Genomic DNA, 115,343 nt, shown 5'->3' with positions numbered 1-115,343 from the left:
GATCACCCGCTTGGGTCGTAGTGCTAGAGGCGAACAATTCCTCAGCGGCAACTGGCGATCGCGCACTGAAGTTTGGCGACAAGATCAGCCGTTATGGATTGATCCGCAATGGATTCCCGGTAGTTCAGTGGTTGTTAACAGTCCTCATGGCTTAGCAGGACATCCGGTGATTGCCAGTTTTGCTTTGGTAGGAAAAGCGGCAGAACTAGAGCTAATCACCCAAGCGCGATCGCTATGGCAAGCAGGAATGTATCCAGGCGAAGCAGGAGTCACACGTCTCACAGAAGGATTACTCTGTCGCTATCGTGGGCCTTCTACCCAAGCTGCTCGTAGCTGGTTTATGCAAGTGTGGCAACTTTTACGCCAGCTCTATCTGGGTCGTGCTGCTTGTCCACCTAGAGTTTGGCAAATCTGAGCAGGAGATCGCATGCAACTATCACCCCAAGAAAAAGATAAATTACTGATTTTTACCGCTGCATTGCTGGCAGAACGCCGCAAGGCCAGAGGCTTAAAGCTGAACCATCCGGAAGCAGTCGCTTACCTCTCAGCCGCCATCCTAGAAGGAGCCCGCGACGGTCGTAGTGTGGCTGATCTAATGAGCTACGGTGCCACCCTCTTGACTATAGAAGATGTCATGGAAGGCGTACCTGAAATGATTCCAGAAGTGCAAGTAGAAGCCACCTTTCCCGACGGCACCAAACTCGTCACCGTCCACAATCCCATTCGATAAATCGGGTTCGCTGAGACAAAAGGAGATCAAGATGATTCCAGGAGAACTGTTCGTAGAAGACGGAGACATAGAGCTAAACGCAGGTCGCCCCACAATTAAGCTCACAGTCGCCAACACAGGCGATCGCCCCATCCAGGTAGGGTCTCACTTCCATTTTTATGAAGTCAACGCTGCCCTGAGCTGCGATCGCGAACAAGCCAGAGGGATGCGCCTGAATATTCCCGCCGGAACCGCCGTCCGCTTCGAACCTGGAGATGAGCGAGAAGTAGAACTCGTCCCCTTTGTGGGTAGTCGCCAAGTCTACGGCTTTAATGCCAAAATCAACGGCCAGCTAGATAGAACCTAACCCCCAGCCCTTTTCTTCCAGGGAAGGGAGAGATATAGACAAAAGCTTAACCCTTCTCTCCTTAGACGAGGGAGTATATCAACCCAGCAACGATTTCCCTGCTTAATCGTCACAATGTAAGAGCATCCCTATGAAGTGGCCAGATAATTCGCTTGTAATTTATTCCAACTTGCCAATTCGTATGGAGAGTTGGGCTCCTCCCTCTGTGAAGACAGGGGTTGGCGGTAGTGAGGAGGCAGTTATCTACTTAGGACAGGAACTTGCGAAACTAGGATATCAAGTAACTGTTTTCAACTCATGCGGTGATATGGAAGGAGAGCATAATGGTGTGCTCTATCAAGCGGTTGAAAAATTTAATCCTCATGATCATTTTAATGTCCTGATTTTCCACCGCAGTTGGCTGCAACCCATGACGATGAAGGTTAAGGCAAACAAAACTGCTATCTGGCTGCATGATAATCCTCAAATTCTGACTCAAGTAGGCGAACAAGAGCGCAGTAAGTTTTTAGCAAGCTTTGACAAATTGTTGGTGTTATCTCGCTTTCATAAATCTCTTCTACCAGATTGGATTCCTGAAGATAAAGTTCTTATAACTAGGAATGGCATTAATCTTTCTGATTTTAATGTCAGTGGAATTGCCAGAAATCCTAAGCGGTTGATCTATATCAGTGATTATTTGCGTGGAATCGAGCATCTTTTAGCTCGGTGGTCAGATGTTTTGAAAGAAGTTCCTGATGCAGAATTACATCTTTTTTATGGTTGGGAAACCTATGATGCGATCGCCCAATCACCATTGATTGAGAGATTTCCACAATTAAAAGGAAGGAAGGAACAGATATTAATCTTGTTGCAACAGAAAAATGTATATGAACATGGAAGGATAGGGCATATACAATTAATCAAAGAGCTTTGTAAATCAGGAATTTATGTTTATCCCTGTCATTTTCCTGAAGTTTTCTGTATTGCAGGTCTAAAGGCACAGGCTTGTGGTTGTATTCCTGTAGTAACCAATTATGCAGCCCTTGCTGAAACAATTCAGACTGGAATTAAAATTGATGGCTGTGCTGGAACATCAGTCGTTGATAAAGCTTTTGTAGAAGCGGTGATTGATTTACTTAAAAATCCTGAAAAGCAAGAATTAATGCGCGAAAAAGTTAAGGCAATGAAGACATCATGGGGTTGGAATAAAGTTGCTCAACAGTGGCATGATGAGCTTTTGTGATAGGTAGTAGTCAAAGAATCTATTGCCCTTTAAGTCTATGAAGTACAGGCCAAATAATTAACAGCTAAAACATCACGATTACTTTAGAGGATTAGAATTATGAGCTATCGCATGGATCGCCGGGCTTATGCCGAAACCTATGGACCTACAGTAGGCGATCGCGTGCGACTGGCGGATACAGAGCTGATCATTGAAGTGGAGCGAGACTTCACCACCTACGGAGATGAGGTGAAGTTTGGGGGCGGTAAAGTGATTCGGGATGGTATGGGGCAATCTCCGATCACCAATGCCGATGGTGCTGTGGATCTAGTGATTACCAACGCGCTAATTCTGGACTGGTGGGGCATTGTCAAAGCCGATGTGGGGATTAAAGACGGTCGCATCGCCAAAATTGGGAAAGCGGGCAACCCTTACATTCAAGACCATGTAGACATCATTATTGGCCCTGGAACTGAAGTGCTGGCGGGAGAAGGCATGATCCTCACCGCAGGCGGCATCGATAGCCACATTCACTTCATTTGCCCTCAACAAATCGAAACTGCGATCGCCTCTGGCATTACGACCATGATTGGCGGCGGCACTGGCCCTGCGACAGGCACCAACGCCACCACTTGCACTCCTGGCCCCTGGAACATCTACCGGATGTTGCAAGCTGCGGATGCTTTCCCGATGAACTTAGGGTTTCTGGGCAAAGGCAACAGCAGCAAACCGGAAGCCTTGCGGGAACAAGTGGAAGCAGGGACAATGGGTCTAAAGCTGCATGAGGACTGGGGGACAACTCCTGCCACAATCGATACTTGCCTCAGCGTGGCGGATGACTATGATGTTCAAGTCGCCATCCACACCGATACGCTGAACGAAGCGGGCTTTGTAGAAGATACGATCGCCGCTTTCAAAAATCGAGTGATTCACACCTATCACACCGAAGGCGCAGGGGGTGGGCACGCCCCGGACATCATTAAGGTGTGTGGCGAAGCGAATGTGCTGCCCTCCTCCACCAATCCCACTCGTCCCTACACCCTCAATACCTTAGACGAACATTTGGATATGTTGATGGTCTGTCATCACCTCGACCCCAGCATCCCAGAAGATGTCGCCTTTGCCGAATCTCGCATCCGCCGGGAAACGATCGCCGCTGAGGATATCCTGCATGATTTAGGAGCCTTCAGTATGATTGCCTCCGACTCTCAAGCAATGGGGCGAGTGGGGGAAGTAATCATCCGAACTTGGCAGACAGCCCACAAGATGAAAGTGCAACGAGGGCCGCTGGCAGAAGACTCTGAGCGCAATGACAACCTACGAGCGAAGCGCTACATTGCCAAGTACACGATCAACCCTGCCATCACTCATGGCATCGCCGCTCATGTCGGGTCCATTGAGGAAGGCAAACTAGCCGATCTCTGTCTCTGGCGTCCCGCTTTCTTTGGGGTGAAACCAGAAGTGGTGGTGAAAGGTGGCATGATTGCCTGGGCACAGATGGGCGATGCCAATGCCAGTATTCCGACTCCACAGCCTGTCCACATGCGTCCGATGTTTGGCAGCTTTGGTGGAGCGATCGCGGCCACTTCCCTCACCTTTATTTCTCAAGCTGCTCTGAGCCAAGGAGTCCCCACCCAACTCAAACTGCAAAAACCTGCGATCGCAGTTTCCGGTACCCGCCAACTCAGCAAGCGCGACCTCAAACTCAACGACCTCCTGCCCCACATTGAAGTTGATCCAGAAACCTATGAAGTTCGGGCTGATGGCGAGTTATTAACCTGCGAACCTGCCACCGTTCTACCAATGGCTCAGCGTTACTTCTTGTTCTAAGGCTATAGAGCATTGGTTTTGGTTTAAAGCAGAAGTACGATCGCTAAACAGCACCTAATTGCCGTAGGATAGCAGCAAGGAAAAGGGTGCTAGCTCGGTCATATGATTCGCTGGTAGCGATTGTCGCTATGGGCAAAACTTGCTTGGAGTCAGGGATAGGGGATCTGTCTAAAGTTAGAGATCACTATTTTTTTCCTGATGCCGTAGCTTGCTGATGGAATCAAATTGATTCGGGTGCTAGAGCCGATTTATCCACTCCGATAGACGTAATTCTCTTGAGTTTGTGGCTAAATAAAGTAGAATCCTCCTCTCGAAAGAGGTGTTTTTCTAGCCAGATGAGAGAATTTAACTAATTTTTAATAACTCTCCTTATTTGCACTTCTAATTCATGAAAAACTCTCCTTTTGCCCAGTCTACTAAAATTGATCGTATTCTCGTTGTTGATGATTCTGCTGACAATTCATTTCTAATTCAGGCAATTCTAGAAGAGGAAGATTACAAGGTTGATATTGCCGATAGTGGCATGGCAGCTTTAGCCAAGATTGATGAATTTCCGCCAGATTTAATTCTGCTGGACGTGATGATGCCGGGAATGGACGGCTACGAAGTCACGCGGCGGATTCGGGGCACTGAGAAGCTACCCTTCATTCCCATCTTGTTAATTACTGCCTACGACCAACCCAGCGTTGCCAAAGGTTTGGACACAGGTGCAGACGATTTTATTCGCAAACCTGTTGAGTTTGATGAGTTGCTGGCACGAGTGCGATCGCTGCTTCGCCTCAAGCACAGCGTAGACGAACGTGACCACATTGCTCGCCAACGCGAAGACTTTGTCTCCCGCCTCGCCCACGATCTCCGTACTCCCCTAGTGGCTGCCGATCGCATGATGGGTTTGTTTCGCCAAGGTGCCTTGGGGGAGCTTTCTCCAGACATGAATGATGCGCTCATCACGATGGCCCGCAGCAATCAGAACTTGCTGCAAATGGTGAACACGCTCCTAGAAGTGTATCGCCTAGAAGCAGGCCGAAAAAGCTTTTCGTTTGCGCCTGTCAATCTCCGTGAACTTGTGACAGAGGTAACTCAGGAACTCGCCCCTCTAGCCGCAGACAAAAACCTAGCTCTGAAATTAGATTTAGAGGAACAACCTGCTGATCCTGCTGCTAGCTATGTCTTGGGCGATCGCTTGGAGTTGCATCGTGTCCTGACCAACTTAGTCGGCAATGCCCTTAAGTTTACAGACAGTGGGTATATCTCTGTTGGCTTGACTTCGACTCCTGCTGCTTCGGCCAGTACGCCAGCTTGGGTCGTTATTACGGTTAGAGATACGGGAACTGGGATCTCCGCCGAGGATCAGGCTATGTTATTTGAGCGCTTTCGCCAAGGGCATCATCGTCGCTCTGGTAGTGGTTTGGGTTTATACCTGTCTCGTCGCATTATTGAAACTCATCAAGGCACGGTTGATTTAGAATCGGAGTTAGGCAAAGGTAGTACATTCATCGTTCGTCTTCCCGCTAAGCAACCCTAAATCGTGCCATGCTTGCAATTTCTGACGTCGTAGAAAAGCAGCGAACTTTTTTTAACTCTGGCAAAACTAAGCCGATTGATTTTCGCTTAGAACAACTCAAGATTCTGAAGCAAGCCATTCTGGAGGCACAGAGCAGCATTGTCGAGGCGGTGCAGGCAGACTTGGGTAAACCAACTTTTGAAGCGTATCTGATTGAAGTTGGCGTGCTGGATGAAGTTAAATATGCCATCAAACATTTGCGGGCTTGGGCCAAACCTCGCAAGGTGGCAACTCCTGTCGTTTTTATGCCTGCTAGCGCTCAAATTTGCCCGCAGCCATTAGGCGTTGTCCTGATTATTGCCCCTTGGAACTACCCGTTTCAGTTGTCAATTTCTCCCTTGGTGGGAGCGATCGCAGCGGGAAATTGCGCCGTCCTCAAGCCTTCTGAGTTGGCACCTCATACGTCTCAAGTCATTGCCAACCTGATTCGCCAGCACTTTGATCCAGCCTTCATTACTGCGATCGAAGGTGGAGCGGAGACTAGCCAGCAGTTGTTAGCCGAAAGATTCGACCATATCTTTTTTACAGGTGGCACCGCGATCGGCAAAAAGGTGATGGCGGCTGCGGCTGAGAATCTGACCCCCGTCACCTTAGAGCTAGGTGGCAAAAGCCCTTGCATTGTCGATGCTGAGGTGCCCATTGAGTTGGCGGCTCGCCGCATTGCTTGGGGCAAGTTTACCAACGCAGGACAAACTTGTATCGCCCCCGACTACTTATTAGTGCATCGATCGATTAAGCCTCAACTGTTAAGCGCTATTCAACAAAGCATTGCCACTTTTTATGGCGACAACCCCGCTGCCAGCCCCGACTTTGGCAGAATCATTAACCAGAGACATTTTGAACGTCTAGCGCCACTCGTGCAGTCGGGCAAGATTGTGGTTGGTGGTGATACCAACCCCGCAGAACGCTACATTGCCCCCACCGTACTGGATGGTGTGAGTTGGTCAGACCCAGTCATGCAGGAGGAAATCTTTGGTCCTATTCTGCCTGTGCTGGAATACGAAGACTTAAATGAGGCGATCGCCCAAATCAACCAGCGTCCCAAACCTTTAGCCCTGTACCTTTTCTCGCAAAACCAGCAGCGTCAAACGCAAGTGTTGCAAGAAACCAGCTCTGGTGGGGTTTGCATCAACGACACGATCTTGCAGGTGGGTGTCCCAAGCTTACCCTTTGGGGGAGTTGGCCCTAGCGGTATGGGTCGTTACCACGGTAAGGCTAGCTTCGATACCTTCTCCCACGAGCGCAGCATTCTCAAGAAGCCTTTTTTCCTAGACTTCAAGCTCCGCTACGCCCCCTACAGCGACAAGCTAAAGTGGCTCAAGCAGATTCTGCGCTGATCCTTCACCTAGTTAAGGCTACTGGTCAAGAGCACTATCGTCGATAGAAAAAATGTCATGGTGTTCCTTAAACGTTCTCTCGGTGAGTGCTAAGTCTAGATCAGCAGCTAGAAGATCGACACCATCTATAATCTTTGGAATTTGAGAGCCATCAATCTGTAGACCTGAAAACCATCGCTCTCTGTAGTTTGGCCTTGCTTGAAAACGCTGAATTGCGGCTTTCAGAGGTCGCATGACTTCATATGCTTTCTCTGCTTTTTCAATGGCTATCGCAGGAATGGGTGATTGTAGCCTGAGCACAGCTAAATCGATAAGATCTCTCGCTTCAACGCTGTCATCCAGGTAGCGATCGGAATTTGCTAGTAGCTTAGCGGTGAAACAATCATTCAAGCTTAAGCAAGCCACAGGCGACCACGCTGGATATCTCGGTGCATCTAATTCAAAACGAGCTTCAGCAATGATCTCGGTTTTAATCGGTACGCCCTCTACATCAACTACCATCCGGATACCATACTGATCCGTTGTGCCTCGGCCCACTTGTACTTGGCTCAAGTCACTAAACAATGCTTCGTAACCGTCCTCAAAGATGGCAGAACGCAAATATCTATAACCCGACGCAGAAACTGGACAGATGAAATCTACATCTTTACTCCACCGATATTCCCCATAATCAAGAGCAAGAAGGGTTCCGCCACCAAAGTAAGCAGAACCCTCTCTAAATAAATCAGCATTCAAGCTTTGAAGGATTATGAGGATCTTGTTGTGGTAATCAAACTGAAATGTCATACCTCCACTTGCAGCCAAGAGTGATAGTGCTTGGCAAGTTCCCTCAGGAATTCTAGCTCTTCATCCTCAAGATTATTAAAGAGCGTACGGTATTTCCAACCTCGCTCATAACGGCTTAGCATTTGCTCTAGGGTCAACCGATAAACATCTTCGGTCTGCCAGCAAATTGCTTCTAAGAACGGTAGCTTTGGGGGTAAAAAGATCTTGGTTGCTGTAGCGATCGCCATAGCTGCCAATCAGTGATGCTATTTTCACTTTTAGGCTAGCCTACTCAGGTGAAATATACCAGCACTCGCCCTTCTCAGTAGCTAACTACTAGCGATCGCTGTAACGCTCTACAGCCCAAGGTTCACCGCGTCGGTGGTAGCCGTTGCGCTCCCAAAAGCCTAACTCCTCTTTGTCTAAGAACTCTAGACCATTAATCCATTTAGCACTCTTCCAGGCATAGAGGTGAGGCACAACCAAGCGTAAAGGCCCTCCATGATCAGCAGGAAGCGGTTCACCAAATAAGGTGTGAGCAAAGAAGTTTTCTTCTCTTAAAAAGTCTTCTATGGCAATATTCGTCGTGTAGCTGCCATAGCAGTGCTCCATGATGTGAGCGGCTTTGGGGTCTACTTCTACCTGTTTCATGAAGTCCAACACCTTCACCCCAGTCCACTGCACATCCAGTTTTGACCAAGTGGTGACACAGTGGAAATCAGCTGTGAAGTCACTTTGCGGCATCGCCATGAAGTCTTCCCACGTGAAGGTCACCTCTTTGGCGCAGCCCCACACCCGAAACTGCCAGGTTGCTCGATCTACGCTCGGCGTTTGGCCGTAGGTTAATACTGGGAAGCCGTTGGTCAAGTGTTGACCGGGAGGAACGCGATCGCTATACTCTGAGCCTGGTTTTTGAAAAAATTTTCCTAACATAAGGCGAAATCCTCAAGAACAGCATCAGAGGAGTTGGGTTGCTATTCCCTACCTCTTTATTACGGTGTAACAGATTTCTGAGGATCGCCCCAGTTAGGAGCAATAAAATCTGGCGCAATAAAAAAGGGGCAACCGCTTGCCCCCATCATGAATCTGTCTGCAATCAAGTCGCAGCTTAAGACTCTTCATCTTCCCCTTCTTCGTCATTGGGATAGACAAAGCCCTTAGAACGTCCGGTCAAAATAGATTTGCCAAGAGAGAGAGCTTTTTGCGCCTGCAACGCCGCTTTGCGCTTCCAGGTCGCCTTCCGCATATCTCGCTTAGACTTGGATGTTTTCTTCTTAGGAACAGCCATGCTCGTCCGTGCGGCGATCGCAATTTTTAGACAACCCTCCTATTCTAGGGCATGATGCCTCCATTTAAACCAAGGTTCTTGCGGCTTGCCAGTAATTTCGATTTGCGAGATAGCTGAGAAGTGAAGTACCCGACGCTGATTGCAAGCAATACAGCACGGGCTTCCTGTTTCAACAGCCACTGCCTCCACCTTGCAAGCAAAGTATTGGTCTGACACAGCTTCTGGAGGTTTTGGTCATGTCTGCATTCGCAGCACATCCCACTGACTCCCGTGATAGTTGCCTACCACCCAGGCAGCAACCCGCCTTCCGCAGGTTGATAACTTTTGCTTTTGCTTCTCTTGGATTTACGCCATGGCGACCAGTTGGAGAAAACAGCTTCCCTGAACTACCGATCTGCCTGCGGCAAGAGTCGAACCTCTACTTTGAAGTTTGCCTGTCTGTTCGATGCGGTCAGGTGGGTTGTTAAACCATCTAAATTATACCTTGAAACCCTTGCCATGAATAGACTTCAAGCCTTTTATTTGCTCGATAGGTTGGCGATTCGTCGCTCACCTACTCCACTCGCCTGTGGCATCGTTCGGGGTGAGACTCCTCACCGCCGGACTCCCTATCCCGACGCTGACTTTTCAAGTACAGCGCCGGGCTTCCGTCGCTAGCTAACGATTTACCTCATTAGTTGATTGATTTGGAGCTGTTGTCCCATTAGGCTGTGCAGTGGGTGTAATGACTTGCCCGCTAGGAGTTGTAATAGTAAAAGAACCGTTGTTGGGCGTTGTGATTGTACCAGTACCTGGTGCGGTCGTTCTGTTTATTCCTGGTGTTACCGTCCCAGTCGGTTGAGCTCCGGGGGCAACAGTTTGACCGTTCGGAGTCGTAATGACTGGCCCTTGATTTCCAGGCGTTGTGGTTACTCCAGGTGCAAGAGTACCAGATCCATTCGGAGTTATTTGAGTGCCGCTACCTGTTCCCGTTCCTGTACCGGTAGTGCCACCCTGTCCTGCTCCGGTTCCAACGCCTGTACCCGTACCCGTGACCCCACCTGGAACAGTAGTGCTAGGCCCGGTTCTATTGCCAGTACCCGTTCCTGTACCCGTACCAGGAACTGTCCCCGGAACTGTTGTGTCGGTTCCAGTCCCTGCTCCGGTTCCAACGCCTGTACCCGTACCCGTGACCCCACCTGGAACAGTAGTGCTAGGCCCGGTTCTATTGCCAGTACCCGTTCCTGTACCCGTACCAGGAACTGTCCCCGGAACTGTTGTGTCGGTTCCAGTCCCCGCTCCGGTTCCAACGCCTGTACCCGTACCCGTGACCCCACCTGGAACAGTAGTGCTAGGCCCGGTTGTATTGCCAGTACCGGTTCCGGTACCAGTACCAGGAGCTGTCCCCGGAACTGTTGTGTCGGTTCCAGTCCCTGCTCCCGTTCCAACGCCTGTACCCGTACCCGTGACGCCACCTGGAACAGTAGTGCTAGGCCCGGTTCTATTGCCAGTACCCGCTCCAGTACCAGTACCAGGAACTGTCCCCGGAACTGTTGTATCGGTTCCAGTCCCTGCTCCCGTTCCAACGCCTGTACCCGTACCCGTGACGCCACCTGGAACAGTAGTGCTAGGCCCGGTTGTATTGCCAGTACCTGCTCCAGTACCAGTACCAGGAACTGTCCCCGGAACTGTTGTGTCGGTCCCAGTCCCTGCTCCGGTTCCAACGCCAGTACCAGTACCAGGAACTGTCCCCGGAACTGTTGTATCGGTTCCAGTCCCCGCTCCCGTTCCAACGCCTGTACCAGTAGTTGGTGTAGTAGTTCCGGTTCCTGGGGTACCACCAGCAGGCGCAGTAGTTCCACCTGGAGCAGTTCCACCCGGAGCAGCAGTTCCGGTTCCACCTGGAGCAGTTCCACCTGGAGCAGCAGTCCCAGTGCCAGTTCCAGTTCCACCTGTAGTACCAGGCGCAGCAGTTCCACCCGGAGCAGCAGTTCCGGTTCCACCTGTAGTACCTGTACCTGTAGCGCCTGGAGCAGCAGTTCCGGTTCCAGCACCTGCTCCGATTCCACCTGCGGGTGCAGCTTGTGTACCAGGGGCACCACTACCTGCGGGAACTCTGGTTCCTGGGATAGTTCCTGGTGTGGGTGCTACTGGTACTGTAGTGGGTTGAGAAGGGGCAGCAGGAGCTGGTGGAGCTGCTTGAGGGGGCGCTGTCTCTTCCGCCACACCTTGATTTAGCCGTAACAAAGCTTGAGAAGTCCGAAAGTAGGTTGCCCATCGCTGCGGATCGGGGCGGCTGCGCCATTGAGTACGGCTGACATCTAAATTCAGCACGGGCACTATCGAACCTGCACTTTCAGCAGAGACAATGATAGACACTTGACTGGTTAAAATGTCGCGATCGAAGCTTCGCTGAGCAGCAGCCCTAGCCGCAATTTCAGCTCGGCGCATGAGCGTCTCATAGCTCTCACCTGTTCGTCGGTCTAGGGCCACATCTACTCTGGCGGTATAAGCTTGAGCCGCCTGAGGAGCGATCGCAGCTTGGGTGAACCAAACACTACCCGCTAATCCCAAGCAGGTCGCCAAGCTCAGAAGTTGCGGGAGTGGAGAAGAATGCATTGGGGAAGGGTGAAACTCTCGCATGTTTGCTGCTAGCTCCTTACGCGATCACTCAGCAAGACTACTCAATATATTTAAAGATTGGAACTGGGTCAAACAGGACACCCATCAGGCAGGACTATGTTTAAGCAGTTCATATGAGTTAGCTATTAGAAATTTAATTCATAATGACGCAGAATTAACCTAGACTATAGACGGAATTTGGAAGTTACGTTTTTATTTTTAGATGTGCAATTGTTGTCTGAGTTCGATGCCTAATAAGGCAGCCAGATAGTGCTGTTGCTCGTCTCTACAGGGTTGTGATCTGTGACGGCTGAACCAACTTGTAAGGTGCTTGATTTTTAAGAAAACGTTATCTTATTTCTCACTTTTCAACCCACAGCATGCCGCTTGAGCTGAGCTAAAACAGAGGGTAGGGTTCATATTTATTTAGGCGACCTTCTGGGCACACTATCTAGTAAGAATCTAGGGCATTCAGCATGGTGAATCACTGGGCGATCGCAATTGGTATCAATCAATATCAGTTCTTGCAGCCTTTAAGGTATGCCCAGCAGGATGCTCAAGCCCTGCGTGATTTCTTGGTGGAGGAGGCGGGATTCCCGGCTGAGCAATGCTTACTGTTCACGGACACTTCTTCAACCAGAAGGGAGCGGGCTACCTATCCTACGCAAGGAACGCTGCAAGCTTGGATTGATGACCTGTGTCAGCAGTTTGTGCAGCCTGGAGATTTAGTTTGGTGTTTCTTCAGCGGTTATGGAGCTTGCTATCAGGGCCAAGACTATCTAATGCCTATTGATGGTGATCCGAGCGATATTTCTGGCACTGGCATTTCTGTGCGATCGCTATTGCAGCAATTTGAAGCGACTGCTGCCGAAATCGCCTTGGTGATCTTGGATATGAATCGGACTCAAGGGATTCAAGTCGATGAACCGTTAAGTACCCAGACTTTAGAACTAGCCCGTCGCCTCAAGATCGCCACAATTCTTTCCTGTGAGCCAGGTGAGTTTTCCCACGAAGCTGCGAATCTGCATCATGGGTGTTTTACTGCTGCCTTGTTAGAGGGATTGCGGTTGGGTCAGTGCAATACTCTAGCCGATTTAGATGCCTTTTTGCGCGATCGCCTACCAGAGCTAACAGAGCATCATTGGCAACCTGCTCAACATCCTGTGGTGGTAGTAAATCCGCCGGAAAAAAGGCAGCAGGGCATTCTACCCCGCATCATGGTGACTTCTGCCTGGGATGACTTTAGTTATCCTGCTGGGACAGACACAATGGCTGCTTTGGACTCAGATGCCTCTCGCTCCAGCTACTTATCCCCTGACGAGCGATCGTCCGCAGGAGTTGGCCTCTCTACTCTGCCTGTGAATCCGGGGCATAGTAATCCGGGTAATACCAGTAATACCAGCTACACCTCTAACTCTTCACCTTACAAAATCCTAAGCAAATTGACTAACAAGCCATCTGCCTCTTCGGGAGAACCTAGTAAGTCCAACGCTCAAAATCCTTTGGGCGATCCAGCAGCAGCAGAAATTTCAGATAGCGTATTTTGGCGGCGGTTTTTGGTTTGGGGAGGACTGATTGCGGTTTTCCTGTTTAGCGGTGTGATTATTCGCAACTTGTCGGCTTTCACAGGTCGGGACACTTCTATTCCTGTCGTTTCTACCCCTACTCAGCCAACGGGTTCTAATCAGTCAACTAACGCCACGTCTACGGTTGTTTCTCCGGCTGCCTCTTCTGCACCTGTCCTGACGGCAACTCCATCCTCATCGCCCAATTCAGCGCCAAGCCCAGCACCAAGCTCAGCCCCTAGCCCAGACGATTCTGCTGCTAGCCCTCCAGTCCCGGTTGCGGCCTCCAATGTACCGCTTGACCAATTGCTCCCTGCGGCCCAAGCGGCTCTGCAACAGCAGAAATCTCAAGAAGCCTTGCGCTTGTTGAACCAAGTACCCGCCAATCAGCAAAATGCTAAATACCGTAATCTTAGAACTCAAGCAGAGCAGCGGGCCAATCAGGAGTTACTAGAAGCAGCCAGAGTTACAATCAGGCCGAACCAAGCATCGCGGTTTAATCAAGCGATCGCCCAAGCTAGCAAAATCAAGCCAGGTCAGCCGCTTTACGACCAAGCCCAACAAGATATCCAACGCTGGAGTCAAGTGATTTTGGACTTGGCAGAGGGGCGGGCGAAGCAGGGTCAGTTTGGCGAAGCAATTCAGACAGCCCGTTTGGTTCCCAAAAATAACGCTGCTGTGTATGGTCAAGCGCAGCAAGAGATCGCCCAATGGCAACAAAAATCTCAGCAGCAAAAGGCAAATCAAGCCATTATTGCTCAGGCTCAAGGTTTGCTACGGCGCGGTGAAGCGTCTTCCTACAGTCGAGCGATCGCCTCTGTACGCCGAATCCCATCGGGACAACCAGGCTATTTAGAAGCGCAACGGCTGACGGGAGAATGGAGCAATATCATCTTGGGAATGGCAGAACTACGAGCCTCGCGCGGACGGATTCAGGCAGCCTTGCAAACTGCTGCCCTCGTCCCAGCAGGAACACCTGCCTATGCCCAAGCTCAAAAAGCGATCGCTGAGTGGAAACGCTAATTTAGCTCCCCTTCCCACCCCTGCGGGGAAACAAGCTAAGCAGGGAAGGGGCTGGGGTTAGGTAGTTGAACTAGCGATCGCGACTGGAGCGACCGAGCTTTGGCACAGCGGAATCTCAATCAAGAACTGGGTTCCCTGGTCAAGTTGCGATTCGCATTTGAGTATGCCGCCATGTTTCTCTACCACAATTTGATAGCTGATAGACAGACCTAGCCCTGTGCCTTGGCCCACAGGCTTAGTGGTGAAGAAGGGGTCAAAAATTCGCGATCGCACCGTTTCTGGCATACCAGGGCCATTGTCACTGATGCGAATTAGCATGTGAGAACCCGCACTATTTTCTAGGTGCATCAGTTCTGTCTCAATTTCAATCACCCCTGGGTTGAGTGGAACCCCTTGCTCAAGGCCCTGTTGGTTGGCATTGACGATCGCATCAATGGCATTACTAATAATATTCATAAAGACTTGGTTAAGCTGACCTGCATAGCACTCCACCAAGGGCAGCAGGCCGTACTGCTTCACCACTTTGATCGCCAGTGGATCATTGGCTAAGCCGAGGCGATGTTGCAAAATCATCAAAGTACTATCAATGCCTTCATGAATATCTACGGGTTTTTTCTCGGCTTGGTCTAACCGCGAGAAATTCCGCAGCGACAGCACAATCTGCCGAATGCGATCGGCTCCAACCTTCATAGAAGCCAACATTTTGGGCAAGTCTGCCGCCAAAAAGTCAAGATCGATCGCCGCAGCATAATCTTGAATCGGACGTTCAGGCTGGGGGTAGTGTTGTTGATAAAGCTGGAGAAGCGTGAGTAACTCCTTGGTGTATTCGCTGGCGTAGCTCACATTGCCATAAATGAAATTGACGGGATTGTTGATTTCGTGGGCCACTCCAGCCACTAACTGCCCCAGACTCGACATTTTTTCCGTCTGGATCAGTTGGGTTTGGGTTTGTTGCAATTCGTTCAGGGTTTGGGCGAGTTGCACCGTCTGATGCTGCGTTTGGGTGAGCAGTTCTGCTTGTTGAATCGCGACTCCCAACTGAGCCGCAATTTGGGTGACAAACTCAATCTCAGCCGTTGTCCACTCATGAGGCTGAGAGCATTGATGTACACACAACAAGCCCCAGAGTTCGTCACTTTGAATCAGCGGCACTACCAAATTGGCTCTGACTTGAAACCGCTCCAAAATCTTCAGGTGGCAATCACTCAAGTTCGTAGCATACAGATCAGACACCGCTTGAATGCGACCTTGTTGATAAAACGGGGCATACTGTTCGCCAAAGCAGTGGTCATGAACTCTGAGGTCTAGCACCGAGGTAAAACCAGGCAGCAGACTTTCGGAGACAAAGATACCATCTTGGTAACTAGACTCTGGCTCAAATCGAAACATCCCGACGCGATCGACGTTGAGCAGTTGGCGCACTTCTCTCGCCGTTGCCTGAAAAATTGTTTGTAGATCTAGCGATTCCCGAATTTTGGTAATGACCTCAAACAGAGCTTGCTGTTGCTCAGCAGTTTGCTCAATCTGTCTAGCTTGTGCTGTTGCCATTGCTGCCGTTGCACAGCTTTGCTCGTATAACTCGGCCTGTTGAATTGCGATCGCCGCCTGGTCAGCCAATTGCTCTAGCAACTCGATTTCAAAGGATTGCCAGCGACGAGGCCCTCGACACTCGTGAGCAATCAACAAGCCCCACAATTGCTCCCCCATCCGAATCGGCACGACCAAGTTAGCCTGCACTTGCAGATTGCTTAAAAACTCGATATGGCAAGGATGCAGGTCAGATTGCTTCACATGATCAACCGCCCGAATTCGACCGTGCTGGTATAAGCTGGCGTGTTCAGCCGGGAAGCATTCATCGGCATATTTTTCATGCAGAATCGATGCCCACTCTCCTGCCACTTCCTCAACGACAATTTCCCCTTGCCAACCTCGGACAAATTGATAAATCACCACGCGATCGGTATCGAGCAACCCCCGTACTTCTCGCACAATGGTTTGCAAAATCGTCGGCAGGTTGAGGGTGCTGCGAATTTGGTCACTGACTTGTCTGAGCAAACGAGCAGACTCTAAGGCTTGCTCCAATTCAGTGGTGCGTTTCTGAACTTGCAACTCTAAACTGACATTCAACCCTTGTATTTGTTGGTAGAGTTGCTGCTGCTGAATTGCCATAGAGAAGTGGTCGCCTAATGCGATCGCCAGTTCTCCATCTTCTGGAGTCCACGTCAAAGCTTGACCTTGCTTGAGTTCTCGCCAAACCTCAAAGGAGTTGCGGGGCTGGAGTTGTCGCTGGTCGGGGTCAAACCGTCCTGCCCACATGGTTTCAGTATCGATCGCATCTCGAAAAACACTCAGGTAGCCCAGGAATTGCTGGCGATACTGGAGCGGCACGACCAAAATGCCACGAATCCGAGTTGCTTGAAAAGCAGGAGCTAAGACTCGCAGTTGTGGCTCTCTATAGAGGTCGGTGACACAGATGAGCTTGTGAGACTCACTCTGTAATCCAGGTTGGAAATACCGCTGCCACATTGGGCTTTGCTCGATCACCCAAGGCTCGGTTTGTCCTGGCATCTGCGGTTGGGAGCCACAGATCGCCAAGGTGAAGGAGGAAGGGGCATGAGGTTCAAAAGCATAGAGCCTACCTCCCGACCCTTGCATTAACGTGACTGCCCGCTCTAAAGCTGCTTGGAGTTGCAGCGTGGGGAGGGTATGCAGCAGGCCTGCAATTTGATTGATGCTGGCTTCTTTCTCAGCTTGGGATCTGGCTTGCCGTAACAATTCTGATTGAGCGATCGCAATGGAAACTTGGTCTGCGACTTGCTGCACCACCTGTAACTCTGACTCAGTAACCGCGCGAGGTTCAGCATGGTGAGACACGAGCAGCCCCCACAGAATCGGTTCTTCTGCTTGGGTCCGCATATCTTGGTGCAAAATTGGCACCACTAAGGAAGACTTCACCCCCATTGCCGTTAAGTACGCGACATGGCAAGGGTCTACAGGGCGATAGCGGATATCTTCTCCTGTCAGAGGCATCCCAGTGTCTGGGTTGTCTAGAGGGCTTAACCCAATTTGCTCGGAGGCGAGGTCTACAATGGAGCGTTGCCGAGCTTTTAGAAACAGTGCCCGCGCATGTGGCGGAATATCATCGGCGGGAAAACTGAGGCCCGATAAGGAAGGGAGGCGATCGCGCTCAATGGACTCCGCAATCACTTCGCCACTTTCATCTGCACGAAAGCGATAAATCATGACGCGATCGCTTCTCAGGAATGACCGCATTTCTCGGACAGTCGCGATCAAGATTTCCTGTAGCTCTAGAGATTGCCGAATGCAGGTGGTGATTTTGTGAAGTAAAACCTCATGATCTTGATGATCAATACTGAGCTGTAAATCCTGCATTTCTGGCATTTCTCTATTCAATGACTTAATAGCGGATTAGATCTAAAAGAACCCAAAAGGTCTAGATGTATTTTGCCGTTTTTGAGCACAGCCGACATCGGTAAAAGCATCTAAAAATTTCTCAAAATTACTTAAGAAAAATCAATAACATTTTCACGATATTTCTTGTCTTACTAAGTTGCGAAACCCACGCCCAAAATTCAGCTTTTGTCATGCCGCTTTCGAGCTATTTCCGAGCTAGTTGCAGTTGAATGGCTTGACGAACTTGCATTAAAATCTTACCTAGTTGGTTTTGCCCAGTCCTCTGAGAGCCACAGCCCCAGTAGTAATCGGTAGGGGAGTCTTCCACAATTAATGCGTCTTGAGTAGAGAGCAAAATGGCTTGAATCTCTGAATGAGTCAAAAACTTGGTCAAAACCGCTTGATACATAATTTCTGTCTTGACTTGTTCCCAATCTTCTCGTAGTACTCGACAGCGATCGCGCCCCAAAGCTGCCGCTTCTTCAGGAGTATTTACCGCTCGAATTGTGGTGATTAGAGACTCATGTTCGGTGCCAATAAACTTTTGTGACTGGTAATAATGCTCAACCGTGGCCCAGGTGTGATCTGCAATATCGATTGGGTGGGGAGAAAAGTTGGAAAAACAGCCGTAGGGATCGCTAATTTTGTAGAAATAAATGGTCATCTTACACTTGCAGAGCTATTTAAACAGAATCCGGTTCATTGCAAGAATTTGTATCAATTACCAGCACCACTGAGCGATCGCGAGTGAAGGTTCTATCGCCCATAGGCCAAAGCTCAGGAATCGTTGATAATAGGGCAAAACCGTATCCTTCCTTTCCAGATGGTATGCATTCATGCCAACAGGTTCCTTTGAGAAGACTAACATTAGCTGGCAGACCCAGCAGTTGTTGCGGCAAGCGGGAGAGTGGATTGAGTTACAACTGAGCAAACTCTCGGTCAACCCCGATCGCCAAGATCCACAGCCTTTACCCAGTTGGTTAACGGATGTGATCGAATCCTTTTTACGGGTCGCTTTTTGGTTACTCGCGGGATTTTGTTTGCTTTGGATCGTTTGGCAGTTGTTACAAACCTTTTGGCCCTCTTTGCGTACTCTAAAGTTCCCTGCTTGGTTGCGGCGATCTAGAGTCCGCCCTGCTACGAACGCTCAAGTCAGCCAACTTGATGCTGCTGGATGGTTTCAGCGATCGCAAGACTACCAACGCCAAGGCAATTACCCAGAAGCCTTTCAAGCTCTGTATTTTGCACTGCTGCAATATTTAAGCGAAACCAATTTAGTGCCTTTGGAAGCCAGCCGCACTAATGGCGAATATTGGCAGCTAGTGCAACATTTTCCCCAAGCTTCGCTCTACCAGCTATTAATTACGACGCACGAGCAATTGCGGTTTAACAATATGGCGATCTCGCTAGAAACGTTGAATCGGTGTCAGAAAGCCTATCAAGAAATTGAGAGCCGTGTTCCTGCTGGGAGCCATCCTTCATGAATCCTGCTCAAAATCTTTCTCGGCGGCAAATGTGGTTTGGGCTTTTGATCGTGGGAGCGATCGCTTTACTTACATTGCTGACCGCTCCGACCCAGAATGCCTCCCGCAGTGGTTCCACTTATAGTCGTGGTCCCGACGGATACGGCGCTTGGTATAGCTTTATGAGCGAGCGAGGCACTCCCATCCAACGGTGGCAACAGCCGTTTGAACAACTGGCGCAAAATCCATTTAGTCCAGGAAAAACCACCTTATTACAAATCAACAGCGGGCTGAAGGAACCAGTCTTAGCGGATCGCCAGAAAACCTGGGTGGAGACAGGCAATACGCTGGTAATTTTAGGCGCACGAACCCCTGTCACCGATGCAACTTTCCGCACGTTGCAAACCAGCCCCGCTGGGGATGTACAGGTAGACACGCGAAGACGACACTACTTGACCAAGCAGGAAACAACCAGCTTGAAGCTAGGCGATCGCTTTGGCGCGGTGGTTTGGCAGCAATCTCTGGGGCAAGGCCAGGTGATTTGGGCGACTACCCCTTATCTTGCGGCCAATGCCTATCAAGACCATCGCGTTAATTATGAGTTTTTAGCCCGATTGGTAACTGAGTCTAAGCAGCCAATTTGGGTAGACGAATATCTGCATGGCTACCGCAATCCCAGCAACGCTACCGCTACAACTCCAGAAAAGCGATCGCGCAGCTTGCTAGCTTATTTAGTCAACACTGCTCTGCTGCCTGGATTCATTCAAGTTGCAGTATTACTGCTCTTAGGCATTTGGGCGCACAACCGTCGTTTTGGTCAGCCGATTTCAGTCACCGCTCCCGCTGTGGATAACAGTAAGGCTTACATTGAAGCTCTAGCAGGAGTTTTGCACAAAGCGGAATCTAGCGAATTTGTGATTGACACGATTCGCAAAGAAGAACAATTACAAGTGCAACGGGCTTTAGGGTTGGGCAATCAATTATTAGACTCTGAAACTTTGCTGATTGCTTGGACTCAACAAACCGGACGACCTGCCGCAGAATTAGCAGACATGCTACAACTGCGATCGCGCGGTCAAAAGGTCAGCGATCGTGACTTGCTAATTTGGCTAGAAAAAATCCAGACCGTTCGCCACCATCTACCTCGCTATTAAAGAACCTATGACCGAAACGCATGCGGTAATCACGCGCCTGGGCCAGGCTCTCAGCCAAGTTATTGTGGGTCAGCCTGCCCTAGTGCGGCAACTGCTGATCGCTTTACTCGCTAACGGCCATGTGATCCTAGAAGGCGTACCCGGTACAGGCAAAACGCTCCTAGTCAAAGTATTGGCCCAACTGGTACAAGCTGATTTTCGCCGCATTCAGCTCACCCCCGACATTTTGCCGTCTGACATTTTGGGCACGAATATTTTTGACCTGAACACACGCAGCTTCATCTTAAAAAAAGGCCCGGTTTTCACCGAAATCTTGTTGGCAGATGAAATCAACCGCACGCCACCCAAAACCCAAGCCGCTCTGCTGGAAGCGATGGAAGAACAGCAGGTGACGCTGGATGGCGAAAGCATGCCGCTACCGCCGTTGTTCTGGGTGATTGCTACCCAAAACTCTCTGGAATTTGAAGGCACCTATCCCCTCCCCGAAGCGCAACTAGACCGCTTTTTATTCAAGCTTTTGGTTGACTACCCCGACGCTAAAGCGGAAAAGCAAATGCTGCTGAATAGCCAAGCAGGGTTCCAATCGCGTCGTCTGGATCTAGCTCGGCTCAAAGCGATCGCGACGGTGGAGCAAATTTTGCAAGCTCGCCAAGCTGCTAAAGCGGTCAAAGTCGAGGAGCCTGTATTGGATTACTTGCTAGCTGTGGTACAACGCACCCGACAACATCCAGATTTAGCTTTAGGTGCTTCGCCTCGGGCTACCGTTGCCTGGTTGCAAGTGAGTAAAGCTCAAGCTTGGCTATCTGGGCGAGATTTCGTCACCCCCGATGACATCAAAGCGATCGCCCCTCCCCTACTCCGCCATCGCCTCATCCTCCGCCCCGAAGCGCAACTCGATGGCCTCAAAATCGACGCTGTGATTGGTTCAGTCCTCAATCAAGTTCCAGTACCCCGATGATTCCTTCCTGGCGAGTTTACGGTTTACTCTTCATCGGCATGGCGATCGCCACCATTTTGACGGCACTTTGGCCTGGTCAGTCTGAACCACTCTTGGCGGTGCTGGGGTTGCTGCTGTTTGATGCTGTGGTTTTGGGTTTAGCTTTTTGGGATGCTCGGCAGGTGCGATCGCATCAAATCAAAATTGAGCGCCAACCGCTGCATCGTCTCTCGATCGGTCGAGATAATCCAGTGGTGTTGGCAGTGCAGACAGGCGCACAACCTGCCAGGATTCAAGTCCGAGATGCTTACCCCACTGTGTTTAGCGTTTCAGCTTCGAGCCTGCAAGCCACCTTACCTGCTAACAGTAGCCAGGAGCTAACTTACACGATTCACCCCACCCAGCGCGGGCAGTTTCAATGGGGCAATATCCAGGTGCGGCAACTGGGGGCTTGGGGGTTAGCTTGGCGAGATTGGCAAGTGCCCCAAACTCAAACAGTGGATGTTTATCCAGATTTGTTGGGGTTGCGATCGCTCTCGATTCGCCTGACTTTGCAGTCTACTGGCAGCGTCCGCCAAGCTCGTCGGTTGGGAATGGGCACCGAATTTGCCGAATTACGAGAATATGGCTTAGGAGATGATCCGCGTTTGATCGACTGGAAAGCCACCGCTCGCCGGAGCCGTCCTTTAGTGCGAGTGTTGGAGCCAGAGCAAGAACAAACCTTAATTGTCTTGCTGGATCGAGGCCGTTTGATGAGCGCGCGGGTTCACGGTCTAACTCGGTTTGACTGGGGCTTGAATGCCACGTTGTCTCTAGCTTTGGCAGGTCTGAATCGGGGCGATCGCGTGGGGGTGGGAGTGTTCGATCGCCAGCTTCACACCTGGATTCCGCCAGAGCGGGGTCAGCACCATCTCACCAAGCTAATTGAGCGTTTAACGCCGATGCAACCGGAGTTACTGGAACCAGACTATTTGGGGGCTGTGACTCGCATGGTCAACCAACAAACTCGTCGTGCCCTAGTCGTAGTGATTACAGACGTAATTGATACCACTGCTTCGGCTGAGTTATTAGCCGCTCTCGCCCGCCTTAAACCGCGTTATTTGCCTTTTTGCGTCACTCTGCGCGACCCCCAAGTCGATCAACAAGCCCACGCCCTAACCCAGGATGTGCCCGCTACTTATAGTCGGGCTGTGGCTTTAGATTTACTGGCGCAACGTCAAGTCGCCTTCGCGGAGCTACGTCAAAAAGGAGTACTTGTTTTAGATGCGCCTGCCCATCAAATTACCGAGCAATTGGTCGATCGCTACCTACAACTAAAAGCCCGGAATCAGCTTTAGCCACTTTGCTCTGTTAGTTTTCTACGACTGCAATACATCAAAAAAAGTGTAAAAATTCCCATCCCTGTAAGGTATTTCAAAGACGAAGGAATGACGGGGCTAGGCGAGAAAAAGCCTTCAATGATTCCCGCAATAATCAGCATGGGTACAATGCCATAGGTTAGCTGCGCTGCCTTCGTGCCATACAGCCGCAAGGCATCAGCACGGCGATATTTACCTGGAAACAACAGCCCTTTGGCGATCAGTAAGCCTGCTCCTCCTGCTAGAAAAATGGCAGGCAACTCTAGCGAACCGTGGGGAAAGACAAAGGCCCAAAATGGATAAGCTAAATTATTTTGGCCTACCAAAGTAGCGATCGCTCCAATACTTAATCCGTTGAAAACTAATAGAAATAGGGTGTAAAGTCCTGCGGTTATGCCCCCCGCGATCGCCCCAAAAGATACTGACAAATTGTTGGTCATAATTTGACTGGAAGCGAGGGGTTCAATCCCCACAATCGACCCCATCCACAATTCACCTTTGTCTCGCACTTTGGTAATCAGTTCACCCGGCACTATCAGCGATAAAAAGGTCGGGTCTTGCCAAGCGAACCACCAAGCTACTAAAGCCCCAACGAGAAAACACGCGGTTGCTAAAGCAATGTAGGTCCACGTTTCTTGCACCAAAGCTGGAAAGCCCCAGCGGTAAAAATCTAGAGCCGCTTGCCATTCCTGCCGTCTGGAGCCTTGATAAATTTGCGTATAGCTGCGAGAAGTGAGGGTCTGCAAGTCTTGCACCAAAGCAGCCCCAACTTGATTAGTACGGGCACGGGCTAAATCCGCTGAAACGGAGCGATATAAACTGGCTAATTCTTTAATTTCAGCGGCTGGAAGTGTCTTTAATCCTCGTTTTTCGACTTGCTTCAGTAAGGCATCTAAGCGTTTCCAGTTCGGTTCACGCCGTGCAATCCAGCGCTGAATATTCATACTTTGTAAATTTTCATTCCGCTCTAAGCTAAGCGTAGCCTAAGATAGCGTCAATCTGGTTCCATTCATTCCCAGGAGAACTTGGCTCGTGTCGTCGCCCAATTTGAGCCCTTCTAGTCCTATTCGGCCCCTCAGTATCGGTAACATTGTGAGTGCGGGGTTCCAACTCTATCGCTCTCATTTCAAGCAGTACTTAGGATTGGCTTGTAAAGCAGTTTTGTGGGCTATTATTCCCGTCTATGGCTGGGCTAAAGCATCCACTATCAATGCTGCAATTTCACGTTTAGCTTTTCAAGATTTAGTGAATCAGCCAGAGAGCACCAGCACCGCTCGCAACCAACTGGAGCCAAAGCTTTGGCAATTTTTAGTGGTGCAACTTCTAGTCGGACTGATTCTTTTTGGGGTTAACTTTGGCCTATCGATCGCTCAGGCAATTCTTTTAGGGATACTAGGAGGTATCTTGGGGGCCGAGTCTGCCCTTATAGGTCTGGTTAGCGCCATTACTAGCATTGTGGTTCTCGTGATCTACATTTGGGCTTACTCTAGATTTTTTATTCCTGACGTGGTGCTAGCTCTGGAAAACCAGGTGGATGGAACTAAGGCCATTAGTCGCTCTTGGGAGTTAACTCAGGGGCATGTGCTAAGGCTACAAGGGGTGGTGCTAGTGGCAGGTTTGATTACCTTTCCGCTCATTGTTTTAGCAATTATTCCACTGATCCTAGCGATCGCGTCTTTGGCCGCAGTATCCGTCACTGGAGGAGGGCCTGATGCTGGAGCCATAGGCTTGTTCTTGATCTCCCTGCTGGTCAGCATTGGGTTAATTATTTTTACCAGCATTGTCACTGCTCCCTTTTGGCAAGCCATTAAAGCGGCTGTCTACTATGACCTCAAAGGTCGTCGAGAAGGGATGGGCTTTAAGCTGCGCGATCGCGGCACTCCGTAATTGCTTTTGCTAAGAGTTACTGTAAGGCTGCTATGCGCTTTTTCAATCGCATTACTCTCCAGACACCCGAAAGTGTAGAACTGGAGTTTACGTTGGCAGGGATTGGCAACAGAGCCTTAGCGCTCCTGATTGACTACATGGTGTTGTTAATCCCCTTCATCTTGGCTCTGTTCTTTTGGCTCTTTGTTGCTGACCAAGTTCTAGAGTTTTTCGTTGGCGTTTTTGGTAGGGCCGATGATGTCGATCTGTGGTTGCGAGCCATCACAGTCTTGATCAATTTCGTTATCTATGAAGGATATTTTGTTGGTTTTGAAGCCCTTTGGCGGGGACAAACCCCTGGTAAACGCTACACCAAAATTCGGGTGCTGCGGGATGACGGCAGACCTATAGGTATTGCTCAGGCTACCTTACGCGCCTTGCTCCGCCCTCTTGATGACACCTTGTTTCTGGGCATGTTTCTAATTGCCTTTGGTCGAAAAGAAAAGCGTCTTGGTGATTGGCTAGCGGGCACCGTTGTAGTCCAAGACGAGCACCCCACTGCCACCGCGTTCTCAACGTCTCAGGCAGCCCAAGATTTGGCGGTTCAGTTGCTCCAACTTGCGGATTTATCTCACCTACTGCCCGATGACTTTGCTGTGATTAGAGAATACTTGCAACGTCGCAGTGAAATGTCTGCCAAGGCCAGGTCAGAAGTCAATTTACAGTTGGCTCGTCAGGTGAAGGAGGTGATTTTATTAGAGAAGGTACCGTCGAATACGACACCAGATTTGTTTTTAGAGGCGGTTTATCTTGCCTATCAACAGCAAGTTTCTAAATAAATGTAGGGCGCACCGCGTACGCCCTAGGGGTGCATGGGGTATAGCTTTTCAACCGCCCATGCCAGGAATTAAATTGCTCGTGAGCCGCTTAATCGCTCGGTTGGCGACATCGGCGTAGCGCAACTCTCCACAGAGAATTTTGCCCATGCGCTCTGTGGCGGAAGGGCGCTTGATGCCAACCTTATAACCAATTCCAGGCACCCGATAGAACAGACCCGCGATGCGTTGTGCCCAGGCCATATCTTCGCCCCATTCTTCGTTGATGATCTGCGTATAGCGCTCTAGAGCATTGCGATCGCCTGCTAAAGCTTGACTAACAGCTTCAGCCGCCTTCATGCCACTGAAAATGGAAGGCCGAATACCTTCTGCGGTAAAGGGATCAACGACACAAGCTGCCTCTCCTGCTAGTACCGCATTTTGGGTGTGTAGTTTCTGATTGCCGTCCCACAGGCACAGTGGGTGGCCATATTGTTGGCTAGACTTTACATCCACGCCGAACAGGGTGGCATACTCAGCCAGCAAAGCCTTCATATCCTGAGGCTCACCCCCTCGGAATGTACCGATACCCAGGGAATAGCCATCTGCTTTAGGGAAGTTCCAGATGTAGCCATTCTTGACCATGCCGAACTCAAAGTGAATGGGGTTGCCGCTTTCTACTTGAGCGGGCACCTCTGCTTCCAAAGCTCCTGCCAAGCGCCGCTTCCGTTCTTTGAATTTTAGCCACTTCGCCATTGGGCCTTTGGCACCATCCGCAGCGATGAGGTAGCGGCCTGTAACGGGGCCATTCGCTGTATCTACTTGCCAGTGGTCGCTCTTAAACTGAATTCCTGTGACTTCCGTGTTGTCTCGTAGCTCTACTCCCTGCTTTTGGGCTTGCTGTACTAAGAAGTGATCAAACACATCTCGCCGCACCATCCACATGGGCTCTGGAGTTTTTAGCTCTACTTCCACTGGATCTTCCATGTTCCAGGTGAAGCGTACGGAGTTGACCTTGAGTGAAATCGCTGGCGTGAAGTCGAAGTCAAACCATTGGGCGACTTGAGGCGAGACTCCACCTCCGCAAGGTTTGTAACGGGGTAGAGATTCTTTTTCTAGCAGCAGGACAGAACGGCCTTGCTTGGCTAAGTGGTAAGCGGCAGTTCCTCCCGCTGGCCCTGCGCCGACGATAATGCAGTCAAACATCATGCTCGCATCTCACTCTTGAATATCAGTTCACAACTCCAGCCTTGCTGATCTCTTAGGACACTCAGGACAGGAAGTGGCATCTAAACCCAACACTTTTAGTTGAAGTGCTCAACTAGACAATCCTCATCATCTCATTCCATCCAGAGCTGACAGACCGAAGTAACTCGGTGAATGTTTCCACGTTGAGCTTAAATCGTAAAACAGCATACGAATAACCCTGCCGTCTTTCAGGGGAAAACAGCAGGGGTTTCACAAGTGTGCTTGGCAATTCAAGTTTCAAAGTGGAGGAATTTGTGCCGTCTCAACAACAATCAATCCGTGAAATCACTACAGTTATACAGTTCATTGAATGCACTGAGTGCAAAGTCGCTATGTGACCTCTAGGATAGTTTGTGAAGGATTGATGAAGTTCTGAGCGGCAAAACACGCTTGAAATGAGGCTAAGCAGATGAAATGGGAAGTATGTGTGCAGTATGCCAATGGCAGTAAGCGAGTTCTGCGTTCTTATCAGAATCGCGAGACTGCATTGAAGTGCATCGATACAATTTACTCCGTTCAGGGTTATCCCATGCACTTAGCTTATATAGTTCGTCAGACACCCATGCCAGCGCTTCAATACGTCTAAGCTGAGCTTCAGAACAGCGATTGAGCATAGCTCCCTAGACTGTCCTTTTAGACTGTGGTGATATCTTTCTCCTTTTCTGCCAAGACTTCTTCAATTCTGGCAATGTACTTGTCCGTCAGCTTTTGAATTTTGTCCTGTAAGTCCCGCGCTTCATCTTCGGACACTTCGCCAGCTTTTTCTTGTTTGCGGACGCTATCAACCGCATCGCGGCGCACATTACGAACTGAGACTTTGCCTTCTTCCGCGAACTTTGCCGCTAGCTTCACGAGTTCTTTACGGCGATCGCTGGTGAGCGGTGGAATATTTAGGCGAATGGTTGAGCCATCGTTGCTAGGGGTTAAGCCAATGTCGGACAGGGAAATGGCTTTTTCGATCAAACTCAAGCTACCGCGATCGAAGGGTTGCACCGTAATCGTGCTGCCATCTGGAGTATTAATGGTTGCTAGGGACTTGAGCGGCGTTGGGGCTCCATAATATTCCACCATGACTCGGTCGAGTAGGGATGTGTTGGCTCGTCCCGTCCGAATTGTATTAAAAGACCGTTGAGTCGATTCAACGGCTTTTTGCATCGAATTTTCAGCGTCAGCTAATTTCACAAGAACCTCCCACAATCGTTCCAATGGGTTCTCCCGTCACGGCGCGTAGAAGGTTGCCACGTACCGAGAGGTCAAACACAATAATAGGAATGTTGTTATCTTTGCACAGTGCGATCGCAGTACTATCCATTACGCGCAAATCTTGCTGCAAAACATGGGCGTAGGTCAGGCTTTTGTATCTGCGGGCGTTTGGATTGAGGTGCGGATCGGAGTCGTAAACCCCATCCACTTTAGTCGCCTTAAACAACACATCCGCACTGATTTCTGCCGCTCGTAAAGCTGCTGTCGTGTCGGTTGTAAAGAAGGGATTGCCAGAACCCGCCCCAAAGATTACCACGCGCCCTTTTTCGAGATGACGAATGGCTCGCCGCCGAATGTAAGGCTCTGCCACTTCTTGCATTGCGATCGCGGTTTGCACCCTTGTAGGCACACCAATCTGTTCGAGAGAGTCTTGCAAGGTCATGGCATTCATGACGGTGGCAATCATCCCGATATAATCGGCAGTTGCCCGATCCATCCCAGCTGCCGCTCCCTTGACACCGCGAAAGATATTGCCGCCGCCAACGACAACCGCAACTTGGACTCCAGTTGCCGCAACATCTGCCACTTCTTGGGCAATAGCTTGAACCACTGCTGGGTCAATGCCATAAGCTAGATCGCCCATCAGGGCTTCACCGCTTAGTTTGAACAAAACCCGCTGATAAACAATCCCCATGTAGCGACTACTTCTTAACTCAAATTGCCTCCAACTAAAGATAACACTAAGCTGTCGGAGGTCAGCTTTTAGAAGGACTGAGTGCAAATTGCCTGTGACCTAACCCCCAGCCCCTCTTCCCTACCAGGGAAGGGGAGATAGATTCAAAGCCCCTTGCCGCGTCGGAGAGGGGTTTGGGGAGAGGTCAGACCATGCCAGCCGCTAAACTCGCCACTTTACAGAACAACCGACAGGCTCCGTCTCGGACACAGGAACTGGAGTACCTTCTAGAACGCGGGCGATCGCAATTTGGAAGTTGGGCGATCGCACTGCACTGGCGTCTTCTGGGTTGTCATCAATACGCCCGTGATAGCGCACAATGCCTGCTTGGTCTAACAAGAAAATTTCTGGCGTTATTTTCACCCCAAAGCTACGAGCTACGTCTTGAGTCACATCTCGTAGATACGGGAAGTTGAGCTGTTGCTCGATCGCAAAGTGCTTCATATTCTCGAAGCTGTCAGCCGGGTATTGCGTCGCATCATTGGCGTTTATGCCAATTAAGGTAAACTTTTGGGCTTGAAAGGTGGCTTGAATTTGCTTAAGGCGGTCTAGATAGAGCCGTACGTAAGGACAGTGGTTGCACATAAACACCACCCCTACCGCTTTCGACCTTTCTAGATAACGGGCCAGATGGTGAACCGCATTATCTATTCCTGGGAGTTCAAAGTCTGGAGCGTAGCTGCCAATTGTTGTACCTACTGTTTCCATGAAACTGAATCCGCTGAATGTTCAGAAGAATTTAACGGGCAGCAGCAGAGGCTTCCCATCTAGCTCTCCATCATAATCTGCTCGTTGCAGGAATGCGCCTACGACTGAGAATAAGAGTGCGAGTGTGGTGACGGCATCCCTAGCAGTTGCTTCACTTTTGTCAAAATTACCTCTAAACCCGCATCTTTCGCTGCCAAATCGTCGGCCATAAAATAGGGTCGTTGGCTGATTGCTGCTAACCCATTTCTGTCAATCCAGCCAGATACTAAAAGGCAGAAAGGCGGATGTTCCAAGGATGATTTTAAGCGGTGAATAATGCCGTAGCCATCTAGCTGGTTGCCTGATTCAGACAGGGGATCGAGAACAAAATCAATAATGACTAAATTGTACTGAGCTGCGACGGTAAAAAAATGATTAGGATCTGTAAAGATAGTTACCAGAAAATCTTTTCTCAAGAATCTTTGAACTGATAAACTCCAGTAAACGTCGTCATCCAAGACTGCAATCTTATACATTTTAGCTAGGAGTTAACGCTCCTCTTCAAATGAGCCTGTTACATTGCTAAAATAATGAATTTTTGGGTGACTCCCTATCGCTAGTAACAACTTAATTTCTTTATGATTTCATCCTATCAGCCCGATAAAAATCACCGAGCAAAGTTAGGATTACTTAGGAATCAAATTTTTATTTCACAATCTTTGTAACTATTTTTAAATTACTAAAACGATAGATTTAGTTGTATGAAACCCTATCAGCGAATTGCGATCGCGGAATGTGGAGAACCCCTCGCAGCCATTCCGCTGGATGTATTTTCCACAGAATGTCCCCATGCTTACCAAAAGCTAGGCGCTCCCTATGGCAACAAATCTCCTTATTTTTTACGAACACAAGTCGTGGCTCGGTTACTCCAAGCCCAACAGCAACTACAGGCCTATTGTCCTGGTTGGCGGATTCAAGTTTTTGATGCTTACCGCCCGATCGCAGTGCAGCAATATATGGTGGACTACACGTTCGCGGAATTGGCTCAGGCTCAAGGGCTACAACTTCAGGAACTCACAGACGCTCAAAAACAAACAATCTGGGAGCAAGTGCATCAGTTTTGGGCTGTCCCAAATGTGAACCCTGCTACACCGCCGCCGCACAGTACGGGCGCTGCGGTAGATGTAACGCTGGTGGATGCATCCGGTGCCACTGTAAATATGGGTTCTCCCATTGATGAGATCTCCCCCCGCTCCTATCCGGATTTCTTCGCCAATCAGCCAGAATCGGAGGCGCAGCAGTATCACCAAAATCGCCAACTCCTCAAGCAAGTCATGACGAGTGCAGGTTTTCTGCAACATCTAAATGAATGGTGGCACTTCTCCTGGGGCGACCAACTGTGGGCTTGGTTGAGCACTGGGGCTAACCCGAACCCCGCTCCCGATATCATCACTGCTCGTTACGGTCAGGCTGAACCTTAGCTAGATGGTGGTTTGGTAACGCAGCTGGTGTCTAACAAAATTAGGCTTTCTGTACTCAAGACTGTACAACGGGGCATGGTTTGGGCGATCGCGGGCGTAATCCCTTGTTCTAGAAGAGTTTGCGCCTCGCTCACTACAGGTTGAAACTGCCGCAGCCAACGATTACTTGCTAAGTAATGGGGGGTAAAAGCTTCTTGATCTAAGAGCCAAAAGTCAATGCCGTATTGCTGAACCACCTGTTGAACAGCCTCGAGGTTGGGGCTGTACTGTGCTTGTAGTAAGTCTGTGACTCTTTGGCGGAACTGGTCGTAATATCCCTGATGAAAAGGAATAGCGTACTCTCGTCCGATCAAAATCGATCGTTGAGCAAAATAGGGTAGGAAATTGGCTTCCTCGGATAGCGAGGCCACCAAACTATCTTTTGGTGTTTTTTGCAAGAACTCATAGAGAGCTGGAGCCTGACCTACTTTGTATTTAGTAGAGGGAAAACTCCGGTCATAACTGGGATATAGCAACAAAGCCCCACTGAGCAACAGGGTAATGCCAAGAGCAAGCTGCTGTTTTTTCAGGGACTGAGACTGGATTGCCCATCGTAGCAATACCTCTAGTAAAGCGACCAAGACAATTCCTGCCGCGATCGCCGTAATCACTCGAAAACTGTGCTGGGTATAACGGCTGGGCAATTGCAGCTTAAATAGCAACAGGTGAGCGATGATAAACAGCCCCAGCGAAGCCCCCAAAAGCTGAACCAACAACCGGATTTGGGGCTGCACTTGTTGAAGCAGGGGAAAGCGATCGCGCGATCGCCAAAGGATCGGCAGCAGTAACCCTACCAACAGCAGGGGAGGCAACCATAGCGCCGGAAACACACCACTGCGATCTGCAACCAGCCAGAACTCCCAAGGGTTATCGACAAAGTAGCGACTCCGACCTTTCTCTCCGTATTCTGGGAGCTGTTTCGCTTCTGTGGCTGTAGTGACAGGCCCAAAGTCCGAGGTTTGCAACACGAAAGGCAACAGCACCAGAAATGCCACGACTAATCCTGCCGCACAAAACACATAATCTTGGCGATCGCGGGAGAAACTCAGCCGCCCATTTTCCCACCGAACTAACGTGAGAACGAGTGTCCCAGCACTAATCAAAAGAATTTGCGGATAAAACAACCCTTGCAACGCGATCGCCACCAAACAAGGCAGGAGCGATCGGCGCAGCAGGTAGTAAAGAAATGCCAAAAACAATGGATATAAGAAGGCTCTCGGTGTGGCGGAGATCAAATCATCCTTCATCCAAACATTCTGGTTCAGCAATAGGGTTGCGAGAAAACCCGCCGCAGGCACCGGAAACAGTTGTAAGCTGACTCCAAAACAGTAGCCCGTCATCATCAGCCCTAACGCGATCGGCAACAGCTTGTTGAGCAGAAAAGGATGAATGCCAATCGTGGCAAACAGTTGGTAAAAGGTGGTGTATCCCCAAGGCGCTACGGATTGAAAATAGTCAGCAATAAAATCATTTGGCAGCAATCCTGGATCAATAAACCGCTGCATCCAAAACACATGCTGACGTGCATCATCCTGAACCACATAGTCGCTGCTAAACGCTTGCTGTAGCGCCATGCAGCCGTAGATAGCAGCAAAGGTCAGACTCAGAGTGAACCAAAAAGTTAACTGGGCCTTGGAAGGTTTAGCCGTAGTCAACCCGTGATGCAAATGCGTAATCAGCATAGGAATAACTAAAAACGTTTTTTCTGAAGCTTTGTTAGGGCTAAAGGGCCAAGATATTGTCCCAGAAACGGTAGACCCGCGATCGCCTGCAAGAGATAGCGTACTGTGCACAACACCCCCAGGGCCGCAGCAGTGGGCGGACTAAGAAACGGTTGATAAAGTACCAGAATGGCTGCATCTCGCGTGCCAATTCCCGCAAAAGTCAGAGGCAACAACCCGATTAAAATTGCTAAGGGAGCCAAGGCCAGACTGGCTAGAAAGGGAGTCCAAGCCTTTAATGCCAGGATGAAAAACCAAATTTGCAGCAGATGTAGAAACCAAATGAATACAGAAGTTGCAGTGACTCCCCAAAGTTGTGCCTTGTTGTTCCAGAAATAATCCTGCATTTGGTTCCACGAGAGGCGGAATTTCTCTAACTTGGCTCGAAAAGAGCGGGGGGCGATCGCTTTACCTGCCGTAAATAGTACCTGTGTAAATTGACGGGAAGCTAGAAACAACAAACCTAGCGAAAGACCTAGCAAAACACTAAGTGTCAGGCTCCAGAATAACCAGTCCTTGTTGGGGTAGAAGATTAAGCCTAAAGCGCACCAAAAAAGCAGCGACAACATATCGCAGGCTTTCTCAAACACAACCAGAGATAAGGCAAGAGCACTATCTAAGTAACCCCGCTGCTTAATGAAATAAGCCTTAGCTAGCTCGCCCATTTTCGATGGCAGCACGACATTGAGCGCACTGGCAACTAGAATTAAACGATTGGTCTCCCCCATACCCAGAGTGACACCGGGCGGCATGAGCTGCTCCAGACGCCAGGCCGTACAAAGCGTGATCGGGACAACCATACTGAGACTCACCAGCATCCACAGCCCATTGCTAGCCTGAAAGACCTGAATCAACTTGTGAAGGTCAATTCGCCAGTAAATCATGCCTAAGATGGCTAGACTGGCCGCAACTAAAAGTAGCCGTTTCATGCTTGCAAGGTCAATTGAGTCATCCTGTGGCTTACCCGAAACGCATGAAGCTCCAATTTTGGCTTATGAATGGGCCTATGAATGAATTTTTGTCTTTGGAGCGTTCATTTCAGCTTTTCGGCTACGTAACTGAATATCCTCTAGCAACCTGCGATTTACTGCCATCAAATCGGCCACCAAACCAAACATCCAGAGCTGAAAGCCTACCAAAATCAAGATGGCTGCCAAGATCAAGCTCGGCAGATTGGTGGCAGGAGTGACACCAAAAGATAACCAAAGCCAGCGTAATCCCAACAACACACCGAGGAAAAACGGAATGCTGCCTAAAACAGCGAAGAACCGCAATGGCTTGTAAGCCATGAAGATCCGCAAAATTGTAAATATGGAACGCCAAATATAGGAAGGAATGCTTTTGACCAGGCGTGAGGGTCGGAGGTATTCGTTAGTGCGGATGGGCACCGACCGAATTGCCATCCCCTTTTGCCCCGCCTGAATAATCATCTCCAGCGTGTAGGTGTATGAATTGAAGACATTCAACTGCATGGCTGCATTGCGGCTAATGGCCCGGAAACCACTCGGCGCATCAGGAATGTTGGTGTTGCTAGCCATGCGAACTACCCAACTACCCAGTTTCTGCAATAGCTTTTTGGCGGGAGAGAAATGCTTGATTTTGCTGATGGGACGGGCTCCCACCACAATTTCCGCCTCGCCCAACAAAATTGGTGCAATCAAATTAGGGATATCATCCGCGCAGTACTGGTTGTCAGCGTCGGTGTTAACGATAATATCAGCGCCCTCTTGTAAGCAGGCTTGCAGACCAGCCATAAACGCCTTGGCTAGTCCCTGATTAGTCGGCAGTCGTACGATGTGATCGACCCCATTGGCTTCAGCAACTTCTACGGTGCGATCTTGGCTTCCGTCGTCAATGACCAACCACTCGACTCTGCCCACCCCAGTGAGGCGACGGGGTAAAGCGGCTAGGGTAGTGGCAAGCGTTCGTTCCTCGTTGTAGCAGGGAATTTGAATAATTAATTTCGTCATTGCTCAGTAGATAGCAAGCCTAGGGCCAAAGGTGACAACTCACAGAGATGGGCTGTGCCTCGAACGCCTCAAATGCTTCAAATATGTGGAGAATATTGCTGCTTGGTTAATTCTTCTAAGTGCATGCTACAGGATTTAGCTACCTGCGATCGCGCTTTCAATCAGCTCTACCGCTCTAAACACCCCATTGGTGTAGCTGAGCTGCCGTTGCTGTCTTGGTTCGGCGGCTTGCTGAAGTAGGGCTTTTACTAGCGCGATCGCCTCAGTCACGCTACACACTTCATAACTATGCTGCTGGGCGCGACGAGCTTGGCGATCGTACAGACGTTTGAAAGCAAAGGAAATCAACGGCACCTTGAGAGCCGCACATTCGTAGGTCGTGTTGTATCCCGCCCCTCCCACCACCACATCGGCCATTTGCAAACAATCCATTCCGGGCCAATGGGACGCCCACAGTTCTGGAGGACATTGGGGTGGGCATTGGGGCGATAGGCAACGCACAGTTACTTCTGGTAGAGCTTGGTGCAGTTGATATGTCAGGGTTCCGAATAGCTGGGTTTCAGTTGAACCTAACCCCCCAGCCCCCTTCCCCGGTAGGGAAGGAGGAGCCGAACCTGAGGCACAGATGATTACAACTTGGGTAGGGTTAGTAGGAAGACGGAGGAGCGATCGCGCTTGATCTAGAGGCATTAGCTCATCGGCGCTACGAATTAACCAAGGTGCGGTGTGCTGAGCCTGGGGTAAATAGGCTAGAGGTACTTCATAGCCTTCTCCAGGAACTAAAATTTGCTCAAAATGCTGCTCAACAAATTCAGCTAGCCCTTTGGCTTGGACATATTGCGGGTTAAGGTCGCGGTGAACCAAAATTCGAGGTACCTGAAGCTGCGGCAGAATCTCTGCCAATTCACCGCCCAACCCCCGTGGAAAGGTATCAACAATCAAACAGTCATATTTGGTTTGCAAAAGAAACTTCTGTACGCGATCGCAAGTTTCTGCACGACTGAGATCAGGTGCGATCGCCTCTAAACAAACATCTCCTCTCTCCCCCTTCCCTAGTAGGGAAGGGGGCCGGGGGGTTAGGTCCAATCGCTCTAAAACGTACTCAACACAGGAACTATTTGTCAGAATTGTGACCGCATGACGACGAACTGCAATTCGCCCTAGCGCCAAAGCTCGGTTCAAATGCCCCCAACCGCCACCTAGGGCATAAATCACCCAATGTTGCCGAGGGCGATCGCGCTGACCGTTCAACTTGCGCCCATATCTTGCTCAAAATCAGTATCAGCCTCGCGCTCAAAGCTGGCACTATCCGCATCGGTGAAGTCAATGTTGCGAGTTTCAGCGTTGTAGGCGTAGGAATCGCGGTTGTCGTAGTAGTTACTGCCCCAATACCCCGAATGGTAAGTGCCGTAGCCAGAGTAGTAGGAGCGCTCATAAAAATAGGGATCGTTGTTCACCTGCCCACTGTTGCAGTAAGGGCAACCCACGGTAGTCGTGCGACCACAGCGGCGCGGAAACAAGAAGCCCACTTGGCGATCGCACTCTCCAGCACTGTTAAAAGCCGCAGCACTTGCTTCTTCATCACTTACTGCCGCTGCCTCAGGGTTGAACTGAACTTGCAGATCGTAGGAGCCAATTTGAAAATGATCGCCATCTTGTAAGGGGCTGGTCGTGGTGCTGACCCCATTCACCCGCAATCCTTGCCCACCACTTTGATCGACGATCACTAGTTCCCCTGCTTGCTCATCAATTAGGGTGTGATAGTCAGCGACTTGAGCATCCTCCAAAACAAGGCGGGAAACCCGGTTCCCCTCTAGTATCCCTGGCATCAGGGCAAATTCTCGTCCTAAGGCGATCGGCGTTTCTAGAACAGAGGTTTGAGCTTGCCCGGTAGCCAAAGCGGTTCGAGTCAGTTGCAGCCGCACTACTGACCTCCAGCCTGATTTAGAGCATAGGCTAGAGCCACTTGCTGTTCTTGGCTCAGTTTGTCAAAGCCAAAAGGGGCGATCGCGATCGGCGCTAGATTGGATTTGGTTGAGAGAACGGTTTGGTCACTGGCATTCCGGAGTGAGACTTTGCCCTCTTTAACTTTGACTTTGTAAAGTGATTGTTTTTGCGGGGTTTCAATTTCAAACCCGTAGTCTCGCACTTTAATGCGATAAACAAGCTGATTTGTGCCTGTTTCTAATTTGTAATCTCCATCATTTTGTCGTCGCACCACATAGAGTTCTTGGCTTTGGTCTGAATTTTTCAGCTTCCAATAATCATTTTCAGGGACGACATAGCCTAAGACTTGATCTGTCGCATTTTTGATCTTAATCTTCTGCTGTCCATCTACATTTAAGCGAACTAACTCTTGGTTCTTACCATTAACTAGCTTGGCTCCATCAGGCATGAACCGTAAGACAAAAGCTTCAGCACCATCTTCCTGCTTAAATTTAATACTTTCACTCGTTGAAGTAGATGGTTCACTAGTAGCGGCAACCGGAGTGGATTGAGTGGAGGAGGTTTGAGGGGTATCAACAGCCTTGTTGCAGCTTCCTACACTAATAGATAGCAAGATGACCAAACAACTAGTTAAAAAAGAGCGAATTATACTCATAAAATCTCATTGCAAACTTATTCGGCTTTTTTGGAAAGCACTCTAGCTAAATTCAACACTTGATACACACTTAAGAACATCAGGGCGATCGCTTGATATAACTGCTCGACCTGCTCAGGTTGGTTCCAAGGTGGTGTTCTGACTCGTAAGTGAATATCTTTTTCATCAATATCTAAGCGCTTTAGTATGACTTCGGAGGGTAGCTGGATTGCACCTGTGGCCTCGTCTCTGAGGATGGGCACTGCACCGTACCGTTTGGCGGAGTAGTCCATCTCCAGATTCAGTTCCAAACGCTTCGATTTTGTCTTCGACTTATATTTTTGTTTACCACTCGACGATCGCTTCCAACCATACTGAGTTTGAGCGACTTCAGTTGTAGTCAAGAGAAACTGGTTGCCGTCTAGAAACTCGCTTTGTACTTGTAGCCAAGTATCTCGAAAAAAGTCAATTTTCCAACCAGGGCGATAGGGGTGGGGAGCTGTATGAGTTTGCTTCTCTTTCTGGTTGGGTTTACTCAACACCAAAGTGAACGAAATGGGTTCTGTCTCGCTCACATCGCGTGCCAACATTTGCAATACTTTTTGGGCGATCGCATAGCGATAGTTGGCTACATTTAAGCGACCCTTTCTAGCCATTAAAACGCCAAATATAACTGCTGCGATCGCTAGCACAGGGCAGAGAATAACGCCCACAACTGGAATGAAAATGGAGACAAACGCCGCAATCCCAAAACCAATCAATAAATTGCGATATCGAGCTTGTTGTTTCTCAGCCATGAGATCTAAAGCTGCGATTTCATCTAAATCCTGTAGGACTTGAGCGATCGCAGCAGTGCTTTGATAAATCAAACTCTTTCTTAAAGTGGCAAGCTCAACAGCCATAATCTAAACCTTAATTAATCCATAAATTCATCTGGTAGGCTGCGTTATAACGCACCTTGTTGTAAATATTTGAGCATTATTTTGATCCGAAAAATTCCCCAAAATAATCCATCGTTTTGTAAGAGATCGATTAGTTACGCTGTGCTAACGTATCCTACAAAAAATAAAATCACTTATTCATTACGCATTCTAAGCTTGGCAAAGCAGAGTTCCAAAAAACTCAACAGAATGCAATCTTTACGAGCTAAAAACTGCTTAGTTGTTAAATATATTTACTTGAGTTCTTCAGAAATTCCGCATAAGCACTCTGTAGTTAAAGCAGTTCTAAGTCTTCACTGATATTTTCTGAAGTTTGTACCGATCGCTATGCTCTCCGCCAAGTTTAGTTCTATCGCGCTGTTGTTTGCCTTAGCCTTGCCCTCCGTAGAGCTGATTCTGCCAGTCTCTAAGGCGATCGCTCAAACCACCGCCACGCCAAAACCCGCACCCACAGCCCAGAAAACTGAAGCGGATCAATTGCAAAAGCAAGGCTTTGCTCAACTCGAAGCCCAAGAGTTTGCCGCCGCAGAAAAATCTTGGCAACGGGCGCTCCAGATTTACCGGAGCTTGGGCGATCGCGAAGGTGAGTTTCTGATTCTCTACTCCTTAGGCTTGTTGCATTACAGCCAGCAAGAGATTCCGCCCGCAGCTAGCTACTACGAGCAAGGGCTGAAACTGGCGCGGCAGTGGGGCGATGCCGAAAAAGAATGGCAAATGCTGAGTACCCTCGGTACAGTTTATGTGTCTGTAGGAGAGAATAAGCAAGCGCTGAGCTACCTGGAACCTGCCCTTGCCTTGGCCCAAAAGTCGCAGGATGTGCCGAAGCAAGCGCAAGCGTTGGAAAACTTGATCAAAATCTCGCAAGAGATGGGAAACTTCGCCCAGGTCAAAACTTATCAGCAAAAGCAAGCTTCGATCGCGGCCCAACTTCCCCAACCTGCTACTAGCCCCTTAGACTCCACAATGCAAGCGCTAAAGGAAGGGCAAGCATTACTCAGCCAAGGCTCTAGAGTATCGGTGCAGCAAGCGATCGCTAAATTTGAGCAAGCCAGAGCCAGTGCCAAGAGAAGTGGGGAGCGGCAGCAAGAAACCTTAGCTTTGCTAGCTTTGGGAGCCGCGCACGACAGCTTAGGCCAGAAGCAGCCAGCCCTGGAGGCTTACAAGCAAGCGCTGCCGTTAGCGCAACAGTTAGGCGATCGCTACAGCCAAGCCGCAATTTTGGTCGGGATGGGGCAGCTGCAAAACTCCACAGGTCAGCTCCAGGCTGCTTTAGCGACTTTCGGCCAAGCGCTACCGATCCTGCGGGAGCTAAAAAACCGCTCTGGCGAAGGGACGGTGCTCAATAACATGGGCAATGTTTACAACAAACTTGGAGACTACAGCCAAGCGCTAAACTATCACCGCCAAGCGCTCGCGATCGCGCAAACCACGGGAGATCACACCCGACAAAATCGTACGCTCAACAATATGGGTCTGGTTTATGCCGAAATGGGCCAGTACCAAAGCGCCTTTGACGCCTTTAACCAAGCCCTAGCCAGCTTGCAAGCAGATAGCGATCGCTTTGACCGCGCCACCACCTTGTCTAACCTGGGCACTGTCTACTCTTATGTGGGGCAGTCGGAACAAGCCTTAGAAACTTTTCAACAAGCGCTAACAGTCCTCAAAGAAGCCGATGACCCTGGGCGAGCAGCCTATGCTTTAGCCAACATCGGCAGTGTGTATTACGACCGCCGTGATTACGAGCCAGCCCTGGATTACTACGAGCGATCGTTGAAGCTACTGCGCCAAGTCCAAGACACCGAAGGAGAATCCACGGTTCTCAACAACATTGGTTTAATCTACGACGACTTGCAACAACCTCAGCTCGCCTTGAACCACTACAATCAAGCACTGGCGATCGCCCAGACTACTAAAAATCCAACGGGAGAAGCGACAACTTCGGTGAATCTAGGTCGAGTTCACTACACGCGCCGAGATTACTCCAAAGCTGCTAGCTACCAAGCCAAAGCCGCTACCTTAGGGCAGAAAATCGGCAATCAACGCATTGCAGGCTATGCCCTCAGCAACCTCGGTCGAACTCAACTTGCAGCCAAGCAGTTAGCCGCAGCAGAAACCAGCCTGCTGGCTAGCGCTCAAATGTGGGAATCCCTGCGAGCAGGGCTAGGATCTGACGATCGCAATAAAATTTCCATTTTTGAAGACCAATCCAGCACCTATCGCCTCTTACAACAAACCCTAGTTGCCCAGAACAAGCCGAATGCCGCTCTAGAAGCTGCTGAACGGGGCCGTGCGAGGGCTTTTGTCGAACTTTTGACCGAGCGCTTGCCAACCCAGGCTGCTACGGTGGCTGCTAAAATCCAGCCTCCTAACCTGGCGCAGATTCGGGCGATCGCTAAACAGCACAACACCACTTTGGTCGAGTACTCCGTCATTGACGACGATGTGAAACATACCAGTGGTGACTTTCTGCGCGAGTCAGAACTATTTATCTGGGTGGTGCAACCCAATGGCAAAGTTGACTTCCGCCAAGTTGATTTGAAACCCTTCTGGCAAAAGGGAGTCACCCCCACCCCAACCACCCAACCCTTAAAGGAGTTAGTGGCTCGTAGCCGCAGTTCCATCGGGGTGAGAGGGTTAGTGTTTCAGGAAGATGCCGCTGCGATCGCCCGTGCTAGTGCAGATGCCAACGCCGCTGAAGCCGAAAACAAGCGCTTGCAACAACTCCATCAACTGTTGATCGAACCGATCGCGGATTTGCTACCCAAAGACCCCAAGGCTCGCGTTACCTTCATTCCTCAGCAATTCCTCTTTCTCGCACCTTTCGCCGCCCTACAAGACTCCAACGGCAAATACCTGCTCGAAAAACATACTGTTTTGATCGCTCCCTCGATTCAAGTCCTAGACCTCACCTACCAACAACGCCAACGGCAACAAAAAACTAGCGGCAATGCCTTAATCGTTGGCAACCCCACAATGCCTAGCATCCGTCTGGAGTTGGGGGAACCTGCTCAGCAGCTTTCCAGCTTGCCGGGGGCCGAACAGGAAGCCAAGGCGATCGCAACCCTCCTAGGCACCCAAGCCCTCATCGGAGAGCAAGCCACCAAAGCCAAAGTTCTGCAACAACTGCCTCAAGCCCAGATTATTCACTTAGCAACGCATGGATTGCTGGATGACTTCAAAGGGTTAGGTGTACCGGGAGCGATAGCGTTAGCTCCTTCCTCAGGAAGGCTCGCTTTAGCTGCCTCTGGTCAGGATGATGGCCTGCTGACAGCCAGCGAAATTCTCAATTTAAAGCTCAAGGCTGAACTGGTCGTTTTAAGTGCCTGTGACACGGGGCAGGGCAAAATTACGGGCGATGGTGTGGTGGGGTTGTCTCGCTCCTTAATTTCTGCTGGAGTACCTAGCGTGATCGTGTCTTTGTGGAAAGTACCCGACGAGCCTACCGCCTTCTTAATGACGGAATTTTATCGGCAACTACAGCGCCAACCCGATAAAGCTCAAGCTTTACGCCAAGCGATGCTGACGACGAAAGCCAGTTACCCAGATCCGCTCGATTGGGCCGCTTTCACCCTCATCGGGGAGGCTGAGTAAACAATGTTGCACTTGGTTCCTTGCTTCTCCAGCTTTAGCATCAGCGCGATCGCCATCACACTCTGCCTTGCCTATCCCGCCCTAGCCGCTCAAGTTCCACTCACCCAGCCTCCACTAGAACGGTCTAACTCAGCGATCGCCCGGATTCTCTCAGGACATGCAGCGGTAGCCATCAGCCCAGATGGCAAACTGGTGGCGGGGGTGAGCCATGATCAGCAAATTAAGTTGTGGAACTCGCAAACTCAACAAGAAATTCTCACCTTAGCAGGGCATCCATTGCCCATTTTGGCGATAGCCTTTAGTCCCGATGGCCAAATTCTCGCCAGTGCTAGCCACGACAAAACTATTAAGCTTTGGAGCGTGTCTACTGGACAACTGCTGCAAACTCTGGCAAAGCATACCGATTGGGTAGAAGCGATCGCCTTTAGCCCCAATGGTCAACTCTTGGTGAGTGGTGGTGGCGACAAAACGATTCGGGTCTGGCGTGTGGCTGGTGGAGGACAGAAGTTCAAGTTGGAGCGGACTTTGACGGGGCACCAAGACTCTATTTATGCCTTGGCTATCAGTGCTGACGGACAAACTCTAGCCAGCAGCAGTTGGAATGTAATCAAACTGTGGCAGTTGTCGAACGCTCAATCAGTGCGAACTTTGTCAGACAACGCCTTTGGCATTAATGCCTTAGCTCTTAGCGCCGATGGTCAAACCTTAGTCAGCGGCAATGGCGATCGCACGATCAAGGTCTGGAACTTAGCAACGGGTCAAGTGCGCCAAATAACAGGTCATCAAGCCGCGATCACCTCTTTGATTCTGAGCCGAAATGGTCAAACGCTGATCAGTGGCAGCAGCGACAACACCATTAAGTTGTGGCAGTTGGCTACCGGGAAACTCAAGCAAACCTTGCCCCGCCAATCTAGCAGTATCGAGGCGATCGCTCTCAGCCCGAATGGTCAAACACTAGCCAGTGGCGGTTGGGGCGACATTATCAAGCTGTGGGATCTCAATACAGGCCGTGATGTGACTCTGAGCGATCCCAGCACTCAGGAGCAGCGGCAGGCTCTTGCAACCCAAATCCCGGAAAGGGCGAATTGAGGGATTTCTGAATAGATAATACCTAAATCCAAGAAGGTGGCTGCGTTCACCCTAATAGGCGAAGCGGAAATGCCCCAAAAGAGACCCTAATACTCTAAGAGTAGAGTTCTGATTTCCCAGAGTAGGTTGTCTATTTTTGGGTATCTCCCCGCTCCCATCTGGGTGTACTGCATAGGTTAAGCTACGGTTCCGCTTTGTACAGCTCTCTAGCGACTGCTCTTGAATGACTGCGTTCTGCAAGGCCGCTTTGACTCTGAGGTTGAGCAAATGCAGTTAGCTACGTGTTCAGCGATCCCATTCATCAGCCGCCCTTCCTCAACCCATGACCTTGAAAAATTATTTGCAGTCTCCCCAGCTAGGGGTGAACTTGTTGCTAGCTGTCTTAGTCCTGGCAGAAGTTGTCCCTGCACAATCGATCCATGCGGGGGAACTGCCAGACAGCAAAGCCCTCCCCATCCTTGCAGCCCCGAATGACGCAGGCACGTTGGTCACTCCAAACGGCGATCGCTTTGATATTACTGGGGGTCAGCGATCGCAAGATGGCGCGAATCTGTTTCACAGCTTTAGTCAATTCATCTTAGAAACAGGCTACACGGCCAATTTTCTCGCTGATCCCGCGACGCAAAATATCTTAGCGCGAGTGGTGGGCGGCAACTTATCCTCGATTGATGGCTTAATTCAAGTTACAGGCGGTAGCCCCAATTTATTTCTCATTAATCCTGCGGGGATCGTGTTTGGTGCCAATGCCAGTCTCAACGTACCTGGCTCTTTCACCGCTACAACTGCCAATGGAGTCGGCTTTGGCAAAGAATGGCTGAACGCTTCTGGCCCCAACAACTATGAAAGCTTAGTCGGCACGCCAGATTTGTTTGCCTTCAGCATGAGCCAACCTGGAGGCATCATCAATACTGGAAAACTAGAGGTTGCCGCCGGACAGAATTTAACGTTGCTTGGTGGCACAGTTGTCAGTACGGGTGAGCTTAACGCGCCAGAGGGGCACATTACCGTCGCGGCAGTTCCAGGTAATAGCTTGGTACGGCTGAGCCAAGCCGAAAGTTTGTTGACTCTGGATATTCAAGCGATCGCCTCTGACACCTCTCAACCCAACACCTGGGACTTGCCGATCGCGGATCTCCCCGATCTCCTTACAGGCGGTCTCGGCAGAAACGCCACTAACATCAGCATTAACCCAGAAAGTCAGTTAGTTTTATCTGGCTCTGGCCTCACCATTTCGCCAGGAGATGTGGTGGTGCAAAATGCTACGGCTCGGAGTGCCACTCTCTTGGCTGCTGGCAATGTAACCCTGGGCAATACACCCTTCCCGCTTCCCGACAAAGGTGTGAACGACAGTGTCGGCAATCCTCTAAGCATTCAACCTGACGGCAACACCTATCTCATTACTAGCCCCACTGGCAACACCTTCTATATCAAAGGCAACATCGAAGTTCTCTTTGACCCTGGCGGTGAAGTCGAAGCTCCTGGTACTGATGGCAAAGTTTCTCCTGACCCGTTACCAGAGGTAGGCATTCCCTTTCCGCTCCATCCCGGAATGCCAATACTCACTTCCCCCTTTCCTTCTGATTCTGTTACGGGTGAATCCGGTCCCACGAATCCTCCACCTTTTTTACCAGAAGCCAACCTTGCGCCTATTCCAGAAGTTCTAGGGGAAATTTCACCTCTCCCGGAAGTGAAGCGATCTCAACAACCTGGGCCAGTATCTCCTGACATTGTGCATACTCCTGAACTAGGCTCAACTGAAGGCATAGGTGAACAACCAGCATCACTAGGAGTTTTTCCCGATCCTCCACCCGAATCATCAATCGGAATTCCACCCTCGCCTCAGCCTGAAACAGTCATAGCACCATCAATCGGAGTACCGCCCTCGCCTCAACCGGAGTCTCCCAATACACCTCCTAGCGCACCTCCTGGATCTACACCACAACCTAGAACAGGTACAGTTCGGCGGCAAGACATCGCCTTAGCTAGCGATCGCTCCCGTTCTAATCCCACTCTAGGAATTGCTGAGCGGGAGCAACGAATTGCGATCGCGGTTAGTACCCAGGATTGCTTGCAGGTTGGGCAGATTGTAGAAAATCAAGGGACCACCTACCGCGTTATCACCGATCAGGGGCGGGTGATTCAGTGCTACCAGCAACAACTCGCCTTAGCGCAACAGCAAGGTCAACTGCAGCAGCAACGACAAACCCTGCATAACTTAGGCAGTATTTACTTTGTCGTGGGTAACTATGCTCAGTCGATCCAGCGCTATCAGCAGAGTTTGGCGATCGCTCAGCAACTGCAAAACCGGGAAAGCGAAGCTGAAGCGTTGAGTGGCTTAGGTGCCGCTTACAGTGCTGTGGGCCACTACGATAAAGCGATTCAATACTACGAACAAAGCTTAGCCATCAGCCGCACCTTGGCTATCCCAGAATTGCAAGGCATGACGCTGCGGAACTTGGGAATCGCATATCTGGCCCAAAACAACCCCGCCAAAGCACTGGAGTACCCGCAGCAAAGTTTAGCGATCGCAGAAAAGGCTCAGGACCGCCGAGGCATTGGGCAGTCGTTAGGCAATTTGGGTCTGGTGTACTTTACCAAAGGCGACTACCCCAAAGCGGTGGAGCATTTGCAGCAGCAATTGGCGATCGCCCGCGAGTTGAAAGATCGCTTAGCAGAAGGGCGAGCTTTAGGCAATTTGGGGCTGGCTTATTATGGCTTAGAAGATTACCAGCAAGCTGCCGACCATCAACAGCAGAGTTTAGCGATCGCTCAGCAGTTGCAAGATCGTCCTGGCGAAGGTCATGCCTTAAATAACTTGGGAGATGCTTGGTTCCGTTTGGGTAAATTAGTTGAAGCGGAGCAAACCCTGTTTGCAGGGATCAAAGTTTGGGAATCGTTGCGATCGCAGCTTGACCAAAATGATGATGCCACCAAGATTTCCCTGTTCGATACTCAAGCCACAACTTACAGCACGCTGCAAGAAGTCTTAATTGCCCAAAATAAAGCGCAGGTAGCTTTAGAGGTAGCAGAGCGAGGGCGATCTCGTGCCTTTGTCGAGTTACTAGCGAAGCAGTTGCCCACGAATGGCACTAAAAGTCTTGCGGCCTCTAGTCTTGATCTGCCCAATATTGCCCAGATTCAACAAATCGCCCGCGAGCAGAAGGCCACCCTTGTTGAATATTCAATTATTCAAGAAGCGTTTCAGGTGAAGGGACAGCGCCAAATTGAGGACAAAGCCCTCTACATCTGGGTGGTGCAGCCTACCGGTGAAGTTGCGTTTCGCCAAGTAGATCTCAAACCGCTTTGGCAAGAGCAAAAAGCTTCTTTAGATGATTTGGTTGCCAGTACTAGAGCCTCGATTGGCATTGAAGGTCGGGGGCTGGTGTTTAACCAAAGAACTGAAGTGGTGGCTAGTGCCCTAGAGCGGCTCCAACGCTACCAAACTCAACAGTCGCAACTCAAGCAACTCCATCAACTGCTAATTCAGCCAATCGCGGATCTGTTACCAACGAACCCAGAGGCCCGCGTAATATTCATTCCTCAAGGTTCTCTCTTTTTGGCTCCTTTTCCTGCTCTGCAAGATGCCGCCGGAAAGTATCTGATTGAGAAACATACGATGCTGACGGCCCCAGCGATTCAGATTCTGGCACTCACCCACCAACAACGGCAACGTCAAGGACTAGCGCAACAGCCGCAACCTACACAAGTTGCCGCTACGACACTGCCGCGATCGCCTCAGCATTCCTTAATTGTGGGTAATCCCACGATGCCTAACTTGCCAACTGAAAACGGCGAGCGATCGCAACAACTCTACAGTCTGCCAGAGGCTGAGCGGGAAGCCAAGATGATTGCCTCGCTCCTCAACACTGAGGCGATTACGGGGAGTGCGGCGACGAAAGCAACCGTGATGGCGCAGATGGGCAATGCCCGGATTATTCACTTGGCAACCCACGGTTTACTGGATGATTTCCGAGGGCTGGGAATTCCGGGCGCAATTGCCTTAGCGCCTTCGGGCCAAGATGATGGTCTGCTGACGGCGAGTGACATTCTCGGCTTGAAGCTAAATGCTGAGTTGGTGGTCCTGAGTGCTTGCGTTACTGGGCGCGGCAAGATTACAGGAGATGGGGTAGTGGGGCTATCGCGATCGCTGATTTCGGCAGGGGCTCCCAGCGTGGTCGTCTCCCTCTGGCAAGTACCCGATGCACCCACCGCGACCCTAATGATGCAGTTCTATCAAACCCTGCAACAACAGCCAGATAAGGCTCAAGCTCTACGTCAAGCCATGCTAGCTACTATGCAACAACACCCTGATCCCAAAGATTGGGCTGCCTTTACCTTAATTGGTGAAGCCCAATAGTCCAGCTCGCTAGGCTAGGGTATCAATGGCAGCGAGTAGAGTTTCTGCTTGAGTGCAAAGTTGAGTGTGACAAGTACCGTTGCTGGCGAGTAAGCCCCCCCACTGGCTAACATCCGCCTGATTGTATTGCAACAAACTGCCATCAAAGTGGGTGAACTTGCCACCTGCCTCAGTCAAAATCAGCTCAGGCGCTGCCAAGTCCCAATCTTTCGGCGCTGATTTTCCGGATAGAGAGATGTATAGGTCTGCCTGTTGTTCTGCGATCGCCGCAATTTTGCAGCCCACGCTGCCGATCGCCCGCTGATTTTGGCAAGGGAATTGACGCAGGAGTTGGGTGAGTCTTTCCCCCCGATGACTGCCGCTGACAACCACCGACAACTCTTCGAGGCGATCGCGCTCAGCTACTCGTAATGGCGTTGCTCTACCGTCACGAGTTTCTACAAACGTGCCACCGCCCAAAGTCGCGTAGTAAAGTTTGCCTAGCTCTGGACAAACTACCACCGCTAATACAGGTCGTCCTGCATGGGCTAAAGCAATGTGAACTGCATATTCCCCGGTGCCTTTGATAAAGTCTTTGGTGCCATCTAGGGGATCAATGATCCAGACCCAGGTATGCTGCAAGCGCTCGGAAGGGTTCTGAGCTTTGAAGGTTTCTTCCGTTAAGTAGCCAAACTCTATAGTGCCAAAAGCAGCGTGCAGATTATCCAGAATGTATTGGTTAGTGGCAACATCCGCAGCCGTGACAGGCCCATCCCCTTGATCTTGAATATTGAGGGTTAGGGCTGCTTCCCCTGCAATCGGATTGGGGTGGTAGTAGGCTTGCAAAATGTCAGCCGCACCCCAACCAATAGAGCGGGCGATCGCTAAAACAGACTCGACCGGAAATCCAGCAATCGATTGCAAGCTTGCCACTTAGGATTCCTTTGCTACGCTGACTGCTGATGCACCTTGAGCTGAAGCCATCCAATAGCGGCGACAGCTCCACATCAGGGCAGAGCCTACTGCAATATAAATCAAACCGCGAATCTCAAAACTGACTCCCGCCAAACGTAAGCCAACCCCAATGCCCATCATGGCGAGAATCAATGCAATGGTTTTGGCCCCAAACATTTGGAAGATGCTTTTGAAAGGGTTTGGCTCTTGTAACGTATCCACGCGATCGATTACCCGATTCGCAGTGCGATCCAAAACAACCTTTCCTTTCAACAAGCCAATACTCAAGGCAACCGCTCCCCAGCCTAGATGCTTGATATCCAGAAAGCCTAAGTAAGGTAGGTGAAACCAAAACACTAAACCCATCGTAAACAGACCGATGCCTACCAAAGTCCAGATGCTAGCCGCAATCCAGAGGTGTTGCCTACGAGTGAGACCGCCTGTCGTTTCAGTGCTTTCCATAACCAAGCTGGGAGTCGCGCAATATTAGCCCTCATTATAGGACGGAGACCGAAGCACAGCAGATCTTCTAGTTAAAGCAGTTAAAGCCTTGTCGCAATTGCTAGTCTTGCCACCTATAAGCACAGCGCCAAAGCTGAGGAATCATCCTACAAACTCTGGCGCTGATGATGAGGATTAGGCTAGTTGAGCGCTAGGCAAAATCTTTAACTAGAGCCACTGCTTAAATTACAGTTTTCTAGGGCTGAACCTTAAGCGATCGCTCAAATGCTTGGCTTAGCAACCACCCATCACGCTACCAGTGTTGTACTGGCTGCTGGAGCTGGAACTACTGGGGCCAACTCGATAAATAGAGTTGTTTTGGTTGTCGAGGCTTTGGCTAACTTCAGGAGTCATCTCACCAGCCGGACGGTTGCGATCGGAACTCATCGAACCAGGCAGAGGCCGCATGGTGTTGCTAGCACTGTACTGGTTATCCACAGAGGATTGGTTCATCCCCATGTTGCCCATGTTGTTGCCCATCATGCCAGCAGAGGACTGGTTCATCCCCATGTTGTTGCCGATGCTATTGGCAGTATAGCCACCCGCAGGACCTGCACTTGGCGTCACGGTATTGGCTTGATAATTGGAGCGGTAAGACGAGTTGTAAGCCTGGTTCATCCCCATGTTGGAGCTAGCAACTTGATTGCCCTCCATCTCTTGGAAACGCAACATGGTGTAGCCACCCGCTGGACCTCTGGTAGGAGTAACAATACCGCTGCTTAAGACACTGCGGTTGTAGTCGGGGCTAGCGGCGGAAATGGACTGATCAGCTTGCATGTTCTGAGAGCCCATCTGAGAACCCATGTAGCCAGCATTGGCCTGGTTAGAGCTACCATCAGCCGAACCACTGTAAGGCGAGTTCATGTTGATGTTAGATTGGTCCATCGATTGAGTGCCACTTGCCTGCATTTGCTCCATCGTGGCTCCACCTGCGGGGCTGTCACTGGGAGTAACTTGGCTCGTGCTAGGTAAGCATTGAGTAGGGCTGTTAGAGTTGGCAGGGCTAGGCTGCATCTGGGCCATAGCGGGTAAAGCTAACAACGCACTAACACCAGCCACACCAACTAGGCTAACGACTTTTTTAACTGACAAAAAATTCTGAGTGCTCATAAATACCTCTGGGCTCCCCTAAGAGAGATAGCGTTTTCAAAACTTGGGCTAAAAATGTATTTGGGCTAAAAATGTCGGCTCCTATACAAATTTGAGTTTATAAATTTGCAGGGACTATATTCTCTGCCACGAGTGGGATCTGTCTGAGCTAATAGATAGATAGTGTGAGGCCATAAGAGCGTCACCCAGCGATCGCCTTTAGTCTGTATTCCCTCCGAACCAACCCACCTGAAGATAGAACCCGAAACTATAACTTTTAGCCTAGGAATTAGGGCATTTAGCAGGGTCTTTGCCGCTAGAAGTGTCTTTTCTTAGAGAGCCTGCTACCTTGGAAGGCGGATGGGTCGTCGCTTAAAACGCCAGCTGTAAAACGCCACAGGAGAATGATCATGTTGGAGTTGTACCAATTTGAGATGTCGCACTACTGCGAAAAGGTGCGGCTAATCTTGGACTACAAGGGATTGGCCTATCGCAAGATTGAAGTGACCCCTGGCATTGGGCAAGTAGACCTTTTCCGAATGTCTGGGCAACGCCAAGTACCCGTATTGAAAGATGGCAACGAAGTGATTGCCGATTCCACGGCGATCGCCAAATATCTCGATCGCCAATATCCCGATCGCCCCCTTATCCCCACAGACCCTAAGCAAAAAGGGCTGTGCCTGATGTTGGAAGAATGGGCTGATGAAGTCATGGGTCTAAACGCCCCCAAGGCCATGCTCGCTGCCTTCAGCCAAAATGCAGATTTCCGTACTGCGGCCCTACCTGCTTCTACGCCTGCCTTACTAAAAAACTTGATTGGTTCGGTCCCAAGCGAACTGCTAGATGTGCTGAGTTTCGGCGTTGGCATGGGACCCGATGCCTTGCATAGTGCCAAAGCCCCACTTAGGCAAAATCTAGAGGCATTGTGCTTTATCTTGCTCGATCACCCCTATTTAGTGTCCGATCAGCCTACCCTAGCTGATTTCGCCGTAGCAGGCATGAGCATGTACATCAAATTCCCGACTGGCTCTTACCTTGACATCCCAGAAGGACTCAAAGGCAAAGGAGTTCCAGGATTGGCAGATGTAGGCACCTTTGCTCCCTTCTTCGACTGGCGCGATCGCCTCTACACCGAATACCGCAAATCCTTCACCCCCGCTACCAGCTCCACTAGTAGCACCAGACCCACCTCAATTGATATCGAGTAGCACCAACCCCTCCTTACACGCCTAGAGGAAAATTCAGCCCCCCTCAATCCCCTTCTGGCCCCTTCTGGAGGAGGTCTGGAGGACGCAGCCGTCCTTCAGCGGGGGTTTGGGGGCAGGTGCCCCCAAGCTCTTGATTTTTATCAAGAAAGTACGAACTTAACGCTTCAAGCCACAAGTAGATTGGTTTTTTTACACCACACTACTCCGTATAATCACTCCTCTGAAGTAGATCAACCTACCCCTCACACAGAGCGATCCGCGCCAATCCAGTAGCTAATCTCGGAATGTTAAAACTTCAGTTTCATTACCTGATTTTTATCAATACCGAGTTCTGCAAAAAAACATGACAAACTTGCGCGATCGCGATAAAGAAATTTATAACCAAGAGCTGCGCCGAGAAGAACTACGTCGAGACAACCAAATCGCTCGTGAAAACAACAGTGCTGCTGGCGGCTTACTGACAGGCATCCTATTAGCTGCTTTAGTAGCTTTAGGACTGGGGGCCCTCTTTGTGTTTAATCGTGGCGGAGACAGCTCAGAACCTGCTGGCCGTCAAACCATCATCGAGCGGACTAGAGAAGTCGTACCGCAACCCCAGGCTCCAGACATGAAACCCCCAGACGTGAACATCACAGTACCCAAGGTCGAAGCTCCCCAAGCGCCTGATGTAAACGTCACCATTCCTAGCCCTGCGGCCCCACAAGCCCCCACCACGGAAACTGCGCCTGCTGACAACGCTGCTTCCACTGGAGATACCGCACCTATAGGAGATGCAACTTCTACAGGTTCTACAAGCGAAACTGCACCTGCCCAGCCGTAGGTGAACTAGTCGCTAGTCCTCAAATCCTGTAAATCGCAGGTAAACACGTTCACATCAAAAATCACTCAACACCACTAGTGAAGAATCTCACAGGAGACTCTTCACTTTTTTTATGGATGAAACTCTTTCAAATTAAAGTATTTTTCAAAAGAAATTTCCAAAAATTAGGTTGGCACTAATCGTAGCGATCGCACCCTCAATAAATCTCCGCCACCAAACACTTGAAGATTAGAACCCGAATGGCTTCCTCATAACTTTTAAACCCTAAAATCACTAGAATTTAGTAGTACTTAAATAAATTAGACCTAAGATAGTTCAAAGGGTTGAGGAATTATTAGTCCAAAATTATTTGCCTTCATCCACACATACAGGCAACCCATCCAGGTGTAAGCAGCGGAGACTAGCGAGTTTATAGATGGATTTAGATAAACCCCTAGGTACAGTCATTCAAGGCTCCCTTAGCCAAGGGCTCGAAGTCCGATTAAATCCAGATGTGTCTGTAGAAGACATGCGGGTGGGCAAGTTTTTGGTCGTTCAAGGAGCGCGATCGCGGTTCTTCTGCATGTTGACTGATGTCACCCTAGGAACCGCCAGTACCCGCATCTTCGCCAATCCGCCTGACCCAGGCAATACCTTTCTCCAAGAAGTCCTAGCCGGAACAGGCACCTTCGGCACCATCGACTTAACCCCGATGTTGATGTTCACGCCAGAACCAGAAGAACCCATCAGTTACTCTGCCAATGGCAAGTCCAAGAAAAGCAAAGGTAGCAAAGCTGCTCGTGCCGCTGAGGACAAAAGCGACTCCACCGCCAGTTTGCCGCTGCTCGCTTCTCTAACGCCTCAAAGCAGCAGCAACATCGAACTCATGCCCGTCAAAACGATTCCGAGCCACTTCAGCCAAGTGCATGAAGCCAGCGATCGCGACTTTCGAGCTGTATTTGGTTGGGAAGATGACCCCCATCGACGCAACTTTGCGATCGGACAACCGATTGATATGGATGTGCCCATCTGCCTGGATTTGGATCGCTTTGTCGAGCGCAGCAATGGTGTCTTTGGTAAGTCGGGAACCGGAAAATCTTTTCTAACTCGATTGTTGCTGTCGGGCATTATCCGCAAACAAGCGGGAGTTAACCTGATTTTTGATATGCACTCGGAGTATGGCTGGGAAGCCGTTCGGGAAGGTAAGCAATTTAGTACAGTCAAAGGACTGCGGCAACTATTTCCTGGTCAGGTGCAGATTTATAGCCTCGATCCCGAATCCACCAAGCGGCGGGGGGTACGGGACGCTCAAGATCTGTTTATCAGCTTTGACCAGATTGATGTGGAAGACTTAATGCTGGTACGTGGAGAACTCAACCTCTCCGAAGCTAGCTTGGAGAACGCGATTATTCTCCGAAATGAGTTTGGTAAAGCTTGGATCACGCGCTTGCTCTCCATGAACAACATGGAAATTCAGGAGTTTTGCGAAACCAAGATGGGCAGTAAGTCCTCCATCATGGCTCTACAGCGCAAACTCAACCGTCTAGAAGAACTGAAATACATTCGCAACACCTGCCCCCACAACTATGTGAGTCAGATTCTCGACTCGATCGATGCTGGCAAGCATGTCGTGATTGAGTTTGGCTCTCAGTCGAATATGCTCTCCTACATGTTGGCGACGAATGTGATTGCGCGGCGGATTCACGCGGCTTATGTGCGAAAAGCTGAGAAGTTTTTGCAGAGTAAGAATCCTAGCGATCGCCCCCAGCAACTAGTCATCACGATCGAAGAAGCCCACCGTTTTCTAGACCCCAGTACTGTCAGCCAAACCATCTTCGGCACGATCGCCCGCGAGATGCGGAAGTACTTTGTTACCTTACTGGTAGTAGATCAGCGACCCTCAGGCATTGATAACGAAGTCATGTCTCAGATTGGCACTCGCATTACTGCACTCCTGAACGACGAGAAAGATATTGATGCCATCTTCACCGGAGTTTCTGGGGCGCAAAGTCTCCGTTCGGTATTATCTAAGCTAGACTCAAAACAGCAGGCTTTGATCCTGGGGCATGCAGTACCCATGCCTGTTGTCATTCGGACTCGTCCTTACGACGAAACCTTCTACGCAGAAATTGGAGATGTACCTTGGGAAGAAATGCCCACCGCAGCCGTCTTCAAAGCCGCAGAATCAGCTAAAGCAGACTTAGGATTTTAGTGAAGTAGGTAGTGAGGCTTTCTCCACACATAGCCTCTGTATAAGTTCGGTTTTCACCCTACCAAGGTGCTCTCCGGCTAGGGGAAACTGCGCCATTATAGTAGAAGAACTTCTTAGAGCACCTCTCCAGAAATGTCACTTCGCTAAAGTTAGAGCTAAAATAGAAAATTTTCCAGTAAATTCTCAGATTTTGCCTGACGGGATCATACTCTAGGATGAATCTTTTTTGCTTCTCTGGAGTCTAAACTTATAGCACAATCGAGTAAAGCAAACTCATACTGAGTACGAATTTTCAGGAGTTTGTTGCCACTACTGGTTAAATATTATGGAATCGGGTCCACCTGCATTCTAAAAGTTACGGGCACGAAGTTTCAAGCTAATTCATCACCTGTAGACAGAGGTTAGCCTCATCCTCTGAATTTTTACTTCTCTGACTTGAACGAGGTGGATTTTGTCAGGGAAGAGCTTGGTCATTGTGTCTGGTTGGCTGCCCGCTTCTACTTCAAGCTTTCATTTACCTTCTCTTTCGCCCCCAGTCTGTTTCTAAAATTCTGCAATCTCTACTTTTACTGAGTTCATCACAGATCCATGCCTACTGCTGATTCTAAAACAAAAACAAAAGCTGCTAGCCCCATGTTCACTGTTGACATGGTACGCACCTACCTACACGAGATTGGCCGGGTGCCCCTGCTAACCCACGAGCAAGAAATTGTGTTTGGGAAGCAAGTCCAGCAAATGATGGCTCTGATAGAAACCAAGGAAAAGCTGGCGAAGAAGTTGCGTCAGGACCCAACTCAAGCTGAGTGGGCAGCCCAAGCGAAGCTCAGCGAAGAAGAGTTGACCAAAACCTTGACTCAGGGCCGACGAGCTAAGCAAAAGATGATTGAGGCGAACCTGCGCTTAGTCGTGGCGATCGCGAAGAAATACCAGAAGCGTAACCTGGAGTTCCTGGATTTGATCCAAGAAGGCACCCTAGGTCTAGAGCGTGGCGTAGAGAAGTTTGACCCCACTCGTGGTTATAAGTTCTCAACCTATGCGTACTGGTGGATTCGCCAAGCCATTACTCGCGCGATCGCTCAGCAAGCTCGGACTATACGCCTGCCCATCCACATCACCGAGAAGCTCAACAAGATCAAGAAGGTACAGCGTGAGCTAGCCCAAAAGTTAGGTCGGGCTGCTAGCCCTGCCGAAATTGGCGAAGCTCTAGAGCTAGAACCCGCTCAGATTCGGGAGTACCTGACAATGGCGCGTCAGCCTGTTTCTTTAGATCTACGGGTCGGTGACAATCAAGACACCGAACTGCAAGATCTCTTGGAAGACGAAGGGCCTTCGCCTGAGCACAATATGACTCAGGAATTGCTGCGCCAAGATTTGCATGATTTGTTGGCAGAACTCACTCCCCAACAGCGGGAAGTCTTAACCCTCCGCTTCGGCCTGAATGATGGCAAAGAGTTGTCTCTCGCCAAAGTCGGTGAACGCCTCAACATTAGTCGTGAGCGCGTCCGCCAACTAGAGCACCAAGCCCTCAATCACTTGCGTCGTCGTCAGGAGACCGTACGTGAGTATTTGGCTAGCTAATCATCACTCCTAGGGACGCGAGCGATCGCGTCTCTATTTTTTTATGTATTTAAAGTTTCCAAGAAGATATTAGTTCTGCGATCGGGAATCGGGAACTAAACCTTTGTAGAACTGAACAGTACCTTTAGCAACACCCTTTTGAGTGTTTCCTCATACCGTCCAGATACCTACCTCTAGGTAGCAATTAGTTCTCCCATTTGATTGAACAGTTGCACAGGTATTCTGGGTTACGGTGTGAATATTGAGGTTTGTCGTTAAGTATTGATGGAGGAAACTACGGTGACCAATCCATACATCCGTTCTCTCTCGCCGTGGCGTACTCTGCAACGTATGACCCAGACAGGTTTGGGCATTTTGCTACTAACGAGCCTCTCTGCTGGAGGGCTGCAAGCTGCGATCGCCCAGCCAGTCGCGTCTAGCAAAAGTCCTGCTAAAAGCTCGGTTGACAGCAAGACTAGTTCTCTCGCAGACGGTACCTATCTGTATGGTGAGTCGCCAAAAGCAGAGCAGATTGGCAGCGCTTACATGGTCTTTCAAGTCACTCAGGGCAATGTGGTAGGGGCATTTTACATGCCACGCTCGTCTTTTGACTGTTTCTCTGGCCGATTCGAGCCAGGTAAATTAGCCCTGAACGTGATTGATACCTATGAGCAAGCTACGCATCCCTACGCGATCGCTCTTGAGCAGAACAGCACCGTAGCGTCTAATAGCACTCAACCCACAGTAAGCGAGATCGGCTTACAAGGCTTCCAGCGCTTAGCAAAGGTCAGTGCCAATGACCAGCGCATCTTGAGTATGTGTCAGACTAACTTCCAAAAAAATCAAGCTAAATAGAACATTTGCTCGCTAGCTCAGCCTAGGCTCGGTAGACTGGGGAAAGCCACGCTATAGATCTGGTTATGCCCCGTTTTCTCCACGTTGCTGATGTGCATTTAGGGCTCGATCGCTACGACACTCCCCAGCGCACCAAGGATTTCTTCTTAGCTTTTCGCGATGTGTTGGAGCGTTACGCCATTGATGAGCAAGTTGATTTTGTCCTAATTGCTGGAGACTTGTTTGAGCATCGGCAGGTGTTGCCTGCAATTCTAAACCAAGCCCAAATTTGCTTTGAGATGTTGCGAGAAGCTGGCATTCCAGTCTTGGCGATCGAGGGCAACCACGACAACCGACCCTACGCCACCAAAACCAGTTGGCTGCGCTACATGGCTGACTGGGAGTATGTGATTTTGCTAGAACCCAAGGAGGACGCGGAGGATGGCGAGAACCTCTTTGATCCCTGGACTCCCGAAGCCAAAGCAGGGGGCTATATCGATTTACCTTGCGGAGTGCGAGTATTAGGCTCTCGTTGGTATGGTGCCTCAGCTCCCCAAATGATTGAGAAACTGGCCAATAGCATTCGTCAACTACCACCAGGGCCACTCCACACCGTCATGATGTTTCATCATGGTATGGATGGTCAGATTGCTCGTTACACAGGGGCCTTAAGGCTAGAGGCCGTGAATCCGTTGCGGCAAGCAGGGGTGGAATATTTAGCTCTAGGGCACATCCACAAAAACTATGAGCTAGAAGGCTGGATTTTTAATCCTGGCTCCGTTGAGGCTAATAGTATTGCTGAGAATCTCCAACAGAATGCCCGTGGTGTCTATCTTGTGGAGATCGGTGAGACTGGAATTCGAGCTGAGCTGAAACAAGATTATTATCAACGCCGCATGATTCGCCTCAGCTTAGAAGCAAACAAGCAGCAAACGCAAGCTGAACTAGAGCAAGCAGCGATCGCCTACATCCAAGCGGCAGCAAAATCTGGCAAAACCCAAGAAGCGATCGTGGAACTGCGAATTCACGGGCAGGTCGGCTTCAACCGCTTGGATGTCAATGTGCGCGATTTGCGAGACAAGCTGCATCAACTCAGCGAAGCATTAATCTTTCTGCTGAAATACGACGCGATCGGTACTGAATACGAAACGCCGATGATTGGCAACGGCGAGGAACCACCCCACCGCACCGCGATTGAGCTACAAGCCTATACGGATTTATTAGCTGCCAATAATGCTTATCAAGATCAGGCAGGTGCGATCGCTAAAGGTTTAGTGGAACTGAAAGACTTAGTGCTCGACAGCCGCCCCGAAGCTGAACTCTACGAACTCGCCCAACAACTTCTAACTTCTGAAAGCTAATCGCCAGTAACCAGACTGGGCGGACAAACTAAAACAATATTTGTTGCATCAACACCGACTTGGGTAAAGAGTGCTGGCGTTTTCTCCTCCGGAATTCCGTCCAAAAGCAAAGCAGCTATCCCTTGGCCGAAAGCTTGTTCAAGAGAGCGTCCGAAGCCAATTGCACTATAGAGCTGAGCTGCAAATACTCTAGCAGCATCATCCCCAATAGCATCGTTCATACCGATAGCTGCCTCAACGTGTTGTGTAACTGCCTCTGCCTGATCGCAGGAGAAACAAGCATTGAACACCACCAGACGAATGTTATCAGTAACGGTGCTCATCGTCGTTACTATAGCTTCCTTACTAACTAATTTTGTACTGCCATCGTCAGATTGAAAAACAAGATCGTTGCTACTTGAACCATGCCCACTAAAATGCACGATATGAGGCTTAAGTTCGTTTAACGCTTGGAGTAGGTCACGGGGTCGTGCTGCCCATCTGGATATGAGCTGAACTGAGTCTCTATACTCCGATGCTCGAATCTGTTCTGCAATTTCACGTATTTCCTCATCTAGTCGTAGCTGGCTTTGATCAAGAGGATTTGATGCTACGAAGAAAACTTTAATTGTTTCAGGTAAGCGAGCTAAATCAATTACTAAGCGGCTATCTCTAAGCTCCTTTTGAAGTTGTACTTGTTTTCGTGCTTCATATGTTACTGATTGTGCATGACGCAGTTCCTCCGCTCGACGACGTTTATCATCAGCATCTTGCTTTTTCTGTTCCTGCTTCTCAGCTTGCTCTAGAATTCGCAGGTTCTGAGTTAAAGCAGATAGCTTTTCGGAAATTTTAGCCTCTAAATCTGCCAATTTCTTTTGACAGTGAGCCAAATCTTTTAACTTAGAATCAATTTGTCGCTGTTTGGATTGTTGCAGAGTAGAGCTAGTATTTCTTGTAATACTTCCCCTAATTGAAGTAATCTCAGTTTGAATGTGCGAAGTTTTCTTTCGCTCGTCTGCAAGGTCTTTTTCTAGCTTGGCTTTCTCCTTCATTAGCTGAGAGATTCTTGAACGGTACAGATCTAGAGACATAAATTAACCAGAAAAGGCTTGATTAGTATTTATGTTCTAGCTCATGCCACAGTTTTTGTCTAGGATAGAATTTTTATTTATCATGACGCTGAATAGCAATAGATAACTTGCTGCCCTATACTCTCAGCAAGACCTTAAACATCTCAATTATCGATTGCACTGAACTAGCTAGAGGTGGCTACCTGAAGGGGCATTAGCTAAGTTGTTTCCAATTTTAATAGCAATAGAAATTCTCGGCAGGCTACTAGGAATAAGTATCTGAAAAGCTGATTTATAGCACTTCTCTTTCTACGCGGATTAAGTTTTCGGTGACGTTCTCGAAGGTGTCGTCGTGGCTGATGATGAAGAGTTGGCGGAAGGATTTGATGTTGGCGATCGCCTCGGCTAATTGTGCTCGGCGTGCCCGATCCATATTGGTCGTGGGTTCGTCAAAGAAGGCGACATCAATATCTGCCAAAACTTTTAGTAAGGCGAGACGCACCGCCAGGGCTGCGCACATTTGCTCTCCCCCTGACAAGCTCCTGAACGTGCGCCAGTACCCACCTTCTTGAATGCGGATTTCGTAATCACCTGTCCACTCCAAGGCCACATTCTGACGGTTAATTAGTTCGCGGAAGAGTTTGTCAGCTTCGCGAGAAATCTCCTCAATGTAGAACTTGGTAATGCGCGGGCCTGCTTGGTTGTAGACTTGGCGGGCATCGCTGATAAACTGCTGCACTCGTTGCCGTTCTAACAAGTTAACTTGGGCTTGCGTTCGTTGATCGGCGATCGCTTTTAGCTCTGCCAATTGATGCTCAATCTGATAGAGAAATTTCTGCTTTTGGGGCAAACCACCCTCAATTTGGTCTTTTTGGCTGCGAAGGTTGTTGTAAGTGGCTTCAGTTTCTTGTAGATGTCGCGGGTCGTAGGTTTCTGCCAGTTGCGCTAATTGCGCCTGCACGATTGCTTGGTTAGTGGTTAAGGTGCTGAGTTGGGCGATCGCGGCCTCGAAATTTGCTTCTAGAGTCGGCAATTGCTCTGCATCTTTTTGGTTTTGCAGGTACAGATCCCGTGCGGTTTGGTGCCTTGCTTTCTGAGTTTTTTGTGCTTCTATCTGGTCAGGTAAATCCGCAAATTCTGCCAGTTGAGCTTCTAGATGAGTCACTGCTTGAGCAACTTCCATCTGGGCTTGCTGGGCTTGGTTGTATTGCATCTGCAATTGCGCTTGCTGCTGTAACTCCTGCTGGCGCAGTTGGCTCCGACCTTTAGGATTACCTAGAGCAGCTATCTCAGCGGCAATCTGCGTCTTTTGTTGTTGCAGCGTTCCTTGGCTAGCAAGTTGAGTTTGGAGGTATTGGAGCTTGGCTTGCAGTTCGGCTATGTCTTGTTGCAAGGCAGTTTGCTTATTGAGCAAAGATTCTAGCCCAGCGAAGTGAGTCCGCTGTTGATAGGCTGTTTCCAGTTGGCGCTTTACTTCCGCTAGCTGTTGTTCTAGCTTGCTGGCAGAAACCTGCTCCGATAAATCGGCTAGGATTTGCTGCAAGTTTTCGAGAATTTCATTGTTCAGGTCTACTCCCGCCTGAAGCGTGTTCAAAGCCGAGTCTACTGAAGCAGCCAGCAATGGCACCGATCGCTGAAGTTCCTGCAAACCTGCGATCGCAGTTTCGGCATCAGTTAAGTAGAGATCGCGTTGAGTTTGGCCGTGGGAGACGATCTGGCTGAGGTCAGCTTCAAACTGTTTGGCAGCGGCAATCCGACTGAGTTGCGCTTGTAGGCGATCGCGTTGTTGCTCCCAACTGGGAATTTGTGCCATCACCGTCTCGAAGCTACGAATCCGCTGAATTTCTGCACTCAGATGTTCCAGTTCACCTTGTAACTTCACTAATTGCTTGGTAACGTTCTGCCGCTCTAACTCAGCGCTAAACAATTGTTGGAGTTGTTGGGCGATCGCTTCTTGAGCTTGCTCTAGCTCAGTTTGCTGCTGAATTAAGGGTTGCAGTTGCTCAATTTCTTGCTGGGCTGCGGTCAGGTTTTCGAGTTGCAGAGTCAGTTTAGTCAGCTTGGCTTGCGAGTTTTCCCAGGTAATTTGATAGCCTTGGCGCTGTTTCAGCAGAGCTTGCTGTTGTTTGCTTTGGCGATCCAGAGCTTGCAAGGCGGATTCTGCTTGCACAAAGGTTTGATAACCCGCTCGATTGGCTTCGCAGGTGGCTACTGCTTGCTTCGCCCGTTGGAGGGACTGCTCTAGCAAAACGTTGGTTTGGCGTTGTCCAGTCAGTTGCGCTTGCAAAGTCGAGAACTGAACTTCGAGTTGTTGGATTTGGTGTGATTGAGCGGTGAGGCGATCTTTTTGGTGCTGGAGTTGCTCCAGTTGGGTCTGCAACTGCTGTAAAGCAGTCTTATCCTTGGTTACTTCTTGCTGCAAATCAGCCCGTTGAGTGTGCAGCAGATCCCAATCGCGCAGGTTCTCGGTATAGTACGCGATCGCCCGCTCTAGTTCTTGGACTTGCTGCTGAGCATATCTTTCTAAATCTCTCGACTTCTCAAAAGCTTGTTTGTACTCATCCACGCGCAGGATGCGATCGAAGACTTTGCGCCGCTCATCTGCCGCTTTCTTAAAGTCTTCGGTGAAGGTGCCTTGAGGAATGCCAATCGTGTCAGCAAACAACTTCGGCAAGTCGGTTTCTTTGGCAACACCCAAATGTTCTTTCAGCCAAGGCAAGACATCACTGACATTCTTCAGGTCTAGCCGTTGGCGAATTTGCGGGTCAAAAATTTCATAGCCTTTGCTGGTGCAACGCTGCACTCGGTAGGTGCGCCCGTCGCCTCTGGAAGTAAAGGTGACACTCACTTGAGCACTCGCTGCCCCCCGCCGAATTAATTCTTCTTTGGTATAGCTGGAGTAATTAAACAGCGTCCAAGCGATCGCCTCTAAAATGCTGCTTTTGCCCGCCCCATTTTCCCCACAAATCGCGTTGGTTCCGGGCTGAAACTCAAAGTAGCGATCGCTGTGGGCCTTAAAGTTTTTGAGACTAATCGAAAGAATTTCCATAACCTCAATTCTAAAGTTTGAATTTCGGCTTGGATCTGCTTATGGGAAATCCATCGAAACCTAACCCCTAGCCCCTTCCCTATTAGGGAAGGGGACAAAGCTAAAATTCGATTCCAGGCTGAGCCTTGATCCCCTGTTCTCGGAAGGGATGCTTCACTAAGGTCATTTCAGTCACGAGGTCTGCTCGCTCAATTAAGGCCGCAGGTGCTCCCCGTCCTGTCAAAATCACGTGAGAATCTTCTGGTTTCTGCTCCAAACCTGCCAGCACATCCTCAACTGCTAAATAGCCCAGCTTTAGAGCAATGTTGACTTCATCCAGCAGAACCAAACGAAATTCTGGATTGCGGATATAGGCCAACGCAGTATTCCAAGCTTCCTGAGCTTTTTGGATGTCGCGATCGCGGTCTTGCGTTTCCCAGGTGAAGCCTTCCCCCATCGCATGAAATTCCAGTTGCTCACCCCAATGGCTAAAGGCTGCTTTCTCTGCGGGTTCCCAAGCGCCCTTAATGAATTGCACGATCGCCACCTTGTAACCGTGACCCAGCGATCGCAGCACCATTCCCAAAGCGGCAGTAGTTTTACCCTTACCGTTGCCCGTATTGACCACAATCAAGCCTTTTTCTAGCGATCGCTCAGCTAAGCGTTGTTCCTGTACTTCCTTGCGTCGCTGCATTTTCTGCCGATACTGCTCATCTGTCAGGCCCGCTGCTTCAGAGGGAGCTGAGTCTGTAGCTGCTGAGGTGTCAAGATTTGAATTCATTGAACTATTTATGCGAAAGGCTCTGTAGCGATCTAAAGTCTAAGTCGAAGTGTGGGGGAACGGCGGCTAATTCAACCAACTTAATCAAAATCTCTCAAGTAGCCATCCCAAGGCTGCTCATCTGAGTCCTCCTCCAAAGCTGCCATATCGCCGCTGTAGTGAGCGTTAATCGATATTGCTTTCTGTTGCAGTCGCCCTGGAACATAACGCAAATCTACAGGTAAGCCATGAGCTACTAAGAACTCAGCTAATTGATCAGGATGCAGGTAAACGCCCTCGTTATGTAGCCGCTTTAGCATGTTGCTGAAGCCATACCAATGCTGTCGAGATGGCGTATGAGAAGTGGCGTGCTGCAATGCAGAAGGCAATGCTGGAGGTGTAGGCATGGCATGACCTCAGAAACGGGCTGAGCAGTTAAGTATGCCGTATTAGCTTTTTGATCAAGTTTTTTATGGTTTCGTCTCCAGTTTATCTTGTTTCTTCGTCTAATTCGCTTGACTAAAATAGAGCAAATATTGTAATGCTCGGACGAAAAAGCGTAAAAGAACGCCCTTAGGAGCGGCATACTCACCCAAGCGGTAGAGAAAGCCGTCAGAACCCGTACTTTGGGGAGATCTGCTTGGGGTATCCCAGCAATTTCCGTATTTTTATTGAACTGATCTCAAACGTGGGTGTTAAACTGTAGCAGTTGGTGTTTGAGGTCGCGTATAAAGCCTTGAAACTCCTTTCCTTGGTCGGGTACCCGTGGAAACCACTTTGGTACCTGGAAATGAAATTGAAGCGGAAACGGCAGTGCGATCCCGCACTATCTTGGGTTGACCGTTGTGAAGCACCCAGTATGAGCTGATCGGCCTGTAACTACAAGGTTCGCGATTGCTAGTAGATACTCTTGCTGAGTCAGAGGATAAGCAATCCTATCTCTAGAAATAGTGGCGAACTGGGTCGATCGCGCTCCTTAGGTGGAGGTTTTTTGAATTGAATAGCTGGACTAATAGTTCTGATGCTTTTCACATTTGTCAGAGCTTTTAGTCAAGGGATATTGACCTGTTACGATGTCCTTTCTCATCTGGCCTAGGGAATTCTGTGCCTAGGGTTATTTGAGACAGCAAATATAAGTTTTGAGTCTGTGGAGTTCTGCCACTGCTGGCTAGGGCGACAGAATCAAATCTCTTGGCTGCTTGGGTACTAACTTGCCTAAGCCATGCCAATTTCGTTGACCTATCGGATCACATGGCTTTGAAATTTCATTTCAAGGCTGCAGATAAGAAAACCTAGTGGCGTTTGAGTTGATTGAACTGGGCTCTCCTAGCTCGTTGATCAATCGCGATCGCATTAGGTAGCTGCGTGTCCATTTCTCTTCTTCTTTATGCTTTTTGTTCTCTTTGGAGCGTACAAATGTCGAAATTGCTCAGCCACAAAATCGCACCCGCCCCCATGCCTGCTGAAATCAGCGTCGTTGATCTAATTGACGGCTATTTCACAGCTTATAATTCGGCTCGCCTGCGCGAGATTTGTCACTTACTGAGTCAAGAAGTGATGCAGGAGGGCGTAACCGTTGGGGTGAGTTTGTCTGGGGCGATGACTCCGGCTGGTTTCGGGGTTTCAGTTCTCGCTCCCCTAATACGGAATGGCTTTATTGACTGGATGATCAGCACGGGCGCTAACCTCTACCATGACATGCACTACGGTTTGGGGTTGAGCCTCTATTCCAGCAATCCCTTTTTGGATGACGTGAAACTGCGTCAAGAAGGCCGCATCCGCATCTACGATATTGTGTTCCACTATGATGTGCTGCTGGAAACCGATGCCTTCATTCGCGAGATTTTGCGGGCCGAACCGTTCCAGAAGCGTATGGGTACGGCAGAATTTCACCATTTGCTAGGTAAGTACGTTCGCGAAGTGGAGAAGCAACTCGGTGTACAAAATTCTTGCTTGCTAGCAACAGCCTATGAATGCGGCGTTCCCATCTACACCTCTTCTCCGGGAGACAGTTCCATTGGCATGAACGTGGCTGCTCTAGCCCTAGAAGGTTCCGAGTTGGTGATTGATCCTTCCTTGGATGTGAATGAAACGGCAGCGATCGCCTATGCATCCAGGGAATCCGGTATCCCTGGCATAGAAGGCAAGAGTGCAGCGGTGATCATCGGGGGTGGCAGTCCCAAGAATTTCCTCTTGCAAACGCAACCCCAACTGCATGAAGTTCTGGGTTTAGAGGAACGTGGCCACGACTACTTCATCCAAATCACCGATGCTCGTCCGGATACCGGGGGTCTGTCTGGTGCTACACCTAGCGAAGCTGTGAGCTGGGGCAAAGTTGACCCGGATGAACTGCCCAGCACAATTGTTTGCTACACCGACAGCACGATCGCATTGCCGATCATGACGGCTTATGTAATCAACCAATGTGCGCCTCGTTCTCTGAAACGGCTCTACGATCGCCGCGAAGAAATGCTGGCAAAACTAAAAGCTGACTATCTGGCAGCTAAAGCCGAATCTGTCACTGAGCGATCGCTGGTGGCTGTAGCTGAGAACATTAAGACTGAAACTGCAAAGCGCGAACCTGTCGCTACCTATCCTTGCGGCACTCCGATTCGTAAATAAACGTCATTGAGTGCACGTCTTCACTCAAATTAGCTCCCCCTGACTTCGGTGAGGGGGATTTTTTTGTCAGAGAAAAAGAGCGATCGCTTAGTCAGAGCTTGAGAAGCGATCGCTTAACCAAAATCAAGCTATAGTTCTGCCCAACTGCCCCAAGAACGAAGTATCGTTTTTGGAGGAGCCGTCCTGGTGATAGAAAGAGCTATGTCAGAATCCACGATTGAATCCATTCTTCAAGAAAAGCGCGTATTCCAGCCTGCGGCTGAGTTCTCCCAAAAAGCTCAGATTAAGAGTCTGGAAGAGTACCAGCAACTCTACGATCGCGCCAAGGCTGACCCAGAAAAGTTTTGGGCCGAGCTAGCCGAACAAGAGTTGCACTGGTTTCAAAAGTGGGACCAAGTGCTGGATTGGCAGCCGCCCTTTGCGAAGTGGTTTGTGGGTGGCAAAATCAACATCTCTTACAACTGCCTCGATCGTCACTTAACGACTTGGCGACGCAATAAAGCCGCGTTGATTTGGGAAGGAGAACCGGGAGATTCGCGGACGCTCACCTATGCCCAACTCCATCGGGAAGTGTGTCAGTTTGCCAATGCCCTGAAGCATTTGGGTGTGGAAAAGGGCGATCGCGTGGGCATCTATATGCCGATGATCCCGGAAGCGGCGATCGCGATGTTGGCTTGTGCCCGGATTGGCGCAGCGCATACAGTCGTGTTTGGCGGCTTTAGTGCTGAGGCGTTGCGCGATCGCTTGGTCGATGGGCAGGTCAAGGTGGTGGTCACAGCGGATGGGGGTTGGCGCAAAGACGCGATCGTGCCGCTGAAACCTCAAGTGGATAAAGCTCTAGCTGACGGCTCGGCTCCCAGTGTCGAGAATGTACTAGTGGTGCGACGGACTGGGCAAGACATCCCCATGCAACTAGGCGGTCGGGATCATTGGTGGCATGAGTTGCAACCGCAAATGTCGGCTGATTGCCCTGCTGAGCCGATGGATAGCGAAGATTTGTTGTTCATTCTCTACACTTCAGGCAGCACAGGCAAACCGAAGGGTGTGGTGCATACTACAGGCGGCTACAACCTCTACACCCACATGACGACTAAGTGGATCTTTGATCTGCAAGACACAGATGTGTATTGGTGTACCGCAGATGTGGGCTGGATCACCGGACACAGCTACATTGTCTACGGCCCGCTGTCTAACGGTGCAACGACCCTAATGTACGAAGGGGCACCGCGTGCTTCTAACCCTGGTTGCTTCTGGGATGTGATTCAAAAGCATGGGGTCAACGTCTTTTATACTGCACCCACCGCAATTCGCGCCTTTATCAAAATGGGCGAAGACTTGCCGAAAGCGCGAGATCTCTCCTCTTTGCGCTTGTTGGGCACCGTGGGAGAACCGATTAACCCCGAAGCTTGGATGTGGTATCACCGCGTAATCGGTGGTGAGCGCTGCCCGATTGTGGATACTTGGTGGCAAACCGAAACGGGCGGCATTATGATCACGCCTCTACCTGGGGCGATCGCCACCAAACCAGGCTCAGCAACTCTCCCCTTCCCTGGCATCTTGGCCGATGTGGTGAATCTAGAAGGGGAATCGGTCGGCACTAACCAAGGCGGCTACCTAGCAGTGCGGCATCCCTGGCCCGGAATGATGCGGACAGTTTACGGCGATCCCGATCGCTTCCGCAAAACCTACTGGGAACACATTCCCCCCAAAGATGGCAAATACGTCTACTTTGCGGGCGACGGCGCACGACGCGATGAAGATGGCTACTACTGGGTCATGGGTCGCGTGGATGACGTGATCAACGTGGCTGGGCACCGTTTGGGCACGATGGAGATTGAGTCGGCCTTGGTTTCTCACCCTGCCGTGGCTGAAGCTGCGGTGGTGGGCAAACCTGATGAACTCAAAGGACAAGAGATTGTGGCCTTTGTGACCCTAGAAGGCGGTCATACTGCTAGCGATGCTCTCAAAGCAGACCTGAAGCAGCACGTCGGCCAAGAAATTGGCGCGATCGCCCGTCCCGGAGATATCCGATTTGCCGATGCCCTACCCAAGACGCGATCGGGCAAGATTATGCGACGGTTGCTGCGGGATCTCGCTAGTGGCAATGCCGTATCTGGGGATACTTCTACCCTAGAAGATCGCAACGTCCTAGAAGCCCTGCGCGACGAAGGTTAACTAGAGTGACCTAACCCCCGGCCCCTTCCCTACAGGGAAGGGGAGCCAAATTCAAAGGTTTCGGAGAGGGGTTTGGGGAGAGGTCTCAATTTCGCCTTAAACCCGCTGAACAATCACGGCATAAAAGGGATCGCCCCCTGCCACGCCAAGCATTTGCAAGAAGCTGGGTACTTGTGCCCGCCGCGCAACTACTTCAGGGGCAGAAAATCCAGGTACAGATTCGAAATAGCGTTTGACCAGTTCTACGCGATATTCCTCCGAGCTATCTCGCCAAGCCTGGATTGCCTTTTGGTAGAACATGCGGTTAGAAAAGCTAACGATTGCGATGCCTCCGGGCTTTAGAACGCGATGAATTTCGCTGAAGATAGCTTCGGGATACTGCAAATACTGCACAGAAACCGTATTCAGCACTGCATCAAACGATTGATCAGGTAAGGGCAGTTTCGGCTCCTGGTTTAGGTCTTGGGTAAAGGAGTGGTGCAGGCGCGGATTACGGGCTAACTCTTCGGCGTTGAGTCCATGCCCTTCAACATGAGCAAACTCCACTTCATCAGGCAGATGGGAAACCCAACTACTCATCAAGTCCAAAATCCGGGTCTGAGGCTTTAGACGTTCGCGATACAAATCGGTGAGCTGCTGAATGAATCCCTCATCGACGTGAGTGACAAAGCGGGGCAGACCATAAAAGACTGTATCTTCGGTGGGGTCTAGCTTGGTGCGATCGCTGGGCTGGAGGGGCATGATGTTGGCGGGAATAGGCTCTACTTCCAAAATTTTAATGAACAAATTTAACGTGAGACTGTTGCTGCCAAAATTTGTTCTACTTGCTGGATTTGCTCAGCACTAAACCCTGCTGTTTTTAGCTCTGGGAGAAAAGCGCGATCGCTATAACTGCCGTTTAGGGCTAAGGCTTGTTCGTAAGCTTGAATCGCTGCCTCGCGATCGCCCCCACCCCAGTGAATGATTGCCAGCGCCACCCAAGGATGCGGATTATTCGGTTCCAAAGCCGCAGCCCGACGTGCAGCTAAGCTAGCCCAACCATACTCTCGCAAACGGTGAGCAGCTAAGCTGAGGTTGTAGTAAGGAATTTCGTTATTGGGTTCTAGCCAAGCAGCCCAACTGTGAGTGATGACAGCAGAACTCAGATCTCCCTGGACCAGATAGACGATGCCTAAAGCATTGAGCGCTGGTACTGAATTGGGATCGCGGTAAAGCCCCTGAAACAGTGATTCCATTGCCGCTAATTCTTGGCCTGCCAGATGTTGAGTCCAACCTAAGGTAATGCGTCCAGACAAATTGTTGGGTTCCAGCTCCACAGCTTGCTGAAATGCAGCGATCGCCTCTGCATAACGGGCTTGGGCTCGATAAGTCAGACCTAATTGACGATACTCACTCGCAGATGGGGCAGCTACCACTGATGCTGCCAACCACAAACTACTACTAATTACCAACCCAGAAATTAGCCTATTTCGCACCATTGCCAGCCCCAACAATTAGCCTAGTTTTGATGATTATGCTGCTAGCTTTTTAGCAACTATACAGCTTGATTGATGAGCCGTTGTTCATCAGCAGTGAGTCCGTAAAGGTCGTAAACGAATTGGTCAATTTTTCCTTCAAGGACACAAATTTTTTGCTGTAGATTTCGGCGTTCCTCCCCAGCCTCGGCTATTAGTAACTGTTGCTGGAGAGATAACAAACGCTCCACTAGGGCCACTAAATGCTGCTGCGGCTGAGGACATAACGAGTCGAAAGCGGAACAAATGGGCAGCGATCGCAATTGTGGCGGCCCAATTCGTAAATAGCCCCCTTTGAGGCAGTCTCCTCCATATAAGTTGCGGTAGTAAAAGGTGATTAACTTACTATTTAAAAGCGCCAAGAGGTAATACAAATTCAGAGACGTGAAAATAATCACAGTCGATTTTCCTGCCAAGAAAGCTCCTGCAACATCCACGGCACATTCTAAAACTTGGGTCATGCCAGCCACAATAATTTTGGGTTGGCGAGCTTGCTGTTGTCGCTTGGGTGGTAAGTGAGAATGCTGGTTTGCTGGAATAATCGGATAGCGATAGGCGTGGCCCAAATAGCGTAGACACTTGTGCCCCCACAGATCACAATAACGGTCAATGGTGCCACTATTGATCAGCTTCAGGTCAGTGGTTTGGGGGCAAGCCTCATCTGCAATCAATGGTTGCATGGCATAGGCTTCTCCCACGGTTGCTGCCCCTAAAACTTCAGCCACCGCAGACAAGGGCGGAAACTGGGACTGCAAGCGATCGCACAACTCTGCCTGCTGCAAGCTAGCACCCAATCGCCACGGTTTCTCTGCCTGCCAGAAATAACGCTGGTAATCTAGCCATTGACAAGTTGCGGGAGCGATCGCACTGTTGCTAGCTACCTCCATGCGTTCGTACTGCACCTGTGAGGTTAAGTCTGGCGGTTGTTTTCGAGCCGCGTAAACGATGGGATAAACCGCAACTCGAAAGATTGGCACCTTGGAGTAATCGCGGATTGTCAAAAGTTGATTCTGGACGGCTAAAAGCTGACGAGCTTGAGCGGCATAACTGGCCGACCCTAGCTTATTCGGAACAATCAAGCTGGTTAAACCGTGGGACTTGCATAGGGCGATCGCTTGTTCAATAAACACGCAAAACAAGTCCCAATTGCCTGAAGCGACTTGATAGTGTTGTGTACAGTAGTGCCGCCAATCAGGAAGGTGCTCGGTCATCCACTCCGAATCCACATAGGGCGGATTGCCAATCACCACATCAAACCCTCCCCCCTGCATCACCTCTGGGAACTCTACTTGCCAGTTAAAAGCCTGATTAGAGCTGCCCAGGGACGAAGGGGAGCGATCGCCCAGTGCCTCACCAATAATGGCGTTGCCACACTTAAGGTTGTTCTCCAAATCAAATTGGTAGCGCTGGGTTTTGCCCCCCCAACCCGCTTTTCTGGTATGCCCGCTAGGGCTATATGCTGGGGGGAGCCGATCTAAAGCATGTGCACAGGGAGGATAGTCTACAAACCTTAGAACTCCTGTTTCCCCCAGCGTTGGGGGGCTAGGGGGGCCAGCTATTCTCAATAGGCACCGCCGAGCCTGCTCAACTGCCTGAGCATCGATATCCACGCCATAAATGTGCTCGCACAGAATCCGCCACCGTTCCGCGATCGCTAACTCCCAAATCCCATCGTTCGCTTGTTGCAGCGGCAATTCTGTGATTAGTTTGTTTCCGCTTTCGTAAGCGTTGATGTAGCGATCGCGATACCAAGCCAATAAGTAGGCATAGGCTCGGAGCAAGAAAATGCCTTCGCCACAAGCAGGGTCAAGAATGCGGAGATTGCCCAATAACTGTTGAGGCGTTTTATCTACTAGCAGCCGCCCGACTGTGTTTTCCACCATGTAATCCACAACTGCCGTAGGTGTGTAACAAACCCCAATGGGCAGTTGTAGTGTCCTTGCGTCATCTGTGGCAGAAGGATCAGAAGGAACGGGTGGGGGAGGTTTGCGGTTGAGCATGGTGGGCTGTTGCCTGCAAGGTTCGCCGACCGATTTCTTGGCTAATCGCAGTGAGAGATTCATTCAAGCCACTGCGAAACAGGTTGTAGAACAGCCCTTTGGGGGTGCCTGCACCGGGTTCTGCCGTAATATCTTGCGTCAGCAGCACTTGAGTTGCAGAAGCCCCTGGATAAGCCGCTACGGAATTAATTTGCCAATATCCTTGCAGCGTTTTCACATCGCCTTCCAGCAGTCGAAAATCAATCCGTTTTTTCGCAGTTTCAATGTTTTCGGTGCGCAAACGCGATCGCCTGCTAACCAGCAACACCTGACGCACATCCACCTGCTCCACCACTTTGCGATTACCCTGCGCCTCAATTACACGGCTCGAAACGACATTAGGGAGAAATTTGGACAGATTGGCATAGTCGGTCAACACTGACCAAACCACATCCGGAGGAGCTTTAACCAAAACTTTAGCCACATAGCGGCCTTGATCTCCTGTGACCACTACCTTGCCGCTGCGTAACGCCACTCGCTCTGCTACCGGAAGGCGATCTAGAGGACCGTTAAACAGTTCGGCTCTAGCTACTAAGGGAGAAGTGACAGCCAACAATACAGCGGTTGTGAGTCCTCCAAGCCGTAGCAGAGTTTTAGTTGGTAAGGTGACTACTCCAGAGCGGGCGATCGCAGAAACGCAATTTGCCAAGATACCGGGCGCAGAAATATCAGACATAAAGTCAGGAGATAGGTCAGAAGCTATTGGCAATTGTCTCTGACCATAACCTGTCGCCCGATTGAATGCCACTGGCACCCTAGAAGTCTTCAGCTTGCCGAATCTAACGCTAAGCTCAGCGCTAACTGAAGTTCTGGACGGGGTTTGGCATCAGCGGGTAAGGGTTCTGGCTCCGCTTGTACCCCTGGGCAATAGCGAGCATAGGTGCAGCGATCGCAATGCCCGCCAGTCGTAGGTTCCCAAGCGGCATCCGTTCGCAAGCGTAGCGCTAAATCACTAATGGCAGACTCAACTCGCTGCTTATGGTCTGGTGTGACTTCAAAGCTAATTTTCTCACCTGTACGAAGATAAATTAAACTCAAGCGCCGTAGTGTTTGTGGGTAGGTTTGCTCTAAGGCCAAGTAATACAGCCCAATTTGCAGATTAAGTTCTGCTGGGTCTAGCAGTTTAGTGTCTTTGTTGGATTTATAGTCGATCAGCTCCAAGCCATCGGATAAATAATCCAGGCGATCGTAACGCCCTGAAACAGTAAATTCTAAATTTTCAACTTGAAGCGATCCCTGAATTTTGCCTTCGACTGCTAGCGGGCGTGCGATCGCAGTTTGGCTAGCAATAAAGCGCTCGTGATAGCGCTGCAACATTGCTTGCCCTTGTGTCACCTGGTTAGGGCTGAGTCCTTGAGTGTGCTGGCTCCAGCAGTATTCCACCCAATCAAGCCCTGGAATCGGTTCTTGATAGTGCCAATCGCGGTAGATCTGCGCTAAAGCTTCGTGCAACGCCGTACCCAGAGACGCAGACCCAAAGAAAGCAGCGGTTTTAATCCCACGTTCATAACGGAAATAGTAGGACTGGGCACAGCGATGGTAGGTTTGCAGCTTGGCGGCAGAGAGGTGGTAAGCCATGAATGACCCAGGAGGAAGTGAGGACAGAGCGCTACAGACGATTTTAGGAGGACTCCCCCGCTAGTTGCAGAATTCGTTGCCAATGTTCAGGTGAGACTGGCACCACTGAAAGCCGACTAATCCGCAACAAATCAAACCCTTCAAAACTACTGTCTTGCTTAATCTGAGCCAGAGTCACGGGTTGCGGCAGCGATCGCACAGCTTGCACATCGACCACAGCTCGTTTCGGGTCAGCTAAAGCAGGGTCGGCATAAGGCTCGCTCACGACTTCAGCGATCCCGGTAGCTCGGCGCTCGTCCCCTGTGTGATAGATCAGCGCCAAATCTCCTGGCTGCATGGTGCGGATGTGCTTCAGCGCTAGATTATTGTTCACCCCATCCCAAATTGTTTGCCCGTCTCGCTCCAAGTCTGCATAGCTATAAACGTCCGGTTCACTCTTCAACAACCAATAAGCCATCGCGATCGCGCTCCTCACCAGCCAAGTCTGTAAGTTTCTAAAAATGTAACCAATCAGACTTTGTACCACTGGAGATGACAGATTAGAACCATCAACGCCATTTAGTCGCCATGCTTGCGATTGTGAGGAGGAGCCATCCCATGTACCCAGCCCACCTGTCCCACCGTCCATCCCGCTCTTGGCAGCGCTGGACCGCTTTACCGCTCGCCTTAGGGCTGCTGAGCCTCACCTTTGCCAACCCTGTTCTAGCTCAAGAACGAGCCCAAGAGAGAATGCTGAGAACCCTCACTGTGACTGGCCGTGGCATAGAAATGATCCCCACCACTCTGACTCAAGTTGAACTGGGAGTGGAGGTGCAAGGCAAAACCGCAGAAGCAGTGCAGCAAGAAGCTGCCAAGCGTTCTTCGGCAGTTGTAGAGTTGCTCAAGGCGCGCAATGTGGAGAAACTGCAAACCACAGGCATTACCCTGAACCCCAACTATAGTTACGAAAACAACACGCAACGTTTAGTGGGCTACATCGCGACCAACACCGTCAGCTTCCGTGTCGATACGCAACGAGCAGGCACCATCATTGATGATGCAGTGAAAGCAGGAGCGACGCGAGTCAATGGCGTGAGTTTTGTAGCTCCAGACCCCGCGATCGCCGCCGCCCAGAAACAAGCGCTACGAGAAGCCACCCAAGATGCCCAACAGCAAGCCAACGCTGTTTTAGAGGCACTCAACTTCACCGCTCAAGAAATTGTGAGTATTCAAGTTAATGGAGCCAGTGCCCCACCGCCTCGCCCCGTTATGGCCTTCTCTAAATTGCAACGCGCCGAAATGGCTGATACGCCTGTAGAGGGTGGCGAACAACAAGTCGATGCCAGCGTCACCCTAGAAATCCGGTATTAACCAACCATATATCCATATAAAAAGGGCAGGCTCAAGACCTGCCCCTACCATCACAATTACAAGGTATCGAAATTAGGCGTTCCCGTTAAAATTCATCGTCGCCGCCGTAATTGTTCATGGAACCAGCGTCATTGTCCCGCTTGGAGCCTAGCAGTTCTAAGCGATCGACTCGAATCACAGGCTTGGTACGAGTTGCTCCTGTGTTGCGATCCTGCCAAGACTCAAACTTGAGTGCCCCACTAACGCCAATTAAGCTGCCTTTACGTACATAGTCAGCCGCTACTTGAGCCGTTTTGCCCCATAGCTCCAAATTAAACCAGTCTGGCTGGTCGCTGTTGCGCGTGCGGCGATCGACAGCCAACGTCAAGTTGCACACCACGCTACCCGACTCGAAAAATTTCACATCGGGGTCTCCCCCGACTCGACCGACTAAAGTAACAACATTAAGACTCATAGGATTATCAGTACAGAGTTTTAGTACAAGTGTACCTATAGTATATCGAAAGTTTTCCTGCTATGGCTGCAATTTAATGGGTTGTCAGTAGTGAGCTACTGCTCCCCTCAAAATCGCTAAAACATGCCACTAAAAAACCTGTGACCCTGAGTAGTTATAAGGTTCAATTTATCACTAATTTAAGGATGCAAATATTGTTAAGTTCTGTCGCGATTAGTCGTTAAGATAAAAGTTATCAAGACCAAACAAATTCGAAATTTATCCTGATTCCAGCTTGCCATCGTAGGAATGTGACTAAAGATTCGTCAAGGTTATCGTAATTAGCTGGATTTACAGTTAACCTGAAGCTAACTAGACTCAGGATAAAAAACGTAATAAAATCCACCTCGGCTACATTGTATTCAGGCGCGGCAGCATTTCGTTTAGGGGCGTAGAAACTAGTGGGTCTTTTCAGTCGTTTTTCCTTATCTCGGGACATGGGTATCGACCTCGGTACCGCCAACACACTAGTTTATGTATCGGGTAAAGGGATTGTTCTCCAAGAACCTTCCGTAGTTGCGATCGATCAAGATGATCGAGTGCCTTTAGCGGTCGGAGAAGATGCCAAAAAAATGCTAGGACGGACCCCTGGGAATGTAGTGGCACTGCGTCCCCTCAGGGATGGCGTAATTGCTGACTTCGACACCGCAGAGTTGATGTTGAAGCATTTTATTCGGCGGGTGCATGAAGGTCGCACGCTGGTTTCCCCCCGGATTGTCATTGGTATTCCCAGTGGTGTTACGGGTGTAGAGCGTCGGGCGGTCATGGAAGCAGCTTCGCAAGCGGGTGCCCGTGAAGTCTATTTGATTGATGAGCCAGTTGCCGCCGCGATCGGTGCGGGTCTGCCTGTCGCAGAACCAACAGGCAACATGATTATCGACATTGGTGGTGGTACTACCGAAGTTGCTGTATTGAGTTTGCAAGGGACTGTACTGAGTGAGTCGGTACGGGTCGCGGGTGATGAGTTGAGCGAGTCAATCACCCAGTACATGAAGAAAGTGCACAACTTGGTGATTGGGGAACGTACAGCCGAAGAAATTAAAATTCGCATCGGTTCTGCTTACCCCACCAATGAAGTGGATGAAGCCATGATGGAAGTCCGGGGTTTGCATTTACTGTCTGGGTTACCTCGTACCGTCACCATTAAGGGACCAGAAATTCGTGAGAGCATGTCCGAGCCTCTCTTGGTGATTGTTGAGGCTGTTAAGCGCACCTTAGAACGCACTCCCCCAGAACTGGCGGCGGACATTATTGATCGCGGCATTATGTTGGCTGGTGGAGGTGCATTGTTAAAAGGGATTGACACCCTGATTAGCCACGAAACTGGAATTGTGGTTCACGTTGCTGCCGATCCCCTGAGCTGTGTTGTATTAGGCACAGGTCGGGTTCTGGAGAACTTTAAGCAGCTAGAGCGGGTGTTTAGTGGCCGCTCCCGGCATATGTAACTGCATCCGCTGGTTTCGTGCAGTGCTAACAAGTTTCTTGTGCAGGGGGTGGCGATCGCCCACTCCCTTGGTTTGCAGAGCAGTAACAGACTGCTTGGTTTCTACTTGAGTGCTGCTGCATTCTGTTGCCGAACGCTCTAGGCGACTCATGCTGCCCTACTGAGTGAATTTATGCAGAATCTACCTGCTCTTAGCTGAGCGATCGCTTCTTGTAAGCCTTCCTTTGACCTAGCGCTAACCCGCTTTAAACAAAGGGGACAATTTCTAGCAACCTTAAAGATTCTTAAACCGTAAGCTCAAATCAAGATATTTTAGATTGCATGTATACACTGCGTCGCTGGTGGGATCGATATGGCATAAAAATGTTGCTAGTGGGTGTTACCCTGGGCACTGCCTGGATGGTTCGGGAGACCCAAGGAGCAGCGATTCTAGAAGTGTATCAAGGTATGACTCGTCCCTTCCAAGGTGCCCCTAACGCAGAAGAGCAGATTGCGAATGCACGAGTCCTAGAGCTACAGCAGCGCTTGGTCGAGCTAGAAAGCCAAAACCAAAAACTTCAAGACTTACTGAGTTACGCCTCCACGAGACCGCGAAAAGGAATTGCCGCTCCAGTGATTGGGCGCAGTGCTGACCACTGGTGGCAGCAGGTGACTCTAGGACGGGGTAGCAAAGACGGGTTGCAAGTGGGATATGTGGTAGCAGGGCCAGGAGGCTTGGTGGGTCGAGTTACGAGTGTCACCCCCCGTACGAGCCGTGTCCTCTTGATCAGCGATCCCACGAGCCGCGTAGGAGTTGTAGTGAGCCGTAGCCGTTATACCGGATACATGCGTGGGCAAGCGGCTAACCGAGCCGTTCTAGAGTTCTTCGATAAAGTTCCTGATGTGCGACGTGGCGATGTGATTTCTACTTCTACGTTTAGCCAGCTCTTCCCATCAGGCATGCCTGTGGGTCGGGTTGAGTCAGTCAACCTAAACAAAAGCCCTGCCCCAGAGGCTGTGATTGAGTTGTCTGCTCCCATTAGTTATTTGGAGTGGGTAATTGTTTACCCTCATCAATCAGCAATTCCTGATTCCACGTCTGCTACTCCCAAGTCGGATGCCCCATGAGGAATGATCCTTTCAAAAATCTGCTAAAAAGCTCTGCTTATAGCCGTTCGCTGCTAAATTGGTCTGTTACGATTGTCTCTGTAATTTTGTGTCTATTGGCTCTGCCTTTACGCTTTCCGGGCCTAGAGTTAGCAGGCATCGGCCCAAACTGGTTATTGATTTGGGTCGTTGCTTGGAGCGTCAAACGCACAGTGTTCCAAGGTGCGATCGCCGGATTAGTTCTAGGACTTCTGCAAGATGGAATGACAGCCGCTCATCCTACCCATGTCCTAAGTTTGATTTTGGTTGGTGTTTTGACGGCTCGCCTGCAAAAGCAGCGCTACATTGAAGAAGATTTTATTTCGGTGGCGCTGATTGTGTTTGGCATGGCTGTGGTAGCAGAAACCGTCATTGCCATTCAATTTAGTTTGCAAAAGCTAGATGGCGCTTCAGTGCAAGCAGTACGCACGCTAGCAGAAATTTGGACATATCACCAGCGCACAGCCCTAAGCTCGGCAATTTTGAGTAGTTTGTGGGCTCCTGTGGTTTACTTCCCTCTAAATCGCTGGTGGGAGCGAATGGGCCTGTTGGAGCAGCCTTAAGCTTGGATTTTAAGCTATTAAACCTTTATGCCTGAACCAGATGGTAGCAAGTGACGACGTGCTGCACTGCGGAGGCTAGGTCGCCTAGAATACAAGTGGGTTGCAGGCGCTCTACGTAGCGTCGGCTCCGAATTCCGCAAGTCAAGGCGATCGTGGGAATTTCTAGGGCTTGCCCTGCCACAATATCGGCTTCGGTATCTCCAATCATCCAAGCTGTCTGGGCTAGTTCACCGCTCAATCCCTGTTCAGCTACAGCTTTAGCCAACAGTTGGGTTTTGCAGTCAGCATAGTTTTGGTAGGCGGCTTGGTCGTTGTCGGTGCCATAAATGCCGCTAAATAAATCCAGCAAACCATACTCTTGCAAAATTTGAGTTGCTTGGTTCTGGCATCGTAGTGTGACCAAAACTAGCCGAATTCCTTTTGTATGCAGTAGGGTTAAGGCCCAACGCACTCCAGGTTGCAATCGATCCTTCTGTAGCAAGGTTGGCTGATTGACGATTTGACCAACTCGCTGCAAAAACACATCAATTTGCTCTTGCTGGCTTAAACCGGAGCGCATAGCAATTTCTACATCTGGCACCCGGTCTTGCTTCATTTGCCAGAATTGGTCTTTGCTCAGCAACTGAAGTGGTAAGGTAATTCCTTGAGCTTGGTAAGTCGCTTGGGTATCGGCGAGACCTAGCTGATAGGTACTGTAGTACCGCTCTGAAACATCAATGATGGGACCATCGAAGTCACAAAATACGGTTAGCCCTGATGAAGATGGAACTGGAAAACCCGTTTGACTGCGATATAGCTCATAAAGACGCAAGCTGGCGGGTACAACACCTGTCATAAAGGTTACCTGGAAGGCTACAAGCCGATACACTTCTTCACTTTAGTTGATTAAAACATAAGTTGTCATGCCTTTTGGGCTGGTTTTGGTATCAAAAAAATTTATGTCTCGGATAATAAGGCTAAGAAGGGTTGACAAAATTAACATTTATCTATTTTTATTGATACGCGTAAATATTTTGTATACGTAAATACAAAATGCCCAAGAACTTGGCCTGCCATCCATTAGGAGCGATCGCTTCTAACCGCCCAGACTAGCCCAAACCATGAGTATCGACCTTGATCCCATTTATACTGGCTCGATCGCTCGTCTACATCTGTCGCGAAAAAGAAGCTTCTCAACAAAACTTCCTCGGCAGTTGGGCCAAGGAAGTAGTTCATAAGAATAGGAGTCAAGCGAGTTAACTCATAGGTCAGGAGTTCACTCTACTCGATTAATGCACAGGCGGCACAAAGGGTAGCTCGGGCACCTGTTCTAGGTTGGTCATGTTCTTCAGATTTACTGTGCCCTGGGTCAGAAAACGGAAGGTTTCTTGATACAGACTTTGCCAGAAGCGATTGCTCATGCCTTGGCTTACCTCAGTTGGGTCCACCATTGGGTGAGGCACTAGGTGTTGGGCTGGGTAAAGGTAGGAGTAGTGACCTTGTTGAGCGCCACCAATCTTTTGAAAGAGAGTTTGGTTAGTTTTGATATCAGCGGCATCCTCATTTTCGGTCAGAACTAAGAAGGTGGGGACATTTTGCAGGGTACGGGTCTGTTTAGAGTCAAGAACAAAAGCGCTACCAAAGCGATCGGCAGCGGTTAGTGCTCCGACAGGAAATTGCAAGCTAGGGTCCCAACCCAGTTCTTTGATGTCGAGGGGGCCTGCCAGATTTACATATTGCCGATGCTCTTCCCCATAAACTTTCAGCAGAGGTGCATAAGCGACAACTCGATCAATGCGATCGCTTCGAGTGGCGGCAAGGCTTAGGGCTACAGCGCCACCCACTGATAAGCCAACTGTATAGATTGGGCCAGGTAGAGCCTCTAACTCAGCCAGTCGAGCTTTGGCCTCGCTCAGGTAGTTGAGGTGGGAAGAGATAAAGTAGCGCTCAAAGTCGGGATCATCTGGCTGAGAAATGGCTTGGATAATATCGAGTAATCGAGGCTCGATCGCGATTAATCTTGCGGTTAGAGCGATACGTTGCGTGGCGCTGGGGTTGCGGCGATCGCTGGGATGGGCAGCTAAATTAGCAAAATAGTTTTGAAGAACGGGATCTCTCTGAACTTTCTGGCGTAAAGGCGTGGCAATTTCGGGCTTGAGGTCAACTTGAGGCCAATACTTGTTGGGCAGAGCAAACTCATGGCCTGCTAGGGTGGCTTGATAAACATTAAAGCCATTCTGGAAGAGATATTCTGCTAGTCGCCACATCTGATGGGGCTTAGCACTAAAGCCATGAAACATCAGGACAGTGCCGAGAATAGTCTGCCCCGGTTCATGCAACAGGTAATAGGGGTATGCACCCGAGCGGCGATCCGGGTTGGCATCAATGCTCGCGACGTAAGCAGCGATCGCTCGCTTCGTTTGGTCTAGTTGCTCGGCAGTGGGGGCTGTGTTCGTGTTCAAAGAGAGAGTCATGAAGGTCATCCTAGAGGGTAGAACCAGGCCATAAGTTAAGGCTTAAAAGGCCCAACAATAGACCTTACACCTATACAAATACAAAGGCTTGAGGAGTCAGGATAGCGTTGCTGAATACCACACCAGTAAATTTAGTAATTCCGCATCTAAATTCTTTGCAAAAATCTTTTTCTGTGATTGAGGTTGATTACCAGGGATCTAATTGTGGAGATTGACTGGAGCGATCGCGGCCTCTGTTACAAATTCTTCTACTTGCAAATTCTCCCACCCACTTTTAAAGCCAAGCACTAGAATCGATCTACTGACGTGCTGCTTGCATGTGGCACTGTTTTCATTCAGGCAAGCTTGAATATTGGCTCTGGCTGAGCCCCTTCTTTATGAAACGGTCAATTCACTGCCCATCGTGTCTGACACCCCTGGGTACCCTCAACTATGACAGCATTCCCCAGTTGAGGTGCACCTCCTGCCAACGCAAATATGGTGTTGTTTATGGTAAGCTCTCTCAGCGAAATTCTATGCGAGAGGTATTGCTTTACCTCACTAGTAAGCTGCCGAGATTTTATAAACGGCATTATGAATTTCGCATTATTACGCCTGCTAGGAGCCTGCAAGTCCTGAAGTTTTCAGTTCCGGGGGCAGAAGATGGGATTCCCGTCCGTCGGGGCGATATGGTCTCGCTGCTCTATACCACCCAGGGCTACGTTCTAAAAAAGCTAATTGCGATTACTAACCACACGACGGGTAGTGACTATCTTCTACCTGCTCCCGTACCCAGCCCTGGCTACTTAGTAGCTACTCGCGGGACCGTCTCCACCGTTGTGTTTCTATCTCTGCTGTTCACCGGGGCCAATATCTTTTTGTTATCAACGCTAAGCGCGGCGGGTCTTTTGCTCTACGCCAGACTCGCCCATACAGCCCAGCTCTCTAGTCCTCCTTTACAGATGAACGTGCAGGAAGAATTGCGTCTAATGGCTGACCAAAAGCTGTTAACCCAGAGATACGGCCTAGAGCAACGAGTGGGAGAGCTGAAGCACGAATCTGCTGCCAACCAAGCGCTAATCAGTCAGCTTGAATCTCTGAAGCGCAAAATGTTGCAGTTTGACGACAAGCTCTATGCCAATCGAATTCGTCGCACGACCAGTGCTGTTGGTATTTTGAGCAAGCAAACCACCAACAACCAGCGGCTGGTGAGTGAGTACGCCCGCATGATTAAGATGATCGACATTGAAGTAGAAACTGCTCAAATTGCCGACCAACTACCTGATGCTGAGAACTTTACCAAAACGATTCTGCGGAAGCTGGAAGAACTCAAGCACGTTGAAGAGTACAACCAAAATTTAAGATTTCAGCTAGAAGCCAATGAAGAAGTGAGAAGGATGCAAGCTTGAACTGAAATAAGAGAGTGAATTGTCTGAAACTGGCTCAGCCCAATGTGGCAGCAAAAGCCGCTTGATTCTCAAAGATGGGAAAAACTTTATCGAGCTGGGTTAACTCAAAAATAATTTGGACTGAGGGTGAAATTGAGCACAGGATCAACTCACGCCCTAAGCGTTGAGCCAAGCTAAGGGTTCCTATCAACACCATCAGACCAGAGCTGTCCAGGGACTCTACTTGAGCCATGTCAACGATGACGTGTTGGGCGGGGCTAGACGCAACTTTGTGCTTCAACTGATTCTGTAACTCAGTAGCACTGGCCGCATTGAGCTGACCGGAAACTTCAAATACTTCGAATTGGGGGCGAGAAGGGGCGTATTGCATCATGAAACCCTACAGGTAGGGAGGGAATGGCTTAGATGTTCCCAACCATAAACTCTCCTGCCTGGGGGCGGCTAGCTAAAGCCAGCAGTTTTACTTAATCTTTAGGTTACTAGTCGCAATGGTTTAACTTCTCTTCGTACTTGCTACTAGGCAGAAGGCAAATTTCAACCAGTCCTAAAAAAAATTCGAACCCCCGTAGGAAGCTCGAATCTAAAACTTGATCCAGTTTTGTTAGAGACGCTTAAACAAAAAGCTTAAACAAAAAGCTGTAACAGCAGACACGCTAAGGCTAGCAGTCCTCCTGTCAGGTAGAACCGAGCGACAATCTGGTTTTCTGACCAACCAGATAGTTCTAAATGGTGATGTAGAGGAGCCATTTTGAAGAGACGCTTGCCTACCCCATTGGGGCCTTTGGTGGCTTTGAAATAACTGACTTGTGCAATTACAGACAACGTTTCTACCAGGAACAGACCACCGAGAATCAGGAGCGCCCAGAGGGTGTTGGTAATGAGGGCGATCGCGGCTAAGGCTCCCCCAAGCGCCAAAGAACCCGTGTCTCCCATGAAGACGCGAGCGGGGTTCCGATTGTGCATGAGGAAACCTAGACAGCCGCCACTGAGACAAGCCGCAAACAGCATTAGTTCGGGATGGGTGGGCGCAACCAAAGCGCCTAAACCTAGGAGAGCGATCGCTCCCGTGCCACCTGCTAAGCCATCTAGACCATCCGTCAGGTTGGTGGCATTACTCTCCGACACCAACACAAACCAAGCCAAGGGCCAAAACAGCAGTCCCAGCGGTAGTGCTAGCCCAAAGGGTAAAGCCACCGTAGTAATACTTTCGCCTTGACTCAGCATCAGCCACAGACAGAAGAGCCCGCCAAACATGACCTGTAGGGCAAGCTTCATCCGAGGTGAAATGCCTTTGTTGGATTTGCGGCGTAAAACTTGCCAGTCGTCTAGCCAGCCGATGAAGCCGTAGCTGAGCGTTAGGGCTGAGACTGCTACTACATTCGAGTTAAACCCAGACCAAAGTACCGCGATCGCCACGGCTGCTGGCACAAAGAAAATGCCCCCCATCGTTGGGGTGCCTGCTTTCTTTAAGTGAGCTTGAGGCCCGTCTTCTCGAATAAATTGGCCAGTTTTTAGCGCCCGGAGTAAGGGTACGGTCCAGTAACCCAATGCGGCAGTCGCTAAACCACTAATCCACAACGGCAAAGTTAAGGAAAGTCCTTGCCAGAGAGAGCGGCTGGCGAATCCATCTAGCGTGGAGGCGGCAAAGCTCAGCCCTGTCCACAGCGCTAGTAGCAGTATTGTCCCCGTTAGCTTGAGGGAGCGGTCAGAAAATAGTTTTGCGTCCACTGGATTGTCATCTCACTTCACACCACACATGCCAAAGATTTCGAGCTGATCTTTGGAGATTCAGGACAAAATTTTACCCATTTGGGCGATTGTCATACTTAGAGCGATACTGAACTTTATCTATTCATCTAGATCGAGTAGATCGTCATCATCGTCATCTGCGTCATAGGTGTTGTCGTCAACGGCCATGAGTTCGGCAATTTCTTCCTCATTATCGGAGTAGTCAAAATCTTGACTATCGCGTGCCAACAGACGACCATTTGCCTCCAGCCAGTCTAAAATTGAAGACTCTTGCTGGATTGGAATGATGGGAGCGCGCTCATTACGAGATTGCTGCCGCAAAGAAGGGTTGTACATGCTAAGGTTCGGCCTAGAGGATCTACTTTTTTATTCTGACGAACGGAGATGCCCAGAGTCTACCACCGAGTGGGGAATTTCGTGAAGACATCTCTAGCGGATATTTGAGTTTAAGTCAAGAAAGCCCTCAAAAGATTTGTAAAGTTGCGCTAACACTTATCAAACTGCTGTAACACGATCAAGACCAGAGCATCTAACCATCTAGTGGAGGTCAGCTCCGATGTTAGGCAAGGCAGAGTTATTAGAGGCGATCGCAGGCAAGAATCGAGGTTTGCTAGCAACAGAGCGCGATCAACTGGCCATCTTAGCAGCGATCGCTCAATTAGAAGACCGCAATCCTACCCCACGACCGACCGAAGCCAGTGATCTTTTAGACGGCAACTGGCGCTTGCTCTACACCACCAGTCGAGGTCTGCTAAATATTGATCAATTTCCTTTGGTGAAGTTGGGACAGATTTACCAGTTCATTCGGGCTGCCGAATCCAAGATTTATAACTTGGCTGAAGTGCATGGCTTGCCCTACCTAGAGGGGTTGGTCAGTGTTGCTGCCCGCTTTCAAGCTGTCTCGCAGCGACGAGTTGAGGTGAAGTTTGAGCGCTCTGTGTTGGGTTTACAACGGCTGATCGGCTATCAGTGGCCGTCTCAATTTGTGCAGCGACTGGAGAGCGGAGAAAAATTTCTTGCGATCGACTTTAGTATTGCAGGCCGAGACCAGCAGGGCTGGCTAGATATTACCTATCTAGATGCCGACTTACGCATCGGACGGGGCAATGAAGGCAGTGTTTTTGTCCTGACTAAAGTCCGAGAGTGACCATCATGCAGAGCCAGCAGACCCATTGGGATACTACCTTTGATGGTGCCAGTAACGTTGCAAGTGACATTGTGGGTAACGTTGCCAGTAATGTTGCGATCGCTGACAGCCCAGAGCCTAAGTTGCGGCTGTCTCAAGGGCAATTGAATCTGCTAGAAACTTGTCCCCGGAAGTTTCAACATATTTATCTAGAGCAGCTTGGCTCACCTTCTACTCCAGAACAGCAAGCGCATCAAGCATGGGGGAGCCGTTTCCACTTACTGATGCAGCAACAAGAACTTGGGCTACCCATCGATGCCTTGATGGCAGAAGATGCTCAAATGCAGCGCTGCGTGAGTACCCTACTAGCCGCAGTTCCAGAAATTGTCGGGCCTGCTGCAACTTCTTCAGGCTCTACTTGGCGACAAAGTGAGCACCGCCGGACTTGCAGTGTGCAAGGCTATCCAATCACGGTGATTTACGACTTGGTCATGCTAGAGGAGCAAGCCCGGATTCTAGACTGGAAAACCTACCCCCGCCCGCCCCAGCGAAGTTGGCTAGCGCACAATTGGCAAACTCGTCTATATCCCTTTGTGCTGGCAGAAACTAGTCCCTATTTACCAGAACAGATTTCTTTGACTTACTGGTTCGTGCAAGCCCAGGATGACCCCACTAAGGCTCCGCTACCCCAAAGCCTTACCTTCCCCTACAGTTCCGCCTGGCACGAGCAAACTCGGCAAGAGTTAACGCAACTGCTACAGCAACTCACTGGCTGGCTCGAACGATATCAACAGGGCGAACCGTTTCCGCAAGTGAATGTAGCCCTAGAGCACTGTGACGATTGTCAGTTTTCGGGTCGTTGTCAGCGGCACTCCAGTGATTCAGAAGTCGCTCCGGTGGCAGATTGGTTAGCAGACCTCGATCGCATTGATGAGGTGATGCTCTGAAGCGACAAACTCTATTAACAGTGTCTGGGCCATGTAGCAATGCCGTATTCTTATCTCGGTTTCTACCCCTAGCGGAAGAGATAGGTAATCGTTAGACTGATTTCATACCAGAGGGAGAAGATTTTTCTACCACTCCTTCCGGCTCGTACCATGAAAGATTTTGGGCAAGTCCTAGTTGAGAAGACTGAGGGCATTGTTGAGCAGTGGGTGGACGCAGTGCGCCAAGATCGGCAAATTGAAAGTGCAGATGACCTTTCTGCGACTGCAATTCGCAACCATATTCCCCATGTCTTGGCCGCGATGGCGACTGTGCTCTGTGAGTCTCAGGACAGCAATGTGTCGGAATTAGTCGCTGCCAGCCTCAATCATGGTGTTTTGCGAGCGGAGCAGGGATTTGACTCGAGAGAAATTGCGCGGGAATATCGCTTATTACGCTCAGAAATTTTTACTGCCCTACAACCTGATCTACTACAGGCACAGCCCGCCGTCATCATTCGATCGTTTCGGCTGATTGATGTGGTGGTGGATGAGGCGATCGCTCAATGCTTCAAAAGCTATGTAGAAGAACGGCTTCGAGAATTTGAGCAACTGCAAAGCCAACTCGCACTCACCAATCAAGAGCTAACTCGCTTAGTTCGCACCAGCCAGGAAAATCTTTCTTTATTAGCTCACGAACTCAAAACGCCGCTGAATTCCATCATTGGCTACTCAGAACTCTTTTTGCGCCAGCAGCAGCAACTGGAAGCAAAAGATAATGTTCCGAGTATTGAGAATATTGAGCGGGTGCTACGACATGGCCGCGACTTATTGCGCTTGATCAATAATGTTTTAGAGCTATCGCGTTACGAAGCAGGCAACATGCAGCTTCATCTCACGACAGTTGATGTGCGCTTGGTGATCAATAGCGTGATGGAAATGCTAGAACCCCTAGCTCTGGCTAAAGGACTGACTCTAGACATTGATTACGACGCGGCTCCTGTAACGATCACAACCGATCCTCTCCGGTTGCAGCAGGTGATTACTAACTTGGTGAGCAATGCAATTCGCTATACCAACATAGGCACAATTCACGTCCAGTGCCATCGCTTGCCCGATCAACATTGGTCGATCGCGATCGCCGATACAGGTCTTGGCATTAGCCCGGAAGACCAAGCGCGAGTCTTTGATCCTTACTTTCGGGTCAATGAGCATTCCCCTTCCGCGTTGCCTGAAAGCACTGGCCTAGGCTTAGCGATCGTGGCGCGGCTGGTGCAGTTATTGCAGGGACAAATTCAACTGGTGTCGGAGTTGCATGTAGGCTCTACCTTTACAGTAGTGTTTCCTCAGCATGTTGCGGACTCCAGTCAAACTGTTAGTGTTCCCAGCTTGGCGGTAGAAGCGTTTAACCATCATAGGCAGTAGAATTCCTTTGCAAGGTGAGATCAAGCTGGCTTCTCAAGTTGGCGTTGGCTCTACCTTCACGGTGACGTTGCCCTTAGAGGGTGAAGTACCCGACGCTGATTGCAAGCAATACAGCACGGGCTTCCTGTTTCAACAGCCACTGCCTCCACCTTGCAAGCAAAGTATTGGTCTGACGCAGCTTCTGGAGGTTTTGGTCATGTCTGCATTCGCAGCACATCCCACTGACTCCCGTGATAGTTGCCTACCACCCAGGCAGCAACCCGCCTTCCGCAGGTTGATAACTTTTGCTTTTGCTTCTCTTGGATTTACGCCATGGCGACCAGCTGGAGAAAACAGCTTCCCTGAACTACCGATCTGCCTGCGGCAAGAGTCGAACCTCTACTTTGAAGTTTGCCTGTCTGTTCGATGCGGTCAGGTGGGTTATTAAACCATCTAAATTATACTTTGAAACCCTTACCATGAATAGACTTCAAGCCTTTTATTTGCTCGACAGGTTGGCGATTCGTCGCTCACCTACTCCACCCGCCTGTGGCATCGTTCGGGGTGAGACTCCTCACCGCCGGACTCCCTATCCCGACGCTGACTTTTCAAGTACAGCGCGGGGCTTCCGTCGCTAGCTAAACCTGCTGAAGTGATGCTACACCAGGAATTGTCTCTCCACGAGTAGATGGCTGCACGATCCAGGCAGAGGTGAGATCTTCGAGGACTTTATGATGATGGGTTAGCGTTAGTTCATCGGTTATTAGTACTTGCAGGGTAGGCAGATAAGCCCCTTGCTCTGAGATTTGATGACCGTAGCCCACTAGTTTGCCCAACCGTCCAGTTGTTTGATGTTGTACGGAATCGCCAATCGTAAACATAATTAAACTCCTGCTCTAGTCTTGAGTGAAGTAGTGATCGAGGAAGTTCAACACGTAATTCCGGAGTTCAAAATACTCCCGTGAGTTACGCATTGCTGCGCGATCGCGGGGATGAGGGAAAGGAACCTCTAGAATCTCACCAATCTTGGCCGCAGGGCCATTGGTCATCATGACGATGCGATCGGACATATAAAGCGCCTCATCGACATCGTGAGTAATCATCATTACGGCTTGGCGCTGGTTTTCCCAAATATCCAGCACTTGCCGTTGCAATTTGCCGCGCGTCAAGGCATCCAGCGCCCCAAACGGTTCATCCATCAGCAGCATCTTAGGCCGAATGGCTAAGGCCCGCGCAATCCCAACTCGTTGCTTCATGCCACCCGAAATTTCGTCTGGATATTTGTCGGCGGCAGCAGTGAGATTCACCATCGCCAAATGTTCATTAACAATTTGCTGTTTCTCGCGGGCAGGAACGCGCTTTAGCACCTCATCTACTGCTAAGCGAATGTTTTCCCGTACCGTCAGCCACGGCAACAATGAGTAGTGCTGGAATACCATCATCCGCTCGGCTCCTGGCTTGCGGATCTCTCTGCCCTCTAGCCTAACAGAGCCAGCACTGGCCGTTTCTAAACCCGCAAGAATCTTCAACAAGGTTGACTTCCCGCAACCAGAGTGACCAATAACAGAGATGAATTCGTTTTCACTAATGGTCAAGTTGATGCCATCTAAAACGACAGACTCACCCCCACCCGCTGTGGAATAGGTTTTGACCAGGTTCTCAATTACGACAAACTCACCTGTATAGGTTGAAGTCCGACTATCAGACTCAGCGAACTGGCTAGTTGATTTGACCATGATTAACTCCGAAGCGGCTGTAACGGTAGGACAAAAAGTTTAAGAGAGAAAAAATCGTTGCGGTGCGTTAGCACGAATGGCAAAACTGTTGAGGTAGCCTACGGGATCGCTGGGATCAAATCCCTTCTGGTCAATAAATACTTCTGGTAACTCGACTTTGAAATCCTCTTGCGGAGAGGCGATACCCATTTCGGCAGCGATCGCACGGTACAAATCAGCTTGCCAAGCTCTACGCGCAAGTTCTTCGGCGTTCTTGGGAAATTCCTTAATTTGTCCCCAACGAGCCGCCTGTGTCATCAGCCAAATACTGTGCGATCGCCACAAAAAGGTAGAGTGCTCACCTGGTTGCTTAGGGATGTTATCAGGGAGATCGAAAAACATGGTTGTGTCGAGCGAGCGATCAATCCGCTCTTTGCCATCAAAGCCACCGTAGTTATATTCCCCAGCGATCGCAGGACGGGTGAATTTGGGCTTGGCTCCCGTAAACGATCGCTCGGAAATGAGCTGGGCGACTTCGGCCCGATTCTCCGGTTTGCTGCAATACTGGCAAGCCTCAATCATGGCTTTGACTAAAGATCTGTAGGTTTTGGGATTTTCGTTGATGAACGATTCCATCACGCCCAACAAGCGATCGGGGTGCCCCAGCCAAATCTCTTTCCCTTGGGCAAAAGTAAACCCAACGCCTTCCTTCCCTTTACCCAGCGGGCTGATAGCGCGGCTGTTCCAGGGTTCGGCCACCATGTAGGCTTGCATGGCTCCAATCCGGACGTTACTAACCATCTGCGGCGGTGGAATGATGATGACGCGAAATTCCTTTAGCGGGTCTATTCCTGCTGCTGCGGCCAGGTAGCGGACAAAGTATTCATAAATGGCAGAACTGAGCACCACTGCCCAAACTCGCTGCTCGGAGGATTGATTCTCAAAATAGTTTCTGAAGTCACGGCCAAAAGCTTCTAGATCACCGTTGTAGTCTCGCCAAGGCCGAATGCCTGCATCCCACATTTTGCGATTCATGGTCATGGCGTTTCCGTGGCGATGAATCGTCATTGCGGCACAAAGCGGTGCATGTCTCGCTCCCTCGGCTCCAATCCGGGCGTTGGTCACGGCACCTGACACGACTGGCGCTGCATCGGTACGGCCAAAGATGATGCCATCACGAGAAGTTGCCCAGCTCGCTTCTCGATTGAGCCGCACGTTGAGGCCGTATTTATGGAAAAAGCCTTTTTTCCAGGCGATCGCAAAAGGAGCGCAGTCATTCACAGGCACATAACCCACCGTGAGATCCGGTTTCTCCAAGTCTCCCGGTTGGACTACCTGCTTGATTGCCAAAGCTTCTTCGGTTAAACCTTTAGCACTGCGATCGCCACTAATGCCACAGGAGGCAAGAGTCGTGCCTACCGCAGCAGATCCCATCCCCTTAAGAAAATCTCGTCGGGTCCATTGATGCTCAAATGTATCGCTCATAGTTGGAAAAATTTTTAGCGATTAGGTCAGAGGCTATTTGACGACTGCTTTTCATTACTCAAATCGCCCCCTAGCCCCCCAATTCTGGGCAGGGCTGTTTCATGTTACAAGAGGAAAAATTGAAATGTGGTTCAACTCCCTGCACTGCCCCCTAAATCCCCCAATTCTGGGGGACTTTGAGTGTTGTTCCCCCCAAATTTGGGGGGCTGGGGGGGCCTAGTTCGGAACGCTTTCGTTGTATGAAACAGCCCTGCCAATTCTGGGGGAAATGGTTAAGTGCTTGGGGAATTGGCGAGAGCCTAGAAATTAGTTCGCTGAGCTGTGCGATGTGTGACCAGTTGTTCCACTTTGCTAACGGCGTAGTCGAGCAGCAATCCTGTGACACCAATGACTACAATCGCCAGGAATACCGAGTTCAAGTTCAAACGGTTCCACTCATCCCAGACAAAAAAGCCAATCCCAAGGCCACCCGTGAGCATTTCTACAGCCACAATTACCAACCAAGCGATACCCAAACTGATCCGTAGGCCAGTAAAAATATAGGGTAAACTCGCGGGCCAAATAATTTTAGTAATGCGCCGCCAACGAGACATTTCTAGGACTCTTGCCACATCAATATAGTCTTGAGATACGCTAGAAACACCTAGCGCGGTGTTAATAATTGTTGGCCATAAAGAAGTAATGAAAATTACGAAAATAGCGGAAGGATCAGCCAAGTTAAAGATAGCTAAGGCGATCGGCAACCAAGCAAGCGGTGAGACAGGTTTAAAGATTTGAATGACTGGATTAAGCGCCATCATGGCTGGCTTCGACATGCCCACCAAAAAACCAATTGGAATCGCTACGATCGCCGCCAAGAAAAACCCTAAAATCACTCGACGTAGGCTAGCCAGCAGCAGCCAACCAATGCCTAAGTCACCTGGGCCGCGCCGATAAAATGGATGCAGAATATAATCCAAATTAGCGACTAAAGCTTCTGGCGGGGTCGGCATTAAGTCAGGATTAAAGATGGCTACCAACCACCACAGCAAGATAATGCTCAAAAACCCAAGCGCGGGGAGTAGAACTGTATCTCGAATTAAAAGTGGTTTAGCTCGTCGCCAAGCCACCTGTCCTGCAACCGCAATTGCAGCAAGATTGAGTTGAAGCATTGATTTATCTCAGAGTCGAGGTAGGTACCAGTAAGTCGTCGCTATACCAACCAAGGACACTGAAAAGATCAGAATAAAAAATGCTGATCTTCAGTCTCCTCCCAATGCCGACGGAGTTAGCTGACGGGCTAGGACTGAGAGATGTCCCTCCTGGCTGCTTTTAGAAACAAAGCTCGCTCAGAATAAGCCCCAAAATGTGGTTCCTCCGCTTCAGTTCTTACCTCAAAAGCATTTGGCTTTAAGGAGTGCGATCGCACTTGCTAAAAACTGAATTAGGCTAACTTACTAGATTGAATTCTCAGCAGTCTAGCACTAGTTTATTGCGATCGGCAATCATTCTGGAGATAGAAGCAAAAAAATGTTACTGAGTTAACAAAATCAAAGAATCTGAGAGATAGATTAAACAGTTGCAAGAGTTTTATTTAACTGAATATTTGGATCGGCTTTTCTCAAATCAAAAATGATTATTTTTTGAAAAAGATGATTCTTTAATTTTATTTTCATGATTTTTTCATACGTTTTAACGGTAGTAACTTTGGGTAGTCTATAAAGTTTTTTGCTCTTTGAATTAGGATCAGCCGCGATCGCGTGAGTTTCTGGCTCCGGTTCCTTGTTATGCTGAAATATTGGACTCGCTATTGATCGAAACCATGCCTGCGCTGACTAACCCGTCGATTACTGCTTTTCCTCTCGCCGCTGTTGTGGGTCAAGAAGCCATTAAGATGGCCCTGCTACTAGCTGCTGTCGATCCTGGTTTGGGTGGGGTAGTGATTGCGGGTCGGCGAGGGACTGCCAAGTCAGTCATGGCACGGGCAATTCACGCCCTATTGCCCCCGATTGAAATTGTCAAAGGCTCCGCTTGCAATTGCGACCCCAACAATCCCCGCGAGTGGGATGACCAGCTACTGGCCGAGGCTGCTAGTGGTCAGATGCCTGTAATTGGCGGTCAACCCCTCCCCTTCACCGAAGTTATTCCCTCGCCCTTCATCCAAATTCCGTTGGGAGCTACGGAAGACCGCTTGCTCGGTTCGGTTGATGTCAGTCAGTCCATCAAGCGCGGAGAAAGCGTTTTTCAACCCGGATTACTGGCTGAAGCCCACCGAGGCGTGATGTATGTCGATGAAATTAACCTCCTCGACGACCAGATTGCCAATCTCTTGCTCGGCACCCTGACAGAAGGCCGCAACCAAGTAGAGCGAGAAGGCATTAGTTTCCAGCATCCTTGCAAGCCGTTGTTGATTGCCACCTACAACCCAGAAGAAGGTTCGCTACGAGAGCACTTGCTCGACCGCATTGCGATCGCACTTTCTGCCGATGCGGTTTTGGGTATTGATGAACGGGTGCAAGCGGTAGACCAAGCCACTCAATACGCCAACTCCCCTCAAGCTTTCTTAGATCAGTACGATGAAGATTTGGATGGCCTCAAAACTCAAATCGTCTTAGCTCGCGAGTGGCTGAAAGATGTGCAGATTCAGTCAGAGCAAGTTGCCTATCTGGTTAATGAAGCGCTACGGGGCGGCGTACAAGGTCACCGAGCAGAACTATTTGCGGTGCGAGTCGCCAAAGCTCATGCAGCGTTAGAAGGTCGAGCCAGTGTCAACGCCGAGGATCTGCGCCGTGCCGTAGAACTGGTAATTGTGCCCCGATCTACAGTCGTTCAAACCCCACCCGAAGAACCACCAGCGCCCCCACCGCCTCCGCCCCAGCAAAATCAAGACGAACCTCAAGACGAATCTGAGCAAGACCAAGACGAGCAAGAAGAAGAAAAAGACGAGCAAGACGACCCAGAGCAAGAGCAAGAACCGCCCAACGTGCCGGAGGAGTTCATCTTTGACCCCGAAGGCGTGATTCTCGACCCGTCTGTGCTGTACTTTGCCCAGATGGCTGCTAATCGGCAGGGTAAGTCGGGTGCTCGCACAATTATCTTCTCGGAAGATCGGGGCCGCTATATCAAGCCGATGTTGCCTAGAGGTAAAGTCCGCCGGATTGCCGTAGATGCTACCCTCAGAGCTGCTGCCCCTTATCAAAAAGCCCGCCGTCAACGTCAACCCGACCGTCGGGTGATTGTGGAACAATCGGACATTCGGGCCAAGCGGTTGGCGCGCAAAGCCGGAGCCTTAGTTGTGTTCGTAGTCGATGCTTCGGGCTCCATGGCGCTGAACCGGATGCAGTCGGCTAAAGGTGCTGTCTTGCAATTGCTGACCGAAGCCTACCAAAACCGTGACCAAATCGCCTTGATTCCCTTCCGAGGCGAACAAGCGGAAGTCCTCCTGCCGCCCACACGCTCGATCGCCGCTGCTAGAAAACGGCTCGATCGCATGCCTTGTGGGGGTGGTTCTCCCTTGGCACATGGTTTAACCCAAGCAGTGAGGGTAGGCATGAACGCCCAGCAGTCCGGCGACATAGGACAAGTGGTGATTGTGGCGATTACCGATGGTCGCGGCAATGTATCGCTGGCGCGATCGCTGGGTGAACCGATCCAAGAAGGCGAAAAGCCCGACATTAAAGGAGAACTGCTAGAGATCGCTGGGAAGATTCGCGGCCTGCGAATTCAACTGCTGGTGATCGACACCGAAAGCAAGTTCATCTCGACAGGGTTTGCTAAAGAGCTAGCCAAGCATGCGGGTGGTAAATACTACCATCTGCCCAAAGCCACCGATCGCGCCATTGCCTCTATGGCCAGAAATGCGATCGCCGATGTCAGAACCCGCTAAGGAAAAACAAAAATGCCAGATTGATTGAGTTCAATCTGGCAGATGCAGGAGGATCTGATGTAGGAAAATCTATGGCTAACTTGGGTTGCTAATCATGGCGCTAGCTAAATTCTAGGGGTCAGTTTGCAATTCTTGAGGCTGGAGATAAGCCACCATCTGCTGAATGCCTCTCTGGATGCGTCGGGTCACCGTCATGGGGCTGACCTCAATCCGCTCTGCCACTTCTTTGCGTGACAAGTCACTGAAGTACACTAGCTCGATCGCCGCTCTGGTCTTGTCTTCTAGCTGGCTCAGCGCTCGCTGCAACTGCTGGCGATCTTCTTCGAGCAACTGCAAGGTCTGGTAGTGAGCATCGGGTATCATGTCGCCGAGAGTCACTGTGGAGTCTACTTGTTGCGAAACCGTAGCATCCAAGCTCAGCAAGGAGCGATTCTTCCCTGCGAGTTTGATGTCGCGCCACTCATTGACCGAGACGCCTAGCTCACTGGCGACTTCTGCGTCCTGAGGCTGCCGTCCTAAATCTTTCATCAACGCTTCGCGCACCTTCTGCCCTTCCTTCTGCAAGTCTTGCCAGCGCCGAGGAATCTTTACCGTGTTGCCGCGATCGCGGAGGAAGTGGAGCATCTCACCGCGAATGTAGGGAACGGCGAAAGAGCTGAAGGCACAACCTTGGGAAGGATCGAAGCGCTCAATGGCGCGGATGAGACCGAGATGACCGATTTGCTCCAGGTCTTCGTAAGGTTCTGCACACTGATGGCTGACTTGGTGAGCAATCTTCCGCACGAGTCCAGCATTGAGACGGACGAGTTGGTTGCGCCGAGAGACGGAGGGATTCTGGTGGTAAGCGACCAGGAGTTCCATGACTTGAGAGCGGGGAGAAGATTGAGTAGCCATCACACAGAACCTTGCATCAGAGTTGAACTCATTCTCGCGATCGCACCCTATAAAAAGGAGCGTTGATTCACGGGAATATTCATCGCCTCTGTAGATACGGTCAGGGGAAACACGGATCTATCGTTTCTCTTCAGCTTGGGATTAAGCCTTTGGGGAGATGCTTTTTCTACCACTAAACAGATTAAGTTTGGCGATCGCCTGCTCAGTAAATCTCCGAAAGTGCTGATCTGAGGCGGGTTTTACTGAGCGGCGTTGACCTGCTGAGAGCTTGGTTAAGGCTGTTTTGCTTTCCTGATGAAACGTTACACAGAGTTACAAGGGGTGGACTGCCCTTTTCCTTTATAAAGAATGATCAGGAAGTTTTCTGAAGCGAGGCTGGGGCAAAATTATCCGGAACTCAAACCAGAAAAATTGTAGTCATTAAAACTACAGCCTTTCAAACTGCTCAGCTCTATGCCAGGTCATTTATGTTCACCTCCCTGAGATTTACGCATTTTGCTTTATTCACAGGACTGCTTGTAGGACTGACAACGGGGGTTGCGGCTCACTTTAGCCGTACTGAGTTGTCCTCGGCGCTGGTTAGCCAAGCGGTCACTCAGGTTGAGCCAGCAGGGAGCAAAGACAAAGACACACGAGCGGCTTACAGCCCTGTATCCCTTGACCAGTTCACTCAAAGCGGTAGAAGTCTCACGGGGCAGCGGCCCAGTGCGATCGTGGCTCAGTTATTTGGGGCAACGGAGGGTTTGTCACCTTTGGGACTGGAGCAAATGGAGATCCGTTATGCTGAATCTGGGGAAGCGATCGCCCTACTGGCCCAAACGGGACGACAAGATGATTCGGTTAATGGGGTGAGATACCGCGTGGAACTACAACCTCAACCCAGCGACATCGGGAGCCAATGGCAAGTTACCTGGGTCGGACAACAGTTTAAGTGCCAACCGCAACGGGGTCAGCAAGATTGGGCTATAGCTTTGTGCCTGTAAGCCAATCCAAATTCAGAATTTTAAGCTTAGAAGCTCAAGCCCAAAGATCTCAGCTCTGATCTAAGCTTGGAGCTGAGAGGCTGGTGCCACTAACTTGGCGACCGCTGCGACTAACTCTCCTGGCTCTATAGGTTTCGCTAAGTGCATTTGGAACCCCGCTTCGATCGCGCGTTTGCGTTCCTCTACCCGGGTATAGGCAGTGAGAGCGATCGCGGGAATATTGCCCCCTTGCTCGGCCTCTAGACTCCGAATTTTACGAATTAATTGGTAGCCATCTGCTTGTGGCATGCCAATATCGCTTACTAGCACATTGGGCTTAAAGTCACCCAGTGCTGTCACCGCATCCGCCGCAGATGCCACGATGGTCACTTCAGCTCCGTATTGCGCTAAAGCCGTTGACAAAAACTCTCTAGTATCTGGATCATCATCGACTACAAGCACCCGCAAGCTAGCCAGCGAAGGTACCTCTGCATTCACTGTCCCCAGATGTGTCATCGGATAGCCTTCTTCTGCACCTTGAGGGTCAATCAGAGTGCCTGCTTGTGGCAATTGCACAATAAATCGTGCCCCTGGGCCGTCTGGATTGCTGCTTGCTTCCACCGTACCGCCATGCAACTCGACCAAATGCCGCACGATCGCCAGACCCAAACCCAAGCCGCCGTAAGGTCTAGTCGTGGTGCTATCGGCTTGTCGGAAGCGATCGAACACGTAGGGTAGAAACTCAGGACTGATACCTATTCCCGTATCTGTAACTTGAATTCGAGCATAGCGTTGTGGTGGGGCTTGTCCATCGTCGCTAGAAGTATCCTCTTGACCAAAGGATAAACCCACCTCCACTTTGCCTTCCTCAGGCGTGAACTTAATTGCATTCGATAGCAAGTTCCAAACTATCTGCTGGAGACGATCTGGGTCTCCCAGAACCAGCTCTCCGCCTGGATCAAACTTAGTTTCGAGCTGAATCGACTTGCCATCCGCCATTGGTTGCAGGGCATCGATCGCGGCTTCAATCACCCCTACTGGGTTGACCGGACGGATCATCAGCCGTAGTTTGCCACGAATAATGCGAGACACATCCAGAATATCTTCAATCAGTTGGGCCTGGACTTTGGCATTACGTTCAATCGTTTCTAGCGCTTTGCTCGTGGTTGCTTCGTCAAATTTACGAGTTCGCAGCAGCCGAGCCCAGCCCAGCATGGCATTGAGCGGGGTACGCAGCTCGTGAGAGAGGATGGCGAGGAATTCATCTTTAATCCGATTGGCTGCTTCTGCCTCCTGTCTGGCAATCTGCTCGCGCATGAACTGTGATCTGGCTGCTTCTGCCTGTTTGCGCTCCGTTACGTCTTCAATCGTGCCGACATGCCCCAAGAGCTTGCCATGATCCGAAACCATTGGAGACGATCGCACATGAGTCCAGCGAATGCTGCCATCGGGGCTTTGAAAGCGAAATTCATCAGAATATTCTTGGCCTTTCTGGGTGTAAATTGACCACTCTTGGATCGCGCGGCTTCGATCCTCTTGGTAAACCGATTGCAGCCAACCTTCTCCTAAGCTCGCGGCTTCATCTAAACCGCAGATGACTTGGTAGCGGGGGTTCGTGTAAATGCAGCTACCCGCTATATCGGTCAGAAAAATGCCCACAGGTGAACAGGCGCTGAGGGAGCGAAAGCGTTCTTCACTTTGCTTCAGGTCTGCATTCATCGCTGCTAGCTGAGCCGCTTGCTGTTTCACCTCTTCGGTTTTCTTGAAGAGATCGACAAAAACGGCAACTTTAGAGGTCAGAATTTCTGCCTTAACGGGTTTGAACAAGTAATCGACTGCGCCTAAAGAGTAGCCTTTAAAAACCAGAGAATCGCTACTACTAAAGGCGGTCATGAAAATGATCGGGGTATGCTGCGATCGCGTCCGTTCCCGAATCAAGGTAGCTGTTTCAAAGCCGTCAATCCCTGGCATCTGTACGTCTAGCAAGATTACCGCAAAATCTTGGTCGAGCAGGCAGCGCAGGGCTTCTTCGCCGGAGCTCGCCCTGACCAAGTTTTGGCCTAATTTTTCCAGAATTGCCTCTAAAGCCAGTAGGTTTTCCGGATAATCGTCAACCAGGAGAATATTAACTTTGGGTTCAGACGACGACATGGGCTCACCTTATGACAGGCTGACAAAGATGGATCAAGCGAGGGGCAATATCTGCCAGGGGTAAAATCCAGTCTACGGCAGTTGTTGCGATCGCTGCTTTTGGCATCATCTGACTCTCAGCAGTTTGGGGATCTTGGACAATAGCCAAGCCACCACAAGCTTTGATTCTAGCCAAACCCTGGGCTCCATCTCCACCCGACCCGGTTAAGATAATACCAATGGTGTGATGACCATAGGCATCGGCGGCTGACTCAAACAGCACATCAATCGAGGGCCGAGCATAAGACACAGGCATATCTGTAGAGAGCGCAAACCAACCCACTGACTCTACTAATAAATGATAGTCAGCGGGAGCTAAGTATACGTGGCCAGGCACAATGGCTGCTTTATCGGCGGCATCTTGCAGCGGCAGCAGACTGCAAGATTGCAAAAACTCACTGAGACCTGTATTGGATTCTTTATGCCGATGTTGCACGATCGCGACTGCCGCTGGAAAGTTGCTGGGCAATCCATTCAGCAGGGTTTCGAGGGCAGAGAGGCCACCCAAAGAAGTTCCCACGACGACTAACTCAAAGTGTGGTTGCCGTGGAGCTTGCTTACTACTGAATCCGTCGGTAAAGCTTTTCACGCCTTTCCAACTCCTCATAACGATCTTCGTATTTTGTCAGGCTTAGAGTCTCTTGCTGACCTAATCCTAAGATGCCAAATGTCCCTAGACTCTCATATAAAAGCTTGTGTACCCGATCCTGCAAGGTGTTGTTGAAATAAATTAAGACGTTACGACATAAAATCACATTGAATTCGTTGAACGAACTATCAGTGGCTAGGTTGTGCTGAGAGAAGATCAAATTTTCTTTGAGAGTTGAGCGAAAAATCGCGTTGTCGTAAGCTGCCGTATAGTACTCAGAGAACGAGTACTTCCCCCCTGCCTTGAGATAGAGCTGCGTGTACTCCTGCATCAGGTGGATGGAAAAGATACCAGCCTTTGCTTGGCGTAGAACCGATTCATTCATATCTGTGGCATAAATACGGCAGCGGTGATATAGCCCTTCCTCGTGCAACAAGATAGCCATAGAATAAACTTCCTCCCCTGTGGAGCAGCCCGCATGCCAAATTCGAATAAACGGATAGGTGCGTAACAGCGGCACCACCTTTTGCCGAAAAGCTAGGTAGAAGGTGGGGTCTCGGAACATAGAGGTGACATTCACCGAAAGACCGAGTAGAAATCGTTCTAAGCACACAGGGTCATGCAGTAGCCTTTCTTGAAGACCAGAGATGGTTCTCAAGTTTTCGGCCCGAACCGCATTCCAAATCCTCCTTTTGATAGAGGCTAAGGCGTAGTTACGAAAATCGAATCCGTAGTGACGGAATACTCCTTCCAGTAGCAACTGAATCTCTAGTTCCTCAAGGTTGTTCATTTGATATAGAAGTTATTAAAAGTGTAAAAAGCAGGAGCAATCCGTTCTTACACTTTTAATTTTGCCCTCTACCTATTGGTACAACCAGACACGTAGGAGAGATAATAACTGCTCTGTATCAACTGGCTTGGTGATGTAATCGGAAGCTCCTGCCTCAATGCACTTCTCGCGATCGCCTTGCATGGCCTTAGCGGTGAGCGCCACCATTGGTAGGGCATCAAAAACACTCAGCTGTCGGATGGTTTGCATGGTTTCGTAACCATCCATTTCTGGCATCATCACATCTACGAGCACAATGTCTACATCTGGGTTGTTTTGCAACACGGCAATGCCATCGCGGCCATTTTCGGCATATAGTACCTGCATTTGATACCGCTCTAGAAGGCTGGTCAGGGCAAAGATGTTGCGGACATCATCATCCACAATCAGCACCTTCTTATCCGCCAGAACAGGGTCGTTTTGGCGCAGTTGCTCTAACATCTGACGCTTTGGTTGAGGCAAGTTTGACTGCACTCGATGTAAGAACAGGGCCGTTTCATCCAAGAGGCGTTCGGGCGATCGCACATCCTTAATGATGATAGTTTCGGCCATCCGTTTCAGCTCAGTTTCTTCTTGCTGGCTCAGCTCCTTGCCTGTGTAAACAATAATCGGCAATTTCGCTAGTCCCACTTCCTGTTTTAAGGCTTCAATCAGCTCTAACCCTGTCATGTCAGGCAGGCCCAGATCGAGCACGATACAGTCAAAGTGGTTGTCTTTCAAAGCTTCGAGAGCCTCGGCTCCAGACCCAACGGCTGTGGTTTCGACATCGCCATTGCCGATCAGTTCGACAATGCTTTGGCGTTGGATTTGATCGTCTTCTACCACTAAAAGGTTCTTGACTCGACGCTCGACAAATTCTTTGATTTGAGTCAAGGCGTTGGTCAAGTTTTCGCTGGAGATCGGCTTTTGCATATAGGCGATCGCTCCTAGTTGCAAGCCGCGTTGTCGCCCTTCTTCCACCGTCAGAATGTGAACTGGAATATGGCGGGTATCGGGGTTGTGCTTTAAGCGATCCAATACGGTCCAGCCATCCATATCGGGTAGGCGAATATCCAGCATCACGGCATCGGGATTGAAATCACGGGCCATTGAGAGACCCATGTTGCCCCGCAAAGCCACCAACACTTTGAAGCCTGCACTACGCGCCATGTCGATCAAGACGCGGTTGAAGTTAATGTCGTCTTCAATAATCAGCAAGACGCGATCGCTGGGTTCAATATTGGTACGGTCATCGCTGAGTTCGGGCAACGGCACCATCGGCGAATCAAGGGCTGACTCAGACAGATTCAGAGCTGCAATGTTGGCAGCTAGGCTTGTGGCAGAGAACGCAGTGCCAGAACCATCTAGACCATTGGCGACATCCCGCCGTCCCAGTTCTACCCGGATGGGGGATTGAGGGGCTGGAGTTGGAGCTTGGGGTGGTGCTTGGTAAGCCTGAGGTAGATACAGAGTAAAGGTGCTTCCTTGCCCCGGAGCGCTGGTCAGTCTAATTTCACCGCCTAAGAGACGGGCAATTTCCCGACTAATCGAGAGGCCCAATCCAGTGCCGCCGTACTTCCGGCTCGTCGTGCCATCTGCCTGCTGGAAGGCCTCAAAGATGATTTTCTGCTTATCGGCTGGGATACCAATGCCCGTATCAGTGACGGAGAAGGCAATCACTGTGTTGGCACGGCTCAAGCTTTCTTTTTCCGGGTTCCAACCTTGAGCCGCCGCTGTCATCGTCAAGGTCACAGAGCCGCGATCGGTGAACTTAAAGGCGTTGGCCAGCAGATTCTTCAAGACTTGTTGCAAACGCTTGGAATCGGTATAGATGGCGCGAGGTAGGCGATCATCCAGCTCAATGTTGAACTGTAAGCCCTTATCCTGAGCGACTTGGCTAAAGGTGCGGTCGATGTAACCGCGCAGATCCGTGAACAACATCTGATCAATATCGACCGACATGGTGCCCGATTCGATCTTGGCTAAGTCCAAGATGTCGTTGATCAGTTCCAGCAGGTCTGTTCCGGCGGAGTGGATGGTCTGGATGTACTCGACTTGCTTTTGGCTCAAGTTGCCATCCGGGTTGTCGGTCAAGAGCCGCGCCAGAATCAGCAAGCTATTCAGCGGCGTGCGGAGTTCGTGGGACATATTCGCCAAGAACTCGGACTTGTACTTGGAGCTGAGGGCCAATTGTTCGGCTTTTTCCTCCAGCGATCGCCGTGCTTGTTCGATTTCGCGATTCTTGCGCTCCACTTCTTTGTTTTGCAGTGACAGCAACTCGGCTTTTTCTTCCAGTTCTTCGTTGGTTTGCTGCAATTGTTCTTGCTGGTTCTTCAGCAACTCTTCCGAAGCCTTCAGCGATTGGGCTTGTTGCTCTAGCCGCTTGTTGGTGTCGGTGAGTTCCTTCTGCTGGACTTGCAGTTCTTCGGCCAAGGATTGAGACTGTTTCAGCAGTTCCTCCGTCCGCATACTGGCCGCGATCGTGTTTAAGACGATGGCGATACTTTCAGTCAGTTGGTCGAAGAAGGTAAGGTGAATATCACTGAACTGCCGGAAGGAGGCCAGCTCAATCACCGCAGTTACTTGGCCTTCAAATAGGACAGGCAACACCACCACATTGCGGGGTGTGGCTTCCCCAAGCCCAGAACTAATTTTGATGTAGTCGTCTGGGACTTCGGTGAGCAGAATCCGTTCCTTCTCTAAGGCACATTGACCCACTAACCCTTCGCCGATACCAAAGCGGTTTGCCAAATGCTTGCGCTCGCGATAGGCATAAGTGCTAAGCAGCTTCAGGAAAGGAATGTGCATTTCGCCCGGTTCCATTAGGTAGAAGACGCCATGCTGGGCCGAGACCAGTGGAGCCAGTTCTGACAAGATGAGCTTGGAAACCGTTTCCAAATCGCGCTGACCTTGCAGCATGCGGGTGAACTTGGCCAAGTTGGTCTTGAGCCAGTCTTGCTCCGTGTTCTTTTGCGTCGTTTCGCGCAGGTTGGCGATCATCTGGTTGATGTTGTCCTTTAGGACTGCCACCTCCCCTTGCGCCGCCACAGAAATCGATCGAGTTAGGTCGCCCTTGGTTACCGCAGTTGCCACCTCCGCGATCGCCCGCAGCTGAGTGGTGAGAGTGGCCGCGAGTTCGTTGACGTTGTCGGTCAAGGCGCGCCAGGTTCCCGAGGCACCCGGTACTTTCGCTTGACCGCCCAGTTTTCCTTCGATACCCACCTCACGGGCCACTGTCGTCACCTGATCCGCGAAGGTGGCTAGCGTGTCGATCATCTCGTTGATCGTGTCGGCTAGGGTTTCGATTTCACCCTTGGCATCCAGCATCAGCTTGCGTTTCAGGTCACCGTTTGCCACCGCCGTTACTACTCGCGCAATCCCCCGCACCTGTGCAGTGAGGTTCCCTGCCATCGAGTTCACGTTGTCGGTCAGGTCTTTCCAGGTGCCTGCCACCCCGGTGACTTGCGCTTGACCGCCCAGTTTTCCTTCGGTGCCTACTTCACGGGCTACCCTGGTTACCTCAGAGGCAAAGGAGCTGAGCTGGTCCACCATCGTATTGATCGTGTTCTTTAGGTCGAGAATCTCACCTTTCACATCCACGGTGATTTTCTTCGAGAGGTCGCCGTTCGCGATCGCCGTTGCCACCTCCGCAATGTTCCGTACCTGGGCGGTGAGGTTGCCTGCCATCAAGTTTACGTTGTCGGTCAGGTCTTTCCAGGTCCCCGCAACGCCTCGGACGTAGGCTTGTACCCCCAGTTTTCCTTCGGTACCCACCTCTCGCGCCACTCTGGTTACCTCAGAGGCGAAGGAGTTGAGCTGGTCCACCATCGTGTTGATCGTATTCTTCAGCTCCAGAATCTCGCCTTTTACGTCTACCGTAATCTTCTTGGAGAGGTCACCATTCGCCACCGCCGTCGTCACTTCCGCGATGTTCCGCACCTGGGCCGTTAGGGAGCCTGCCATGAAGTTTACTGAGTCGGTCAAATCTTTCCAGGTGCCCGCGACCCCTGGCACGACTGCTTGCACACCGAGTTTCCCTTCGGAACCCACCTCCCGCGCCACCCGCGTTACTTCAGAGGCAAAGGAGTTGAGCTGGTCCACCATCGTATTGACCGTGTTCTTCAGCTCTAGAATCTCGCCTTTTACGTCTACCGTAATCTTCTTGGAGAGGTCGCCATTCGCCACCGCCGTCGTCACTGCGGCAATGTTTCGTACCTGGGCAGTCAGCGAACCTGCCATGAAGTTTACCGAGTCGGTGAGGTCTTTCCAGGTGCCTGCGACCCCTCGGACATCGGCTTGCACACCCAGTTTTCCTTCGGAACCCACCTCCCGCGCCACTCTGGTTACCTCAGAAGCGAAGGAGCTGAGCTGGTCCACCATGATGTTGATGGTATTTTTCAGCTCTAAGATCTCACCCTTCACCTGCACCGTGATTTTCTTGGAGAGGTCACCGTTGGCGATCGCCGTCGCAACCTCCGCAATGTTCCGCACCTGGGCTGTCAGGTTGCCTGCCATCGAGTTCACGTTGTCGGTCAGGTCTTTCCAAACCCCCGCCACGCCTCTTACTTCGGCCTGTACCCCCAGTTTTCCTTCGGTACCTACCTCGCGTGCGACTCTGGTCACCTCAGAAGCAAAGGAGCTGAGCTGGTCTACCATCGTGTTGATCGTGTTCTTCAGCTCCAGAATCTCGCCTTTTACGTCTACCGTAATCTTCTTAGAGAGGTCACCGTTCGCTACCGCCGTCGTCACTTCCGCGATGTTCCGTACCTGAGCGGTGAGGTTGCCTGCCATCGAGTTTACGGAGTCGGTCAGGTCTTTCCAGGTCCCTGCAACCCCTCGTACTTCCGCTTGCACACCGAGTTTTCCTTCGGTTCCTACCTCCCGAGCGACTCTAGTTACCTCAGACGCGAAGGAGTTGAGCTGGTCCACCATGATGTTGATGGTATTTTTCAGCTCCAGAATCTCGCCTTTAACGTCTACGGTGATTTTCTTGGAGAGGTCGCCGTTCGCTACCGCCGTCGTCACTTCCGCGATGTTCCGCACTTGGGCGGTCAACGAACCCGCCATGAAGTTTACGGAGTCGGTCAGGTCTTTCCAGGTCCCTGCAACCCCTCGGACATCGGCTTGACCACCGAGCTTCCCTTCCGAGCCTACCTCCCGCGCCACTCTAGTTACCTCAGAAGCGAAGGAGTTGAGCTGATCCACCATCGTGTTGATTGTGTTCTTCAGGTCGAGGATTTCACCTTTAACGTCTACGGTAATTTTCTTGGAGAGGTCGCCATTCGCCACCGCCGTCGTCACTTCGGCAATATTTCGGACTTGCGCGGTCAGGTTGCCTGCCATCGAGTTCACGGAGTCGGTCAGGTCTTTCCAGGTACCTGCCACACCCCGTACTTCAGCTTGCACACCGAGTTTTCCTTCCGTACCCACCTCCCGAGCAACTCTGGTTACTTCAGAGGCGAAGGAGTTGAGCTGGTCCACCATCGTGTTGATCGTGTTCTTCAGCTCTAGAATTTCGCCTTTGACGTCTACCGTGATCTTCTTGGACAAGTCACCGTTCGCCACTGCGGTCGTCACTTCCGCAATGTTCCGCACCTGGGCGGTCAAGGAGCCTGCCATGAAGTTTACCGAGTCGGTCAGGTCTTTCCAGGTGCCTGCCACCCCGCGCACTTCCGCTTGACCACCGAGTTTTCCTTCCGCACCTACTTCTCTCGCTACACGGGTTACCTCAGAAGCGAAGGAGTTGAGCTGGTCCACCATGATGTTGACCGTGTTCTTCAGCTCTAGAATTTCGCCTTTGACATCTACGGTGATTTTCTTGGACAAGTCGCCATTCGCCACCGCCGTCGTCACTTCCGCGATGTTTCGTACCTGCGCGGTGAGGTTGCCTGCCATCAAGTTCACAGAGTCGGTCAGGTCTTTCCAGGTGCCTGCTACGCCTTTGACTTCGGCTTGTACCCCCAGTTTTCCTTCGGTGCCCACCTCACGGGCGACTCTGGTCACCTCAGAAGCGAAGGAGTTGAGCTGGTCCACCATTGTGTTGACGGTGTTCTTCAGCTCCAGAATTTCGCCTTTAACGTCTACGGTAATCTTCTTAGAGAGGTCGCCATTCGCGATCGCGGTCGCAACTTCAGCAATATTCCGCACTTGTCCGGTCAGGTTGCCTGCCATCAAGTTGACGTTATCGGTCAAGTCTTTCCAGGTACCCGCTACGCCTTTGACTTCGGCCTGCACTCCCAACTTACCCTCGGTGCCCACCTCCCGTGCTACGCGAGTGACCTCAGAGGCGAAGGAGCTGAGCTGCTCCACCATCGTGTTGACGACTTGAGCCGTCTGTAAAAACTCGCCCTTGAGCTGGCGGCCTTCAATTTCAGTCGGAATCGTTTGAGACAAGTCGCCATGCGCTACAGCCCGGATTACACGCGACGTTTCTACGGTCGGCTGCACTAAGTCACTAATTAAGCTGTTGATCGACTCCAGACACGCCCCCCAAGAGCCGCCCGCGTTGCCAAGGGATGCTCGCTGAGTAATTTTGCCTTCTTTGCCGACAACTTTGCCAATCCGCTCCAGCTCCTTCGTCATCCGCTCGTTCAGCTCGATGACATCGTTGATAGCATCGGCAACCTTCCCCGCCATTCCGGTGTACTCATCAGGCACGCGGATTGAAAAGTTACCTTTTTTAACGGCACCTAGTATTTTTAGTAACTGTCTAAGATCCAAGTCTTCGGTATCTTTCGCGGCTGGTTCAGCGGGCATAACCTGATCCTTTGAGAACAATGAGGATACGAATTGTTAGGGATTTATTACTGCCAGCCAAATCTGTACTAGGTCAGATCTGCGGCTGCGGCAGTCAAGCAGAAAGAGCAGAGCTAACAAACTGAGCGCTTAGCTGAATTGAATCGAAAGTAGAATAGCTTTCGCCTATTATCTGGTGTAAGGGATGATACCTGACTTCTGCCAAAAGGTAGATGCTAAATCTAAAACAACAGTCTTGGGGGTTAGTTGGATTCGTACGGCAGAAAAACCTGGATTGTGCTGAACGGTGAGTGATTCGGCACAGTCTATTTCTGAACTCAATGCACTCCTAACTTGATCAAATCTAAATCAAAATTGCCTGCTCTGGGGCAAGTCGGATGCAAGCGATCGCTAGATAGGTTTACCCTTTGCGATCGCGGTCAGGGGATAGTTTGGATTACTGTGGTGATAAAGAGCATTGGAGCGATCGCTGCTTTACAACCTCAAAATTTAAGATTTTTATTTTTTATGAAGCCGCATTTTCAAGATCAAGTTGCTTGGGCGCAAGCCGAATTGCTGATGCAGCCTGCTTTTATTCGCTTGTTGGATAATATCCGCAAGCAATTAGACCAATCAGATTGGAAAGGCAGCTATCAAGACGTTCAAGTTTGGCCTGAAAACACACCAGAGCCGCTTAAAGCTGAGGTAACGCAACTGCAAGCTGAGCTAGCCACGGCTTCACCAGAACAAACTTCTAAGATTGAACAAACTTTGGCTCAGCTACCGACTCCCTTTCCCGGTTACCTCTTGTGCTTAGAAAAACAAGGCCAGCAAGTGCAAGTTGATCTGTGGGAGCTGTGCTACCAAGTTTGTTTCCGTAACTACCAGGTGTTGCAAGATAGCTCTAACCAACAACCAGTTGAGATTGACACCAGCTTGATTGATGATGAGATGGGGGAGGTCGATTGGAACCGCTTAGATGAAAAGGCTCGACAAATCATTGAGCAAGTGTTTGCAGACCTACCCACACGCTAAGTTCTAGAGACCCTGTTGAAACCGCATGACTCAAGATTTGCATCAACTTCAAGTGGCTGCTGGGGCTACGTTTGAAGAGATTGGTCAAGCCACCGTTCCCGTGAGTTTTGGCAATGACCCTGTCGCCCTTGAGGCTGCTCAGACGGGAGTAGCACTGTGCGATCGCTCCCACTGGGGCCGCATTCAGATTTCCGATGCCGATCGGCAGAATTTCCTCCACAACCAAAGCACCAACGACATCAAGCGTTTGCAACCCGGTCAAGGCTGTGACACTGTGTTTGTCACTTCAACGGCCCGCACCCTGGATCTCGCGAGTGTTTATGTCACAGAAGAGACGATTCTTTTATTGGTCTCGCCTCAGCGTTGCCAGAGCTTGCTGGATTTTCTCGATCGCTACATCTTTTTTGCCGATCGCGTCAAGCTGACCAATCTGACCACAGCCACTGCAACCTTTAGTGTACTTGGCCCTCAGAGCGATGCCTTACTGGATAAACTGGGAGCAGGTGAGCTGATCGGTCAACCCTACGGCAATCATGCTCTGTTGTCCCTAGGAGACAGTGAAGTTCGAGTTGCGGTGGGTAGTGGTTTAGCAACGCCTGGTTACACCTTGTTTGTCGCGGCTGAGGCTGCGGCAGGCTTCTGGCAGCAGTTAGTCAGCTTGGGAGCGGTGCCTTTGGGCGATCGCGTTTGGGAGCAACTACGAATTCAGCAAGGCCGTCCCGTACCAGACCACGAACTCACAGAAGACTACAACCCTTTAGAAGCAGGTTTGTGGCCCACCATCTCCTTTAATAAAGGCTGTTATATCGGTCAAGAAACGATCGCGCGTCTGGATACATACAAAGGAGTTAAACAAAAACTTTGGGGCCTTCGTCTCAGTGAGCCTGTGGCGGCGGGGAGCATCATTACCTTAGGGGACGACAAAGTGGGCGTTCTCACCAGTTCTACCACCATTGCTCAAGCAGCGGTTGGGCTTGGCTACATTAGAACCAAAGCGGGGGGTGCGGGGTTGCAAGTTCAAGTGGGTACGGCCCAAGGGGAGGTCGTCCCTGTGCCTTTTTTGACCCATGAACGACAATAGAAAAATTCGTTGCAACCTCTGTTTCAAGCGCGGCAATTCTTAATCCCATCCCTGGAGGAAACCAGGCAGCAAACGTATGAAGCGGCAGTTCCGGGAGTTAGGATGGCGACTGCTTCCAGGGGGAATCACAGCATTAGTGGTCGCCAGCTTGACTGCTTTAGAGGCTTGGCAGCCATTAGAACAGATTGCCTACAATACGCTGTTCCAACTACGGGGCGCGATCGCTTGGGACTCCAGGGTGGTCGTTGTAGGGATTGATGACCAGAGTCTACGAGAATTAGGGCCGTTTCCTTGGCCTCGGCAGCAATATGTTCAACTGCTCAGCGTTTTATCTGAAGCTGAGCCTAACGTCATTGCTTTAAATGTAGTTTTGACCGATCAAGGGCCACAAGACACCCAACTGGCGGCAGCAGTACAGCGGCAGGGGCGAGTGATTTTGGCTCAAGCTTGGAACAGTACCGGAGAGCCACTGCTACCCAGCCTGCCCCTCCGCAGAGTGGCGTTTGCTGTCGGTCAAGTTTACAAGAGACAAGATTCTGACGGGCTAACTCGAAAGATTGACTTACAGGTGCAGGGAGTACCTGCCTTTGGTTTAGCCGCTGTTCAGGGATATAGCTTGGTCCAAGCATCGGTAGAGCTGCCCAATTTGCAGCAACCTTTTTGGGTCAACTGGCCTGGGCCTGTGCGTCAACTCCAGCATTACTCTTTTGTAGATGTGGTGCAGCAGCAAGTCCCCACCCAGGCTTTTAAGGACAAAATTGTGGTGGTGGGGATGACGGCAGCAGGGCTTGATTCACTGCCCACTCCCTTCGATCGCAATCCCCCAGCTAGTGGCACCCATCTACATGCTGCTGTCATTAGCAATTTGCTCCAGCACAACTCTCTACGGCTATTGCCACGATCTTGGCTAATCTGGCTGTTTTTGCTGGGCGGACCTGGCTTGAGCTATGTGATGAGTCATTGGTCTACGGAGCGACAAATTGGCTTGTGGCTTGGGCTCTGTTGCGCTTGGGGGATGGCTGGGCTGCTGCTGCTGCACCTGGGTTATTTAATACCTGTGGTGTTGCCCATTATTCTTTTTAGCGCCACGGCTGGCACTGTCTTGATTGAGGAACGATTGCGCGAAAATGCTTTGCTCCAACATGAAGTACAGCAGCTTTGGCAAGCTCATCATCAAGACCTCGTGCAAGATGTTGTGGCTCGTACTGCTAGCCCTACCGAAGCTAAGCGATCGCACTGGCAACCGCTCCATCAGCCCGCTTCGATGCAACACGTGGCTCAGTTAGCTTTACTGGCAGAGCAATTTGGCCGATCGCAGTCAGCGCAAGCAGCGATCGCTCGGAGTCTTTCGATTGGTCTCTTGGCCGCTGATCTAGATGGCTTAGTGTGGTTTTGCAATCCAGGGGCTGCTAAATGGCTAGGGATTCAAGTGGGCGATCGCCTTCATGCTCAACTCATTCCCCAGTGGCTGAGCCAAGAGCAGTGGCAGTTAGACCTACAGCTTTTAAGACAACAGCAGCCCGTGGCTCCCAGAGAACTGCTCCAAGACGGCACCTGGTTTGAACTGAAGCTAGAACCATTGCTGTACAATAGCGCCGAGACAGCCGCCGAGACAGCTATTGAGAGACAGGCTGCTCCTTTGGGTGGTTTATTGCTAATCCTAGAAGACATCACTGCGAGGAAGCAAATCGAAGAAAACTTGAGCCACCAAATGGAAGAATTGCAGCGCATGAGTCTGCTTAAGGATGATTTCTTAAGTACCGTTTCTCATGAGCTACGTAGCCCAATGGCAAATATGAAAATGGCTATTTATATGCTCAAAATTGCCAAAACTCAGGAGCAAGAAGATCATTATTTCAGAATTCTGCAAGCGGAATGCGATCGCGAAATTAGTTTAATTAATGACTTATTAGACTTACAACGTCTAGAAGCCGCAGCCAAGCCCTTTAATCCAGAAACAATCGATCTCAATGATTGGCTTCCTCGACTTGTGGAGCCATTTGAAGAACGGGCTAGCAATCGTCAACAAACCATTCAAGTGCAAATCCTCTCAGAACTGCCACTGTTGGTTTCGGATCAACCGAGCTTGGAAAGAGTGCTGGCGGAGTTGCTGAATAATGCTTGCAAATATACACCTCCGGGTGGCGAAATTAGTGCGATCGCTCGCTTTGAGTCTCCCTATATAGAATTAAGTGTGAGTAATTCTGGCTCAGAGATTCCTGAAGTGGAGCTAACCCGCATCTTTGAAAAGTTTTACCGGATTCCTCGCAACGATCGCTGGAAACAAGGCGGGACTGGTTTAGGCTTAGCTCTAGTCAAGAAATTGGTGGAGCATTTGGGAGGAGGAATTCGAGTTGCAAGTAGCATCGAGCAAACCACATTTACAGTTTCGCTACCTACCCAATTCTCTCCGCCTGATCTTTGACTTGTCAATTGGTGATGATTCTCAATGCTTTTGCGTCAAAAAGTTTCTTTCTATTTAGAAGATATTGAAACGCCGATCGGTATCTTGATTAATTTGGCGATCGCCAGTTTAGTCTTACTCTCTTCAGGCATTTTTGTCGCAGACACTTATGCAATCCCTGATACCGTTCGAGAACAACTCAATCTAGTTGATTCTATTATTTTAGTCATTTTTGCAGTGGAATATGTCTTGCGCTTTTGGTGCGCTGAGCAAAAAGCTAAATACTTTTTTAGTCTCTATTCGGCCATAGATTTAGTTGCGATCTTGCCCTTCTTTTTAGGCGTTACAGATGTTAGCTTTATTCGATTATTGCGCTGGTTTCGGATTTTACGGCTAGTCCGTTTTGTGGAAGGTACAGCTTTATTTGGTCGAGTGAGTGGTGAAGATAGCGCCATTTTTACTCGCATCTTATTCACCTTATTTGCCATTATCTTTATCTATTCAGGCTTGATCTATCAAGTAGAGCATCCAATCAACTCGGCAGGATTTAGAACTTTCTTGGATGCGTTTTATTTTTCTGTCGTCACCATGACCACAGTGGGGTTTGGGGATGTAACGCCGATCTCCGAAATGGGCCGCTTGCTCACGGTGTTGATGATTTTGACTGGAATTGCTTTAATTCCCTGGCAAATTGGCGACTTAATTAGGCGACTAGTAAAAACTTCCACTCAAGTAGAAACCCAATGTCCTGGCTGTGGTTTAGCCCTGCATGACCCCGATGCTCAGTTTTGCAAAATCTGTGGCACCAGCCTCAAGAAAACCTAACCTAGTGACTCCGTCGGCTCTGAAATGGTGAGCGCTAGTTGGTACAGTTGGCGGCGAGGTAAGGCAGTTTGTTGAGCGAGTTGGCGACTAGCTTGCGATCGCGAAATCCCCTGCCCCATTAGCACTTGTAGCTCTGCTTTCAAGGCGTCTTCGGTCAGTACGAGTTCTGTCGGTTCTGCACCCATGACCACTAGCGTAAATTCTCCGTGAGCTTCGCGGTTGCTGTAGTAAGCGATCGCTTCGGTCATGGTGCCGCGCCAGATTTCTTCGTGGAGCTTGGTTAATTCTCGACCTAAAGCAATCTCGCGATCGCCGCCAAAGGTATCTGCAAAATCCTGGAGGGTTTGTTGCAAGCGATGAGGTGCTTCGTAGAAAATCAGGGTGCGAGATTCTGGCTTTAAGGCTTCTAATCGGGCCCGACGGTCTGAGCCTTTGGCGGGTAAAAAACCTTCAAACACAAAGCGATCGCTGGGTAGGCCAGAAGCGCTCAACGCGGTAATTGCAGCACTGGGGCCAGGAATCGGCACCACTGGCAACCCCTCCTCCGCGCAAGCTTTGACCAATTCATAACCAGGGTCAGAAATTCCGGGCATCCCTGCATCCGTGACCAGGGCGATCGCTTGGCCTTGCTGCAACCGGCTGATCATCTCTGGGAGACGGCTGAGGCGATTGTGATCGTGATAACTAATTTGTGGCGTTTTGATTTGAAAGTGCTGGAGCAACTTTCCGGTGTGGCGCGTGTCTTCAGCCGCGATCGCGCTCACTTCTTTCAACACCTGAATCGCTCGGAAGGTCATGTCTTCCAGATTGCCAATCGGGGTGCCAACGATATACAGGGTTCCAGCTTTAATTTCCATGTGGTCATACTAGCCTTTAAATCAGTCCTGTTTTAAGCCACTTGAAGCCCCAGTTCGAATCGACCTACATATCCTTGCGCCTCTTTTGCTAGTGCCGCTTTGCTGAGTTGGAGCATCAGTTGCTCCCCTCCATCGCCAAAGATACCGTCGCGTTCGTTCCTCGTAAAGCGCTCTCCCTGAGACGCATAGGGAGGTTGGGCATAAACTTGGTCTGTGATCACATCATCGAAATAAAGCTGGGATTTGATCAACTGTCTCCTAGCGCCTTGGCTATTTTGGGGAAGTGAGTATCCTGCCTCTGTGCCTCTGTTGCGAGGGAAGCAGGAAAGATGAAACAGGAGAAGGTATGGCTAAGCGGGGATTGTTTGTGGGCATGGTGACTTTGGATATGGTGTATCTGGCTGCGGCACCACCAACCAACAATCAAAAATTGGTGGCATCAGACTACACAGTATCAGCTGGGGGGCCAGCAACCAACGCTGCCGTGGCTTTTAGCGCTTTAGGCAATCAAGCTACCGTTCTTGGTGTGGTTGGTAGTCACCCGATCACCCATTTAATTCGAGCTGATTTGGATAGTTGTGGAGTCGCGATCGCTGACCTTGCTCCCCATCGTACCGAACCCCCTCCTGTTTCCTCAATCATCACTACAGAATCGACCGGAGAACGAGCCGTAGTGTCAATCAATGCCAGCAAAATCCAGATGTCCCCCGATCGAATTCCCAGGGATATTTTGCAAGATGTGGAGGTGGTGCTGATTGATGGGCATCAGATGGCAGTGGGAGTGGCGATCGCCCAACAAGCTAAAGTACAAAATATTCCAGTCGTGGTAGATGGTGGCAGTTGGAAGTCAGGATTTGAGCAGGTGCTAGCGCTGACCGACTACGCGATCTGCTCGGCCAACTTTCATCCTCCCGATTGCCCTAACTCAGCCGCCGTTTTTACCGCTCTCATAAACTTAGGAATTCAACATATTGCGATTACCCAAGGCGACCAGCCCATTCAGTTCTATGACGATGGTGAAATGGGGGCGATCGCGGCTCCTCAAGTGGAGGTCGTAGATACGTTAGGAGCAGGTGACATCTTTCACGGTGCGTTCTGTTACTTTATTTTGCAAGCCAGTTTTAGAGAAGCGTTAGTAGCAGCGGCAACAGTTGCAGCCCAGTCTTGCACAGGTTTTGGCACTCGTCATTGGTTACGCTGAATCGTCATTTTTGCTGCTCAATCAAATCGTATTTCTATCTTTGGATAGTCATAGTACAAGAGAAAATTTGCTTTGAGGCGATCGCTTATTCCCTAGGATATAGATTGCTGGTTTTACGGCAAACTGATTTAAAAAAATGGGCTAGCTCCTTATAGAAACGTCATACTGTGACATATAACTTTGCAGTTTCTCTGCGAGATATTAAGGAGTTACGGATGAACCGATTAAATTCCATTAACTCATTCAAGAAACTTGCTAGCTTCATTGGACTTGCGACTGCTAGCACTCTGATTGGTTTGCCAGCCTTGGCTCAAGTGAATCCTAACCCCAGCATTTTTAACGAGCCTCCTTACAACCGCGCTCGTGGTGCTCAAGCCTCTCCATCGACTTCTACCCCTGCGGCACCTATCGCTCCTGCTACTTCAGAAGCTCCTCCGGCTGCCCCCACTGAAGCCGCTTCTGGCACTACCATTACCGCAGTTGCCGCCTCTAACGATTCTTTCAAAATTCTCACCGCTGCTCTGCAAGCCGCAGGTTTAACGGGCACGCTCTCTGGTGAGGGGCCATTCACCGTTTTTGCTCCAACAGATGCTGCCTTTGCAAAATTGCCTGCTGGTGCCTTGGAAGCGTTGCTGAAGCCAGAAAATAAAGAGACTTTAGTGAAAATCTTGACCTATCACGTTGTCCCTGGTGAAGTGACTTCAAGCCAACTCAAATCTGGCGAGGTTGCAACTGTGGAAGGCAGCCCTGTGACAGTTAATGTGGATGGCGGAGGAGTTATGGTCAACAAGGCCACTGTGGTTCAGCCAGATATCCAGGCCAGCAACGGCTTTATTCACGTGGTGGATACAGTCATTCTGCCCCCGACCCTATAACCCATGCTTAATGGGATCTCACTTTAAGCAGGTCAATCAGCTCATTCATTGGCTTCTGGCATTGGCTTCTGGGCTTAAGATTATTCACCCTGTTCAGGCTACTCTGGACAGGTTTTTTAGTGGGCAGTATTTAAGCAGACGAAGTTTGAGCAGATTGTAGGATCGAGCAGAAGCCTTAGAATAAAACGGTGCCTAACCCTTCCCCTCAATCTATGATGCTGAGCCTCTGCATGATCGTGAAAAATGAGGAAGCAACTTTGCCGAGCTGCTTAAAGAGTGTGCAAGGTGTCGTTGATGAAATGATTGTGCTAGATACAGGCTCCAGCGATCGCACCCCAGAAATCGCCAAAAGCTTCGGTGCCAAAGTCCATTTTTTTGAGTGGAGCAACGACTTTTCGGCAGCTCGGAATGAGTCCCTGAAGTATGTCCAAGGCGATTGGATTTTGGTGTTAGATGCTGATGAGCGTTTAGCGCCCGGTATTGTGCCCGCTCTGCGTCAAACCATTGGGAGTGAGCAACCTTATTTGTTGATCAGCTTGGTACGCCAAGAAATTGGTGCGGAACAATCTCCTTATTCGCTGGTTTCTCGTCTCTTTCGCAACCATCCTGACATTAGTTTTGTGCGGCCCTACCATGCAATGGTAGATGAGAGCGTATCCCTAATTCAGAGTATGGAACCGCACTGGCAAGTGGGCTATTTGCCAGAGGTGGCAATTCTGCACGAAGGATACCAAGCAGGAGCGATCGCAAGTCGAGACAAATTCACCAAAGCCAGGACGGCAATGGAGAGTTTTCTCAAACATCATCCTAGTGATCCTTATGTGTGCAGCAAATTAGGGGCACTGTATGTGCAAATGCAGGAAGTGTCTCAAGGCATTGAGTTGCTAAAGCGAGGTCTTAAATCAACCGCTGCCGATGCTTCTGTGTTGTACGAGTTGCACTATCACTTAGGCATTGCTTACAGTCGCCTGCAACAATGGGCAAAAGCCGAGCAACACTACCAACTGGCTTTGCAGCAATCGATTATGCCGAAGCTGAAACTCGGTGCCTACAACAACTTGGGCAATCTCCTCAAAGCAAAAGGAGATCTGGTGGGAGCAAAAGGAGTCTATGAGACAACTCTCAAAATTGACTCTACGTTTGCACCGGGTTATTACAACTTGGGCATGACTTTCAAAGCCCTAGGAGATCTGCCGCACGCGATCGCCGCCTATCGAGAGGCACTGTTTCTGCAACCCAACTACGCCGACGCTCACCAAAACTTAGGCGTAGCCCTATGGAAATTGGGTCAGGTGCAGGAAAGTTTAACCGCCTTTCGGCAAGCGATCGCCCTGCATCAGCAAAACAACAATCCTCTCGAAGCGCAAAGATTGCGTCAGGGGTTGAAGGAGATGGGATTTGAGCTGTAAGTCAGGAGCCTCAGGTAACGCCCTATAGCGCGATCGCCGCTCGACCTGCCTATGACCTGATTACTACGGTTGATATCAACGGTGATGGGGTTCAAGAAGCGATCGTGAGAAACACATGATTAGCATGGGAGGCTTGGTAGCCTCGTCTCTTTAGAGCGAGGTGGAAAAGCGACTCAAGCGGCTTTAGCCGCCTACTGGCTAGTGATGATGAGGATCTTCAATGTACCGCTGGATCGTA

Annotated in this window: 99 protein-coding genes (1 of these 99 running past the window's edge); 47 read left to right on the top strand and 52 right to left on the bottom strand. The window is 50.2% G+C overall.

The window, feature by feature from the left end; genetic code table 11:
* From KME12_11980 to KME12_11950, 7 genes are all read left to right on the top strand, one after another.
* Positions 1-415, top strand: the 3' portion of a protein-coding gene (locus tag KME12_11980) for an urease accessory protein UreD (GenBank protein MBW4488499.1). It extends 452 nt beyond the left edge of the window; the window shows 415 of its 867 coding nt (coding positions 453-867); its start codon lies beyond the left edge, outside the window; its stop codon occupies positions 413-415.
* 12 nt (positions 416-427) lie between these two features.
* Positions 428-730 carry an urease subunit gamma gene (gene ureA / locus KME12_11975; protein MBW4488498.1) on the top strand — a complete coding sequence of 101 codons (303 nt, stop codon included), beginning with the start codon at positions 428-430 and terminating at the stop codon, positions 728-730.
* A gap of 31 nt (positions 731-761) precedes the next feature.
* Positions 762-1,076: an urease subunit beta gene (locus tag KME12_11970; GenBank protein MBW4488497.1), complete on the top strand. Its 315-nt coding sequence runs from the start codon at positions 762-764 to the stop codon at positions 1,074-1,076.
* A gap of 130 nt (positions 1,077-1,206) precedes the next feature.
* Positions 1,207-2,298, top strand: coding sequence for a glycosyltransferase family 4 protein (locus KME12_11965; protein ID MBW4488496.1), 1,092 nt, complete (start codon positions 1,207-1,209; stop codon positions 2,296-2,298).
* Between the two features lie 99 nt (positions 2,299-2,397).
* On the top strand, positions 2,398-4,107 hold the full coding sequence (ureC, locus tag KME12_11960; GenBank protein ID MBW4488495.1) for an urease subunit alpha: 1,710 nt from the start codon (positions 2,398-2,400) through the stop codon (positions 4,105-4,107).
* A 388-nt stretch (positions 4,108-4,495) separates the two neighbouring features.
* On the top strand, positions 4,496-5,632 hold the full coding sequence (locus KME12_11955; protein ID MBW4488494.1) for a HAMP domain-containing histidine kinase: 1,137 nt from the start codon (positions 4,496-4,498) through the stop codon (positions 5,630-5,632).
* A gap of 8 nt (positions 5,633-5,640) precedes the next feature.
* Positions 5,641-7,008: an aldehyde dehydrogenase gene (locus KME12_11950; protein ID MBW4488493.1), complete on the top strand. Its 1,368-nt coding sequence runs from the start codon at positions 5,641-5,643 to the stop codon at positions 7,006-7,008.
* A gap of 18 nt (positions 7,009-7,026) precedes the next feature.
* On the opposite strand, the gene KME12_11945 is transcribed toward KME12_11950, so the two are convergent.
* The 4 genes from KME12_11945 to rpmF all read right to left on the bottom strand — a co-directional run bounded on the left by KME12_11945 (position 7,027) and on the right by rpmF (position 9,061).
* The gene (locus KME12_11945) at positions 7,027-7,794 is read right to left on the bottom strand and encodes a nucleotidyl transferase AbiEii/AbiGii toxin family protein (protein ID MBW4488492.1); all 768 of its coding nucleotides are present in this window, start codon (positions 7,792-7,794) and stop codon (positions 7,027-7,029) included.
* Entirely contained in the window at positions 7,791-8,021 is a 231-nt protein-coding gene (locus KME12_11940) for a hypothetical protein (protein ID MBW4488491.1), read from the bottom strand. The genes KME12_11945 and KME12_11940 overlap by 4 nt, the downstream gene beginning before the upstream one ends.
* Positions 8,022-8,109: 88 nt before the next feature.
* Positions 8,110-8,706 carry a sulfite oxidase-like oxidoreductase gene (locus tag KME12_11935; GenBank protein ID MBW4488490.1) on the bottom strand — a complete coding sequence of 199 codons (597 nt, stop codon included), beginning with the start codon at positions 8,704-8,706 and terminating at the stop codon, positions 8,110-8,112.
* 175 nt (positions 8,707-8,881) lie between these two features.
* Complete coding sequence (rpmF, locus tag KME12_11930) at positions 8,882-9,061, bottom strand: 50S ribosomal protein L32 (GenBank protein MBW4488489.1); 180 nt, start codon at positions 9,059-9,061, stop codon at positions 8,882-8,884.
* Between the two features lie 498 nt (positions 9,062-9,559).
* Between rpmF and KME12_11925 the strand changes: the two genes are divergently transcribed.
* A complete protein-coding gene (locus KME12_11925) occupies positions 9,560-9,718 on the top strand; it encodes a hypothetical protein (GenBank protein MBW4488488.1) in 159 nt (52 codons plus the stop codon).
* Here the strand turns inward: KME12_11925 and KME12_11920 are convergent, their stop codons facing one another.
* On the bottom strand, positions 9,719-11,659 hold the full coding sequence (locus KME12_11920) for a hypothetical protein (protein ID MBW4488487.1): 1,941 nt from the start codon (positions 11,657-11,659) through the stop codon (positions 9,719-9,721). It lies immediately after the preceding gene.
* 479 nt (positions 11,660-12,138) lie between these two features.
* Between KME12_11920 and KME12_11915 the strand changes: the two genes are divergently transcribed.
* Complete coding sequence (locus KME12_11915; GenBank protein ID MBW4488486.1) at positions 12,139-14,250, top strand: caspase family protein; 2,112 nt, start codon at positions 12,139-12,141, stop codon at positions 14,248-14,250.
* Positions 14,251-14,307: 57 nt separating this feature from the next.
* Here the strand turns inward: KME12_11915 and KME12_11910 are convergent, their stop codons facing one another.
* Both KME12_11910 and KME12_11905 read right to left on the bottom strand, forming a co-directional pair.
* The gene (locus tag KME12_11910) at positions 14,308-17,652 is read right to left on the bottom strand and encodes a GAF domain-containing protein (protein ID MBW4488485.1); all 3,345 of its coding nucleotides are present in this window, start codon (positions 17,650-17,652) and stop codon (positions 14,308-14,310) included.
* Positions 17,653-17,869: 217 nt separating this feature from the next.
* The gene (locus tag KME12_11905) at positions 17,870-18,328 is read right to left on the bottom strand and encodes an NADAR family protein (GenBank protein ID MBW4488484.1); all 459 of its coding nucleotides are present in this window, start codon (positions 18,326-18,328) and stop codon (positions 17,870-17,872) included.
* 172 nt (positions 18,329-18,500) lie between these two features.
* Here KME12_11905 and KME12_11900 point away from each other — a divergent pair, with 172 nt between their 5' ends.
* The 4 genes from KME12_11900 to KME12_11885 are packed head-to-tail and all read left to right on the top strand — an operon-like array spanning position 18,501 to position 22,555.
* Positions 18,501-19,148: a DUF4129 domain-containing protein gene (locus KME12_11900; GenBank protein MBW4488483.1), complete on the top strand. Its 648-nt coding sequence runs from the start codon at positions 18,501-18,503 to the stop codon at positions 19,146-19,148.
* Between the two features lie 29 nt (positions 19,149-19,177).
* Positions 19,178-20,281: a DUF4350 domain-containing protein gene (locus tag KME12_11895; GenBank protein MBW4488482.1), complete on the top strand. Its 1,104-nt coding sequence runs from the start codon at positions 19,178-19,180 to the stop codon at positions 20,279-20,281.
* Between the two features lie 7 nt (positions 20,282-20,288).
* Complete coding sequence (locus KME12_11890) at positions 20,289-21,239, top strand: MoxR family ATPase (protein ID MBW4488481.1); 951 nt, start codon at positions 20,289-20,291, stop codon at positions 21,237-21,239.
* A complete protein-coding gene (locus KME12_11885; protein ID MBW4488480.1) occupies positions 21,236-22,555 on the top strand; it encodes a DUF58 domain-containing protein in 1,320 nt (439 codons plus the stop codon). The genes KME12_11890 and KME12_11885 overlap by 4 nt, the downstream gene beginning before the upstream one ends.
* Here KME12_11885 and KME12_11880 read toward each other — a convergent pair.
* Entirely contained in the window at positions 22,552-23,520 is a 969-nt protein-coding gene (locus tag KME12_11880; protein MBW4488479.1) for a stage II sporulation protein M, read from the bottom strand. The genes KME12_11885 and KME12_11880 overlap by 4 nt on opposite strands.
* A gap of 88 nt (positions 23,521-23,608) precedes the next feature.
* Here KME12_11880 and KME12_11875 point away from each other — a divergent pair, with 88 nt between their 5' ends.
* Together KME12_11875 and KME12_11870 are read left to right on the top strand one after the other, a co-directional pair.
* Entirely contained in the window at positions 23,609-24,463 is an 855-nt protein-coding gene (locus KME12_11875; GenBank protein ID MBW4488478.1) for a hypothetical protein, read from the top strand.
* A gap of 32 nt (positions 24,464-24,495) precedes the next feature.
* The gene (locus tag KME12_11870; GenBank protein ID MBW4488477.1) at positions 24,496-25,281 is read left to right on the top strand and encodes an RDD family protein; all 786 of its coding nucleotides are present in this window, start codon (positions 24,496-24,498) and stop codon (positions 25,279-25,281) included.
* 48 nt (positions 25,282-25,329) lie between these two features.
* On the opposite strand, the gene KME12_11865 is transcribed toward KME12_11870, so the two are convergent.
* Positions 25,330-26,463 (bottom strand): geranylgeranyl reductase family protein, encoded by a 1,134-nt coding sequence (locus tag KME12_11865; GenBank protein MBW4488476.1) that lies wholly within the window; start codon positions 26,461-26,463, stop codon positions 25,330-25,332.
* A 451-nt stretch (positions 26,464-26,914) separates the two neighbouring features.
* On the opposite strand from KME12_11865, the gene KME12_11860 reads away from it, so the two are divergent.
* Positions 26,915-27,091: a family 2 glycosyl transferase gene (locus KME12_11860; protein ID MBW4488475.1), complete on the top strand. Its 177-nt coding sequence runs from the start codon at positions 26,915-26,917 to the stop codon at positions 27,089-27,091.
* A 47-nt stretch (positions 27,092-27,138) separates the two neighbouring features.
* On the opposite strand, the gene frr is transcribed toward KME12_11860, so the two are convergent.
* The 4 genes from frr to KME12_11840 form a co-directional block, all read right to left on the bottom strand.
* Entirely contained in the window at positions 27,139-27,687 is a 549-nt protein-coding gene (frr, locus tag KME12_11855; protein ID MBW4488474.1) for a ribosome recycling factor, read from the bottom strand.
* A complete protein-coding gene (pyrH, locus tag KME12_11850) occupies positions 27,674-28,402 on the bottom strand; it encodes a UMP kinase (protein ID MBW4488473.1) in 729 nt (242 codons plus the stop codon). Before pyrH ends, frr begins: the two co-directional genes overlap by 14 nt.
* 201 nt (positions 28,403-28,603) lie before the next feature.
* The gene (locus KME12_11845) at positions 28,604-29,149 is read right to left on the bottom strand and encodes a thioredoxin family protein (protein ID MBW4488472.1); all 546 of its coding nucleotides are present in this window, start codon (positions 29,147-29,149) and stop codon (positions 28,604-28,606) included.
* A 98-nt stretch (positions 29,150-29,247) separates the two neighbouring features.
* Positions 29,248-29,664, bottom strand: a complete 417-nt coding sequence (locus KME12_11840) for a hypothetical protein (GenBank protein ID MBW4488471.1) — start codon at positions 29,662-29,664, stop codon at positions 29,248-29,250.
* A 225-nt stretch (positions 29,665-29,889) separates the two neighbouring features.
* Here KME12_11840 and KME12_11835 point away from each other — a divergent pair, with 225 nt between their 5' ends.
* Entirely contained in the window at positions 29,890-30,609 is a 720-nt protein-coding gene (locus KME12_11835) for a D-alanyl-D-alanine dipeptidase (GenBank protein MBW4488470.1), read from the top strand.
* Here KME12_11835 and KME12_11830 read toward each other — a convergent pair.
* From KME12_11830 to KME12_11800, 7 genes are all read right to left on the bottom strand, one after another.
* Entirely contained in the window at positions 30,606-32,330 is a 1,725-nt protein-coding gene (locus KME12_11830) for a hypothetical protein (GenBank protein ID MBW4488469.1), read from the bottom strand. The two genes, KME12_11835 and KME12_11830, sit on opposite strands and share 4 nt — an antisense overlap.
* A gap of 8 nt (positions 32,331-32,338) precedes the next feature.
* Positions 32,339-33,298, bottom strand: coding sequence for a flippase-like domain-containing protein (locus tag KME12_11825; protein MBW4488468.1), 960 nt, complete (start codon positions 33,296-33,298; stop codon positions 32,339-32,341).
* Positions 33,299-33,373: 75 nt separating this feature from the next.
* Positions 33,374-34,339 carry a glycosyltransferase family 2 protein gene (locus KME12_11820; protein MBW4488467.1) on the bottom strand — a complete coding sequence of 322 codons (966 nt, stop codon included), beginning with the start codon at positions 34,337-34,339 and terminating at the stop codon, positions 33,374-33,376.
* A gap of 135 nt (positions 34,340-34,474) precedes the next feature.
* Positions 34,475-35,590: a hypothetical protein gene (locus KME12_11815; protein MBW4488466.1), complete on the bottom strand. Its 1,116-nt coding sequence runs from the start codon at positions 35,588-35,590 to the stop codon at positions 34,475-34,477.
* On the bottom strand, positions 35,587-36,264 hold the full coding sequence (locus KME12_11810; GenBank protein ID MBW4488465.1) for an FHA domain-containing protein: 678 nt from the start codon (positions 36,262-36,264) through the stop codon (positions 35,587-35,589). The genes KME12_11815 and KME12_11810 overlap by 4 nt, the downstream gene beginning before the upstream one ends.
* Positions 36,264-36,941 (bottom strand): hypothetical protein, encoded by a 678-nt coding sequence (locus KME12_11805; GenBank protein MBW4488464.1) that lies wholly within the window; start codon positions 36,939-36,941, stop codon positions 36,264-36,266. Before KME12_11805 ends, KME12_11810 begins: the two co-directional genes overlap by 1 nt.
* A 17-nt stretch (positions 36,942-36,958) precedes the next feature.
* Positions 36,959-37,822: a hypothetical protein gene (locus KME12_11800; protein ID MBW4488463.1), complete on the bottom strand. Its 864-nt coding sequence runs from the start codon at positions 37,820-37,822 to the stop codon at positions 36,959-36,961.
* Between the two features lie 366 nt (positions 37,823-38,188).
* On the opposite strand from KME12_11800, the gene KME12_11795 reads away from it, so the two are divergent.
* The 3 genes from KME12_11795 to KME12_11785 all read left to right on the top strand — a co-directional run bounded on the left by KME12_11795 (position 38,189) and on the right by KME12_11785 (position 46,898).
* On the top strand, positions 38,189-41,452 hold the full coding sequence (locus KME12_11795; GenBank protein ID MBW4488462.1) for a CHAT domain-containing protein: 3,264 nt from the start codon (positions 38,189-38,191) through the stop codon (positions 41,450-41,452).
* Positions 41,453-41,455: 3 nt separating this feature from the next.
* Positions 41,456-42,541, top strand: coding sequence for a WD40 repeat domain-containing protein (locus KME12_11790; GenBank protein MBW4488461.1), 1,086 nt, complete (start codon positions 41,456-41,458; stop codon positions 42,539-42,541).
* A gap of 322 nt (positions 42,542-42,863) precedes the next feature.
* Positions 42,864-46,898 (top strand): CHAT domain-containing protein, encoded by a 4,035-nt coding sequence (locus tag KME12_11785; protein ID MBW4488460.1) that lies wholly within the window; start codon positions 42,864-42,866, stop codon positions 46,896-46,898.
* A 9-nt stretch (positions 46,899-46,907) separates the two neighbouring features.
* On the opposite strand, the gene KME12_11780 is transcribed toward KME12_11785, so the two are convergent.
* The 3 genes from KME12_11780 to KME12_11770 all read right to left on the bottom strand — a co-directional run bounded on the left by KME12_11780 (position 46,908) and on the right by KME12_11770 (position 49,442).
* Positions 46,908-47,810 carry a 3'(2'),5'-bisphosphate nucleotidase CysQ gene (locus tag KME12_11780; protein MBW4488459.1) on the bottom strand — a complete coding sequence of 301 codons (903 nt, stop codon included), beginning with the start codon at positions 47,808-47,810 and terminating at the stop codon, positions 46,908-46,910.
* Positions 47,811-48,293, bottom strand: coding sequence for a hypothetical protein (locus KME12_11775; protein ID MBW4488458.1), 483 nt, complete (start codon positions 48,291-48,293; stop codon positions 47,811-47,813).
* 273 nt (positions 48,294-48,566) lie between these two features.
* Positions 48,567-49,442: a hypothetical protein gene (locus tag KME12_11770; protein MBW4488457.1), complete on the bottom strand. Its 876-nt coding sequence runs from the start codon at positions 49,440-49,442 to the stop codon at positions 48,567-48,569.
* A 389-nt stretch (positions 49,443-49,831) separates the two neighbouring features.
* Here KME12_11770 and KME12_11765 point away from each other — a divergent pair, with 389 nt between their 5' ends.
* From KME12_11765 to KME12_11740, 6 genes are all read left to right on the top strand, one after another.
* Positions 49,832-50,629 (top strand): glutathione S-transferase family protein, encoded by a 798-nt coding sequence (locus KME12_11765; GenBank protein ID MBW4488456.1) that lies wholly within the window; start codon positions 49,832-49,834, stop codon positions 50,627-50,629.
* A gap of 343 nt (positions 50,630-50,972) precedes the next feature.
* Positions 50,973-51,449, top strand: a complete 477-nt coding sequence (locus KME12_11760; GenBank protein ID MBW4488455.1) for a hypothetical protein — start codon at positions 50,973-50,975, stop codon at positions 51,447-51,449.
* A 415-nt stretch (positions 51,450-51,864) separates the two neighbouring features.
* Positions 51,865-53,640 (top strand): ATP-binding protein, encoded by a 1,776-nt coding sequence (locus tag KME12_11755; GenBank protein ID MBW4488454.1) that lies wholly within the window; start codon positions 51,865-51,867, stop codon positions 53,638-53,640.
* Positions 53,641-54,228: 588 nt separating this feature from the next.
* Positions 54,229-55,218: an RNA polymerase sigma factor, RpoD/SigA family gene (locus KME12_11750; GenBank protein MBW4488453.1), complete on the top strand. Its 990-nt coding sequence runs from the start codon at positions 54,229-54,231 to the stop codon at positions 55,216-55,218.
* Positions 55,219-55,497: 279 nt separating this feature from the next.
* Positions 55,498-56,052: a hypothetical protein gene (locus tag KME12_11745; protein ID MBW4488452.1), complete on the top strand. Its 555-nt coding sequence runs from the start codon at positions 55,498-55,500 to the stop codon at positions 56,050-56,052.
* 65 nt (positions 56,053-56,117) lie between these two features.
* On the top strand, positions 56,118-57,392 hold the full coding sequence (locus KME12_11740) for a DNA repair exonuclease (GenBank protein ID MBW4488451.1): 1,275 nt from the start codon (positions 56,118-56,120) through the stop codon (positions 57,390-57,392).
* On the opposite strand, the gene KME12_11735 is transcribed toward KME12_11740, so the two are convergent.
* The 4 genes from KME12_11735 to KME12_11720 all read right to left on the bottom strand — a co-directional run bounded on the left by KME12_11735 (position 57,389) and on the right by KME12_11720 (position 62,636).
* Positions 57,389-58,462, bottom strand: a complete 1,074-nt coding sequence (locus KME12_11735) for a CHAT domain-containing protein (protein MBW4488450.1) — start codon at positions 58,460-58,462, stop codon at positions 57,389-57,391. The two genes, KME12_11740 and KME12_11735, sit on opposite strands and share 4 nt — an antisense overlap.
* 271 nt (positions 58,463-58,733) lie before the next feature.
* On the bottom strand, positions 58,734-61,490 hold the full coding sequence (locus KME12_11730) for an SMC family ATPase (protein ID MBW4488449.1): 2,757 nt from the start codon (positions 61,488-61,490) through the stop codon (positions 58,734-58,736).
* Positions 61,491-61,590: 100 nt separating this feature from the next.
* A complete protein-coding gene (cobO, locus tag KME12_11725; protein MBW4488448.1) occupies positions 61,591-62,250 on the bottom strand; it encodes a cob(I)yrinic acid a,c-diamide adenosyltransferase in 660 nt (219 codons plus the stop codon).
* Between the two features lie 80 nt (positions 62,251-62,330).
* Complete coding sequence (locus KME12_11720) at positions 62,331-62,636, bottom strand: hypothetical protein (protein ID MBW4488447.1); 306 nt, start codon at positions 62,634-62,636, stop codon at positions 62,331-62,333.
* Between the two features lie 1,009 nt (positions 62,637-63,645).
* Between KME12_11720 and KME12_11715 the strand changes: the two genes are divergently transcribed.
* Both KME12_11715 and acs read left to right on the top strand, forming a co-directional pair.
* Positions 63,646-64,851, top strand: a complete 1,206-nt coding sequence (locus tag KME12_11715; protein ID MBW4488446.1) for a deoxyhypusine synthase — start codon at positions 63,646-63,648, stop codon at positions 64,849-64,851.
* A gap of 201 nt (positions 64,852-65,052) precedes the next feature.
* Entirely contained in the window at positions 65,053-67,026 is a 1,974-nt protein-coding gene (gene acs, locus KME12_11710; GenBank protein MBW4488445.1) for an acetate--CoA ligase, read from the top strand.
* Between the two features lie 96 nt (positions 67,027-67,122).
* Here the strand turns inward: acs and KME12_11705 are convergent, their stop codons facing one another.
* From KME12_11705 to KME12_11680, 6 genes are read right to left on the bottom strand one after another with little or no spacing between them, the layout of a single operon-like run.
* Complete coding sequence (locus tag KME12_11705; protein MBW4488444.1) at positions 67,123-67,767, bottom strand: class I SAM-dependent methyltransferase; 645 nt, start codon at positions 67,765-67,767, stop codon at positions 67,123-67,125.
* Positions 67,768-67,814: 47 nt separating this feature from the next.
* A complete protein-coding gene (locus KME12_11700; GenBank protein ID MBW4488443.1) occupies positions 67,815-68,504 on the bottom strand; it encodes a tetratricopeptide repeat protein in 690 nt (229 codons plus the stop codon).
* A 56-nt stretch (positions 68,505-68,560) separates the two neighbouring features.
* Positions 68,561-70,603: an Eco57I restriction-modification methylase domain-containing protein gene (locus KME12_11695; GenBank protein ID MBW4488442.1), complete on the bottom strand. Its 2,043-nt coding sequence runs from the start codon at positions 70,601-70,603 to the stop codon at positions 68,561-68,563.
* The gene (locus KME12_11690) at positions 70,503-71,333 is read right to left on the bottom strand and encodes an SRPBCC family protein (protein ID MBW4488441.1); all 831 of its coding nucleotides are present in this window, start codon (positions 71,331-71,333) and stop codon (positions 70,503-70,505) included. Before KME12_11690 ends, KME12_11695 begins: the two co-directional genes overlap by 101 nt.
* Positions 71,334-71,344: 11 nt before the next feature.
* On the bottom strand, positions 71,345-72,157 hold the full coding sequence (locus KME12_11685; protein ID MBW4488440.1) for a PD-(D/E)XK nuclease family protein: 813 nt from the start codon (positions 72,155-72,157) through the stop codon (positions 71,345-71,347).
* Between the two features lie 43 nt (positions 72,158-72,200).
* Positions 72,201-72,614, bottom strand: coding sequence for an EVE domain-containing protein (locus KME12_11680; protein MBW4488439.1), 414 nt, complete (start codon positions 72,612-72,614; stop codon positions 72,201-72,203).
* Positions 72,615-72,754: 140 nt separating this feature from the next.
* Between KME12_11680 and KME12_11675 the strand changes: the two genes are divergently transcribed.
* Complete coding sequence (locus tag KME12_11675; GenBank protein MBW4488438.1) at positions 72,755-73,507, top strand: SIMPL domain-containing protein; 753 nt, start codon at positions 72,755-72,757, stop codon at positions 73,505-73,507.
* Positions 73,508-73,592: 85 nt separating this feature from the next.
* Here KME12_11675 and KME12_11670 read toward each other — a convergent pair whose 3' ends face one another.
* On the bottom strand, positions 73,593-73,961 hold the full coding sequence (locus KME12_11670) for a single-stranded DNA-binding protein (GenBank protein MBW4488437.1): 369 nt from the start codon (positions 73,959-73,961) through the stop codon (positions 73,593-73,595).
* Positions 73,962-74,437: 476 nt separating this feature from the next.
* Between KME12_11670 and KME12_11665 the strand changes: the two genes are divergently transcribed.
* Positions 74,438-75,445, top strand: a complete 1,008-nt coding sequence (locus tag KME12_11665) for a rod shape-determining protein (protein ID MBW4488436.1) — start codon at positions 74,438-74,440, stop codon at positions 75,443-75,445.
* On the opposite strand, the gene KME12_11660 is transcribed toward KME12_11665, so the two are convergent.
* A complete protein-coding gene (locus tag KME12_11660) occupies positions 75,407-75,595 on the bottom strand; it encodes a hypothetical protein (protein ID MBW4488435.1) in 189 nt (62 codons plus the stop codon). The two genes, KME12_11665 and KME12_11660, sit on opposite strands and share 39 nt — an antisense overlap.
* A gap of 170 nt (positions 75,596-75,765) precedes the next feature.
* On the opposite strand from KME12_11660, the gene mreC reads away from it, so the two are divergent.
* Both mreC and mreD read left to right on the top strand, forming a co-directional pair.
* Entirely contained in the window at positions 75,766-76,551 is a 786-nt protein-coding gene (mreC, locus tag KME12_11655) for a rod shape-determining protein MreC (GenBank protein MBW4488434.1), read from the top strand.
* Entirely contained in the window at positions 76,548-77,132 is a 585-nt protein-coding gene (gene mreD, locus KME12_11650) for a rod shape-determining protein MreD (protein MBW4488433.1), read from the top strand. The genes mreC and mreD overlap by 4 nt, the downstream gene beginning before the upstream one ends.
* 25 nt (positions 77,133-77,157) lie before the next feature.
* On the opposite strand, the gene KME12_11645 is transcribed toward mreD, so the two are convergent.
* The 3 genes from KME12_11645 to KME12_11635 form a co-directional block, all read right to left on the bottom strand.
* Positions 77,158-77,967 (bottom strand): HAD family hydrolase, encoded by an 810-nt coding sequence (locus KME12_11645; protein MBW4488432.1) that lies wholly within the window; start codon positions 77,965-77,967, stop codon positions 77,158-77,160.
* A gap of 224 nt (positions 77,968-78,191) precedes the next feature.
* A complete protein-coding gene (locus KME12_11640; protein ID MBW4488431.1) occupies positions 78,192-78,347 on the bottom strand; it encodes a hypothetical protein in 156 nt (51 codons plus the stop codon).
* Positions 78,348-78,400: 53 nt separating this feature from the next.
* Positions 78,401-79,585 (bottom strand): alpha/beta hydrolase, encoded by a 1,185-nt coding sequence (locus tag KME12_11635; protein ID MBW4488430.1) that lies wholly within the window; start codon positions 79,583-79,585, stop codon positions 78,401-78,403.
* A 377-nt stretch (positions 79,586-79,962) separates the two neighbouring features.
* Here KME12_11635 and KME12_11630 point away from each other — a divergent pair, with 377 nt between their 5' ends.
* Positions 79,963-80,973 carry a hypothetical protein gene (locus KME12_11630; protein ID MBW4488429.1) on the top strand — a complete coding sequence of 337 codons (1,011 nt, stop codon included), beginning with the start codon at positions 79,963-79,965 and terminating at the stop codon, positions 80,971-80,973.
* A gap of 34 nt (positions 80,974-81,007) precedes the next feature.
* Here the strand turns inward: KME12_11630 and KME12_11625 are convergent, their stop codons facing one another.
* From KME12_11625 to KME12_11615, 3 genes are all read right to left on the bottom strand, one after another.
* The gene (locus KME12_11625; protein MBW4488428.1) at positions 81,008-81,343 is read right to left on the bottom strand and encodes an STAS domain-containing protein; all 336 of its coding nucleotides are present in this window, start codon (positions 81,341-81,343) and stop codon (positions 81,008-81,010) included.
* A gap of 254 nt (positions 81,344-81,597) precedes the next feature.
* Positions 81,598-82,701, bottom strand: coding sequence for a phospho-N-acetylmuramoyl-pentapeptide-transferase (gene mraY / locus KME12_11620; protein MBW4488427.1), 1,104 nt, complete (start codon positions 82,699-82,701; stop codon positions 81,598-81,600).
* Between the two features lie 120 nt (positions 82,702-82,821).
* Positions 82,822-83,058, bottom strand: a complete 237-nt coding sequence (locus tag KME12_11615; protein MBW4488426.1) for a DUF3134 domain-containing protein — start codon at positions 83,056-83,058, stop codon at positions 82,822-82,824.
* Positions 83,059-83,278: 220 nt separating this feature from the next.
* Between KME12_11615 and KME12_11610 the strand changes: the two genes are divergently transcribed.
* From KME12_11610 to KME12_11590, 5 genes are all read left to right on the top strand, one after another.
* A complete protein-coding gene (locus KME12_11610) occupies positions 83,279-83,869 on the top strand; it encodes a PAP/fibrillin family protein (protein ID MBW4488425.1) in 591 nt (196 codons plus the stop codon).
* Between the two features lie 122 nt (positions 83,870-83,991).
* Positions 83,992-84,795, top strand: coding sequence for a PD-(D/E)XK nuclease family protein (locus KME12_11605; GenBank protein ID MBW4488424.1), 804 nt, complete (start codon positions 83,992-83,994; stop codon positions 84,793-84,795).
* Between the two features lie 150 nt (positions 84,796-84,945).
* On the top strand, positions 84,946-86,196 hold the full coding sequence (locus tag KME12_11600) for a HAMP domain-containing histidine kinase (protein MBW4488423.1): 1,251 nt from the start codon (positions 84,946-84,948) through the stop codon (positions 86,194-86,196).
* Positions 86,197-86,203: 7 nt separating this feature from the next.
* On the top strand, positions 86,204-86,623 hold the full coding sequence (locus KME12_11595; protein MBW4488422.1) for a hypothetical protein: 420 nt from the start codon (positions 86,204-86,206) through the stop codon (positions 86,621-86,623).
* Between the two features lie 31 nt (positions 86,624-86,654).
* Positions 86,655-86,813, top strand: coding sequence for a hypothetical protein (locus KME12_11590; GenBank protein MBW4488421.1), 159 nt, complete (start codon positions 86,655-86,657; stop codon positions 86,811-86,813).
* On the opposite strand, the gene KME12_11585 is transcribed toward KME12_11590, so the two are convergent.
* From KME12_11585 to ntrB, 4 genes are all read right to left on the bottom strand, one after another.
* Entirely contained in the window at positions 86,814-87,056 is a 243-nt protein-coding gene (locus tag KME12_11585; GenBank protein ID MBW4488420.1) for a hypothetical protein, read from the bottom strand.
* A 15-nt stretch (positions 87,057-87,071) separates the two neighbouring features.
* Entirely contained in the window at positions 87,072-87,911 is an 840-nt protein-coding gene (locus KME12_11580; GenBank protein ID MBW4488419.1) for a nitrate ABC transporter ATP-binding protein, read from the bottom strand.
* A 39-nt stretch (positions 87,912-87,950) separates the two neighbouring features.
* Positions 87,951-89,375: an ABC transporter substrate-binding protein gene (locus tag KME12_11575; GenBank protein ID MBW4488418.1), complete on the bottom strand. Its 1,425-nt coding sequence runs from the start codon at positions 89,373-89,375 to the stop codon at positions 87,951-87,953.
* Between the two features lie 299 nt (positions 89,376-89,674).
* Positions 89,675-90,526: a nitrate ABC transporter permease gene (ntrB, locus tag KME12_11570; protein ID MBW4488417.1), complete on the bottom strand. Its 852-nt coding sequence runs from the start codon at positions 90,524-90,526 to the stop codon at positions 89,675-89,677.
* A gap of 650 nt (positions 90,527-91,176) precedes the next feature.
* Here ntrB and bchD point away from each other — a divergent pair.
* On the top strand, positions 91,177-93,240 hold the full coding sequence (bchD, locus tag KME12_11565) for a magnesium chelatase ATPase subunit D (GenBank protein ID MBW4488416.1): 2,064 nt from the start codon (positions 91,177-91,179) through the stop codon (positions 93,238-93,240).
* Between the two features lie 111 nt (positions 93,241-93,351).
* On the opposite strand, the gene KME12_11560 is transcribed toward bchD, so the two are convergent.
* Positions 93,352-94,134 (bottom strand): RNA polymerase sigma factor SigF, encoded by a 783-nt coding sequence (locus KME12_11560; GenBank protein ID MBW4488415.1) that lies wholly within the window; start codon positions 94,132-94,134, stop codon positions 93,352-93,354.
* 467 nt (positions 94,135-94,601) lie between these two features.
* Between KME12_11560 and KME12_11555 the strand changes: the two genes are divergently transcribed.
* Positions 94,602-95,117 carry a hypothetical protein gene (locus KME12_11555; GenBank protein ID MBW4488414.1) on the top strand — a complete coding sequence of 172 codons (516 nt, stop codon included), beginning with the start codon at positions 94,602-94,604 and terminating at the stop codon, positions 95,115-95,117.
* 60 nt (positions 95,118-95,177) lie between these two features.
* Here the strand turns inward: KME12_11555 and KME12_11550 are convergent, their stop codons facing one another.
* From KME12_11550 to KME12_11535, 4 genes are all read right to left on the bottom strand, one after another.
* On the bottom strand, positions 95,178-97,247 hold the full coding sequence (locus KME12_11550) for a response regulator (protein ID MBW4488413.1): 2,070 nt from the start codon (positions 97,245-97,247) through the stop codon (positions 95,178-95,180).
* Positions 97,248-97,251: 4 nt separating this feature from the next.
* Positions 97,252-97,893, bottom strand: a complete 642-nt coding sequence (locus KME12_11545; GenBank protein MBW4488412.1) for a chemotaxis protein CheB — start codon at positions 97,891-97,893, stop codon at positions 97,252-97,254.
* On the bottom strand, positions 97,847-98,665 hold the full coding sequence (locus KME12_11540; GenBank protein ID MBW4488411.1) for a protein-glutamate O-methyltransferase CheR: 819 nt from the start codon (positions 98,663-98,665) through the stop codon (positions 97,847-97,849). Before KME12_11540 ends, KME12_11545 begins: the two co-directional genes overlap by 47 nt.
* A gap of 72 nt (positions 98,666-98,737) precedes the next feature.
* Positions 98,738-105,439: a HAMP domain-containing protein gene (locus KME12_11535; GenBank protein ID MBW4488410.1), complete on the bottom strand. Its 6,702-nt coding sequence runs from the start codon at positions 105,437-105,439 to the stop codon at positions 98,738-98,740.
* Between the two features lie 507 nt (positions 105,440-105,946).
* Here KME12_11535 and KME12_11530 point away from each other — a divergent pair.
* The 4 genes from KME12_11530 (at position 105,947) to KME12_11515 (ending at position 110,763) form a co-directional block, all read left to right on the top strand.
* The gene (locus tag KME12_11530; GenBank protein ID MBW4488409.1) at positions 105,947-106,453 is read left to right on the top strand and encodes a hypothetical protein; all 507 of its coding nucleotides are present in this window, start codon (positions 105,947-105,949) and stop codon (positions 106,451-106,453) included.
* A 25-nt stretch (positions 106,454-106,478) separates the two neighbouring features.
* Positions 106,479-107,534 (top strand): folate-binding protein, encoded by a 1,056-nt coding sequence (locus tag KME12_11525; GenBank protein ID MBW4488408.1) that lies wholly within the window; start codon positions 106,479-106,481, stop codon positions 107,532-107,534.
* 76 nt (positions 107,535-107,610) lie between these two features.
* Positions 107,611-109,959 (top strand): CHASE2 domain-containing protein, encoded by a 2,349-nt coding sequence (locus tag KME12_11520; GenBank protein ID MBW4488407.1) that lies wholly within the window; start codon positions 107,611-107,613, stop codon positions 109,957-109,959.
* A 24-nt stretch (positions 109,960-109,983) separates the two neighbouring features.
* Positions 109,984-110,763, top strand: a complete 780-nt coding sequence (locus KME12_11515; GenBank protein ID MBW4488406.1) for an ion transporter — start codon at positions 109,984-109,986, stop codon at positions 110,761-110,763.
* Here KME12_11515 and rsmI read toward each other — a convergent pair.
* On the bottom strand, positions 110,760-111,620 hold the full coding sequence (rsmI, locus tag KME12_11510; protein ID MBW4488405.1) for a 16S rRNA (cytidine(1402)-2'-O)-methyltransferase: 861 nt from the start codon (positions 111,618-111,620) through the stop codon (positions 110,760-110,762). The genes KME12_11515 and rsmI overlap by 4 nt on opposite strands.
* Before the next feature lie 32 nt (positions 111,621-111,652).
* A complete protein-coding gene (locus KME12_11505; protein ID MBW4488404.1) occupies positions 111,653-111,871 on the bottom strand; it encodes a hypothetical protein in 219 nt (72 codons plus the stop codon).
* Between the two features lie 95 nt (positions 111,872-111,966).
* On the opposite strand from KME12_11505, the gene KME12_11500 reads away from it, so the two are divergent.
* The 3 genes from KME12_11500 (at position 111,967) to KME12_11490 (ending at position 115,105) form a co-directional block, all read left to right on the top strand.
* Positions 111,967-112,821 (top strand): sugar kinase, encoded by an 855-nt coding sequence (locus KME12_11500; GenBank protein MBW4488403.1) that lies wholly within the window; start codon positions 111,967-111,969, stop codon positions 112,819-112,821.
* A 215-nt stretch (positions 112,822-113,036) separates the two neighbouring features.
* On the top strand, positions 113,037-113,696 hold the full coding sequence (locus KME12_11495) for a fasciclin domain-containing protein (protein ID MBW4488402.1): 660 nt from the start codon (positions 113,037-113,039) through the stop codon (positions 113,694-113,696).
* A 212-nt stretch (positions 113,697-113,908) separates the two neighbouring features.
* Positions 113,909-115,105 (top strand): tetratricopeptide repeat protein, encoded by a 1,197-nt coding sequence (locus tag KME12_11490; GenBank protein ID MBW4488401.1) that lies wholly within the window; start codon positions 113,909-113,911, stop codon positions 115,103-115,105.
* The last annotated feature ends 238 nt before the right edge of the window (positions 115,106-115,343 follow it).

The sequence above is a fragment of the Trichocoleus desertorum ATA4-8-CV12 genome, from assembly GCA_019358975.1.
GTDB classification, from domain to species: Bacteria; Cyanobacteriota; Cyanobacteriia; order FACHB-46; family FACHB-46; genus Trichocoleus; species Trichocoleus desertorum_A.
Note: the sequence above shows the minus strand (reverse complement) of the source record. Positions and strands in the feature narration are given on the sequence as shown.

What these genes read in the sequence shown, in the direction of transcription:
- KME12_11835 (MBW4488470.1), top strand. Translation starts at nt 29,890, where the DNA reads ATGAAACCCTATCAGCGAATTGCGATCGCGGAATGTGGAGAACCCCTC.
- KME12_11830 (MBW4488469.1), bottom strand. Translation starts at nt 32,330, where the DNA reads ATGCTGATTACGCATTTGCATCACGGGTTGACTACGGCTAAACCTTCC.
- KME12_11820 (MBW4488467.1), bottom strand. Translation starts at nt 34,339, where the DNA reads ATGACGAAATTAATTATTCAAATTCCCTGCTACAACGAGGAACGAACG.
- KME12_11825 (MBW4488468.1), bottom strand. Translation starts at nt 33,298, where the DNA reads ATGAAACGGCTACTTTTAGTTGCGGCCAGTCTAGCCATCTTAGGCATG.
- ntrB (MBW4488417.1), bottom strand. Translation starts at nt 90,526, where the DNA reads ATGCTTCAACTCAATCTTGCTGCAATTGCGGTTGCAGGACAGGTGGCT.
- KME12_11865 (MBW4488476.1), bottom strand. Translation starts at nt 26,463, where the DNA reads ATGTTTGACTGCATTATCGTCGGCGCAGGGCCAGCGGGAGGAACTGCC.
- KME12_11680 (MBW4488439.1), bottom strand. Translation starts at nt 72,614, where the DNA reads ATGGCTTATTGGTTGTTGAAGAGTGAACCGGACGTTTATAGCTATGCA.
- KME12_11795 (MBW4488462.1), top strand. Translation starts at nt 38,189, where the DNA reads ATGCTCTCCGCCAAGTTTAGTTCTATCGCGCTGTTGTTTGCCTTAGCC.
- KME12_11520 (MBW4488407.1), top strand. Translation starts at nt 107,611, where the DNA reads ATGAAGCGGCAGTTCCGGGAGTTAGGATGGCGACTGCTTCCAGGGGGA.
- KME12_11860 (MBW4488475.1), top strand. Translation starts at nt 26,915, where the DNA reads ATGAAATGGGAAGTATGTGTGCAGTATGCCAATGGCAGTAAGCGAGTT.
- acs (MBW4488445.1), top strand. Translation starts at nt 65,053, where the DNA reads ATGTCAGAATCCACGATTGAATCCATTCTTCAAGAAAAGCGCGTATTC.
- KME12_11915 (MBW4488486.1), top strand. Translation starts at nt 12,139, where the DNA reads ATGGTGAATCACTGGGCGATCGCAATTGGTATCAATCAATATCAGTTC.
- KME12_11705 (MBW4488444.1), bottom strand. Translation starts at nt 67,767, where the DNA reads ATGCCCCTCCAGCCCAGCGATCGCACCAAGCTAGACCCCACCGAAGAT.
- KME12_11635 (MBW4488430.1), bottom strand. Translation starts at nt 79,585, where the DNA reads ATGACTCTCTCTTTGAACACGAACACAGCCCCCACTGCCGAGCAACTA.
- KME12_11525 (MBW4488408.1), top strand. Translation starts at nt 106,479, where the DNA reads ATGACTCAAGATTTGCATCAACTTCAAGTGGCTGCTGGGGCTACGTTT.
- KME12_11800 (MBW4488463.1), bottom strand. Translation starts at nt 37,822, where the DNA reads ATGGCTGTTGAGCTTGCCACTTTAAGAAAGAGTTTGATTTATCAAAGC.
- KME12_11885 (MBW4488480.1), top strand. Translation starts at nt 21,236, where the DNA reads ATGATTCCTTCCTGGCGAGTTTACGGTTTACTCTTCATCGGCATGGCG.
- KME12_11670 (MBW4488437.1), bottom strand. Translation starts at nt 73,961, where the DNA reads ATGAGTCTTAATGTTGTTACTTTAGTCGGTCGAGTCGGGGGAGACCCC.
- KME12_11530 (MBW4488409.1), top strand. Translation starts at nt 105,947, where the DNA reads ATGAAGCCGCATTTTCAAGATCAAGTTGCTTGGGCGCAAGCCGAATTG.
- ureC (MBW4488495.1), top strand. Translation starts at nt 2,398, where the DNA reads ATGAGCTATCGCATGGATCGCCGGGCTTATGCCGAAACCTATGGACCT.
- KME12_11910 (MBW4488485.1), bottom strand. Translation starts at nt 17,652, where the DNA reads ATGCCAGAAATGCAGGATTTACAGCTCAGTATTGATCATCAAGATCAT.
- KME12_11490 (MBW4488401.1), top strand. Translation starts at nt 113,909, where the DNA reads ATGATGCTGAGCCTCTGCATGATCGTGAAAAATGAGGAAGCAACTTTG.
- KME12_11720 (MBW4488447.1), bottom strand. Translation starts at nt 62,636, where the DNA reads ATGCCTACACCTCCAGCATTGCCTTCTGCATTGCAGCACGCCACTTCT.
- KME12_11550 (MBW4488413.1), bottom strand. Translation starts at nt 97,247, where the DNA reads ATGTCGTCGTCTGAACCCAAAGTTAATATTCTCCTGGTTGACGATTAT.
- KME12_11610 (MBW4488425.1), top strand. Translation starts at nt 83,279, where the DNA reads ATGTTAGGCAAGGCAGAGTTATTAGAGGCGATCGCAGGCAAGAATCGA.
- rsmI (MBW4488405.1), bottom strand. Translation starts at nt 111,620, where the DNA reads ATGGAAATTAAAGCTGGAACCCTGTATATCGTTGGCACCCCGATTGGC.
- rpmF (MBW4488489.1), bottom strand. Translation starts at nt 9,061, where the DNA reads ATGGCTGTTCCTAAGAAGAAAACATCCAAGTCTAAGCGAGATATGCGG.
- mreC (MBW4488434.1), top strand. Translation starts at nt 75,766, where the DNA reads ATGTATACACTGCGTCGCTGGTGGGATCGATATGGCATAAAAATGTTG.
- mreD (MBW4488433.1), top strand. Translation starts at nt 76,548, where the DNA reads ATGAGGAATGATCCTTTCAAAAATCTGCTAAAAAGCTCTGCTTATAGC.
- KME12_11645 (MBW4488432.1), bottom strand. Translation starts at nt 77,967, where the DNA reads ATGACAGGTGTTGTACCCGCCAGCTTGCGTCTTTATGAGCTATATCGC.
- KME12_11760 (MBW4488455.1), top strand. Translation starts at nt 50,973, where the DNA reads ATGACAAACTTGCGCGATCGCGATAAAGAAATTTATAACCAAGAGCTG.
- KME12_11940 (MBW4488491.1), bottom strand. Translation starts at nt 8,021, where the DNA reads ATGGCGATCGCTACAGCAACCAAGATCTTTTTACCCCCAAAGCTACCG.
- KME12_11945 (MBW4488492.1), bottom strand. Translation starts at nt 7,794, where the DNA reads ATGACATTTCAGTTTGATTACCACAACAAGATCCTCATAATCCTTCAA.
- KME12_11925 (MBW4488488.1), top strand. Translation starts at nt 9,560, where the DNA reads ATGAATAGACTTCAAGCCTTTTATTTGCTCGATAGGTTGGCGATTCGT.
- KME12_11750 (MBW4488453.1), top strand. Translation starts at nt 54,229, where the DNA reads ATGCCTACTGCTGATTCTAAAACAAAAACAAAAGCTGCTAGCCCCATG.
- KME12_11585 (MBW4488420.1), bottom strand. Translation starts at nt 87,056, where the DNA reads ATGTTTACGATTGGCGATTCCGTACAACATCAAACAACTGGACGGTTG.
- KME12_11770 (MBW4488457.1), bottom strand. Translation starts at nt 49,442, where the DNA reads ATGAGCACTCAGAATTTTTTGTCAGTTAAAAAAGTCGTTAGCCTAGTT.
- KME12_11665 (MBW4488436.1), top strand. Translation starts at nt 74,438, where the DNA reads ATGGGTATCGACCTCGGTACCGCCAACACACTAGTTTATGTATCGGGT.
- KME12_11640 (MBW4488431.1), bottom strand. Translation starts at nt 78,347, where the DNA reads ATGAACTACTTCCTTGGCCCAACTGCCGAGGAAGTTTTGTTGAGAAGC.
- KME12_11730 (MBW4488449.1), bottom strand. Translation starts at nt 61,490, where the DNA reads ATGGAAATTCTTTCGATTAGTCTCAAAAACTTTAAGGCCCACAGCGAT.
- KME12_11895 (MBW4488482.1), top strand. Translation starts at nt 19,178, where the DNA reads ATGTGGTTTGGGCTTTTGATCGTGGGAGCGATCGCTTTACTTACATTG.
- bchD (MBW4488416.1), top strand. Translation starts at nt 91,177, where the DNA reads ATGCCTGCGCTGACTAACCCGTCGATTACTGCTTTTCCTCTCGCCGCT.
- KME12_11805 (MBW4488464.1), bottom strand. Translation starts at nt 36,941, where the DNA reads ATGAGTATAATTCGCTCTTTTTTAACTAGTTGTTTGGTCATCTTGCTA.
- KME12_11950 (MBW4488493.1), top strand. Translation starts at nt 5,641, where the DNA reads ATGCTTGCAATTTCTGACGTCGTAGAAAAGCAGCGAACTTTTTTTAAC.
- KME12_11935 (MBW4488490.1), bottom strand. Translation starts at nt 8,706, where the DNA reads ATGTTAGGAAAATTTTTTCAAAAACCAGGCTCAGAGTATAGCGATCGC.
- KME12_11700 (MBW4488443.1), bottom strand. Translation starts at nt 68,504, where the DNA reads ATGGTGCGAAATAGGCTAATTTCTGGGTTGGTAATTAGTAGTAGTTTG.
- KME12_11870 (MBW4488477.1), top strand. Translation starts at nt 24,496, where the DNA reads ATGCGCTTTTTCAATCGCATTACTCTCCAGACACCCGAAAGTGTAGAA.
- KME12_11920 (MBW4488487.1), bottom strand. Translation starts at nt 11,659, where the DNA reads ATGCATTCTTCTCCACTCCCGCAACTTCTGAGCTTGGCGACCTGCTTG.
- KME12_11590 (MBW4488421.1), top strand. Translation starts at nt 86,655, where the DNA reads ATGAATAGACTTCAAGCCTTTTATTTGCTCGACAGGTTGGCGATTCGT.
- KME12_11955 (MBW4488494.1), top strand. Translation starts at nt 4,496, where the DNA reads ATGAAAAACTCTCCTTTTGCCCAGTCTACTAAAATTGATCGTATTCTC.
- KME12_11600 (MBW4488423.1), top strand. Translation starts at nt 84,946, where the DNA reads ATGAAAGATTTTGGGCAAGTCCTAGTTGAGAAGACTGAGGGCATTGTT.
- KME12_11900 (MBW4488483.1), top strand. Translation starts at nt 18,501, where the DNA reads ATGCCAACAGGTTCCTTTGAGAAGACTAACATTAGCTGGCAGACCCAG.
- KME12_11755 (MBW4488454.1), top strand. Translation starts at nt 51,865, where the DNA reads ATGGATTTAGATAAACCCCTAGGTACAGTCATTCAAGGCTCCCTTAGC.
- KME12_11970 (MBW4488497.1), top strand. Translation starts at nt 762, where the DNA reads ATGATTCCAGGAGAACTGTTCGTAGAAGACGGAGACATAGAGCTAAAC.
- ureA (MBW4488498.1), top strand. Translation starts at nt 428, where the DNA reads ATGCAACTATCACCCCAAGAAAAAGATAAATTACTGATTTTTACCGCT.
- KME12_11660 (MBW4488435.1), bottom strand. Translation starts at nt 75,595, where the DNA reads ATGAGTCGCCTAGAGCGTTCGGCAACAGAATGCAGCAGCACTCAAGTA.
- KME12_11630 (MBW4488429.1), top strand. Translation starts at nt 79,963, where the DNA reads ATGAAACGGTCAATTCACTGCCCATCGTGTCTGACACCCCTGGGTACC.
- KME12_11740 (MBW4488451.1), top strand. Translation starts at nt 56,118, where the DNA reads ATGCCCCGTTTTCTCCACGTTGCTGATGTGCATTTAGGGCTCGATCGC.
- KME12_11545 (MBW4488412.1), bottom strand. Translation starts at nt 97,893, where the DNA reads ATGAGGAGTTGGAAAGGCGTGAAAAGCTTTACCGACGGATTCAGTAGT.
- KME12_11560 (MBW4488415.1), bottom strand. Translation starts at nt 94,134, where the DNA reads ATGGCTACTCAATCTTCTCCCCGCTCTCAAGTCATGGAACTCCTGGTC.
- KME12_11775 (MBW4488458.1), bottom strand. Translation starts at nt 48,293, where the DNA reads ATGGAAAGCACTGAAACGACAGGCGGTCTCACTCGTAGGCAACACCTC.
- KME12_11905 (MBW4488484.1), bottom strand. Translation starts at nt 18,328, where the DNA reads ATGACCATTTATTTCTACAAAATTAGCGATCCCTACGGCTGTTTTTCC.
- KME12_11880 (MBW4488479.1), bottom strand. Translation starts at nt 23,520, where the DNA reads ATGAATATTCAGCGCTGGATTGCACGGCGTGAACCGAACTGGAAACGC.
- KME12_11675 (MBW4488438.1), top strand. Translation starts at nt 72,755, where the DNA reads ATGTACCCAGCCCACCTGTCCCACCGTCCATCCCGCTCTTGGCAGCGC.
- KME12_11890 (MBW4488481.1), top strand. Translation starts at nt 20,289, where the DNA reads ATGACCGAAACGCATGCGGTAATCACGCGCCTGGGCCAGGCTCTCAGC.
- KME12_11540 (MBW4488411.1), bottom strand. Translation starts at nt 98,665, where the DNA reads ATGAACAACCTTGAGGAACTAGAGATTCAGTTGCTACTGGAAGGAGTA.
- KME12_11965 (MBW4488496.1), top strand. Translation starts at nt 1,207, where the DNA reads ATGAAGTGGCCAGATAATTCGCTTGTAATTTATTCCAACTTGCCAATT.
- KME12_11515 (MBW4488406.1), top strand. Translation starts at nt 109,984, where the DNA reads ATGCTTTTGCGTCAAAAAGTTTCTTTCTATTTAGAAGATATTGAAACG.
- pyrH (MBW4488473.1), bottom strand. Translation starts at nt 28,402, where the DNA reads ATGGGGATTGTTTATCAGCGGGTTTTGTTCAAACTAAGCGGTGAAGCC.
- KME12_11845 (MBW4488472.1), bottom strand. Translation starts at nt 29,149, where the DNA reads ATGGAAACAGTAGGTACAACAATTGGCAGCTACGCTCCAGACTTTGAA.
- KME12_11555 (MBW4488414.1), top strand. Translation starts at nt 94,602, where the DNA reads ATGTTCACCTCCCTGAGATTTACGCATTTTGCTTTATTCACAGGACTG.
- KME12_11495 (MBW4488402.1), top strand. Translation starts at nt 113,037, where the DNA reads ATGAACCGATTAAATTCCATTAACTCATTCAAGAAACTTGCTAGCTTC.
- KME12_11575 (MBW4488418.1), bottom strand. Translation starts at nt 89,375, where the DNA reads ATGAGCGATACATTTGAGCATCAATGGACCCGACGAGATTTTCTTAAG.
- KME12_11715 (MBW4488446.1), top strand. Translation starts at nt 63,646, where the DNA reads ATGTCGAAATTGCTCAGCCACAAAATCGCACCCGCCCCCATGCCTGCT.
- KME12_11625 (MBW4488428.1), bottom strand. Translation starts at nt 81,343, where the DNA reads ATGCAATACGCCCCTTCTCGCCCCCAATTCGAAGTATTTGAAGTTTCC.
- KME12_11695 (MBW4488442.1), bottom strand. Translation starts at nt 70,603, where the DNA reads ATGAATCTCTCACTGCGATTAGCCAAGAAATCGGTCGGCGAACCTTGC.
- KME12_11535 (MBW4488410.1), bottom strand. Translation starts at nt 105,439, where the DNA reads ATGCCCGCTGAACCAGCCGCGAAAGATACCGAAGACTTGGATCTTAGA.
- KME12_11840 (MBW4488471.1), bottom strand. Translation starts at nt 29,664, where the DNA reads ATGTATAAGATTGCAGTCTTGGATGACGACGTTTACTGGAGTTTATCA.
- KME12_11735 (MBW4488450.1), bottom strand. Translation starts at nt 58,462, where the DNA reads ATGTCTCTAGATCTGTACCGTTCAAGAATCTCTCAGCTAATGAAGGAG.
- KME12_11615 (MBW4488426.1), bottom strand. Translation starts at nt 83,058, where the DNA reads ATGTACAACCCTTCTTTGCGGCAGCAATCTCGTAATGAGCGCGCTCCC.
- KME12_11500 (MBW4488403.1), top strand. Translation starts at nt 111,967, where the DNA reads ATGGCTAAGCGGGGATTGTTTGTGGGCATGGTGACTTTGGATATGGTG.
- KME12_11685 (MBW4488440.1), bottom strand. Translation starts at nt 72,157, where the DNA reads ATGGCTTACCACCTCTCTGCCGCCAAGCTGCAAACCTACCATCGCTGT.
- KME12_11790 (MBW4488461.1), top strand. Translation starts at nt 41,456, where the DNA reads ATGTTGCACTTGGTTCCTTGCTTCTCCAGCTTTAGCATCAGCGCGATC.
- cobO (MBW4488448.1), bottom strand. Translation starts at nt 62,250, where the DNA reads ATGAATTCAAATCTTGACACCTCAGCAGCTACAGACTCAGCTCCCTCT.
- KME12_11580 (MBW4488419.1), bottom strand. Translation starts at nt 87,911, where the DNA reads ATGGTCAAATCAACTAGCCAGTTCGCTGAGTCTGATAGTCGGACTTCA.
- KME12_11765 (MBW4488456.1), top strand. Translation starts at nt 49,832, where the DNA reads ATGTTGGAGTTGTACCAATTTGAGATGTCGCACTACTGCGAAAAGGTG.
- KME12_11785 (MBW4488460.1), top strand. Translation starts at nt 42,864, where the DNA reads ATGACCTTGAAAAATTATTTGCAGTCTCCCCAGCTAGGGGTGAACTTG.